This is a genomic window from Streptomyces sp. NPDC093600 (assembly GCF_044764755.1).
GTDB lineage: Bacteria > Actinomycetota > Actinomycetes > Streptomycetales > Streptomycetaceae > Streptomyces.
In genome coordinates, this window is record NZ_JBIWIU010000005.1 from 226449 (window position 1) to 339870 (window position 113422).

The window sequence follows — 113422 nt, forward strand, 5'->3', positions numbered from 1 at the left end:
TTCTTGGTGGTTCACGTGCCCGGTTACCGATCAGTCGCTGGCGACACTGGGTGGTTCCTGCGTGAACCACGCGCCATCCGAACCCAAGGGGGTCCCGGGCATGACGGGCACTCGTATCGCCGCGCTCGGGCACTACCAGCCCGCCAAGGTGCTGACCAACGACGATCTGACCGCGCTGGTCGACACCAGCGACGCCTGGATCAGCAGCCGGGTCGGGATCCGGACCCGGCACATGGCGGGCCCGGACGAGCCGGTGGACGAGCTCGCCGCGCACGCGGCCGGCAAGGCGCTGGCCGGCGCCGGACTGGACCCCGCCGACATCGACCTCGTCCTCGTCGCCACCTCCACCGCGATCGACCGCTCCCCGAACATGGCCGCCCGCGTCGCCGCCCGGCTCGGCATGCCGTCACCCGCCACCATGGACCTCAACGTGGTCTGCGCCGGCTTCACCCACGCGCTCGCCACCGCCGACCACGCGGTCCGGGCGGGGGCCGCCCGCCGGGCCCTGGTCGTCGGCGCCGACAAGATGACCGCGGTGACGGACTGGACCGACCGCACCACCTGTGTCCTCGTCGGCGACGGCGCGGGCGCGGCCGTCGTCGAGGCGACGGCCGACGACGGACGGGACCCCGGCATCGGGCCGGTCCTGTGGGGCTCGGTGCCGGAGATGGGCCACGCCGTCCGCATCGAGGGAACGCCGCCGCGCTTCGCCCAGGAGGGCCAGTCCGTCTACCGGTGGGCCACGCAGCGGCTCCCCGCGCTCGCCCGCCAGACGTGCGAGCGGTCGGGGATCACGCCCGAGGAGCTCGCGGGAGTGGTGCTGCACCAGGCCAACCTGCGGATCATCGAGCCCCTCGCCGCCAAGATCGGCGCGGTCAACGCGATCGTCGCCCGAGATGTCGTCGACTCCGGCAACACCTCGGCCGCCTCCATCCCCCTCGCCCTCTCCAAGCTGGTCGAGCGCGGCGAGCTCCCGTCGGGCGCGCCGGTGCTGCTGTTCGGCTTCGGCGGGAACCTGTCGTACGCCGGGCAGGTCGTCCGCGTTCCGTAGGCGTACGACGTTCCGCAGGCGTACGCGGTGTCGCCCGGGCGCGGGCGGGACAGCCGTTCGGCGGAGCCCGGTGGCGTGGGTCCGGGGGCCGACCTAGCTTCGATCGTGGCGAGGGTTGTCTCCCGCCGCCCGCGGAGCCGGTCCGCGTGCGCCCTCGCGTGATCTGGAGGACCGTCATGCGCGCGATACGTGCCGCTCTCGCCGCCCTGCTGGCCGCCGGGGCCATCTCGCTCGGCGCGTTCCCGGTCATCGCCGACGACGGCACCGACGCCGGAACCGGTTCAAGCTCCGGTTCCGGTTCCGGCTCCGGCTCGGGCAAGGACATCACGTCGTTCGGTTTCTCCGTCTCTCCGTCGACCGTCGCCCCCGGCGGCACGGTCACCCTGATGTCCGAGGGCTGCGAGGTCCTGTCCGTCACCGTCGAGTCCGGCGTCTTCGACACCGTCACCCTCCACGAAGGCGTTCCCGGCACCGCGACGGTCGACGGGGACGCCAAGGCCGGCGCGGAGTACGAGGTCACGTTCGACTGCGCGGGCGAGCGGGGCACCACTCCGCTCACCATCACCGAGGGACCCGGCGGCCACTCCTCGGGCGGCCACTCCACCGGCGTCGACACCCCCGCCGACACGCACACCGATTCCGGCGCGCAGAAGGGTGTCAGGGCCGGCTTCGGTGGTGCCTCCGGCGAACTCGGTACGGCCGAGGTGGTCACGGGCTCCGCGCTGATCGCGGGCGCTCTCGGTGGCGGTCTCCTTCTGCTGCGCCGCCCCGCCCGGGACGGCCACACCTGAACCTGAACCAGACACCAGGGGTACGGAAACGGCCCCTCCGCCCCCGGGGTGACGAGGCCCGGGACGCGGAGGGGCGCCACCGCGCACAAGGAAGCCACGGCAGTCAGGGCAGACACGGAGCCGGGAGCCACGGGAAAGAGCGGTCGTGCAGGGGTCGAACGGTACGAGCAGGCGCGGCGCGTGGGGCGTCGTGGTCATCGTCCTGCTCGTCGGGGTGCATCTGGTGCGCGGCGGAACGGAGGAGTGGCGCGCCGGCGGCCCCCCTCGGCCCTCCGCCGCGTCCGCCCCCGACCACGCCGGCCTCGCCGCCGGCCGAGCCCCCCGGAACGACGCCCGGAACGACGCCACCGACACCCTTCCTGTCCCCGGACCGTTGCCCGCCTCGCGCCCCGAACGCGTCCGCGTGCCCTCCGTACGTGTCGACGCGCCCCTCAAGGAGGTCGGCCTCGACGCCGAGGGCTGGATCGACACCCCGGCGGCGTACGAGAAGAACCTCGCCGGCTGGTTCGGCGGCGCCGTCACCCCGGGCGAGAAGGGCACCGCCGTGGTCGTCGGCCATGTCGACACTCCGGACGGGCGAGCCGTCTTCTTCCGCCTCGGTGCCCTGGACAAGGGAGAACGCGTCGAGATCGTTCGTGCGGACGGCAGGACCGCCGTCTTCTCGGTCTACGGCGTCGAGGTCGTGCCCAAGGACCGCTTCCCGGCCGAGCGGATCTACCGGAACACCGCCAGCCCCGAGCTGCGCCTGATCACCTGCGGCGGCGCGTTCTCGCAGCGCACCGGCTACGCGGACAACATCGTCGTCTCCGCCCGCCTCGTCGACGTCCGCTGACCGGGCCCCACGTCTTTGTCCTCGGTCAGGAAAAAGTCGCACCGATTGCTGCGCGACTTCTTCCCCCTCCAGGACACCACTGCTACGTTCCCCTTCCACAGCACGGCGCAAGGCCCGACGGCTTCGACAGGGGAGGGGCGCGTGAGACGCATGACGGCACGACCTGCCAACGCGCATCAGGCGCGATTGCTCCGACTGCTGCGCGACGGAGGACCCAACTCCCGTGCGCAGCTCGGCGATCAGATCGATCTCTCCCGCTCCAAGCTCGCCGTCGAGGTCGACCGGCTCCTCGACACCGGACTCGTCGTCGCCGACGGCCTCGCCGCCTCACGCGGCGGACGCCGCTCGCACAACATCCGCCTCGCCCCCGAACTCCGCTTCCTCGGCATCGACATCGGCGCCACGTCCATCGATGTCGCCGTCACCAACGCCGAGTTGGAGGTGCTCGGGCATCTCAACCACCCGATGGACGTCCGCGAAGGCCCCGTCGCCGTCTTCGAGCAGGCCCTGTCGATGGCGGCCAAGCTGCGCGCCTCCGGGCTCGCCGAGGGCTTCGACGGCGCCGGCATCGGCGTCCCCGGTCCCGTCCGCTTCCCCGAGGGCGTCCCGGTCGCGCCGCCGATCATGCCCGGCTGGGACGGCTTCCCGGTCCGGGAGGCGCTCAGCCAGGAACTCGGCTGCCCCGTCATGGTCGACAACGACGTGAACCTGATGGCCATGGGGGAGCAGCACGCGGGAGTCGCCCGCTCGGTCGGCGACTTCCTCTGCATCAAGATCGGTACGGGTATCGGCTGCGGCATCGTCGTCGGCGGTCACGTCTACCGCGGTACGACGGGCAGCGCCGGCGACATCGGCCACATCCAGGTCGAACCGGACGGCCGCCCCTGTGCGTGCGGCAACAAGGGCTGCCTGGAGGCCCACTTCAGCGGCGCCGCCCTGGCCCGCGACGCCGAGGACGCGGCCCGCGCGGGCCGGTCGGACGAGCTCGCCGGACGCCTCGCGGCGGCCGGCCGGCTCACCGCCGTGGACGTCGCCGCGGCGGCGGCCGCGGGGGACGCCACCGCGCTCGCCCTCATCCGCGAGGGCGGCAACCGGGTCGGGCAGGTCATCGCCGGACTCGTCAGCTTCTTCAATCCCGGTCTGGTGGTGATCGGCGGCGGGGTCACCGGCCTCGGTCACAACCTCCTCGCCAGTGTCCGCACCCAGGTCTACCGGCAGTCCCTCCCGCTGGCCACCGGCAACCTCCCCATCGTGCTGGGCGAGCTGGGCCCGGCGGCGGGAGTGACCGGCGCGGTCCGCCTCATCAGCGACCACCTCTTCTCCCCGGCGTAAGCCGAACGCCCGCCGAGCCGGACCCCACCGGCCCGCCCCCCGCACAAGGGCCGCACCCCCACCGGCCCACCCCACCCCACCGGCCCCACCATCAGCCCACCCACTCAGGCGCCACCCGCACCCGCCGAGGGGATCTCCGCCATGCCCCAGGAACAACCGCCCCTGCTCACCATGTCCGGCATCACCAAGTCCTTCCCCGGAGTCCGCGCCCTCGACGGCGTCGACCTGGAGGTCGCCGCCGGCGAGGTCCACTGCCTCCTCGGCCAGAACGGCGCCGGCAAGTCCACCCTCATCAAGGTCCTCGCCGGCGCCCACCAGCCTGACGGCGGCCGCATCACCTGGCGCGGTGAAACGGTCCGGCTCCGGTCTCCGATCGCCGCCATGCGCCTCGGGATCGCCACCATCTACCAGGAACTCGACCTGGTCGAAGGGCTGTCCGTCGCCGAGAACGTCCACCTCGGCCACGAACCCACCGCCGCCGGATTCGTCGTCCGGGGCCGCGCCGCCCGCACCTCGACCGCCGCGCTGCTGAGACGGCTCGGCCATCCGGAGATCGACCCCGCACGGTTCGTCGGCGAACTCTCCGCCGCCCAACGGCAGATCGTCTCGATGGCCCGCGCGCTCTCCCACGACGTCCGCCTCATCGTGATGGACGAGCCGTCGGCCGCCCTCGACCCCGACGAGGTCGACAACCTCTTCCGTATCGTCGCCGACCTCACCGCCGAGGGCGTGGCCGTCGTCCACATCTCTCACCGCCTGGAGGAGATCCGCCGCATCGGCGACCGCGTCACGGTCCTCAAGGACGGCCGGGCCGTGGCCGGCGGGCTCCCCGCCGCCTCCACCCCGACCCGGGACATCGTGGCGCTGATGACCGGCCGGAACGTCGAGTACGTCTTCCCCGAGCGCCCGCCCGAGCCCCCGGCCGCCGCACCCGTCCTCCAGGTCCGGGGGCTGGCGCGCGACGGGGAGTTCGAGCCCGTCGACCTCGATCTGCGGCCCGGAGAGATCGTGGGTCTCGCCGGACTCGTCGGCTCGGGCCGCTCCGAGATCCTGGAGACGATCTACGGCGCCCGTAGGCCCACCGCCGGCCGGGTCCTCGTCGACGGCCGCCCCCTTCGCCCCGGCAGCGTCCGCGACGCCGTGCGCGCCGGGCTCGGCCTCGCACCGGAGGAGCGCAAGGCGCAGGGCCTGCTGATGCTGGAGTCCGTCACCCGCAACGTCTCCGTCTCCTCGCTCGCCCGCTTCTCGCGCGCCGGCTGGATCGACCGTACCGCCGAACGCACCGCCTCCCGCACGGCCACCCGGGAGCTCTCGCTGCGACCCGACAACCCCGACGCCCGGGTCCGCACCCTCTCCGGCGGCAACCAGCAGAAGGCCGTCCTGGCCCGGTGGCTGCTGCGTGGCTGCCGCGTCCTGCTGCTCGACGAGCCGACCCGCGGAGTCGACGTCGGCGCCCGCGCCGAGCTGTACGCCGTGATCCGCCGCCTCGCCGACGACGGCCTCGCCGTCCTGCTGGTGTCGAGCGAAGTGCCCGAGGTGCTCGGCCTCGCCGACCGTGTCCTGGTGCTCAGAGAGGGCCGCGTCGTCCACACGGCGCCCGCCCGTGAGCTGGACGAACACCGCGTACTCGACCTTGTGATGGAAGGGAGCCCGGCGTCATGACGCTGTCCACCGCCAAGAACACCGAGGCGCCCGCGGGGGAAGGCGGCCGGCGCCCGCTCGGTCTCAGGGCCGACGTCCGCAACCTCTCCCTGCTGGGTGTGCTGGCCGTACTGATCGCGGTCGGCGGCTTCACCCGGCCGGACGAGTTCCTCGCCACCTCCAACCTCCAACTCGTCCTCACCCAGGCCTCCGTCATCGGCGTCGTCACCGTCGGCATGACCTTCGTCATCACCAGCGGCGGCATCGACCTCTCCGTCGGCGCCATCGTCGCCCTCGCCTCCGTCTGGGCGACCACGCTCGCCACCCAGGAGTACGGTTTCGCCGGCATCCTCTTCACCGCCGTCGTCGTCGGGGTCGCCTGCGGCCTGGTGAACGGTCTGCTCATCGCGTACGGCGGGATGGTGCCGTTCATCGCGACCCTCGCCATGCTCGCCTCCGCCCGCGGCCTCGCGCTGCAGATCACCGACGGCCGCACCCAGATCGTCACCGTCGAATCCGTCCTCGACCTCGGCATTCCAGACGCCTACGTCCTCGGCATCCCCCCGCTGGTCCTCGTCTTCGCCGCCGTCACCGTCGCGGGCTGGCTGATCCTCAACCGGACCACCTTCGGCCGTCGCACCGTCGCCGTCGGCGGCAACCCGGAGGCCGCCCGCCTCGCCGGCATCGACGTACGCCGTCAGCGCCTCTACCTCTACCTGCTCTCCGGACTGTGCTGCGGCATCGCGGCCTTCCTGCTGATCGTCCTGTCCGGCTCCGGCCAGAACACCAACGGCAACCTGTACGAGCTCGACGCCATCGCCGCCGCGATCATCGGGGGAACCCTGCTCAGCGGCGGCCGCGGCACCATCGTCGGCTCCGTCCTCGGCGTCCTCGTCTTCACCACGATCACCAACATCTTCGCGCTCAACAACCTGCAGAGCGACGTCCAGCAGATCGCCAAGGGCGCGATCATCGTCGCCGCCGTCCTGGTCCAGCGCCGCAGCATGCGCCACGGCGAGACCTGACCCCCGCGCGGCCCCTCCCAGCTCCCCCCGCCTCCCTCTCCTGTCGAAGGGATCCACCGCCATGCCAGAAACCAGCCGCAGAGGACTGCTGTTCGGCACCGCCGCCGTCTCCGCGGGCGCGTTGCTCACCGCCTGTACCAGCAACGAACCGCAGAACCGGGCACCAGCCGCGGACAACGTCCCGGCGGCCGACGACAAGCCCGGCACCCCCGTCACCATCGGCTTCGCCGGCCCCCAGGCCGACCACGGCTGGCTCAACGCCATCAACCAGAACGCCAAGGACCGGGCAGGGAAGTACTCCGAGGTGACCCTGGAGATCACCGAGGGCTCCAACGACACCGCCATCCAGATCGGCCAGATCCAGACCCTCATCAACAAGAAGGTCGACGTCCTCGTCATCCTGCCCGCCGACGGCAAGGCACTCACCCAGGTCGGACTCCAGGCCATGAAGGCCGGCATCCCCGTCATCAACCTGGACCGCGTCTTCGCCTCCCCGCAGGCCTACCGCTGCTGGATCGGCGGCGACAACTACGGCATGGGCCTCAACGCCGGCCGCTACATCGGCGAACGACTCAAGGACAAGCCGAACGCCAAGGTCGTCGAACTCGCCGGAATGGACAGCCTGGAACTCACCAAACAGCGCACCCAGGGCTTCGACGACGCCCTGAAGAACTACCCCAACATCCGCAAAGTGGCCCGCCAGGCCGCCGACTTCACCGTCGAGTCCGGCCAGGCCAAGATGGCCCAACTCCTCCAGGCACAGAGCGACTTCGACGCCCTTTGGAACCACGACGACGACCAGGGCGTCGGCGCGCTGCGCGCCATCGCCCAGGCCGGCCGCGACGACTTCCTGATGGTCGGCGGCGCCGGCGCCCGGTCCGCCATGGACGCCATCAAGGCCGACAACAGCGTCCTGAAGGCGACCGTGCTCTACCCCCCGACCATGGCCGCCTCCGCCATCGACCTGGCCCGCGCCCTGGGCCAGAAGAGGGGCGTCGGGGGCATGTCGGAGCTGGAGATCCCCGCCTCCATCACCCTCTACTCCGCCGTCGTCACCAAGGAGAACGTCGACGAGTACCTGCCCACCGGCTTCAACTGACCGGAGCCGCCGCCCCGGCGGGCGACCACCGCGGGGCAGCAGACCGTTGCCGCACCACGAAACGGAGGAACCGTATGGAACAGACGGAGAGCGGGGCCGCACCGCCGACGCTCGGCGTCGGCATGGTCGGATACGCCTTCATGGGAGCCGCCCACTCGCAGGGCTGGCGGACCGCGGGGCGCGTCTTCGACCTGCCGCTGCGCCCGGTCCTCGCCGCCGTCGCCGGCCGGGACGCCGGGGCCGTCCGGGCCGCCGCCGACCGGCACGGCTGGGCCGCCGCCGAGACCGACTGGCGCGCCCTCGTCGCCCGCGACGACGTCCAGCTCGTCGACGTCTGCACACCCGGCGACAGCCATGCGGAGATCGCCGTCGCCGCCCTGGAGGCGGGCAAGCACGTCCTGTGCGAGAAACCGCTCGCCAACTCGGTCACCGAGGCCGAGGCCATGGTCGCGGCCGCCGAGGCGGCGGCCGCCCGCGGCCAGATCGCCATGGTCGGCTTCAACTACCGCCGCGTACCCGCCCTTTCGTACGCACGCCGGCTGATCGCGGACGGCAGGCTCGGCGGGCTGCGGCACGTACGGGTCACCTATCTGCAGGACTGGCTGGTCGATCCGGCGTTCCCACTGACCTGGCGCCTGGAGCGCGAGCACGCCGGATCCGGCGCCCTCGGGGACCTCGGGGCGCACGCCGTCGACCTCGCCCAGTATCTGGCGGGGGAGCCGCTGGTCGGCGTGTCGGCGCTCACCGAGACCTTCGTACGGGAGCGGCCCCTGCTCGCCGGGGTGTCGGCCGGCCTGTCCGGTGCCGCCTCGGACGGGGCGTACGGGGAGGTCACCGTGGACGACGCCGCGCTGTTCACCGGGCGGCTGGCCTCCGGGGCGCTCGCCTCCTTCGAGGCGACCCGGATGGCGGCCGGCCGCAAGAACGCCCTGCGCCTGGAGATCAACGGCGAGAAGGGGTCGCTCGCCTTCGACCTGGAGCGCCTCAACGAACTCTCCTTCCACGACCACACCGAGCCGGCCGACACCGCCGGATTCCGCCGCATCCTGGTGACGGAGCCGGGCCACCCGTACCTGGAGGGCTGGTGGCCGCCGGGCCACGCGCTCGGCTACGAGCACACCTTCGTCCACCAGGCCCGCGACCTGGTCCTCGCCATCGCGTCCGGAACCGCCCCGGCACCCTCCTTCGCCGACGGGCTCCAGGTCCAGCGCGTCCTGGCGGCCGTCGAGGAGAGCGCCCGCGAGAACGCCGTCTACACATCCGTACAGGAGTAATGGAGGCCGCGACCGTGCCCCGTCCCTTCACCCTCTTCACCGGCCAATGGGCCGACCTGCCCCTGGAGGAGGTCTGCCGGCTCGCCCGCGACTTCGGCTACGACGGCCTCGAACTCGCCTGCTGGGGAGATCACTTCGAGGTCGACAAGGCGCTGGCCGACCCGTCGTACATCGACGGCCGGCGCGCCCTGCTCGACAAGTACGGACTGAAGTGCTGGGCCGTCTCCAACCACCTGGTGGGCCAGGCCGTCTGCGACCATCCGATCGACGAACGGCACCAGGCGATCGTCCCGGCCCGGATCTGGGGCGACGGCGAGCCGGAGGGCGTACGGCGGCGGGCGGCGCGCGAGCTGGCGGACACGGCCCGCGCCGCGGCCGCGCTGGGCGTCGACACCGTCATCGGCTTCACCGGTTCGTCGATCTGGCATCTGGTGGCGATGTTCCCGCCGGTTCCGGAACGGATGATCGAGCGCGGCTACGAGGACTTCGCGGAGCGCTGGAACCCGATCCTGGACGTCTTCGAGGCCGAGGGCGTCCGCTTCGCGCACGAGGTCCATCCCAGCGAGATCGCCTACGACTACTGGACCACCCAGCGGGCCCTGGAGGCGATCGGGCACCGGCCGGCCTTCGGACTGAACTTCGATCCGAGCCATTTCGTCTGGCAGGACCTCGACCCGGTCGGCTTCCTCTGGGACTTCCGCGACCGGATCTACCACGTGGACTGCAAGGAGGCCCGGCGCCGGCTCGACGGCCGCAACGGACGGCTGGGCTCCCATCTGCCCTGGGGCGACCCGCGACGCGGCTGGGACTTCGTCTCGGCCGGCCACGGTGACGTCCCGTGGGAGGACGTGTTCCGCATGCTCCGCTCGATCGGCTACGCCGGTCCCGTCTCGGTGGAGTGGGAGGACGCCGGCATGGACCGGCTGACGGGGGCGCCGGAAGCGCTTTCGGTACTGAAGCGGTACGACTTCGAACCGCCGACGGCCTCCTTCGACGCCGCCTTCGGCGGCGGTCGATAGCGGCCGGAGGCGCACAACCGCAGGCCGGTGCCGGGTGGCGGGGACGTCACCGGGCTGGTCCGTCCTGCCCTCGGGAGGCTTTGTCCTCTCGCTGGGAAAAGTTCAACCGCACTGTCGCACAAGGGCTTTCCGGCGCGGACGAACCCCGCTACGGTCCCTGATGTGCCCATGACATGACCTTTGGGATTCCGACCAGCGTGACGGCGCACGCCGGTCCCCGGACACCCCGCACACCCGGCCCTACTCCGGAGGACACCCGTGCACAGACAACGACTCCGAGCCAGGAAAACCCTCGCCCTCCTCACCGTCGGACTGCTCGCCCTCGGCGCCCCCCAAGTCCTCGCCGCAGACGCGGACGACACCACCACCCCCACCGCAACCGCGACCACCGCCGAGGAGTTCCAGCAGGTCACCCTCGCCAAGGGCGGCGAAGAGGTCGGCGAACCCATGTCGCTCGCCGTGCTCCCCGACCGCAGCGTCCTGCACACCTCACGCAACGGCGAACTGCGCCGCACCGACGCCGCCGGCAACACCGAGGTCATCGGCACGATCCCCGTCTACTCCCACGACGAGGAAGGCCTCCAGGGCATCGGCCTCGACCCCGACTTCGCCCGCAACAAGGCCATCTACCTCTACTACGCCCCGCCCCTGGACACCCCCGCCGGCGACGCCCCCAACGACGGCACACCCGCCGACTTCGCGCAGTACGACGGAGTCAACCGGCTCTCCCGCTTCACCCTCAACGCCGACGGCACCCTCGACAACGCCAGCGAGAAGAAGGTCATCGACATCCCCGCGACCCGCGGCATCTGCTGCCACGTCGGCGGAGACATCGACTTCGACGCACAGGGCAACCTCTACCTGTCGACCGGCGACGACTCCAACCCCTTCGCCTCGGACGGCTACACCCCGATCGACGAACGCCCCGGCCGCAACCCCGCGTACGACGCCCGCCGCACCTCCGGCAACACCAACGACCTGCGCGGCAAGATCCTCCGCATCAAGGTCGCCGACGACGGCTCGTACACCGTCCCCGACGGCAACCTCTTCGCACCCGGCACGGACAGGACCCGGCCCGAGATCTACGCGATGGGCTTCCGCAACCCCTTCCGCTTCAGCGTCGACAAGAAGACCGGCGTGCTGTACGTCGGCGACTACGGACCCGACGCGGGCGCCGCCGACCCCCACCGCGGACCGGCCGGACAGGTCGAGTTCGCCAGGGTCACGAAACCCGGCAACTTCGGCTGGCCCTTCTGCACCGGCGCCAACCACCCCTACGTCGACTACGACTTCGCCACCAAGGTCTCCGGAGCCCCCTTCGACTGCGCCGCCCCGAAGAACGACTCCCCGCACAACACCGGCCTCGTCGACCTGCCCCCGGCCGAACCCGCCTGGATCCCGTACAACGGCGGCTCCCTCCCCGAGTTCGGCACCGGCTCCGAATCCCCCATGGGCGGACCCGTCTACCGCTACGACGCCGCGAACACGTCCCCGGTGAAGTTCCCGGAGGCGTACGACGGAGACTTCTTCGCCGGCGAGTTCGGCCGACGCTGGATCAAACGCATCGAACACGGCGCCGACGGCACCGTCCAGTCCATCAACCCCATGCCCTGGACCGGCACCCAGGTCATGGACATGGCCTTCGGCCCCGACGGCGCCCTCTACGTCCTCGACTACGGCACCGCCTGGTTCGGCGGCGACCACAACTCCGGCCTCTACCGCATCGAGAACGCCACCGGCGGCCGCTCACCGGTCGCGGAAGCGAGCGCGAACAAGACCTCCGGCACCGCACCCCTCAAGGTCACCTTCTCCTCCGCCGGCACCACCGACGCCGACGGCGACGCCCTCACCTACAGCTGGGACTTCGGCGACGGAACCACCTCCACCACCGCCGACCCCACCCACACCTACCGCAGGAACGGCACCTACACCGCGACCCTCACCGCACGCGACCCGTCCGGCCGCACCGGCTCCGCCTCCGTCCACATCGTCGTCGGCAACACCGCCCCGACGGTCGCCCTCGAACTGCCCACCGAGGGAGCCCTGTTCGACTTCGGCGACGACATCCCCTTCAAAGTCACCGTGAAGGACCCCGAGGACAGCGCCGCCGGCCCCATCGACTGCACCAAGGTGAAGGTCACCTACATCCTCGGCCACGACAGCCACGGCCACCCCGTCACCTCGGCCAACGGCTGCACCGGCACCATCAAGACCTCCACCGACGGCGGCCACGACGACGACGCCAACATCTTCGCCGTCTTCGACGCCGAGTACACCGACGGCGGAGGCGGCGGCCAGTCCGCCCTCACCAGCCACGACCAGGCCAAGCTCCAGCCCCGCCACCGCCAGGCCGAACACTTCGACGCCCACCACGGCGTCAGCGTCATCGACAAGGCACCCGCCAACGGCGGCCGGACCGTCGGAGACATCCACAACGGCGACTGGATCTCCTTCAAGCCCTACCACCTCACCGGATCCACCAAGCTCACCGCCCGCGTCTCCTCCGGCGGCGCCGGCGGCTTCCTGGAAGTCCGCACCGGATCACCCACCGGCACCCTCCTCGGCTCCGCACCCGTGCCCGTCACCGGCGGCTGGGAGACCTTCCAGGACATCGACGTACCCCTGCGCAACGTGCCCCGCAGGACCACCGAACTCTTCCTCGTCTTCAAGGGCGGAACCGGCGCACTCTACGACCTGGACGACTTCACCCTCTCCGACGCACCGGTCGACCGCACCGCCAAGCGCGTCCTCGTCTACTCCCGCACGGCCGGATTCCGCCACGACTCCATCGGCGCCGGCATCACCGCCCTCAAGGAACTCGGCGCCGGCAGCGCCATCACCGTCGACACCACCGAGGAACCACGCCAGTTCACCACCCAGAACCTCGCCCGCTACGACGCCGTCGTCTTCCTCTCGACGACCGGCGACGTCCTGAACACCGAACAGCAGACCGCCTTCGAGAACTACATCTCCACCGGCGGCGGCTACATGGGCGTCCACGCCGCCGCCGACACCGAGTACGACTGGGAGTTCTACGGCGGCCTCGTCGGCGCCCACTTCGCCTCCCACCCGCACATCCAGCCGGCGACGGTCAGGGTCGAGGACCACGACCACCCCGCCACCGCCCACCTGCACGGCACCTGGCAGCGCACCGACGAGTGGTACAACTACCGCACCAACCCCCGCGACCAGGCCCGCGTCCTCGCCACCCTCGACGAAACCACCTATCAGGGCGGCACGATGAAGGGCGACCACCCCATCGCCTGGTGCAAGTCCTACGGCGGCGGCCGCTCCTTCTACACCGGCGGCGGCCACACCAAGGAGGCGTACACCGAACCCGCCTTCCGGCAGCACCTCCTCGGCGGACTGCGGTACGCCACCGGCCAGGTCACCGCCGACTGCCGACCGCGGACCGGCTACCGCGCCCTCTTCAACGGAGAGACCAAGGAAGGCTGGAAGCAGGCGGGCCCCGGCGGCTTCGACGTCGTCGACGGCGAGCTGCGCTCGGTCGGCGGCATGGGGATGCTCTGGTACCAGGCGAAGGAGTTCTCCTCCTACTCCCTCACGCTCGACTGGAAGACGGCGGGCGACGACAACTCCGGAATCTTCGTCGGCTTCCCCGCCTCCGACGACCCCTGGTCGGCCGTGAACAAGGGCTACGAGATCCAGATCGACGCCACCGACGCCCCCGACCGCACCACCGGAGCCGTCTACGGCTTCAAGTCGGCCGACCTCTCCGCCCGAGACGCGGTGCTGCGACCGCCCGGCCAGTGGAACAGCTACGAGATCCGCGTCCGGGGCGAGCGGCTCCAGGTGTTCCTCAACGGCGTGAAGATCAACGACTTCACCAACACCGACCCGGCCCGCAGCCTGAAGGACGGACACATCGGCATCCAGAACCACGGAGCCGACGACCAGGTGTCCTTCCGCGACATCCAGCTGAAGGAGCTCGCCTCGTAGAGCTCCCGCCCCAGCCGACGGCGGGCGGGGAGGCGCCGTACCCCCCGCCCGCCGTCTCCACCACACCCCAGGGAGGCAGGGTCTTGACCACTGGAACACGTACGGGAGTCTGGCTCGTCGGAGCAAGAGGCTCCGTCGCCACCACGGTCGTGGCCGGCTGCGCCGCGATGACGGCCGGCCTCCACCCGCCGACCGGAATGGCGACCGAGACCGACGCCTTCGCCGCGGCGGGCCTGCCACCGCTGCCGGCCCTCGTCTTCGGAGGCCACGACACGGCGGAGTGCCCCCTGCCCAAGCGGGCCGAGGAACTCACCGCGGCGGGCGTCCTGCCGCACGGCCTCGCCGCCGCCGTGGCCGCCGAACTCCACGCCGCCGACGAGGAGATCCGCCCCGGAGGCCCCCGCCCAGGAGACGGCCGGAGCGAGGAAGAACTCATCACCGCCTTCGCCGCCGACCTGGCGGACTTCCGCACCCGACGGGACCTCACCCGCGTCGTCGTCCTCAATGTGGCGACGACGGAACCGGCGCCGGGGGGCGCCGGGCTCCCTCCCAGCTCCCTCTACGCGGCCGCGGCCCTCCGGGCCGGCTGCCCGTACGTCAACTTCACCCCCTCCACCGGCCTGCGGCACCCCGCCCTCGCCGACACCGCCGCCGCCTCCGGGCTCCCGCACGCCGGCCGCGACGGCAAGACCGGCCAGACGCTCCTGCGCTCCGTCCTCGCCCCGATGTTCGTACAGCGCGCCCTGACCGTACGGGCCTGGTCCGGCACCAACCTGCTGGGCGGCGGGGACGGGGCGGCCCTCGCCGACCCGGCCGCGGCGGCGGCGAAGAACGCGGGCAAGGAGCGCGTCCTCACCGACACCCTCGGCCCGGGCGTGCAGGGCGAGGTCCACATCGACGACGTACCGGCCCTGGGGGAGTGGAAGACGGCCTGGGACCACATCGCCTTCGACGGCTTCCTCGGCTCCCGCATGACCCTCCAGACCACCTGGCAGGGCTGCGACTCGGCCCTCGCCGCCCCCCTCGTCCTCGACCTCGCCCGCCTCACCGCCCGCGCCCACGAGATCGGCCTCTCGGGCCCCCTGGAGGACCTCGCCTTCTACTTCAAGGACCCGGACGGCACACCCCCGTCGGCCCTGGCCGACCAGTACACCCGCCTGCTGGCGTTCGGAACGCGGCTGGGAGAGTCACGGTGAGGGGGAGGGGGTGGGGGAGCGGGCTTGGGACCCGTGTCGGGGCCGGGGTTCCGGGTGCGGCGGGTCTTCGGGCGGGCGGCGCCGGGCCTGGTGGCGGGGCGCTCGCGGGCGCCACGGCGGGGGCCCGTGTTCGAGCGGCCGTGGCCGAGCAGCGTGCACGGGCGTCCGGGGAGCGTCCGGCCGCCCGGGGAGAGAGGGCCGCCCGCGCTGGGAAGGCCGACTGGTCCGCGTGGGCCGAACTGCTGCGGGTGTCCGCGCTGTTCACGGTCCCGGGCGACGCCCTGGCGGGCGCCGCCGCCGCAGGCGTGCGCCCGAACCGCACCACCCTCCTGGCCATCGGCTCCTCCCTCTGTCTCTACGAGGCGGGCATGGCACTCAACGACTGGGCCGACCGCGCCGAGGACACCATCGACCGCCCCCACCGCCCGATCCCCTCCGGACGGATCAGCCCCCGTGCGGCCCTCGCCGCCTCCGCGGCCCTGACGGCGGCGGGCCTCGGGCTCGCCGACCGCGCCGGCCGCCCGGCCCTCGCGGTCGCCACCGGCCTCGCGGCCACCGTCTGGTCCTACGACCTCCACCTCAAGCACACGGCGGCGGGGCCCGCGGCCATGGCGGCGGCCCGCGCCCTGGACCTCCTCCTCGGCGCCACCGCCACGGGGGGCCCTCCCTCCCCCCGCCCCCTCCCCTCCGCCGCCCTCCTCGCCGCCCACACCTACGCGATCACGGCCGTCTCCCGCCATGAGGCGCACGGTGGTTCCACCCGTGCACCGCTGCTGGCGCTCGCCGCGACCTTGACGGTGGCGGCGGGCGCGGCCGGGCTCGGCGCAGTCCTACGACCCGGCTCACCTCCCGGAACGACCGGACGCCCCTCAGCCACGCCTCCGTTCGGCGCTCCGCGGCGCGAGGCGACCTCGCACGCACCCGAACTCACACCGCGCCCGCGCCTCCGTGTCCCCACCGTCAGGCCACCGACAGCGGACGCGGGTCCGTCGACGCGGTGGCCGGACTCCCTGCCCCGGCTGCTCACCGCCGCCCTGGCCGTCGCCTATGCCCGCACCCCCGCCACCGCCTTCCTCCACGCCGCGCTCAACCCCTCCCCACCGCTGACGCAGCGCGCCGTCGGTACAGGCATCCGCGCCCTGATCCCGCTCCAAGCCGCTCTCGCCGCCCGATCCGGCGCCCCCGGCACGGGTCTCGCGCTCCTGGCGCTGGCGCCGCTCGCCCGGAGTCTGGCCAGGAAGGTGAGCCCCACATGAGCCCCACTCCCACCCCCGCCCCCCAGCCCGTGTCCCCCGCGCCGCGGCTCGGCTACGGCACCAACGGCCTCACCGACCTCCGGCTCGACGACGCCCTCGCCCTCCTCGCCGACCTGGGCTACGACGGGGTCGGCCTCACCCTCGACCACATGCATCTCGACCCCCTCGCCCCCGACCTGGCCGCCCGAACCGCCCGCGTCGCCCGGCGACTCGACACCCTGGGCCTCGGTGTCACCGTCGAGACCGGCGCCCGCTACGTCCTCGACCCGCGCCGCAAGCACGGCCCCTCCCTTCTCGATCCGGATCCCGACGCCCGCGCCACCCGCACCGGGCTCCTCCTCCGCGCCGTCCGCGTCGCCGCCGACCTCGGAGCCCACGCCGTCCACTGCTTCAGCGGCGTCGACCCCCAGCCCGCCCACCCCGACGACGCCTGGAAGCGTCTCGCCGAAGCCCTCACCCCCGTCCTCGAAGCCGCAACCGCCGCCCGCGTCCCCCTCGCCGTCGAACCGGAACCCGGCCACCTCCTCGCCACCCTCGACGACTTCCACCACCTCCGCCGCCTCCTCGGCGACCCCGATCCCGCCCTCCTCGGTCTCACACTCGACATCGGCCACTGCCAGTGCCTGGAAGCCCAGGCCCCGGCCGACTGCGTCCGTGCCGCCGCACCCTGGCTGCACCACGTCCAGATCGAGGACATGCGCCGCGGCGTCCACGAACATCTGCCCCTCGGCGAAGGCGAGATCGACTTCCCGCCCGTCCTCGCCGCACTCGCGGAGCTCACCGCGGCCGGCTACCCCGGCCTCACCGTCGTGGAGCTGCCCCGCCACTCCCACGACGGCCCCGAACTCGCCCGCACCTCCCTCTCCTTCCTCCGTGACCGACTCACCCCCGGGGAGGCCCCATGCTGACCGACTCCGCCCGCGCCTGGCTCGACGAGGCCCTCACCGAAGCCGCCGCCCGCACCCCCGCCTGGGAACTGCGCTTCGCCTCCGCCGGCCGGCACTGCGGCCAGGAGCACGCCGACTCCGTCCGCACCCTCCTGCTCCAGGAGGCCCACGCCGGTCCGGACACCCTCACCCGCCTCTACCGGCAGGGCGCCGCCCCCGAACGCCGCGCCGTCCTCCTCGCCCTCCCCTCACTCGTCACCGGCCCCGAGGCCGTGCCCCTCGTCGAGGACGCCCTGCGCACCCACGACACCACCCTCGTCTCCGCCGCCCTCGGCCCCTACGCCGCCACCCATCTGACCCCCCACTCCTGGCGTCACGCCGTTCTCAAATGCCTCTTCACCGGCGTGCCCGTCGACACCGTCGCCGGGCTCAGCCGGCGCGCCCGCGGCGACCGCGAACTCGCCCGGATGCTCACCGACCACGCCGCCGAACGCACCGCCGCCGGCCGCCCCGTCCCCGCCGACCTCCACCGCGCCCTCGCCCTCACCGCCCCCACGGAGGAGCCCTGATGCGCATCTTCGACCCCCACATCCACATGTCCTCGCGCACCACGGACGACTACCAGGCCATGTACGAGGCGGGAGTCCGCGCTCTCGTCGAACCGTCCTTCTGGCTGGGGCAGCCCCGCACGTCGCCCGCCTGCTTCCTCGACTACTTCGACTCCCTCCTCGGCTGGGAACCCTTCCGGGCCGCCCAGTACGGCATCGCCCACCACTGCACGCTCGCACTCAACCCCAAGGAGGCCAACGACCCCCGCTGCACCCCCGTTCTCGACGCCCTGCCCCGCTACCTCGTCAAGGACAACGTCGTCGCCGTCGGCGAGATCGGCTACGACTCCATGACACCGGCCGAGGACACCGCCCTCGCCACCCAGCTGCAGCTCGCCGCCGACCACGCGCTGCCCGTCCTCGTCCACACCCCGCACCGCGACAAGCTCGCCGGCCTCCGCCGCACTCTCGACGTCGTACGCGAGTCCGCCCTCGCCCCCGACCGGGTCCTCCTCGACCACCTCAACGAGACCACCGTCAAGGAGGCCGCCGACAGCGGCGCCTGGCTCGGCTTCTCCCTCTACCCCGACACCAAGATGGACGAGAACCGCATGGTCGCCGTGCTCAAGGACCACGGCCTCGAACGCGTCCTGGTGAACTCGGCCGCCGACTGGGGCAAGAGCGACCCGCTCACGACCCGCAGGTTCGGCGACGCGATGCTCGCCGCCGGATACTCCGAGGACGACGTCGACCGGGTCCTGTGGCGCAACCCCGTCGCCTTCTACGGCCTCAGCGGCCGGCTCCGCCTCGACCTCCCCTCCGTCCCACCCCTCCACGAGGGCAACACCATCCTCCGCGGCGGGGAATGAGGCAGGCCGCCCATGCGCTTCCGCCACCCCGACGGCTCCACCGTCCACCTCGCCTACTGCACCAACGTCCACCCCGCCGAGGCCCTCGACGGAGTCCTCGCCCAGCTCCGCGACCACTGCGAGCCGATCCGCCGCCGCCTCGGACGCGACCGCCTCGGCGTCGGCCTCTGGCTCGCCCGGGACGCCGCCCACTCCCTCGTGACCGACCCGGCCTCGCTCCGCGCACTCCGCGCCGAGCTCGACCGTCGCGGCCTGGAGGTCGTCACCCTCAACGGCTTCCCCTACGAGGGCTTCGGCGCCGCAGAGGTGAAGTACCGCGTCTACCGGCCCGACTGGACCCACCCCGAACGGCTCGCCCACACCACCGATCTGGCCCGGCTCCTCGCCGCACTCCTTCCCGACGACATCACCGACGGCTCGATCTCCACCCTGCCGATCGCCTGGCGCACCCCCTTCGACTCCCGCGCCGCCGACACCGCCCAGACCGCGCTCACCACCCTCGCCCACCGCCTCGACGCCCTCGAAGAGCTCACCGGCAAATCCATCCGGATCGGACTCGAACCGGAACCCGGCTGCACGATCGAGACCACCAGCGACGCGATCGGCCCGCTCACCGCCGTATCAAGCCCCCGCATCGGCGTCTGTATCGACACCTGCCATCTCGCCACCTCCTTCGAAGATCCCCCCACCGCACTGGACGCCCTCGTCTCCGCAGGCATCCCCGTGATCAAGACCCAGCTCTCCGCCGCCCTCCACGCCGAGCACCCTCACCTGCCCGAGGTCCGTGCCGCCCTCGCCGCCTTCGCCGAACCACGCTTCCTCCACCAGACCCGTACCAGCACCGCAGCGGGACTGCGCGGCACCGACGACCTGCCCCAGGCCCTCACAGGCCGGTCCCTCCCCGACGGCGCCCCCTGGCGCGCCCACTTCCACGTCCCCCTCCACGCACCGCCCGCCCCGCCGCTCACCTCCACCCTCCCGGTCCTCCAGGACACCCTCGCCCTCCTCGTCGGCGGCCCCCGGCCACGCACCCACCACCTGGAGGTCGAGACCTACACCTGGCAGGCCCTCCCCGCCGCGCAGCGCCCCCGCACCCGTGCCCGCCTCGCCGACGGCATCGCCGCCGAACTCACCCTGGCACGCGACCTGTTGACCGACCTCGGCCTCAAGGAACTCCCATGACCGGCCCCCAGGACGACACCTCACCCACCCCCCTCCTGGTCCTCGACGTCGTCGGCCTCACCCCGCGCCTCCTCGCCCATATGCCCCGCTTCAAGGCTCTCGGCCACGACGGCTCCCAGGCCGCCCTGTCCACCGTCCTGCCGGCCGTCACCTGCACCGCCCAGTCCACCTTCCTCACCGGCACCCTCCCCTCCGAACACGGCATCGTCGCCAACGGCTGGTACTTCCGCGAACTCGGCGACGTCCTCCTGTGGCGCCAGCACAACGGCCTCGTCTCCGGAGACAGACTCTGGGACGCGGCCCGCCGCGCCCACCCCGGCTACACCGTCGCCAACATCTGCTGGTGGTACGCCATGGGCGCCGACACCGACATCACCGTCACCCCCCGCCCCGTCTACTACGCCGACGGCCGCAAAGAACCCGACTGCTACACCCGGCCCCCCGCCCTCCACGACGAACTCACCGAGACACTCGGCACCTTCCCCCTCTTCCACTTCTGGGGCCCCGGCGCCGACATCGTGTCCAGCCGATGGATCATCGACGCCACCCGCCACATCCTGCGCACCCGCCGCCCCGACCTCGCCCTGTGCTACGTCCCCCACCTCGACTACGACCTTCAGCGCTACGGCCCCGACGACCCGCGGTCCTTCCGCGCCGCCGCCGAACTCGACACCGCCCTCGCCCCCCTTCTCGACGACGCCCGGGCCGAGGGCCGCACCGTCGTGGCCCTCTCCGAGTACGGCATCACCCGCGTGACCCGCCCCGTCGACATCAACCGCGCCCTGCGCCGCGCCGGCCTCCTGGAGGTCCACACCCAGGACGGCATGGAGTACCTGGACCCGATGGCCTCCCGCGCCTTCGCGGTCGCCGACCACCAGCTCGCGCACGTCTACGTACGACGCCCGGAAGACCTCGAACCCACCCGGGAAGCCCTCACCGGCCTTCCCGGCATCGAGCAGCTCCTCGACGACGAAGGCAAGAAGGAGCACGGCCTCGACCACCCCCGTTCCGGGGAGCTCGTCGCCCTCGCCGACCCCGACGCCTGGTTCACGTACTACTACTGGCTCGACGATGCGTTGGCGCCCGACTTCGCCCAGCTCGTCGAGATCCACCGCAAACCCGGCTACGACCCCGTCGAGCTGTTCATGGACCCCCACGACCCGTACGTACGGATCAAGGCGGCGAAGGCGATCGCCCGCAAGAAGCTCGGCATGCGCTACCGGCTGGCGGTCGTGCCTCTCGACCCCTCACCTATTCGCGGCAGCCATGGCCGCCTCCCCACGAGCGAGGACGAAAGTCCGCTCATTCTGTGCTCCACCCCCCGCGCTGTGAGCGGCCGCGTCGCGGCCACCGATGTGAAAGCCCTGCTGCTTCGACTGGCCGGTCTGTGTTGACCGGACTCCAGTGAAGCAGAGCCCACCGACAACCAGGAGTTATCCACAGATGAGCCGCACCCGACGTATCCACAACCCCTCCGCCGACCCCGAACTGACCCGTAAGCTCAGCAGACGCAACATGCTCGGCGTCGCCGCCGGCGCCACCGCCGCGGCCCTCCTCGGCGCGACCGCCCCGACGGCTTCGGCAGCCCAGACCGAAGCCGGGGCAGAACCCGCCGCGGCCGACCCCGCCACCCGCGGCAACGGCCACGGCCGCCCCGTCCTGCCGCCCGGCCGGCTCGGCATCCAGCTCTACTCCCTGCGCGACAAGGTCTCCACACTCGGCTTCGCGACCGTCTTCGCCGAGCTGAGGAAGTACGGCTACGACGAAGTCGAGTTCGCCGGCTACCAGCAGGGCTCGGCAGGGCCCCTCACCCTCGCGGAGCTCAAGCGGCTCACCCGCGACCACGGCCTGCGCGGCATCGGCAGCCACGTCGGCTACTACTCCTCCGACCCCAAGGCGTACACCTTCGCCCAGAACCTCACCAAGGTCCTCGACGACGCCCAGGCGCTCGGCCTCCCGCACATCGGCACCGCCTCCGGCCCCTGGCGCTACGGTGCCACCGTCGACGGCTGGAAGCGCTGCGCCGAGGAGTTCAACCAGTACGGCGCCGAGGCGAAGAAGCGCGGGATGAAGTTCTACCAGCACAACCACGCCGAGGAGTTCTCCTTCGCCACCGACCGCCCCGACGTCCGGCTCTACGACGTGCTGCTCGCCGAGACCGACCCCGACCTCGTCCACCTGGAGATGGACATCTACTGGGCGTACGTGGCCCAGCACCGCTTCTCCCGGCGCGCCGACGGCACCCCGGCCCCCTTCGACCCGCTGGACTACGTCCTCCGGCAGCCGCACCGCTATCCGCTCTTCCACGTCAAGGACGGCGAACGCGACGACTCCGTCCGCGACGGCTACCGCATGTCGGACGTCGGGGACGGAGACATCGACTACCGGCGCTTCATCTCGGAGGTGAACCGCACCCGCCACGGACGCCACGCCCACCACTGGCAGGCCGAGCGCGACAACCCCGTCGAGTCCTTCGGCTTCGCCCGGAAGTCCAGCGCGCACCTTCACTCCCTGCGCGAGAAGGACTGCTGACCCCGGGCATCGCTCGGCCCCGGCACCCCGGCACCCGTCACCCCGGCCGGTATCCGGGCCGATCTGCCGCGGGTCCGCCACTCCACGGCGGCCCGCGGCCGCCCCGGCGGGCGGCCGGAACCAGCGCGCCGGACCAACAGGCACCACACCACTCCACGTACCCGACCCGCGACGGCCCGTGAAAGGGGGCGGCGCCCGCCGCGCCGATCAAGGAACGTGGGGCCACCGCACGTCACTGACCACGGGAAACGCCGGTGAAAGGCACCTCGAACCCCTGGTAGAGTTATCCATGTCGCCGCGGGGAACACCCCAGAGCGGCAAGACACCTGGTCCGGGTGGCGGAATGGCAGACGCGCTAGCTTGAGGTGCTAGTGCCCTTTATCGGGCGTGGGGGTTCAAGTCCCCCCTCGGACACCACGCAGCAGTGCCGGTCGAGATCCTTCTCGACCGGCACTCTTCTTTTTCGCGACTCCTGCCATGAAGCACGTCGGCCATGCAGCGCTAGGACTTCCGCGCCACCACCAGCCGGCAGCGCGGGCTGCCGTCCTCCCGGCGGCCCAGGGGCTCCATCGGCAGCAGATCCACCGCGAACCCCGCCCGCTCCAGGTTCGCCCGGACGTCCGCGAGGCGGAAGGTGCGGTAGTACATGACGAACGGTGGCCGGCGCACCACGTTCCGTACACGCATCACGGCGTCGAAGCCGAACAGGGTCCAGTACGGCAGCGAGCCGACCCGCGGCGGGGCCGGGAGCGGGAAGGCCAGCGTGCCGCCCGGGCGGAGAGCGGCGTGGATCCGGGTGAAGAGCGGCAGCTGCTCCTCCGGCAGGAAGTGGCCGAAGGCGCCGAAGCTGACCGCCAGGTCGAAGGCCTCGTCGAAGGGGAGAGCCAGGGCGTCCGCGCGCACCAGAGTGGCCGTGGGGTGCGCGCGCCGCGCCTGCGCCAGCATGCCCGCGCTGAAGTCGACGCCCGTGACCCGGCCCGTGCACACCTCCTCCAGGACGCGCAGGCCCGCGCCCGTGCCGCAGCACACGTCGAGGCCCGCGCCGAACGGGCCCAGCGGGCGGAGCGTCTCGGTCACCGCGTCCAGGAGGCGGTCCGAGGTGCGGAAAGGGGTCTCGTCGAACTTCGTCGCCAGCAGGTCGTAGCCGTGCTCCACCGAGGAGAGCGCCTGCACGGCCAGCTCACGGAGTGTCGGGCCCTGGGGGGTGAACATGTGCCGACACTACGCCGTCACCTCGCCGGTCCTGTACGGGCCAGGACGGAGCGATGCCGGTCAGCTGGCAGACGAGCAGATAGAGCGGGATCGGCGGAGTGTACGGAGACAAGCCGTCCGGGTGGTGGATCAGACGCGGGCGGCGGTCGGGGATCTCGGCCCCGTGGGCGTAGCAGGCCGGCATCGGCCACCGGAGATCCAGATCGGAGCCGGTCGGGACCAGCCACCACCACCAGTCGCTGTCCGCGTAGACGCAGCCCTTCGCGGGCAGCCGGGACAGCACGCGGAAGCCGTAGCGGGCCGGCACCCCCACCGCGTCGCAGCCCAGAGCGGTCGAGAAGCCCGCCGGAACCGCCAGATGCGTCGCCTCCGCGGCCGCCGCCCTGCGGGGCCGCGGTGTCAGCGGGGTCGCCATCGACCTCAGCACGGCTGCCCCGTGCCGTGGGCCAGTTCCGCCCAGACGATTCTGGCCGTGCCGTGGCCGGTGCTCTCCGCACCCCAGGCGCCGCACAGGGCGTCCACCAGGACCAGCCCCCGGCCGCGTTCCTCCTCGCCGCAGTCGCGTATCAGCGGATCGGCCGCGCCGCCCTCGTCCCGTACCGCTATGCGCAACTGCTCCTCCCCCTCGCGCAGTTCGCAGACGATGTGGCGGCTGGCCGTGTGCACGACGGCGTTGGTGACCAGCTCGGAGACGATGAGCGTGACCGTCTCGCGTATCTCCGGATCGCAGCCCCAGAGGATGAGGCGCTCCTCCGCCAGCCGGCGGGCGCGCGCCACCGACACGGTGCGGGCCGGGAGCTCGAAGGTGAACCGGCGAACGCCGGAGGTGTCGGTCCGTGGGCGCTGGGGCGTGACGCGAGGGCTCATAAGATCTGAGGGAAGCGCGTTACCAGAAGCCACGACCGGTTCCTCACAACAGTGGGTAAGCAGTGCCGTGCATCGCCCCCACCGTGGCGACGCGCGGCAGCAGCGCGTACTGGTTCACCGGAATACTCTGCTCCCGAAGCGGACACTTGGCAAGAGGCACTCTGAAAATTACAGAGTGCTGTGTTCTCTCTGGCCTTCCTCATGGCACACTCGGTCCAAACAGCGCGTCGGGGAGGTCTGGAGTGAGCGAGCCGCGGTCCGCCCCCACGGTGGGACAGGTCGTTCTCGGTAAGCGATTGCAGGACCTGCGCGAGCGGGCCGGCCTGAAGCGTGAGGAGTCCGCCAAGATCCTCCGGGTCGCCCCGGCCACCATCCGCCGGATGGAGACGGCGGAAGTGGCGCTGAAGATCCCGTACGTACAGCTCCTGTTGAAGGCGTACGGCATCACGGACTCCGAGGCGGAGGGGTTCATCGCCCTCGCCGAGGAGGCCAACCTGCCCGGCTGGTGGCAGCGGTTCCACGATGTGCTGCCCGGCTGGTTCTCCATGTACGTCAGTCTGGAGGGGGCCGCGAGCCTCATCCGGGCCTACGAACCGCAGTTCGTCCCCGGTCTGCTGCAGACCGAGGGATACGCCCGCGCCATCCTGCGCGGCGGGGCCGTCGGTGGCGGCAGCGCCGAGGAGACCGAACGTCATGTAGCCCTGCGGATGGAGCGGCAGTCCCTGCTGACCAGGGACGACGCACCGAAGTTCTGGGTGATCATGGATGAGACGGTGTTCCGCAGACCGGTGGGCGACGGGCCCCGAGTGATGCGCGACCAGCTCGACCGGCTGCTCGAAGTGTCCGAGCTGCCGAACGTCACCCTGCAGATCGCGGAGTTCGCGTCCGGCCACCACCCCGGCACCTACGGACCGTTCGTCCTCTTCCGCTTCGCCATGCCCGAACTCCCGGACATGGTCTACAGCGAGTACCTGACCGGCGCCGTCTACCTCGACGCGCGCCCCGAGGTCGCCTCACACCTCGAGGTCATGGACCGCATGGCGGCCCAGGCCGCGACTGCACAACGCACGAAGGAGATTCTCCGGAATCTCCGCAAGGAGCTGTGAATGGATCGCATATACAACGGCATGCCCGCCGCGGAACTCGGTGCCGAGGGCTGGCACAAGCCGTGGAGCGGCGGGAACGGGGGCAACTGCGTGGAGGCCATGAAGCTGGCCGACGGCAGAGTCGCCGTGCGACAGTCCGCAGACCCTGAGGGACCCGCGCTCATCTACACCCACGGGGAGATCGCCGCCTTCATCCAGGGCGCGAAATCCGGCCAAGCCGACTTTCTGCTCACCTGATCCCTTCCGTCACACCCCTACCGTCGGGTAACTCTTGCTGCCCTGACCGCCTTTCCTCTCCGTCGACCAGGAGTGCCGATGACCCAGGACCCAGCAGCCGTACGGATCGACACCAGCAAGCCGCATCCGGCGCGGATGTACGACTGGTTCCTGGGCGGCAAGGACAACTACCCCGTCGACGAGGAGATGGCCAGGCAGCTCCTCACGGTCGACGCCCGCGGCCGGGACATGGCCCGTGTCAACAGGGCCTTCATGCACCGCGCCATCCGCTGGCTGGGTGCCAACGGTGTACGCCAGTACCTGGACATCGGCACCGGCATCCCGACCGAGCCCAACCTGCACCAGATCGCCCAGCAGGTCGCGCCCGAGTCGCGGATCGTCTACTGCGACAACGACCCGATCGTGCTCGCGCACGCGGCCGCCCTGCTGCGGTCCACCCCCGAAGGGGCCACCGAGTACATCCAGGCGGACGCCCGCGATCCCGAGACCATCCTGGAGCGGGCCGGAAAGGTCCTTGACTTCGACCAGCCCATCGCTCTGTCGATGCTCGCCCTGCTGCACTTCGTCGGGGACGAGGACGGGGCGTACGACCTGGTCGCCAAGATCGTCGAGAAGCTCGCGCCGGGCAGCTACCTCGTCCTCTCCCACGTCACCGGGGACTTCGACCCCGAGGGCGCGGCGAAGGCCGTCGGTATGTACAAGGCGCGGGGGCTGACCCTGCGGCCGCGGTCGAGGGACGAACTGGCCGCGTTCTTCGACGGTATGGAGTTCGTCGAGCCCGGTGTGTCGCTCACTGCGGAATGGCACCCCGAGCTGGGCGATCCCGTTCCGGTCCAGGGTGACGACCCGATTCCGGGCTGGGCCGCCGTCGCGCGCAAGCCCTGACCCGAGTCGGCCCCCTCAGACAGACGATCGCGTAGAGGAACGCCCGCGGGCCGTCACACGGCCCGCGGGCTTCGTCGTCCGCCGCCGTCGTCCGCCGCATGGCTCCGGCCGGCTCCGACGGTTCCGATCAGCTCCCCGGCTTCACCAGGGTGACCAGGAACTTCTTCGCGGCCCCCACATTCCCCGCCGCGTCGATCGTGCGGTACTCCACCGTGTGCGTGCCGTAGTCCGGCGTCGCGTCGTCCCACGGGACCGCCCGGCTCCTGCCGAGCTTGCCGTAGACGAGACCGTCGATGACCGTGCCGCTCGGGGAGAAGCGGAAGGGCGCGTCGGCGTCCGTCGGCCAGCCGTAGTACGTGTACCAGCCGTCACCGTCCACCCGGAACTGGGACACCACGACTCCCGGCCGGTCGTCCCGGGCCGTCAGCCGCATCGTGAACTCGCCGTCGTAGACGTACTCGACGGGCCGGCCGGGACGCGCGATCGTGCGCGACGGCGGAGACAGCTCGTACGACGCGGTCGCCGGACGGGCGTCCACCGTCCACCTCAACACCGCGTCCGAGCCCGGTATCCGGGCCGTCAGCGTGTGCGTGCCGGGGGTGATCCGCAGGGAACGCAGGTCCAGATCACGGTCGTTGCCCGGATTGGCGACCGCCCGGCCGTCGAGGCTCCACCGTACGGCGGGCGTGCGGTGCGCCGGATGGGTGGTGTCGGCGTGGACCACCGACCGCGCGCCGACCGGTGCCTCTGTCGGGGTGTGACCGGTGAACGCCGCCTCGACGCCGTCCCGGGGAGTGGTGAGCTCGGTGTCCACCGTCCAGACGACGGTACGGGTGAGGGCGGCCGAACCGCGTACCGCCGGGTCGCGGACGAACGGCGTCGGATCGCTGACCGTCGCCGTCAGGGTGTGCCTGCCGGGCGAGAGGTCGAGCGACCGCAGGTCCAGGGTGCGGGCGTTGCCCGTGGTCAGGAGACGGCCGTCCAGCAGCCACCGGACGTCGAGCTCGCCCCCGACCGGATGCAGGGTGTCCACCCACACCGTCCGGTCCGCCCCGACGGGCGCCGCGTTGGGTGTGTGGCCCTGGACCAGGTTCACCTTCGCCGAGATCGCCTGGACCATCACCTCCCGCTCCACCTGGTCGAAGGCGTACCCGAGCGTCTTCATCAGCGAGTGCGCGCTCGGCCGCCAGACGCCCTTGGTGCTGTACATCCCGCCCTCGAACCGGCCGATGACACCGCCCGCCTCGCTCTCCTCGCCCAGCCAGCGCCACCACTTGGCGCGCTGGTCCCGCATCTGCCGCTCGGTCAGAAGGGTGTGGTGGACCGACGAGGGCTCCGGGCCGGAGTACGTACCGCCGGGGACTCCGCGCGCGTAGTAGTCGTACTCGTCCTGGAGCTTGCCGAGCGAGTGGCCGATCTCGTGCGGGGTGATGAGGGAGGAGAGCGCGTTCCCGCCGGAGGCGGTGGCGTAACTGCCGCCCGCGCCGCCGTAGGTGTCGCTGTGGGCGAGCGCCACGACCTGCCGGTTGGCGCCGCTCGTTCCCGGCACGAGATCGGCCAGGGCGGCGGCCCGCCGGCTGTCGACGGTGAGCAGCCGCTGCACGCTGTCCGGGTTGCAGCCACCCCAGAAGCCCATGTTCAGCGGGGTGTCGCGGACCGGCGCGTCGAGGCCCGGGTCACAGTCCACGCCCGAGTCGGGCGACGGGACCTCCACCGCCCAGACGTTGATGTACGAGCGGTAGGAGGCGAAAGGCTCGACGCTCCACAGGACGTTCAGGTGCTTGTCGACGTCGGCCCGGAAGTCACCCATCTCCTCGGCGGTGTAACCGTCGCCCATGACCACCAGGTTGAACCGCTTGTCGGCGGGTCCGGTGGTCTGGACGGGGACGACGGTGGCCCCCTCGGTGACGGGAGCGGTGACGGGAGTGGTTATCGCGCCCCGGGCGGGGGCCGGATCGGCGACGGCGGGTCCGGCCGCCACCGGACCGGCGGCCAGCAGGCAGGCCGTCCCCAGTCCGGCGGCCACCCTGCGCAGACGTGTGCCAGGAAAGGTCATGGGGCGCGAGCGTATGCCGTGCCCCCAACGGCGTAAAGGTGTTCGTCAGCCGTACAACTCAGCTTCGCAGATAGGACAGTCCGGCGTGCGCGTCGGTGTATCCGTCGAGCAGCCGGCGCGCCACCGCGACGGAGTCGACCAGCGGATGGAGCGCGAACGCCTTGACCGCCGCCGCCCGCGAGCCGCTCTCCGCCGCCGCGAGGACCTCGCGCTCCACCGCCTTGACCGCCGTCACCAGACCCACCGCGTGGTACGGCAGGGGCGCCACGGAGACCGGATGGGCGCCCGCCGCGTCCACGAAGCAGGGGACCTCGATGACCGCGTCCGTGTCCAGCACCGAAAGCGTCGTGCGGTTGCGGACGTTGAGGATGAGCGTGGCGCGTTCGTTGCGCGCGATGGCCCGCATCAGGGCCAGCGCCACCTTCTCGTAGCCGCCCGACTCCAGATCGTCCTCGTCGCGCTCGCCGACGCCCGCCGCCTCCCGGTTGGCGGCCATGTAGGTCGCCTCGCGGTCGGCGAGGGTACGCCGCCAGGTCGCCAGCGCCGGTGTGTCCGGCTTGCCCATCTCCTCGTAGAAACCGGCCTGTTGGTCCCGCAGATAGGCACCGCGCGTCCGCTCGGCCCGCTGGTAGGCGCGGACGGCCTCGCGGTTGAAGTAGTAGTAGTGCAGGTACTCGTTGGGGATCGCGCCCAGCGAGCGCAGCCACGACGCGCCGAAGAGCCTGCCCTCCTCGAAGGAGCCGAGGGCCTGCTCGTCCGCCAGCAGCCGCGGCAGCACGTCCCGGCCGGCGACGCGCAGACCTCGCAGCCAGCCCAGGTGGTTGAGGCCGACGTAGTCGATCCATGCCTCGTCGGGGTCGGCGCCCAGCACCCGCGCGACCCGGCGGCCGAGCCCCACGGGGGAGTCGCAGATGCCGATCACCCGGTCGCCGAGGACCCGGGACATCGCCTCGGTGACCAGACCGGCAGGGTTGGTGAAGTTGATGACCCAGGCATCCGGGGCCAGTTCGGCGATCCGCCGCGCGATGTGTGTCGCGACCGGCACCGTCCGCAGCCCGTACGCGATCCCGCCCGCCCCGACCGTCTCCTGGCCCAGCACCCCTTCCGCGAGCGCGATCCGCTCGTCGGCCGCCCGCCCCTCCAGACCCCCGATCCGGATCGCCGAGAAGACGAAGTCGGATCCGCGCAGCGCCTCGCCGAGATCCGTGGTCGCCGCCACCTCCGGGGCGTCCGGCACACCGGCCCCCTGCTCGGCCAGCACACGGGCGACGGCCGAAAGCCGCCCCCCGTCCACGTCGTACAGGGTCACCTGGGTGACGCGGCCCTCGGCATGGTCCCCGAGCAGGGCGCCGTACACGAGCGGCACCCGGAATCCGCCGCCTCCGAGAATCGTCAGTTTCATGGTCGTACGCTACTCGGATGCATGTACTGAGCAGCAGGATTCTGCTCCGGCCGGCCGATCCGGAGCGGTCCCGGCGCTTCTACGGCGAGACGCTCGGGCTCGCGGTGTACCGCGAGTTCGGCACCGGACCGGAGCGCGGGACGGTCTACTTCCTGGGCGGCGGATTCCTGGAGGTGTCCGGGCGGGCCACCGCCGCGGCCGACCCGCCTCAGCTGCGGCTCTGGATGCAGGTCGCCGATGTGCGGGCGGTGCGCGAGGAGCTGCGTGACAAGGACGTGGAGGTGCTCCGGGAGCCGGTCACCGAGCCCTGGGGGCTGGTCGAGATGTGGATCGCGGACCCCGACGGGGTCCGGATCGCCGTCGTCGAGGTGCCCGAGGAGCATCCGTTGCGCTACCGGCCCTGAGCCGGGAGGCCCGGGGCCGGGTCGCGGTTCCTCAGCCGACGTCGAGCGCGTTGCGCAGGCCCAGGCGGTGGCGCACCCGGTCGTGGCGCTTGAGCCCCTCCAGCTCCGGGGCACGGAAGAGCGGGGTGACCGTGCAGCGGACGGCGGAGGAGTGCGTACGGTCGAGCAGGGCGTTCACGGCCTGACGGGCGGAGGCGTTGGCGCCCTCCATGGTGGCCAGGTCGATGTCGACGGCCACGTAGTCGCCGGCCAGATAGAAGTTCGGGATGTTCGTGACCGCCTGCGGGCGGTTGTGGAAGGTGCCGACCGGGTGGATGAGGAGCTGGTCGTCGTTGGTCGGGTTCGGGGTGCCGAGGCCGTCCACCCCCGGGTCGAGGAACCAGGAGTGCAAGGCGCTGTCCTTCAGGACCGTACGGCCGGTGTCGTTGAACGCGGCCTTCAGCTGCGCCCACACCTCCCGGGCGACCTCCGCGGGCGTGCACTGCTTGGCGGTCCTGCCGTAGAGGATGCCGGGCCGGTCCCACTCGGAGATGTCCACCGAGAGGCAGTCGACGGCCGCACCGTCGCCGTAGTCGGCCGGGAAGTCGCGCGACGGCCAGTGACCCGCCTGCTGGATGCAGGTCAGGGACCAGGGCGAGTCGATGAGGTTGGCGTGTCCGGCGAGCAGCGGAGCGCGCTCGGTCAGATAGAACTGAATGCCCGTCATCCAGTCGGTCTCCAGCCGGTCGCACCGCGCCAGCTGCGGATCCGCCGCCCGCAGCGCGGCGCCCCAGGTCCGCCGGGCGTGCTCCACCGGCATCGCGGAGATGTAGTGGTCGGCGGTCACCGACCGGCGGACCCCCCGCGGGTCCTCGACCACCGCGGCGCCGATCCGGCCCGCCTCCGGGTCGTAGGCCATCTCGCGTACGGTCCAGCCGACGCGGAACTCCACGCCCAGGCCGGACAGATGGGCGACCCACGGGTCGATCCAGGCCTCGTTGGTGGGCAGGTCGAGGATCCGGTCCAGGGGCCCGTCGGCGCCGCGCCCCAGGGCGTTGAAGACGAAGGCCTCCAGGAGCGTGGCGACGGTGCGGGTGCTGGCCTCCTCGGCCTTGGTCGCCACGATGTTGCGGGTGAGGCCGACGGCCAGGATGCGCTGGTAGTCGTAGCTCATCCGCGCGGCCCGCAGGAAGTCCCACCAAGGCGTCCGCTCCCATGTCTCGTCACGGCGCTCGTCGCAGCTGGTGAGGAAGACGAGGAAGCGGTTGACGAAGTACGCGCTCTCGTGGAGGGGGATGGACGTCGCGGTGTCCATGAAGGCGGTCAGGGCGCGGCGGATCTCGTCGAGCGTGAGCTCGGCGGGCCGGTGGCCCGGCCAGGGCAGGGGGATGCGCAGGTCCTCGCGGCCGGTGCGGGCGAACGCCATCTCGGCCGGGGCGACGAGGTTGTCCCAGACGCCGTTGGGGTTCCCGGGGAAGGGGATGCGCCGCATCGTGTCCGGGAGGTTGTGGTAGATGCCGGGGATGAAGCGGAAGCCGTGCTCGGCGGGGAGCGGCCGCCGTCCCCCGCGTGCGCTGCCGGGTACGTCCATGGAGCGGGCCTTGCCGCCCAGCGCCCGGCGCTCGTAGACGGTGACGCGGAAGCCGCGTTCGGCCAGTTCGTGGGCGGCGGTGAGGCCCGCGACCCCGCCGCCGAGGACGGCGACGGACGCGGGCGACGCCTCGCCGGTCGTCGCCCTCGCCTCGGCCGCCGCCGGTGCGGCTCCGAGGGCGACCGCGCCCGTGACGGCGGCGGCGCCCGCCACGAAGGTCCGACGTGAACTCGACGCACGCTCCATGCCCCAACCCCTTTACCGGTGGTAACCCTCACGTCCGGCGCAGGAGCATACGGGCGCCCATCGGCACCCGGAAGCACCGTGCGCGCCCCTTCGCGCACATGGCGCGATCCCGCCCCCCGGCGCCCGGGACACAATGGCCCCATGTCCCGACGCAACACCCGCCCCAAGAAGCCCGCCGCGCCGTCCGTGACCGGCGACTCGCCCTGCCCCTGCGGCCTCGCCGCCCCCTACGGTCAGTGCTGCGGGCGCTTCCACGCCGGCACCGCCGCGGCCGCCAACGCCGAACTCCTCATGCGCTCCCGCTACAGCGCCTTCGTCGTCCGCGACGAGGCGTATCTGCTGCGCACCTGGGCGCCGGCGACACGGCCGGCTGAGGTCGACTTCGATCCGTCGACGCGCTGGACGGGTCTGGAGATCCGGGACGCGACGGACGGCACCGCCTTCCACCAGGCCGGAACCGTGACCTTCGTCGCCCGCTACACCCGGGGCGGCACCCCCGGCTCCCTCCACGAGCGCAGCCGCTTCGCCCGCCACGAGGGCGCCTGGGTGTACGTCGACGGCGACTTCATCGACGCGGACTGACGGACGGACCCGACGGACCGGGTGATACGCGCCTTCCGCCCGGGCGGAAGGCGTTGAGTCGCTCAGCGCGCCGCCGCGCCCACCGGCTCGCGTCGGCCCGTCGGCAGGCCGTTCGCCAGGTCCTCGGCGATGAGCTTCTTGGCGATCGCGTCCGTCGCCGCCCGCAGCTCGGGGCCGCTGGGGCGGCCCCGCTCCCGCTCGATCCGTTCGCTCAGCCAGTCCGACCAGGCGCGCGTGATGATGTCGGCCTCCCGTCTGCCGGCCGGCGTGTGGGACAGCAGATTGCCGTCCCGGGTCAGGAACCCCTCGTCCACCATCCGGTCGAACACCGGAAGCAGTACTTCCGGCGGCACCCGGCGCCCCGCCGCGATCAGGCCGAGACTCGCGTGCCCGACCAGCCGGGTGAAGAGCTCGACCTGCATCACGGCCCACGCGCCCGCCGGGTCGAGCCGGGTGTCGGAGCCGGCGACGATCCGGCGCGCGGTGTCCAGGTCGGCCTGGCGCATGATCCTGCCGATGGAGAGTTCCAGCAGCTTCGCCGAGTCGCCCGCCGAGGTGGGGGAGCCGAAGCCCTCGCCCATGTCGGGTGCCGATGCCCGGGCCGTGTCCCGGAGCGTCACCTGTTTGAGGAAGAGCGCCACGGCGAAGCCGATGGCGGCGACCGGCACCGTCCAGAGGAAGACGGTGTGCAGGGTGTCCGCGTACGCCTGGATGATCGGCGCCGCCACGTCGTCCGGCAGCCCGTGGAGCCCGGCCGGGCTCTCGGCGGATCGCGCGATCACGGACGGATCCTGGGTGCCGGAGACGGCGGCGGCCGAGCCGACCCCCTCCGACAGGTTCGTACGCAGCGCGTTCGCGTAGATGGTGCCGAAGACGGCCGTGCCGAAGGAGCTGCCGAGGGTACGGAAGAAGGTGACGCCCGAGGTGGCGGTGCCGAGGTCGGCGTACTCGACGGTGTTCTGCACGGCGATGGTGAGCACCTGCATGCACAGGCCGATGCCGGCACCGAGCACGAACATGTAGAGCGACTCCAGCCAGGTACCGGTGTCCGTCCCCATGAGGGAGAGCAGATAGAGGCCGAGGCCCGTCACGGCGCAGCCGACGATCGGGAAGATCCGGTAACTGCCGGTCCTGCTCACCACGTTGCCGCTGAAGATGGAGGCGATGAGCAGGCCGACGACCATGGGGAGGGTGCGGATGCCGGAGACGGTGGCCGAGTCCCCGTCGACGTACTGCAGATAGGACGGCAGGAAGGTCATCGCGCCGAGCATGGCGAAGCCGACGACGAAACTGAGCACGGAGCAGACGGTGAAGACCGGTTTGGCGAACAGCCGCATGGGCAGCATCGGTTCGGCCGCCCGGGTCTCCACCCAGCAGAAGAGCGCGAGGGCGATCAGACCGCCGGCGAAGAGCCCGATGATGACCCCGGAACCCCAGGCGTACTCGTTTCCGCCCCAACTGGTCGCCAGGATCAGGGCGCTGGAGCCGGCGGCGACCAGCGCGATGCCCGCGTAGTCGATGACCGGGCGGCTCACGGAGCGTACGGAGGGAATGGTGCGGGCGGCGGCGATGACGACCAGGACCGCGATCGGGACGTTGACGTAGAACGCCCAGCGCCAGCTGAGATGGTCGGTGAAGAGCCCGCCGAGCAGGGGGCCGATGACGGTGGAGACGCCGAAGACGGCGCCGATGGCGCCCTGGTACTTCCCACGGTCGCGCAGCGGGATCACATCGGCGATCAGCGCCATCGAGGTGACCATCAGCCCGCCGGCGCCGATGCCCTGCAGTCCGCGCCAGACGATCAGCAGCGTCATATTGGTGGCGAGGCCGCAGAGGAACGAACCGGTGATGAAGACGACCGCGGAGATCTGGAAGATCACCTTGCGGCCGAAGAGATCACCGAACTTGCCGACGAGGACGGTGGCCACCGTCTCCGCCAGCAGATAGGCGGTGACCACCCAGGACATGTGGGCGGCGCCGCCCAGGTCCGAGACGATGGTGGGCAGGGCCGTGCCCACGATCGTCTGGTCGAGCGCGGCCAGGAGCACGCCCAGCATGATCGTCCCGAAGACGATGTTGCGGCGTCGGCTGTCGAGTACGGGGGGCTCGGCGGCCGGGGGCGCGGGCGCGGCTTCGCTGAGGGTCGTCACCCTGGCAGCCTCACACCGGCCGGTTCGCCGCGCATGCGGGGGTCGGCCGAACCGGTACGGCGGCACGGCGGTACAGGGGTAGGGCAGTACGGCGTCGGGACGCGGCCCGCACGCCGACGAGGAGGGCCCGGCGGCGACCGGTCACCCCGCCCCCGCCGTCCGTCACATCGGGCGGACCGGCAGCAGCGGGTGGTGCTTCGCCAGGATCTTGTTGGCCCGGGCCAGCGTGGCCAGGGCGTGTTCGCGGTCCGCTCGGTCCTCCGCGCACAGCGGCCCGCGGAACCGGTACACCTCGCGCGCCGCGCTGTCGGCGTCGACTTCCGCCTGCAGAACGTGCAGCGGCAGGCAGGAACCGATCAGCGCGGCCACGCGGTCGGGGATCGGAACGGGAACGAGGCGCGAGGGCGAGGTGATCACGGGTAAGTCCTTGTGGGTCCGTCGGGGAGGCGGGTCTCCTTACATACGTACCGGATGAGGATGCGGTTTCGCCGACGGGGATGTCTCCACGGTGCAACGGTCCCGGGGCCGTTCGGCGCGGTGTGCGGAGCGGGCGGGCCCCCGGCGACCCGGCGGCCCGGCGGCGGGCGCGGGACGTTCCCGCAGGTGTGTGGCGCGCGGCCCGATCTTCACGTCGGACCGGCGATCCTGATCGCTCGGCAGTCCACCGAACGAGCAGTCGAGATTCCGCTTCCGGCGACGGGTCGGCCGCCGCCGAATGTGAAGCATCTCACCCCTCCGCGCGGCTGTTCGGCGAGTGGGGAGGCACCCGAACGCACCCGGGCGCTCACGTAGCATGCTGGCGAACGAGAAGGTCGAGGACACGCGGTCGCAGCAGGCCGCGCTCCGCGTCCGGCAGGGGGGCTGGTCGGGTTCGCTCGTACGCGGGCCCGGCGCAGGAGTTCGAGAGCGGAGCCGGAGCCGGCCTTCGACGAGGCCGCCCACCGCCGGAACCCGGAGCAGCGGGCGTCCGCCGGGAAGGGAAGCTGAGGAATCCGCATGGAGCCAGCAGCGCGGTCGCGCTGGGCACGCCTCCTGGTCGAGGCGGCGGCGGTCGTCGTCGTCGGCGCCGTCCTCGTGCATCTGGGGATGGTCTTCTTCCACGTGGCGCCCGAGAACGCGGTGAGCAAGCAGTACGCCCGGACGATCCACGGCTATGTGGGACCGGAGCTGTCCCAGAGCTGGCGGGTGTTCGCACCGGACCCGGGGGACCGCAACACGCGGATCCTGGTCCGCGCGCGGACCGGCTCCGCGGACGGCACCGTACGCACCACCCCGTGGGTCGACCTCACCGCGCTCGACCTCGCCGAGCTGCGCGGCAGTCTCCTGCCTTCCGTGACCATGGACCAGATCCGGCAGGGCTGGCGGGACTACAGCCGCCACCACGACGCCTCCGGGCGTCCGATCGGATCCGAGGCTGTCCTCTACGAGCGCTTCCTCAAGCGTCTCGCCCTCGGGCCGCTGAGCCGGCACACCGCGGGCGCCGTACCGGACCACATCCAGTTCCGCACCGTCACGACCACCGTCACGCCGCCCCGGTGGGCGGCCAAGCCCGTCCCCGCCGCCCCGACGAGCCAGGACCATCCCTGGCTCCGGGTGACCCGCGACGACATCACGGGAGAGGCGGGCGCACGATGAGCGACACCACCGAAGGCGGGCGCACGATGAGCGACACCGCCGCACCGCGCTGGTACGAGCGGGCCGCCGCCACCTCGTACGCCCCCTATCAGACCGCCGTCCTGCGCGTCGGCCTCGCGGCCGTCTGGCTCGTCTACCTGCTGCGGCACTGGCCCGACCGAGCGGCGATATACGGCCCCGACGCGGCCTGGAGCCGTGCCATGGCCGAGCGGGGCGTCCCGCCCGAGAAGGGCTTCTCGGCACTGCTGTGGTGGGACGGCCAGGCGTACTTCGAGGTCTTCTACCTCCTCGCCGTCGCCGCGGCCGTCGCTCTCCTCCTCGGCTGGCGCACCCGTGCGAGCTCCGTCGTCTTCGTGCTGTGCATGCTGTCCTTCCAGCACCGCAACGACTACGTCACCACCGCCGGGGACCGGCTGCTGCACATCCTCGCGCTCTATCTGCTCTTCGCCCGCTGCGCCCAGGTCTGGTCGCTGGACGCCCGCCGCGCGGCGCGCCGCGCGGCCGGGGACCGCGACACGACGGGCATCCTGCTCTGGGCGCTGCTGGGGGCCCTGTTCGCCCCGCTCGCTCTCGCCGGACTGTTCTCGGCGGGGTGGATCGCGTTGCTCGGCGGGCTCTGGGCCGCCCAGGGCCTCTGGTGGTGGGCCGCTCGCGCACGGGGCGAGGACGGCGCCGCGCGTGAGGTCTGCGACCGGATCGCCCACCTGGTGCACAACGGGGCCCTGTTCGTCATCGGGGCGCAGATCTGCCTCGTGTACGCCAGCGCCGGCTGGTACAAGATCCAGGGAACCACCTGGCAGAACGGCTCCGCCGTCTACTACGCCATGCATCTGGAGTTCCTGACGCCCTGGCCGGCCCTGAGCCACGCGCTGAGCGGCAACGCGCTGCTCTCGCTGGTGATGACCTACGGAACCGTCGCCATCCAGGTCGCCTTCCCGTTCGCCCTGATGCGGCGCAAGGTGAAGAACGTCCTGCTCGTGCTGATGATCGGCGAGCATATCGGCATCTGGGTGCTGATGGGTCTGCCGTACTTCTCGATGGTGATGATCGCCGCCGACGCGGTGTTCGCCCCGACCGTCCTGCTGCTCTGGCTGGACCGGCGCTGCGGAGCCCTGTGGGACCGCGTACGGCCGGGCCGCAGACCCGAGGGGAAGCCCGCGATCCCGGACCAGACCGGCGCGCCCGCCCCCGTCCCGTAGCGGCTCTACGGCTGAACCGGTGCGAACACCTCGGAGAGGTCGTACGAGACCGGCTCCTCCAGCTGCGCGTACCCGCAGGACTCCGGCGTGCGGTCCGGGCGCCACCGCTTGAACTGCGCCGTGTGGCGGAACCGGTCGCCCTCCATGTGGTCGTAGCCGACCTCGCAGACCAGCTCCGGCCGCAGCGCCACCCAGGACAGATCCTTCTTCCCCGACCAGCGGCTCGGCGCCCCCGGGAGCCGGGCCCCGACGTGCGCGGACTCGTCCGTCCACATCGCCCACGGGTGGCCGTCGGGCGGGTCCATCCGCAGCGGTTCCAGCTCCCTGACCAGCTCCTCGCGCCGCCGGGCGGTGAAGGCCGCGCAGACGCCGACGTGCTGGAGCACACCGAGATCGTCGTAGAGGCCGAGCAGCAGAGAGCCGACGACCGGCCCGCTCTTGTGGAGGCGGTAGCCGGCCACCACCACATCGGCCGTCCGCTCGTGCTTGACCTTGTACATCAGGCGGGCGTCCGGCCGGTACGGCAGATCCAGCGGCTTGGCGATCACCCCGTCGAGGCCCGCCCCTTCGTACTGCTCGAACCAGCGCGCCGCGAGCTCCTGGTCCGTGGTCGCCGGAGCCAGGTGGACCGGTGGCTCCACCCCACTCAGGGCCTCCTCCAAAGCGGTCCGACGCTCGGTCATGGGGGTGTCGAGCAGCGACTCGTCGCCGAGGGCCAGCAGATCGAAGGCGACGAACCGAGCCGGGGTCTTCGCGGCGAGCATCCGCACCCGTGAGTCCGCGGGGTGGATGCGCTCGGTGAGCCGGTCGAAGTCGAGGCGCCCGGCATGCTCGATCACGATCTCGCCGTCGACCACGCAGCGCGCCGGCAGCCGCGACGGCAGCGCCTCGACCAGCTCGGGGAAGTAGCGGGTCAGCGGCTTGCCCGTACGGCTGCCGATGACCAGCTCCGGACCGTCGCGGTGCACGATGGCGCGGAAGCCGTCCCACTTGGCCTCGTACTGCATGCCGGGCGGGATGTTCTTCACCGACTTGGCCAGCATCGGTTTCACGGGCGGCATCACCGGCAGATCCATGGGTTGATTGTCCGGTATGCGGGGAATGTCGGCGAGCTCTACGCTGACACGCATGGCAGGCAAGGCGGCAGCGGTGGAACTGGAAGTCGGCGAGCGGACCGTACGCGTGTCCAATCCGGACAAGGTGTACTTCCCCGAGCGCGGCTACACCAAGCTCGACATGGTCACCTACTACCTGGCCGTCGGCGAGGGCATCACCCGCGCGCTGCGGAACCGCCCCACCACCCTGGAGCGCTACCCCGACGGGGTGACCGGCGAGTCCTTCTTCCAGAAGCGGGCCCCCAAGTACCTGCCCGACTGGATCCCCACCGCGCACATCACCTTCCCCAGCGGACGGTCGGCCGACGAGATGTGCCCCACCGAACCCGCCGCCGTCCTGTGGGCCGCCAACCTCGGCGCCGTCACCTTCCATCCCTGGCCGGTGCGGCGCGAGGACACCGACCACCCCGACGAGCTGCGCATCGACCTCGACCCGCAGCCGGGCACGGACTACGCCGACGCCGTGCGCGCCGCCCACGAACTGCGGGCCGTCCTCGACGAGGCGGGCCTGCGCGGCTGGCCCAAGACCTCCGGCGGGCGCGGCCTCCACGTCTTCGTACCGATCGAACCCCGCTGGACCTTCACCCAGGTCCGCCGGGCGGCGATCGCCTGCGGGCGGGAGCTGGAGCGCCGGATGCCGGACCACGTGACCACCAGGTGGTGGAAGGAGGAGCGCGGCGAGAAGATCTTCGTCGACTACAACCAGACCGCCCGCGACCGCACCATCGCCTCCGCCTACTCGGTACGGCCCCGCGCCCACGCCCCGGTCTCCGCACCGCTGCGCTGGGACGAGGTCGACGACGCGGTGCCGGAGGACTTCGACATCATCTCCATGCCGGCCCGCTACGCGGAGGCCGGCGACGTCCACGCGGACATGGACGACCGCCGGTTCAGCCTGGAGACCCTGCTCGACCTGGCCCGCCGCGACGAGGCCGACCACGGCCTGGGCGACCTGCCGTACCCGCCGGAGTACCCCAAGATGCCGGGGGAGCCGAAGCGCGTGCAGCCCAGCAGGGCGAAGAAGGTGACGGAGTGAGACACCCGCTCGGGAGCGACTGGGCTTTCACCGTGATCGGTTCTACCGTTTCCCCCTCATGAAAGGGGGTCCGGATGGACCGGAACATACGCACGGTCGACGACGTACTGAAGCTCCTGGACGGCCTGTTCGCACCGGAGGCCGACCGCTGGACGGCCGGCGCGGCGGGCTGGTGGGACGGCTTCTACGACGACCGCTCGAAGGCGGTCCCGTTCTTCGTCGCGAAGCCCGACGAGAACCTCGTCGCCTCTCTCGACCGCGGCCTGATCGCACCCGGCGGCCGCGTCCTGGACCTGGGCTGCGGCCCCGGCCGCAACGCCCTCCACCTGGCCTCCCTCGGTTTCCGGGTGGACGCCGTCGATCTCTCGCCGCAGGCCATCGCCTGGGCCGAGGAGCGCGCCCGCGAGGCGGGCGCCGACATCCGCTTCCACCAGGGCGACGCCTTCGAGCTCGCCGCGACCGGCCTGACCGGACCGTACGACCTGATCCACGACTCCGGCTGCTTCCATCACCTGCCGCCCCACCGGCGCGTCAGCTACCTCGACCTGCTCGACCGGCTCCTCGCCCCCGGTGGCCATCTCAGCCTGACCTGTTTCGCGGCCGGCGAGAACGGCATGGGCTCGGAGGTCTCCGACGCCGACCTCTACCGCCAGTCCGCGCTCCACGGCGGCCTCGCCTACACCCCGGAGTCCCTGCGCCGGATCTTCTCCGACCTGACGGAGGTCGAACTGCGCCGCATGAACGACGAGCCGCCCGAGTCCCCGTACTTCGGCGAGGCGTTCCTGTGGACGGCCCTCTTCCGCCGGGACGCCGCCGACGCCGGCCGCTGATGGCGGGGACCTCCAGGAGGTTCCCGGCGCCACTCGCAAGGGCCGGAAGCTTCCGGCACGCACGTCGGCGCGCCGCATTGAGCGAACGTTGATGGACCGTTTACAGCCACGGGGCAGCGTGTCCACCATGCAGACCGACACCACCGCACGGACCTCTCCGACCGCTTCGACCGCCCTGGCCGACCCCGACCTGTCCTGGCAGGAGAGCGCCCTGTGCGCCCAGGCCGGCCCCGAGTTCTTCTTCCCGGCCCCCGGCTCCTCGACGCGCGAGGCGAAGCAGCTGTGCGGCGCGTGCGAGGGCCGGGTGGCGTGCCTGGAGTACGCCCTGGCGCACGACGAGCGGTTCGGCGTGTGGGGCGGGCTCTCGGAGAAGGAACGTTTCCGGCTGAAGCACGGGCGGGGCCGGGGCTGAACCGCGGCGGCCCGGGGGCCGAAGCGCCCCGGGCATACCGGCTCACCGCCGGGCGGGCCGATATCCCGATGCCGAGGCGCCCCTTCCCGCACTACGATCTTGCGATCATGGAGCCCCACCAGACGCCTGTCACCGACGAGGAGTTGGCCGCCTTCGGCCGCACCATCGGCAGGCTGCGCAGGCTGCCCCTCGGAGATCCCGCCCGTATGCGCGGCGAGGAGATGGCCGCGACCTTCGCCCGGGAGAGCCGCAACAAGCGCCGCAAGGCCCGCAAGGCCGAGCGGTCCGCCGCCGACGCCGCGCTCAGCGCGCGTACCGCGACCGGGGCGCTCGACCGGCGGGAGGACGCGCCCCTGGACACCGCGACGGCGACCGGAGCCTCCCTGGGCCTCTACCTCCGGGCCCGGCACTGCTACGTCTGCAAATCGCCCTATCGACAGGCCGACCCGTTCTACCACCGGCTCTGCCCGCCGTGCGCCGCCGACAACGCCACCCGCCGCGCTCTCTCCACCGACCTCACGGGACGGCGCGCGCTGCTCACCGGCGGCCGGGTGAAGATCGGCTTCCAGCTCGCCCTGATGATGCTGCGCGACGGCGCCGAACTGCTCGTCACCAGCCGTTTCCCGCACGACACCCTGCGCCGCTTCCGCGCCGCCGAAGGCAGCGAGCGGTGGCTGGAGCGGCTGACCGTGGTCGCGATCGATCTACGCGACCCGCGCCAGGTGCTCGGCCTGTGCGAGCGGCTGCTCGCCGACGGGCGACCGCTCGACATACTCGTCAACAACGCCGCCCAGACGATACGGCGGCCCCCGGAGGCGTACGCCCTGCTCGCCGCCGGCGAGCGCCGGGCGCTGCCACCGGGGGTGATCCCCGCGCCCGGGTACGAGACGGCCGAGCCCGTGCCGGTCCTGGCCGGCCTTGAGCCGGACGAGGCCGGGCTGCTGCCCGACCTCTCCCCGTCCAACTCCTGGTCCGTGCGGCTCGGCGACCTCGACGCGGCCGAGCTGCTGGAGACCCAGCTCGTCAACGCCGTCGCGCCGGCCCTCCTGTGCGACCGGCTGCTGCCGCTGCTCCTCGCGTCCCCGCGCCCGAACCGGTACATCGTGAACGTGTCGGCAGTCGAAGGCCGGTTCGCGGTACGGAACAAGTCGGGCGGGCACCCCCACACCAACATGGCGAAGGCCGCCCTCAACATGCTCACCCGCACCAGCGCCGCCGAGCTCGCCGAGCGGGGCGTGCACATGTGCAGCGTGGACACGGGCTGGATCACGGACGAGAACCCGGCGCCGCGCAAGGCGCGGATCGCCGCCGCTGGCACCCGTACCCCGCTCGACGTCGTGGACGGCGCGGCGCGGATCTACGACCCGATCGTCCGGGGCGAGGCGGGGGAGCCCGTCTCGGGGGTGTTCCTCAAGGACTACGCCGTAGCCGACTGGTGATGCCGTGCGCGGCTCAGCCGGCCGCGCGGGCCGCCATCCGGGCCTTGCGGGCGGCGAGCCTCTCGTCGAACTTGCTGGCTTCGCTGTCGAGGCCGTTCATGTAGAGCCCCAGCTCCTCCTGGGCCTTCACGCCCTCGGGGCCGAGGCCCTCGATCTGGAGGACCTTGAGGAAGCGGAGCACCGGCTGCAGCACGTCGTCGTGGTGGATGCGCATGTTGTAGATCTCGCCGATCGCCATCTGCGCGGCCGCCCGCTCGAAGCCCGGCATGCCGTGTCCGGGCATCCGGAAGTTGACGACGACGTCCCGCACGGCCTGCATGGTCAGGTCCGGGGCGAGCTCGAAGGCGGCGCCCAGGAGGTTGCGGTAGAAGACCATGTGCAGGTTCTCGTCGGTGGCGATCCGGGCCAGCATCCGGTCGCAGACCGGGTCGCCGGACTGGTGGCCGGTGTTGCGGTGCGAGATGCGGGTGGCGAGCTCCTGGAAGGCGACGTACGCGACCGAGTGCAGCATCGAGTGCCGGTTGTCCGACTCGAAGCCCTCGCTCATGTGCGCCATCCGGAACTGCTCCAGCTTGTCCGGGTCGACCGCGCGCGAGGCCAGCAGATAGTCGCGCATCACGATGCCGTGGCGGCCCTCTTCGGCGGTCCAGCGGTGCACCCAGGTGCCCCAGGCGCCGTCGCGGCCGAAGAGGCTGGCGATCTCGTGGTGGTAGCTGGGGAGGTTGTCCTCGGTCAGCAGGTTGACCACGAGGGCGATCTTGCCGATGTCGGTCACCTTGGACTGTGACGGGTCCCAGGCCTCGCCGTCCTCGAAGAAGCCGGGGAAGTTGCGGGCGTCGGACCACGGGACGTACTCGTGCGGCATCCAGTCCTTGGTGACCTTGAGGTGCCGGTTGAGCTCCTTCTCCACGACCTCTTCCAGCGCGTACAGCAGTCGGGCGTCGGTCCACCCGGTCGAGCTGCCGAGGTGGGGAGAGGTGAGCGTCACGGGGACTCCTGGGAACGGGGAAAGGGGACGAAATACCTACGCATTCGTAGGTTACGAAACCGTAGGTTAAGGCTCCGTAAGGTGCTCGGCCAAGCCCGTCCCGGCGATGTCCGGTTACGTTCCGTTATGGGCGCAGCTCACGCCGGGACGAGGGAGAGCCAGGTCACGCCGTTCCGTTACCCCCTGAGCCCGCGGTCATGACCGCACCGGGCGATCACGCCCGGTGCGGCCCGCGACCCGGACTCACCCGAGGGTGTCCTGGAGCAACCCTTCCCGCACGGCCTCGGCCGACGTCGGACGCAGCTCGCCGTCGAGCAGCAGCCAGCGCGTGATGCCGAGGGACTCCAGGAACGCCACGTCGTGACTGGCCACGATCAGCGTCCCTTCGTACGCCTCCAGCGCGGCCGTCAGCTTCCGGACGGACGCCATGTCGAGGTTGTTCGTCGGCTCGTCCAGCATGAGCAGCTGCGGGGCCGGCTCGGCGAGCAGCAGCGCCGCCAGCGTCGCGCGGAACCGCTCTCCGCCCGACAGCGTGCCGGCCGGCTGATCCGCACGGGCGCCCTTGAACAGGAACCGGGCGAGCCGGGCCCTGATCGCGTTACCCGACGCCGTGGGCGCGAACCGGGCCACGTTCTCCACCACGCTCAACGCGTCGTCCAGGACGTCGAGCCGTTGCGGCAGGAACCGCAGGGGCACCCGCGCCACCGCCTCGCCCGACACCGGCGGCATCTCCCCGGCGATCGTCCGCAGCAGCGTCGTCTTGCCGGAGCCGTTCCGGCCGACGAGCGCGATCCGCTCCGGGCCGCGCAGCTCGAACTCGCCCGCCACCCGCGCCCCGTGACGCAGCCGGAGGTCGCGCAGCTCCAGCACACCGCGGCCCGGGGGGACCGTGGTGCGCGGGAGTTCGATCCTGATCTCGTCGTCGTCCCGTACCGCCTCGACCGCGGCGTCGAGCCGTTCCTTCGCCGCGTCGAGCCGCTCGGAGTGCAGGGCGCGGTGCTTGCCGGCCGAGACCTGCGCCTCGCTCTTGCGGTTGTGCGCGACGATCTTCGGCACCACCTTGTTCCGCTCGCTCTTCTGCGCGTACCGCTTGCGCCGCGCCAACTTCATCTGCGCGTCGGACAGTTCGCGCTTCTGCCGCTGCACATCGGCCTCGGCGGCGCGCACCATGCGCTCCGCCGCCTCCTGTTCGGCCGCGAGCGCCTGCTCGTAGGCGGAGTACGCGCCGCCGTACCAGGAGACCTCGCCCTCACGCAGATCGGCGATCTGGTCGACCCGCTCCAGGAGTTCGCGGTCGTGACTGACCACGACCAGCACCCCGGACCAGGCTTCCACCGCCGCGTACAGCCGCCGGCGCGCGTACAGGTCGAGGTTGTTGGTCGGCTCGTCGAGCAGCAGGATGTCCGGCCGTGCCAGCAGCAGCGCGGCCAGCCTCAGCAGTACGGACTCGCCGCCCGACACCTCGCCGATGGTGCGGTCCAGGCCGATGTGTCCCAGACCGAGCTGGTCGAGCGTGGCCAGTGCCCGCTCCTCCACGTCCCAGTCGTCGCCGACGGCCGTGAAGTGCTCCTCGGCGGGATCGCCGGACTCGATGGCGTGCAGCGCGGCACGGGCCCGGGCGATGCCGAGGACCTCGTCGACCCGGAGCGCGGTGTCCAGGACCAGGTTCTGCGGCAGATATCCGACGTCGCCGGCCGTGCGGACGGTCCCCTCGGTGGGGGTCAGCTCGCCGGCGATCAGCTTCAGGAGCGTGGACTTCCCGGAGCCGTTCAGACCGATCAGGCCGGTCCTGCCGGGTCCGACCGCGAGCCGGAAGTCGTCGAGGACCTCCGTGCCGTCCGGCCAGGAGAAGGAGAGAGAGGAGCAGGTGATGAACGTGGGATGGGTCGCCATGGGGGCCTCCCGGTTGCATGAGCGTGGGCTGGGGCAACGGGTGAGACACCGAGGGCGCGGGCAGGGAGCAAGGCTCGTACGCCGAGGTCGAAGACGGCACACGCGGCACAACGGGGCACGCGCGGCACGGTGTCTCGAAACCTCAGACGAGCAACGGCCTTCTCCGATCGGGCGACAACAGGGCCAGGTCAGGACGGTACGCCCGCCGCCGAGCGGGCGGCAACCGATTTGACGCCGGTCCACGCCCGGGACCTACGGGTACTCCTCCAGGAGCGCCGCCAGCTCCTCGTCCCAGTCGAGGTAGTGGTGCTCGCGCCCGGCCGGCACCAGATGCTGCGAGCGCTCCAGGAAACGCCGCAGCTCGCAGGTGCGGACATGGACCACGGCCACGCCCTCGCGCGCGTGGAACTCCACGACGGTGCGGTCGTAGCCGTACGGACGCACCCGGACGTCCCCGTCCCCCGCCGGCGCGTCGACGCCCCGCGCCAGCAGCTCGCGCGCGAACGCCCACGAGACCTCGACGCCCTCCAGCGTCGCGGGCGGCGGGAAGGCCATGCTCACCGCGAACGGGTCCTCGCGGTCGTAGCGCAGTGTGGCGGGGACGGTTTCCATCCGCGGAGCGGATGCGACCAGGCGGGCCTGGACGGCCTGCTCGATGACGGTGGACAAGGCCAGCTCCTGTCACGCGGCTTCGGTTCCTGACGTCTCCCTGACACCAGGGAAGACGAAGGATCGGGCGGGAACGTGCACTGCGGGGTGACGTGAGCTGTGTCACCGCCCGGGCGGTGAGCCCACGGCACCCCGGAGGCACTCTGGACGGCACCTTCCTCGTGGGCTAGCTTCCCGCGCCATGACGTCCATGGGGAAGACGAGACGAATGATGTCGGTGGGTCTTGCCGGAGCGGCGCTCGCCATGGCTTTGGCGTCCCCGGCGCAGGCCGGGGAGCACTCCGCCGCCGCGGTCGGCTGGCAGCTCACGCCGACCGGCACGGACGCCCGTTTCCGGGGGCTCGCGGCGGTGGACCGGAAGGTCGCCTGGGCCGCCGGTTCGAAGGGAACGGTGCTGCGGACCGGCGACGGCGGCCGCACCTGGCGGGACGTGTCCCCGCCGGGGGCCGGAGAGCTAGAGTTCCGCGACGTCGAGGCGTTCGGCGCCCGGGGAGCGGTGGTCCTGGCGATCGGCGAGGGAGAGGCGTCACGGGTCTTCCGTACGGAGGACGGCGGAGCGAACTGGACCGAGTCCTTCCGCAACACCGATCCACGCGCCTTCTACGACTGCATGACCTTCTTCGACCACCGGCACGGGCTGGCGATGAGCGACCCGGTCGACGGAAAGTTCCGCATCCTGTCCACCCGCGACGGGGGCCGCTCCTGGGCGGTGCTCCCGGACGCGGGGATGCCGGCGGCGCTGCCCGGCGAGGCGGGGTTCGCGGCGAGCGGTCAGTGCCTGGTCTCTTCCGGGCCCCGGGACGTGTGGCTGGCGACGGGCGGCGGTGCCACGGCGCGGGTGCTGCACTCCGCCGACCGCGGGCTGAGCTGGACCGTCGCCGAATCGACGATCCCGGCCGGGGATCCGGCGCGGGGCGTCTTCGCCCTCGCCTTCCGCGACCGTACCCATGGTCTCGCGGTCGGCGGCGACTACCGCAAGGACCAGCCCTCCCCGCGGGCGGCCGCGGTGACGGGCGACGCCGGCCGCACCTGGCGCCAGGCCGCCGCACCCCCGCCCGCCTACCGCTCGGGCGTCGCCTGGCTCCCGCACAGCAGGTCGGCCGCGCTCGCCGTCGGCCCGACGGGCACGGACCTGACGACGGACGGCGGCCGCACCTGGCGGACGGTCGACACCTCAGCCGAGACCTGCATCACCCGTCCACAACCTCCCGGGACAGAACACCTAGGGCAGCCGCTCCCGGTACGGGGCGAGCGCGTCCGACGTCTTGGTCGCGTAGAACTCCGTGATCCGGTACGCGCACACGCCCTCGACGCTGAAGGGGTCGGCCGCCGCGATCTTCTCGATCTCCTCGCGGTCGACCCCGACGGCGAGGATGACGCCCCCGTCGCGCGGGTTCTTCCGCCCCGAGGCGATGAACACCCCGGCGGCGTACTGCGCGTCGAGCCACGCGATGTGCGCCTCCATCAGCGCGTCGACACGCTCGACGGGCGCGGTGTAGGTCAATTCCAGTACGAACATGATCGCCAGGCTACCGGGGCGTCCGAGGGGCGCGGAAAGCTGTTCGCCCCTCGGACGCGAGAGCGCCGTAGGGTGGCCGTCATCATGACGATCATCGGCATTCCCTCGGACTGGCCCACCGACGAGGCCGACGCCCGCGCGCTCCAGCGGGAGCTGCGGCGACGGCTCGTGCTCGACGAGCCGGGCCCCGCGCCCGGCACGGGCCATGTGACGGGGCTCGACGTGGCGTACGACGACGAGCGGGACCTCGTCGCCGCCGCGGCCGTCGTGCTCGACGCGCGGACGCGCGAGGTGGTCGAGGAGGCCACGGCCGTGGGCCGGGTCTCGTTCCCGTACGTCCCCGGGCTGCTCGCCTTCCGTGAGATCCCGACCGTGCTCGCCGCCCTGGACCGGCTGGAGACCGACCCGGGGCTGCTCGTGTGCGACGGCTACGGCCTCGCCCACCCCCGCCGCTTCGGCCTCGCGAGCCACCTGGGCGTGCTCACGGGACGGCCCTCCATCGGCGTCGCCAAGAACCCCTTCACCTTCACCTACGAGCAACCGGGCGCCGGACGCGGCGACTTCACCCCCCTCCTCGCCGACGACGAGGAGGTCGGCCGCGCGCTGCGCACCCAGGCCGGGGTGAAGCCCGTGTTCGTCTCCGTCGGCCACCGGGTGTCGCTGGACACCGCCTGCGCCCACACCCTTCACCTCAGCCCCCGCTACCGCATCCCCGAGACGACCCGCCACGCCGACTCCCTGTGCCGCCGGGCACTGAAGGAAGCGCTCCGGACCGCGCCGTGACCGAGCCGGGGGCGGCCCCCGCCGCCCGGAGCTGAGCACGAGCGGCAGCGGAGCGTGGGCGACCTGAGTACGAGTACGGATGGCGGGCCCCGATCCTTGGCGGCAGAGTGGCGGGCATGACAACACCCGCTCCCACCGAGCTCCGCCCCGTCGAGCGCGGCATGATCGCGGTCCTCTGTGTCGCCGCGGCCGCCGCGCTGGCTTGGGTCTGCGCCATGGTCGTCGTCCTCGCCGGCTGGGTGATGGCGGCGTGATCGGCAGCCTGCAGTGCGTCGTCCTCGACTGCCCCGACGTCATGGAACTGGCCACCTTCTACCAGGGTCTGCTCGGCGGAGAGATCAACCGCCCGGACCCCCAGTGGGCCATCAGTGACGCGTGGGCCACCCTCCACGACGCCTCCGGCGCGCCGGTCCTCGCCTTCCAGGGCGTGGCGGACCACCGGCCGCCCGTCTGGGGCTCGCCCGAGCAGCAGTTCCATCTCGACGTACGCGTCGAGGACCTGGAGGCCGCCCACGACGCGGTCCTCGCCCTCGGTGCGTGGCGGCTCGACGAGGGGGGCGCCGACCGCGCCTGGCGCATCTACGCGGACCCGGCCGGCCACCCCTTCTGCCTCGTACGCCACTCCGCACGCCAGCTGTACTGATCACGAGCGTTTCCGACACTGGTAAGGATCGATCACGGCGACGACCTCCGGTGTGGTGGGGGTGTCCGGGCGTCACCGCGTAACGGCAGCTGCTGCCGTCCGCGTCGTCCGCCCAGTCGGGGCGACGGCGCACGGGCGTTTCTCCGAACGCGGCGGCTGGGTCGCTGCCACTGGACCATCCAACGCACCATGGCCTGGCTCGCCGACTGCCGCCGACTCCACCGACGCCGCGAACGCAAAGCCGACCCCCTCCCCGCCTTCACCAGCATCGCTCCCACCCTCATCCGCTGCCGCGGGGGAGATGAGCGTGCGCGTTTGCGGGTCGTCGGTGTCGCTGTGCGTCGGAGCCAGGCCGGCGCGACGAACGAGGCGTGCGTTGGCTTCGAGCACGTGAATGAGATGCTGGCGGCGCCGCAACTCCTGTGCGTCGTGCCGCGGCATACCCGTCCGGGCGGACGAGGCGAATGTGGTCACCAGCGAGCATGCCGAGACGCATGCCAGCAGAAGCCACAGGGACACATTCATGGGGTAAGGCTCCTTTCAAGTGGGGGCATACGAGGGCTCGCCCAAGGCGGATAAGACGACTTTTCGGCAGCCGTCATCCGACCGGGTGACGGGTGTTGCGTGGTGGATCTTGAAATTGGGAGACTTGGCACGTGAGCGAGGCGACGCCTCATTCCTTACGGCCGGATGTCCTCATCGCGGGTATGCGCATCAGGTCTTTCATCGGGGCCCCGGCAACGGACGGGGAGGTCATGGGCGGCGATCGCCGGATGGGGAAGGCGGGAGGGGTGAGGAGACGCGGCGGCGGCGTCTTGGGTTACGGGGGGGCTTGGTGAGGGTGATGAAGCGGACCAGCTGGTGAAAGCAGGCCAGCGACGCCGCGGTGGGCAAAGCGGCTGCCGCCACATCGGTACAACTCCAGTCGGCCTGCGCTACACAGAGCCACATCGCCATGAGCGAGAAGAACAGGACGACGAGCCACGAGTTCGCGGCGCGGCGTTGATGAAAAGCAGCGCGCAGAATGGACAGAGAAGCCACGACCCAGGGCCCGAAGATGAGATATGGCCACCACGCGACCATGCCGGCAGGCGCTCGGGACTCAGCGATGCGCAGGAGAGGGCCGTATGCGATCGCACCACTGAGAATGCTGACCACGCACACGAGGAAGACGCCGAGCGATGCGATGGAGAAGCTGACCACTCGCGCCCAACTCACCGTGGTATGCCGGGCCTTTCGATGGCCGGCCCCGGCGGAACGCACAGGTGGCAGGTCGGTTGCGAAGTCGGCGAGGCTTTCCAGGCGGGTGCGGTCGTGTGAGTAATCGTCGTCGTCCGGCGAGAGGGCCGAGGAAGGGGCCTGTTCAGCCTGCATAGCCTCCTGGAGGAGGAAGGCGAGCTCTTCAGTAGGATCCCACCCGGAATCCGTCAGACGGTTCGACGGGTGCGGGCCGTGAAAGTTCCTCTGAGGGTTGGTCTCGTCCTCAGCTGCCCGAGCCCACTGTTGATCCTCGACCCGATGGTAGAAGCCCGAACGTCCGTCCAGTGCTTCTTCGGCATGCCACTCACGCATGATGGTGAAGCACCGCTCTTCCGTGATCCGGTTGCGGCAGGTGGGCATCACTCCAGGCGCTGAGAAACTCTTGCTCAAGCTGGGACATGGCTGCGACGAACTCCTCCAGAGTCGGGGCTGACCAGGTCAGGGTGATCACTCCGCCGACTCCCTCGAGGCGGGCGTTGACGCCTTCGGCTGAGGAGGCGGGAAGGAACAGGAAATCGCCTAGGGCAACGGAGCCGTCCGCCCAGGAAGGCGCATCCGCGCGCCTGGAGGTGAAGCTTTCAGGCAGTGCTGGGGTCATGCCCGGCTAACGCCTGGCCGAATCTCCCCGATGCGCGGCGTTCGGGTGACCCTGCGCCTCCAATCAGGGGACTTTCGGGAGTTTTATCGGTTCTGCAAATTCCTTCACGGCTAGCCCGGACACGAACTGTACGAGACAACCCCCGGCAATTCAGACAGTTCCGCCGACGGACGGACCCTGCGGGTGAACGGTGTGGCGTCAGGCGTTCCGGCAATGGAGACGGAATGAGAGGTGCCGAGCCGCCCGGGCACACCAGAGAAGGGTGGATCAGATGATGAGTGCCTTCGATTGAACCGGCTCGGCTGCGACTTCCACGGGGCGGGGCTCTCCCGCCAGGTGGAGCCGGCGCAAGATGCTTTCCGTCTCGCGCCTGAGGTGTTCGGGAGAGACCAGGCGCTGCCACAGCGGGTCCGGGCGGCAGGGGACGGTGGCGCCTCGGACGGCCCATTCCGCGGCGAGCTGCGTGTACAGCGGTGTGCCCCGGTCCGCGGCTTCTTCGGAGACCTGGCCACGGGCGTGTGCCGGGCTGGGAGAAGGCCTGCGACGCGCTTGTTCCGGAAGACGGGATACCGCTCTGCGCCTGCCGCTGCCGGCCTCGGCGCCGCGGCGGGAATCTGCCCAATGATCGTCTGTCACATTCGTCAAAACGATTCTGCCACCCGCTTGGACACCGTTTCAGGGCTGTATGTGGCAGCTGTTGCCGTCCGCGTCGTTCCACCGGAAGCACGACCTCACGGCCGGGCTCGTGGGCCCTGGCACCGCTCCCTTTGCCCTGGCGGGCCTGGGGAGACCCCATGCACGAGACCCGCTCCCCGATCCTGCCTGATCCGAACGGAAGACCCTAACGCGCGTCGGCCACCCGGAAGCGGATCCCCGCCGCCCGCAGCCGGTCGAGCAGCGCGTCGCCCATCGCGGCCGCCGTCGTGACCTGTCCGGACGTCTTCGGCAGCGGGTCGAAGGCCAGGCAGAGAGCCGACTCCGCGAGCATCTTCGCCGTCTCGTCGTACCCCGGGTCACCGCCCGAGACCTCCGTGAACACCCGTCGGCCGCCACCCTCGCCGACGAACCGCACGGAGAACCAGCTCCGTGCCCGCCGCTCCGCGCTCGGCCCCTGCCCCGCCTCGTAACGGCTCATCAGCCACCGGCGCAGCTGGGACAGTTGGGCCGCCGCCAGGCCCGTGCCGACCGCCGCCGCGCCGCCGATCGCCATCGGGAGCGTCTTGACCGAGGCGTAGTGCCGGTAGCGGAAGTCGGGGCCGTAACGTTCCAGCGCCGCCGCCGACCGCGCCACCACCTGCGGGTCGAGCGTCGGCAGCGGCAGCGCCCAGGTGCCGGTCTCCGTGCTGAACCGGGGGCCGCCCAGCGGCGCCCTGGCACGGCGGCCCACCAACCGCGGCTCGTGCAACCGCCGTTCGTGCGCGGCACGCAGGACCTCCCTGCCCCGCCCCATCGCGGTGAGCGCCGACGCGAAGGTCCCGCCCGAGAAGACGGCCCCCGCCCGGACGAAGCCGTCGATCCTCAGCGGTACGTCCTTCGGCAGCTGCTGGACGGTGAAGTACACGCCCAGATCGTGCGGCACGGAGTCGAACCCGCACGCGTGGACGATCCGCGCCCCCGTCTCCCGGGCCCGTGCGTCGTGCCGTACGTACATCAGGTCGACGAACTCCGCCTCGCCGGTGAGGTCCACATAGTCCGTGCCGGCCTCCGCGCACGCGGCGACAAGACCCTCGCCGTACCAGACGTACGGGCCGACCGTGGTCGCCACCACCCCGGTGGACTCGGCGAGCTCGCGCAGCGCGACCGGGTCGGCGGAGTCCGCCACGATCAGCGCGAGCTCCGCGCACCGCGGCCACCGGGCCGCGAGCCGGTCCCGCAGCGCCGCCAGCTTGGCGCGGTCGCGACCGGCGAGCGCCCACCGGCACCCGGCCGGAGCGTGCTCGGCCAGATACTCCGCGGTGAGTTCGCCCACGAACCCGGTCGCCCCGAAGAGAACGAGGTCGTACGGCCGTGCCGCTGCGTCCCGCCCCGTGCCGGCCCCAGTCTCCATCCAGCCCCTCCGCCGTCGCCCGCGCCGTCGTCCGGGCGCGTGTCGTCGGCGGAGCCTAGCGGAACTCCGCACCGGCGCAATTTCCAAGCGCTTGCTCGGCCCGGGGTCTTGTGCACGGTGGAACACGTTCCTAGCATCTCCGGTGTTACATCATTGGTGTCACACACAGCTGGGGGCTTGATGGCAGGGACGCGGAACGCCCCGAGGGGCCCGCTCTCCGGCGTGCGCGTGGTCGAGCTGGCCGGCATCGGGCCCGGCCCCTTCGCGGCCATGCTCCTGGCCGACCTCGGCGCCGACGTCGTCCGGGTCGACCGCCCCGGCGGGGCAGGGCTCGGCATCGACCCCGCGTACGACCTCACCAACCGCAACAAGCGCTCCGTCCTCCTCGACCTCAAGGCCGAGGGCGGGCCGGCGGCCGTCCTCGACCTCGTCGAGCGGGCCGACATCCTCGTCGAGGGGTACCGGCCCGGCGTCGCCGAGCGGCTCGGCGTCGGCCCCGACGCCTGCCTCGCCCGCAATCCCGCGCTGGTCTACGGCCGGATGACCGGCTGGGGACAGGACGGCCCGCTCGCCGCCGCCGCCGGACACGACATCGCGTACCTCGCCCTCACCGGCACGCTCCACATGATCGGCCCCGATCCGGACGGGCCGCCCACCGTGCCCGCCAACCTCGTCGGCGACTACGCGGGCGGCTCGCTCTACCTCGTCGTGGGCGTCCTCGCCGCCCTCCAGCACGCGCGCGTGCACGGCGAGGGCCAGGTCGTCGACGCGGCCATCGTCGACGGCGCCGCCCACCTCGCCACCATGATCCACGGCATGCTGGCCGCCGGCGGCTGGCAGGACCGCCGGGGCGTCAACCTCCTGGACGGCGGCTGCCCGTTCTACGGCACCTACGAGACCTCCGACGGCCGCCACATGGCCGTCGGTGCCCTGGAACAGCGGTTCTATGACGAGTTCGCGCGGCTCCTCGGCATCGAGGACATCGCCCCCGCCCGTCATGACCTCGGACGCTGGGACGAGCTGCGCGCCGCCGTCGCCGACCGGTTCCGGACCCGTACGAGAGACGAGTGGACGGAGGTCTTCGCCGGCACCGACGCCTGCGTGGCGCCGGTCCTCTCGCTGCGCGAGGCACCCGCCCACCCGCATCTCGCCGCCCGCGCCACCTTCGTCGAGCACGGCGGCCTCACCCAGCCCGCTCCCGCACCCCGCTTCTCCGCCACCCCCGGCGGCGTCCGCACCGGCCCCGCCCAGCCCGGCGCCGACACCGAAGAGGTCGCCCGCGACTGGGCCGTACCGTCCCTGATCAGCACAGACGCCCCTCAGGAGCCCGAAGCATGAAGCGCCAGCTCTACACCGCCGACCACGACGCCTTCCGGGAGACCGTCCGCACCTTCCTCGCCAAGGAGGTCCTGCCGCACTACGAGCAGTGGGAGAAGGACGGCATCGTCTCCCGGGACGCCTGGCGCGCCGCCGGACGCCAAGGGCTGCTCGGCCTCGCCGTCGACGAGGAGTACGGAGGCGGCGGCACCCCCGACTTCCGCTACAGCGCCGTCCTCGCCGAAGAGTTCACCCGCGCCGGCGCTCCCGGGATCGCCCTCGGCCTGCACAACGACATCATCGGCCCGTACCTCACCTCGCTCGCCACCGAGGAGCAGAAGCGGCGCTGGCTGCCCGGCTTCTGCTCCGGCGAGCTCATCACCGCCATAGCGATGACCGAGCCGGGCGCGGGCTCCGACCTCCAGGGGATCAGGACCTCCGCCGAGGACCGGGGCGACCACTGGGTGCTCAACGGCTCCAAGACCTTCATCTCCAACGGCATCCTCGCCGACCTGGTGATCGTCGTGGCGCGGACGACGCCCGAGGGAGGCGCCCACGGCCTGTCCCTGCTCGTCGTCGAGCGCGGCATGGACGGCTTCGAGCGCGGCCGGAACCTCGACAAGATCGGACAGAAGTCCCAGGACACCGCCGAGCTGTTCTTCCGGGACGTCCGCGTCCCCAAGGAGAACCTCCTCGGCGAGCTCAACGGCGCCTTCGTCCACCTCATGACCAACCTCGCGCAGGAACGCATGGCCATCGCCGTGGCCGGCATCGCCGCCGCCGAGCACCTCCTGGAGATCACCACGCGGTACGTCAAGGAGCGCGAGGCCTTCGGGCGGCCGCTGGCCAAGCTCCAGCACATCCGCTTCGAGATCGCGGAGATGGCCACCGAATGCGCCGTCACCCGCACCTTCATCGACCGGTGCATCGTCGATCACTCGAACGGGGAGCTCGACGCCGTCCACGCCTCGATGGCCAAGTGGTGGGCCACCGAACTGCAGAAGCGGGTCGCCGACCGCTGTCTGCAACTGCACGGGGGATACGGCTACATGGCCGAGTTGCCGGTCGCCAGGGCCTTCACCGATGGCCGTATCCAGACCATCTACGGCGGCACGACCGAGATCATGAAGGAGATCATCGGGCGTTCGCTGCTCGGCTGACCTCCCGCTGTCCGCCTCTTCTCTGCGCTTTCCACCTTCCCCGCGCTGTCCACCCTCCTGAAAGGCTTCTCGTGAGCACCGAAGCGTATGTGTACGACGCGATCCGCACCCCGCGCGGCCGCGGCAAGGCCAACGGCGCCCTGCACGGCACCAAGCCCATCGACCTGGTCGTCGGCCTCATCCACGAGCTCCGCGACCGCTTCCCCGGCCTCGACCCGGCCGCGGTCGACGACATCGTCCTCGGCGTCGTCGGCCCGGTCGGCGACCAGGGCTCCGACATCGCCCGGATCGCCGCCATCGCCGCCGGACTGCCCGACACCGTCGCCGGCGTCCAGGAGAACCGCTTCTGTGCCTCCGGCCTCGAAGCGGTCAACATGGCGGCGATGAAAGTCCGTTCGGGCTGGGAGGACCTCGTCCTGGCCGGCGGCGTCGAGTCCATGTCCCGCGTCCCGATGGCCTCCGACGGCGGCGCCTGGTTCGCCGACCCCATGACCAACCACGAGACCGGCTTCGTCCCCCAGGGCATCGGCGCCGATCTCATCGCCACCATCGAGGGCTTCTCCCGCCGCGACGTCGACGAGTACGCGGCGCTCTCCCAGGAGCGTGCCGCCGCCGCGTGGAAGGACGGCCGCTTCGACCGCTCCGTCGTCCCGGTCAGGGACCGGCGCAGCGGCCTGGTCGTCCTCGACCACGACGAGCACATGCGCCCCGGCACCACCGCCGACTCCCTCGCCTCCCTCAAGCCCTCCTTCGCCGACATTGGCGACCTGGGCGGCTTCGACGCCGTCGCCCTGCAGAAGTACCACTGGGTCGAGAAGATCGACCACGTCCACCACGCCGGGAACTCCTCCGGCATCGTCGACGGCGCCTCGCTCGTCGCGATCGGCTCGAAGGAGGTCGGTGAGCGGTACGGCCTGACCCCGCGGGCCCGGATCGTGGCCGCGGCCGTCTCCGGCTCCGAGCCGACCATCATGCTCACCGGCCCGGCCCCCGCGACCCGCAAGGCGCTCGCCAAGGCCGGACTGACCATGGACGACATCGACCTGGTCGAGATCAATGAGGCCTTCGCGGGCGTGGTGCTCCGGTTCGTGAAGGACATGGGCATCAGCCTGGACAAGGTCAACGTCAACGGCGGAGCGATCGCGCTCGGCCACCCGCTGGGCGCCACCGGCGCGATGATCCTCGGCACGCTCGTCGACGAGCTGGAGCGCCAGGACAAGCGCTACGGCCTGGCCACGCTCTGCGTGGGCGGTGGCATGGGCATCGCCACGATCGTCGAGCGCGTCTGACCGTCCGTTCCCTTCCCATCTTCGGAGACACTCCAATGACCGAGAGCACCACCATCCGCTGGGAGCAGGACGAGACCGGCGTCGTCACCCTCGTCCTCGACGACCCGAACCAGTCCGCGAACACCATGAACCAGGCGTTCAAGGACTCCATCGCGGCGATCGCCGACCGCGTCGTGGCCGAGCAGGACTCCATCCGCGGCATCATCTACACCTCCGCCAAGAAGACCTTCTTCGCGGGCGGCGACCTCAAGGACATGATGAAGGTGGGGCCCGAGCAGGCCCAGCAGGCCTTCGACGCCGGCATGGCCATCAAGACCTCCCTGCGCCGGATCGAGACCATCGGCAAGCCGGTCGTCGCCGCCATCAACGGAGCGGCTCTCGGCGGCGGTTACGAGATCGCCCTCGCCGCCCACCACCGCATCGCCCTCGACGCCCCCGGCTCCAAGATCGGCCTGCCCGAGGTCACCCTCGGCCTCCTCCCGGCCGGCGGCGGCGTCACCCGTACCGTACGGCTCATGGGCATCGCCGACGCGCTGCTCAAGGTGCTGCTCCAGGGCACCCAGTACGACCCGCGGCGGGCGCTCGAGAACGGCCTGGTCCACGACGTGGCCGCCACGCCCGAGGAGATGCTCGCCAAGGCGCGCGCCTTCATCGACACCCACCCCGAGTCGCGGCAGCCCTGGGACGTCAAGGGGTACAAGATCCCCGGCGGCACGCCGTCGAACCCGCGGTTCGCCGCCAATCTGCCGGCCTTCCCCGCCAACCTGAAGAAGCAGCTGAACGGCGCCCCCTACCCGGCCCCGCGCAACATCCTCGCCTGCGCCGTCGAGGGGTCCCAGGTCGACTTCGAGACCGCCCAGATCATCGAGGCGCGCTACTTCACCGAGCTGGTCACCGGGCAGACCGCCAAGAACATGATCCAGGCGTTCTTCTTCGACCTCCAGGCCGTCAACTCCGGCGCCAACCGCCCCCAGGGCATCGAGCCCCGGCCGGTCCGCAAGGTCGCCGTCCTCGGCGCCGGCATGATGGGCGCGGGCATCGCCTACTCGTGCGCCCGAGCGGGCATCGACGTCGTCCTCAAGGACGTCTCCGAGGAGGCCGCCCGGCGCGGCAAGGAGTACTCCGAGAAGCTGCTCGCCAAGGCGCTGTCGCGCGGCCGCACGACCGAGGAGAAGCGCGACGCGCTGCTGGCCCGGATCACGCCCACCGCCGACCCGGCCGATCTGGCGGGCTGCGACGCCGTGATCGAGGCCGTCTTCGAGGACACCGCGCTCAAGCACAAGGTCTTCGAGGAGATCCAGGACATCGTCGAGCCGGACGCGCTGCTCTGCTCCAACACCTCGACGCTGCCGATCACCGTGCTCGCGGAGGGCGTCACGCGCCCGGAGGACTTCATCGGTCTGCACTTCTTCTCGCCCGTCGACAAGATGCCGCTGGTGGAGATCATCAAGGGCGAGCGCACCGGCGACGAGGCGCTGGCGCGCGCCTTCGACCTGGTACGGCAGATCAACAAGACGCCGATCGTCGTGAACGACTCGCGCGGCTTCTTCACCTCGCGGGTGATCGGCCAGTTCATCAACGAGGGCGTGGCGATGGTCGGCGAGGGCGCCGACCCGGTCTCCGTCGAGCAGGCGGCGGCCCAGGCCGGCTACCCGGCCAAGGTCCTCTCCCTCATGGACGAGCTGACCCTGACGCTGCCCCGCAAGATCCGCGAGGAGACCCGGCGGGCGATCGAGGAGGCCGGCGGCAGCTGGGCCGGACACCCCTCGGACGCGGTGATCGACCGGATGGTCGACGAGTTCGGGCGCACCGGCCGCAGCGGGGGCGCGGGCTTCTACGACTACGACGAGGAGGGCAAGCGGACCGGGCTGTGGCCGGGGCTGCGCGAGCACTTCACGCGCTCCGACGTGACGGTCCCCTTCGAGGACATGAAGGAGCGGATGCTCTTCTCCGAGGCGCTGGACTCGGTGCGCTGTCTGGAGGAGAACGTGCTGACCTCGGTCGCCGACGCCAACATCGGCTCCATCATGGGCATCGGCTTCCCGGCCTGGACCGGCGGTGTGCTGCAGTACATCAACGGGTACGAGGGCGGGCTTCCCGGCTTCGTGGCACGCGCGCGTGAACTGGCCGAACGGTACGGCGACCGCTTCCTGCCGCCGGCGCTGCTGGTGGAGAAGGCGGAGCGGGGCGAGGTCTTCACCGACGCGTAGGGGTGTCCCGCCGATCCGGCCGGGGATCCGGCCGGGCCGCGTTCAGTCCTGCTTCGCCTGACCGAACGCGGCCCGCAGCTCCTCGCGCAGCGAGCGCTGGAAGGCCGTGACGAGGGCCTGGACCACCATCGGCTGCATATGGGCCGAGAGCGACTTCATCGCCGCCAGGTGGTCCGGGTCCGAGGCGCGCTCCCGGTACGGGTTCCACACCTCGTCCCGGAACAGCCGGGACAGCTCCTGCGCGGCCGCCCGCGCGTGCTCCAGCAGGACCGTGCGGGAGGCCAGGATCGTCTCGTGGGCGATGGGGACGTCCAGCAGCTCGACGCCGAGGCGCAGCAGCGTCCCGTCGAGCCGGAACACCTCCGGATCGGGCCCCCGGTCGAGGACGCCCATCGCCGCGAGCCGCTCGACGTCCTCGTCGGTCAGCGGCCGCCCCGCACGCCGCTCCAGCTCGCGCCGGGTGATCTCCTCGGCCGACTCGGGCGCCCAGGAGGCCACCAGCGCGCGGTGGATCGCCAGGTCCTGCGCGCTCAGATCGGGCGGGAGCTGCTCCAGGTACCGCTCGATCGCGGCCAGGGTCATGCCCTGGCGCTGGAGCTCCTCGATCAGCGCCAGCCGGGACAGGTGCTCGGGGCCGTAGTGTCCGACCCGGCGGGGACCGATCACCGGCGGCGGCAGCAGCCCCTTGGTGCCGTAGAACCGCACCGTGCGCACGGTGACGCCGGCCCGGGCGGCCAACTCGTCGACGGTGAACGTCGGCGCCTGCGCCGCCGCCCCCGCCTCGGTCCCGGTGGCCATCTGAGGTGCCTCACTTCCCGTGCCGTTCCCGCCCGACGTGCAACAGTATTGCTGTCTCACCATCGTTGTAAAAGCCCTGGGGCGCTGTCAGTGGCGGTCTCTACGGTGAGGGCATGTCGGAGATCACGTACGCCGAGGGGGACGCGACCGCGCCGCGCGGCGGGGGCGTCAAGATCATCGCCCATGTCTGCAACGACCTGGGCGGGTGGGGGAAGGGCTTCGTGCTCGCGCTGTCGCGGCGATGGCCGGAGCCGGAGGCGGCCTTCCGCCGCTGGCACCGCGAACGCGCGCGGAACGACTTCGGCCTGGGAGCCGCCCAGTTCGTCCCGGTCGACCCCTCCGTGTGGGTGGCCAACATGGTGGGGCAGCGGGGGATACGGACCGCCGGGAGCACCGCTGTGCCCGTGCGGTACGAAGCGATCGACGCGGCGCTCGGGCTGCTCGCCGGAAAGGCGCTGGAGCTGGGGGCCTCCGTGCACATGCCCCGCATCGGCTGCGGTCTCGCCGGCGGGGAGTGGTCACGCGTCGAACCGCTCGTCGTGGAGCGCCTGGTGGCCCAGGGGATACCGGTCACTGTGTACGACTTCGACCGTAAGCGGCCGTAAGGGGCACGCTCGCCCCCGCCGCGCCGGGTGGGGCGGAGCTGGCGCTAGAGTCACGTGCTTGTTCGAATACGGAGTTCGGGGCAGGGGAGGGGCATGTACGCGGAACTCAGGGACACGGCCACGGAGTTGGCCGGCGTCCTGTGGCGGGAGCACACCGTGTACCGGGAGCGGGGCGGTGGGGTGGTCATCCGGGGCGAGCACGTGGGGCGCTGGATAAGCCTCGCCCCCACCGGCGGAAAGGACCAGGCGCGGCTGCGCGCCGGGCGCCTCCTCGACGGGGGCACCACGGCGCCGGCGCGCTCGGAGATCGTCGTCGACCTCTCCGTCGGGACGAGCGAGCTGGCGGCGGTCTGCCGCCGTCTGCTCGCCGACGTCGCGGCCGCCGAGACCGAGCGGGCCCCGGCAGCCACCCGCGCTCGCCGCCCCTCGCGCCCGCAGCCCCCCGCCCGACCCGCCCGCGAGCGCCGCAGCCGCCACACGGGCCTCGGCTCCTGGGCGGTGCTGCTCTGCGTGGTGGGCGTCGTCGGCCTGTGGGCGTACAGCGTGTTCGGCGTCTACGGGTCCTAGCCGGCCCAGCCGCGAACGGCCCCGCGGGACCACCGACGTGGCAGTCCCGTGGGAGGCGTGCTCAGCCCGCCGCGTACCCGGTCACCGGGTAGTGGTCGCTCAGGTTGGTGTACGTGTACCGCGTGCCCCAGCTGGAGACCGTCCATGGCGCGCTCTTCTCCAGGACCACGTTGTTCGTCCAGCCCGTGGGGCGGGCGTGGCCCGCGCGGTGGAGGACGTAGTCCAGGTCCTCGCGCGGGTCGTCCGGGTAGCGCTCGGCGGCGATGGAGTTCAGTTCGGTGTCGAACGAGTACGGGTGTCCGGTCCTGGCGTCCTCGCCCACGAGGCCCATGTCGGAGAGCATCGTGCCGTACTCGGGCGTCCGCGAGTCGACGTTGAAGTCGCCGGCCACCACGACCTGCTCGCTCGCCGGGATGTTCTTGGCGTCGAGGAAGGCGTCCATCGCCTTGAACTGGAGGCTGCGCATCCGCGCCGCCTCGCCCGCCGAGCAGCCCGGGTCGGTGGACTGGGCGTGGGTGCCGACGACGTGGACGCGCGCGCCGTTCACGTCGAGGACCGTGTAGACGAAGCCCTTGTTCGAGTACCAGTCGGAGCCGCAGGCGTCCTTGTAGACGTACTGCTCCTTGCGGACGATCGGCCACTTGCTGAGGATCGTCACACCGCCGTCCTCCGGCGTCGTGGTGGACCAGGCGCCGCCGGTGGCGTCCCAGCCAGTCCTGCTCCGGCCCATGACCGGGGTCTGGTGCGGGTACTGGGTGGCCGCCTTCGCCTTCAGCGCGTCCGAGGAGGAGTTGTCGAAGGCCTCCTGGAGCACCACGACGTCGTTGCCCTGGAAGAAGGACGCGGCGGGTATGGCCGCGGCCCGGTGGTCCTGGCCCCAGTTCGGGTACAGCGACTTGGAGAAGAGGAACGCGTTGTAGGAGAGCACCTTCAGCCGGGGGGTCTCGGCGGCCGAGGCCGGCGGAGCGGTCGTCGCCAGGGTGGCGGCGGCGAGCGCGCCCGAGAGGGCGGCGCCGAGGAAGCGGCGCTGGAGCGGAGCGAGCGGCACTGGAACTCCCGTGGAGTAGTGGGGGGTTGGACCGGCGCCGCACATCAAAGCAGCCGTGGTTACCTTCCGGTAGCCGTTGGGTGCCGGGAATCTTGCGCGGTCCGCACCAGTGCGCCAACTCTCCCGTGCCCCTGTGCCACTCGCATGAATTGTCGGTTTTGCGACCAGGTAGGATGCGCGCATGACCCTCGCGCAGAATTCGACGCTCTTCAACATGGACCTCGGTCCGCTCAACCCCGTCACGGCGGAGCTCATCCTCGGCGTGGTGTTGTTCGCCCTCACCTTCCTCATCATGGCGAAGGGTGTCCTGCCGAAGATCAACAAGACCCTCTCCGAGCGCGAGGACGCGATCGCCGGCGGCACCGAGCGCGCCGACGACCTGCGCGCCGAGGCCACGCGGATCCGCGAGCAGTACGAGGCCGAGCTCGCCGAGGCGCGCCACGAGGCCGCCCGCATCCGCTCCCGGGCCACCGAGGAGGGCGCGGCCGCCATCGCCGCCGCGCGTGCCGAGGGCGTCGCCGAGCGGGACGCGATCCTCGCGGCCGGTGCCGAGCGCATCGCCGCCGAGCGCGCCGCCGCCGAGCGCGAGCTGACCGCCGACGTCGACGCCTGGGCCCACGCCCTGGCCGACCGCATCGTCGGCGAGCCCGTCGGCGCGGACCGCGCCTGACCCACACTGCGTACGGGGCCGCGCCCCGGGCCCACGCCCGGGACGCGGCCCCGACCCATGTGCGCCCTTTGCCCGGAAGGCCCGGCGAGGGGCAGGCTGAGAGTGTGAGGAGTGAGCACGAGGTGACCGGAGCGAAAGCCCCCGCGACCCCCGCGGAGGCCATGGCCGACGGCGCCGCCCGGCCGCCCGAGCCGCCACCCGTCGGCGGGGTGCTGTGGAGCATCGCCGGGGACGTCCGGGCGCTGCTGATGCTGCCGGCCGCCCTCACCCTGCAGGTCGCGCACCCCGCCGTCGGCGCCGGTGTCGACGAGCACTCCGTCTTCCGTACCGACCCATGGGGCCGTGGCGAGCGCTCACTGCGCTCCGCACTGCTGTGGGTGTACGGCGGTGAGGCCGCTGCCGAGGAGGGGCGCCGGCTCCGGCGGCTCCACCGCACCATCCAGGGCACCGACGCCCACGGCCGCCGCTACCACGCCCTCACCCCCGCTCACTACGCCTGGGTCCACGCCACCGGCTTCCCCGTCTACCACCACGGCCTGCGCTATCTCCACCGCCCGCTCAGCGAGGCCCAGGAGCGGCAGCTCTACGCCGAGTGGCTCCAGGTCGGCCGGATCCTCGGCATCCACGACCGGGACATGCCCCAGACGATCGAGGAGTTCTGGCCGTACTACCGCACGATGCTCCGTGACGAACTGGAGGCCACCGTCGTCGTACGCGAGCTGCTGGACCCCGCCCAGCCGGTACCGCCGCCCGACCGGGGCCCCCTGCCGCTGCGGATCCTGCTCCGCGCGCTGTGGCCGGTGATCCTGCCCCGGCTCGCCCGCTTCCGCTCCTTCCTCACCGTCGGCCTGACGCCACCCGACGCCCGCGAGGCCATCGGGCTCGCCTGGAGCGACGACCAGGAGCGGCGGCTGCGCCGTTTCACCCGGGTCGTCCGCCTCGTGGTGCCCGTCCTTCCCGAGCGGCTGCGCTATCTGCCGATGGCGCGCGAGGCCCGCCGGCGGGCCCGGCTCAGCGGAGCAGCCCGCCGCGCGCGATGACCTCCGCGTACCAGCGCGCGCTGTCCTTCGGCGTACGGCGCTGGCTCGCGAAGTCCACGTGCACGATGCCGAACCGCTTGCCGTAGCCGTACGCCCACTCGAAGTTGTCGAGCAGCGACCAGAGGAAGTAGCCGCGCACATCCGCCCCGGCGGCGATCGCCCGGTGGGCCGCCGCCAGGTGCGCGTCCAGATACGCCACCCGCTCCGGATCGTGGACCTCGCCCTCCGGGTCGGCGTAGTCGTCGTAGGCGGCGCCGTTCTCGGTGATCAGCAGCGGCACCCCGGGCAGTTCGTCGCGCAGCCGCACCAGCAGCTCGTACAGGCCCTCCGGGTCCACCGGCCAGTCCATCGCCGTCCTCGGCCCGGGCGCCGGCACGAACCGGACCCGGTCCGCCGCCCCCGGCCACGGCGAAGGCGACTCCGACGTCCCGGCGGCCACGACGGCGGGGGAGTAGTAGTTGACACCGAGCGAGTCGATCGGGGCGGAGATCGTCTCCAGGTCGCCGTCGTGGACGAAGGACCAGTCCGTGAGCGCGGCCGTGTCGGCCACCAGGTCGTCGGGGAGCCGGCCGTGGAACACCGGGTCGAGGAAGATCCGGTTGCCGACGGCGTCGATCCGGCGGGCGGCGTCCCGGTCCTCCGGGGAATCCGAGAGCGCCCTGATCGCGTGGACGTTGAGGGTCAGGGAGATCTCGGTCCCGGCCGGAAGCGCCCCGCGCAGGACGCGGGCGGCCAGACCGTGGGCCAGGTTGAGGTGATGGGCGGCGCGCAGGGCGGCCGGCCCGTCGGTGCGGCCGGGCGCGTGGACACCGGAGCCGTACCCCAGGAAGGCGGCGCACCAGGGCTCGTTGAGCGTCGTCCAGGTGGCGATCCGGTCGCCCAGCGCCTCGGCGGCGAGGGAGGTGTACTCGGCGAACCGCTCGGCCGTCGCGCGCTCCGGCCAGCCGCCCGCGTCCTCCAGCTCCTGGGGAAGGTCCCAGTGGTAGAGGGTGGCGACGGGCCGGATCCCGGCCTCCAGCAGCTCGTCGGCCAGGGCGCGGTAGAAGTCCAGGCCCTTCTGGACGGCCGGTCCGCGCCCGGTCGGCTGGATCCGGGGCCAGGAGAGGGAGAACCGGTAGTCGGTGAGCCCCACCTCCTTCATCAGGGCCACGTCCTCGCGCATCCGGTGGTAGTGGTCGGCGGCGATGTCACCGGTGTCACCGTTGCGCACATTGCCCGGAGTCCGGCTGAAGGTGTCCCAGATCGACGGTGTGCGGCCGTCCTCGGCCGCCGCACCCTCGATCTGGTACGCGGCCGTGGCCGAACCCCAGCGGAAACCGGCAGGGAAGAGAGCATTCATGGGTGAGGAACTCCCGTCATGAGAGGGGGGAGAGGGGAGAGGGGGCAGGGAAAAGGAGGGGTCAGCCCTTGACCGCGCCCTGCATGATGCCGCCGACGATCTGCCGGCCCAGCAGGCCGAAGACGAGCAGCACCGGAAGGGTGCCGAGCAGCGTGCCGGCCATGATCACCGACTGGTCGTGGACATAACCGCCGCCGAGCTGGCGCAGCGCGACCTGCACCGTCGGCTCCTGCGAGGACAGCGCCACGATCGGCCAGAAGAAGTCGTTCCAGGCGGCCATGAAGGTGAGGAGCCCCAGCACGGCCATCCCGGGCCGGGCGATCGGCACCACGATCGACCAGAAGATCCGGGCGGAGGAGGCGCCGTCCACCCGGGCCGCCTCGATCAGCTCGTCCGGCAGCGCCTGCACCAGGTACTGGCGCATGAAGAAGACCCCGAACGCCGAGACGAGCCCGGGCAGGATCACCGACTGGAGCTGGTTCACCCAGCCCAGCTCGGCGATCAGCATGAACAGCGGGATCACCCCCAGCTGCGGCGGGATCATCATCGTGCCCACCGTGACCGCGAGGAGCGCGCCCCGGCCACGGAAGCGCAGCTTGGCGAAGGCGAAGCCGGCCAGGGTGCAGCACAGCACGGTGCCCACGGTGATCGAGCCGGAGACGATGAGGGAGTTCAGGAGCGCCTTGCCGATGTCGGCCTCCTCCATCACCGCCTCGAAGTTGCGGATCAGGTTGGGGCCCGGCAGCAACGTCGGCGGCACCCGCGCCAGATCGGCGTTGGAGCGGCTGGCCGCGACGATCGTCCAGTAGAACGGGAAGGCGGAGACCAGGACCGCGAGAATCAGGACGGCGTACGTGATCCTGCCGCCGTGGCCCGTACGGGCGGAGCGCGCGGTCATGCCCGGCCCTCCTCTCGACGTGAACGGCGGTGCGCGATCAGGGCGTTGACCCCGACCAGGACGAGGATCAGCAGGAACATCAGCCAGGCGATCGCGGCCGCCCGGCCCAGGTGGAAGAAGCCCCAGCCCTGCTCGTACAGATAGAGACCGAGCGTCTGGTACTGGTGCGAGATGCCGCCCGAGATCGAGCCCTCGAAGAGCAGCGGCTCACCGAAGAGCTGGGTCGCCCCGATCGTGGAGACGACGGTGGTGAAGACGATCGTCGGCCGCAGCCCGGGCAGCGTGACATGGAGGAACTGCCGCCACCGCGAGGCCCCGTCCATCTCCGCCGCCTCGTACAGCTCTGAGGGGATGGACTGCATGCCCGCGAGATAGATCAGCGCGTTGTAGCCGGTCCAGCGCCAGACGACGATCGACGAGACGGCGATCTGCGAGGCGAGCGTGCCGTTCTGCCAGTCGACCGGCTCGATCCCCACCAGTGAGAGCACGTAGTTGACGAGACCGAAGTCCCGGCCGAAGAGCTGGGCGAACACCAGCGTGGCGGCGGCGACGGAGGTCGCGTACGGCAGCAGCATGGCGGTACGGAAGAAGGTCCGGCCGCGCAGCTTGTAGTTGAGCAGATGCGCCAGGCCCAGCGCCATCGCCAGCTGGGGGACGGTGGACAGGACGCCGATGGTGAAGGTGTTGCGCAGCGCGGTCCAGAAGAACTCGTCGGTGAGCAGGGCCGCGTAGTTCCCGAGGCCCCGCCACTCCATGTCGCCGGGGGTCTGCAGCTCGACGCGGTAGAGGGAGACGAAGGCGGTGTAGAGCAGCGGGAAGAGGCCGAACGCCGCGAACAGGGTGAAGAACGGGGCGAGATAGGCGTACGGCACGAGCGCGGCCCAGCGGCGGCGAGCGCGGCCTGGGGGCCGGGCCGACGACGGCGGGACGGGCGCCGTCGTCGGCCCGGAGGCGGTGAGGGTCACGGTGCGGCCCTTCGGTCGTTCGGAGCGGGGCGGGGGCGGGGGGGTGAGGGGGGCGGGCGCCGCACGGCACCGCGCGGCCCGTGGCGCGGCCCGTCGGCTCAGCCGATGACGTTCTCCACACCCTTCCGCGCGTTCGACCACGCCTTCTCCGGTGACGTGCCCTTGCGCTCCACCTCGCTCAGCGCGTTGGTGATCTGGTCGGCGACGTTCTTGTCGTGGACGCCGAGCACCTGCACCGGCGCCGCCTTCGCCGCGTCACCGAAGATCCGGCCGATCGGCGCCCCCGAGAAGTACGGGTCCGTCGCCGCCGCGACCTGGGCGATGGCGCCGGTCGAGGAGGGGAAGTTCCCCTGCTTCCTGAAGAGCGTGGCCTGCTGCGCCGGGGCGGTGAGCCACTGGATCAGCTCGTACGCCTCCTTCTTGTGCTTGGCCGCGCGCGGGACGGTGAGGTACGAGCCGCCCCAGTTCCCGGCGCCGCCGGGGAGCTTGGCGATGTCCCACTTGCCCTTGCCCGCGTCACCGGCCTGGCCCTTGATGTAGCCGAGCATCCATGCGGGGCAGGGGAGCGTGGCGAAGGAACCGGCCGAGAACGCCTGGTTCCACTGCGGCGACCACTGGTCCAGCTTGGCGCTCAGCCCCGCCTTCGCCGCCTTGGCGGAGGTCTCCCAGGCGTGCTTCACGGCGGGGTTGTCCGCGTAGATCAGCGTGCCCGACGCGTCGTAGTAGCGCTCCTTCTCCTGACCGACCATGACCGTGTAGAGACTGCCGACGCTGTCCAGCCAGGCGCTCTTGGCCGGGGCCTTGGCCCGGTACTGCTCGCCAAGCGCGAGGTAGCCCTCCCAGGTGGACCACTTCCGCGCCAGTTCGGTGCGGTCGGTCGGCAGTCCGGCCTGCCGGAGGAGGTCGGTGCGGTAGCACATGGCCTCGGGGCCGACGTCGGTGCCGAGACCGAGGATCCTGCCGTCCTTGGTGGTCGCCGCCGACCAGGTGGCGGGGGCGAACTCGTCCTTCAGCCTGTCCGCGCCGTACCTCGTCAGGTCCTCGAACTTGTCCGCCTGCTGCTGGGTGACCGACGCGATCCGGCCGACCTCGACGGCCTGGACGTCGGCGAGCCCGCCCCCGCCGGCCAGCCGGGTCTGCAGCGACTTCCAGTAGTCCTGCTCGTCCTCGGTGTCGGTCTGCTTGATCGTCACGTTCGGGTGGAGCTTCTCGTACGCGGCGTACAGCCCGGCCTCCTTGTAGCCGAACGAGCCGAAGAGGTCGACGGTGATCGTGACCTTTCCGCCCGCGCTGTCGGAGGCGCCGCCGGACCCCCCGGATCCGCAGGCGGCGAGGAGTGCCCCGGCGAGGGCGACCGCGCCGAGGCGGCGCATACGGGCGGCGGCGCTCCTGGCGGCTCGGGCAGTGGGCATGGGAAGCCTCCCTTGGCTTCGGGGTCCGTCGAGAAACGCTCGTCGGCGCGCCGGTGGCCCGCTTGAGAGCGCTCTCAGGAATGCGTCAGGAGCGTGCCTCCCCGGCGCGCTCCCCGTCAAGAGTCGAACACGTAACAGCTCGGTGGCGCGATGGAGTTGGCCGCCGGATTCAGGAGCCTTACGCGGAGGCACGCAGGACGAGCTCGGTCGGTGTGATCACGGGCTCGGGGTCCTCGCCGTCCAGGGTGCGCATCAGGAGCCGTACCATCAACCGTCCCATCCCCTCGATGTCCTGACGGACCGTCGAGAGCGGCGGGTCGGTCGCCTCGGCCACCTGGGGCATGTCGTCGAAACCGACGAGCGCCACATCCTCCGGCACGCTCCTGCCGTGCTCGCGCAGTACGCGGAGGGCCCCCGACGCCATCAGGTCGTTGGCCGCGAACACGGCGTCGAGGTCGGGGCGCCGGGCGAGCAGCTCTGTCATCGCCCGTGCCCCGCTCTCCTCCGTGAACGCGCCGAAGGCCACCAGATCCGGGTCGGAATCCGGTAGTTCGTCCTGGTATCCCGCCAGTCGGTCCAGGGCGGACGTCTGGTCGCGGGGTCCCGTGATGTGGGCGATCGTCCGGCGGCCGAGCGTGCGCAGATGGCGCACGGCGGCCCGGGCGCCACCCCGGTTGTCGCAGTCGACGTACGGGACCGGCGGCTCGCCCGCCGGGGCCGTCCACCCCGGGCGGCCGCCGAACACCGTCGGCACCTGGACCCGGCGGACGATCGCGGGCAGCTGGTCGTCGGTGTGGAGCGAGAAGGCGAGTGCGCCGTCCACGTGGCCGCCGCCCAGATAGCGGGCGATCCGCTCCTGGTCGCCGGGCCCCTCCACCCAGAGAAGCACCAACTGGGCGTCGTGCGCGGTCAGTTCCCGGCTGATGCCCCGAACCTGCTGTTCGAAGAAGGGATCGGAGAAGATCCGGAACTCCGGCTCGGCGATGATCACGGCGACGGCGCCGTTGCGCCGGGTCACCAGGGTCCTGGCGGCGTGGTTGGGGATGTAGCCGAGCTCCTCGACGGCCTTGCGGACCTTCTCCACCAGGACGTCCCGGACTCCGGCGCCGCCGTTGACGACACGGGAGACCGTCGCCCGGGACACTCCGGCGCGCGCGGCGACGGCTTCCAGGGTGGGACGCGTCCCGGACGTCGTTTCGCTCAAGGCCGGCTCCTCACGGGGCGTGGACACGGGGCATGACCACGGTGGACGACGCTGCTGACAGGACGAGGGTAACGGTTGGCCCCTGCACGGGAACCGAGCGGGGAAAGCGCTCTCCAGGCGTGGGCCCCCCGGCGCGCCCGTGTCCCGCCCCCCGGGGGGGGCGGGACACGGACGCGGTCTACGACTCAGTGCTCGTGGTCGTGGATGGTGTTCGTCTCCGCGATCTTCTTCCAGGACTTCGGCTCCACGGGCCGCGAGGTCGCGTCGCCGGCTGCGGACCGCGCCGACACCCCGGCTTCGGCCGCCGCAGGTGCGGTCGGCTTGACCGGCTGGTAGAGCCAGGTGTCGAAGAGGCCGGCCAGCGGCTTGCCCGAGACCCGCTCCGCGTACGCCACGAAGTCGGCGACGCCGGCGTTGCCGTACGCGAACTCCGTCGGCCAGCCCTTCAGGACGGCGAAGAAGTCCTCGTCACCGATCTCGTTGCGGAGCGCCTGCAGCGCCAGGGCGCCCCGGTCGTAGACGGCGATGTGGAACTGGTCGTCCGGGCCCGGGTCGCCCGGCTTCACCGTCCAGAACGGGTCGTCGGCGGCGCGGGAGGCGTAGACGTGGTCGGCCAGCTCCTGGGCGGTGCCCTCGCCCTCCTTCTCCGACCAGAGCCACTGGCTGTAGCGGGCGAAGCCCTCGTTGACCCAGATGTCCTTCCAGCGGTCGACCGAGACGCTGTCGCCGTACCACTGGTGCGCCAGTTCGTGCACCACCACGGAGACGTTCGCCCCGTTGGCGAACTGCCGGGGGCTGTAGAACGGCCGGGTCTGCGTCTCCAGGGCGTAGCCGCTGGTCACGTTCGGGACGTAACCGCCGAGCGCGTTGAAGGGGTACGGTCCGAAGACCCCCTCCAGCCACTCCGCGACCTCGGCCGTGCGCTCGACGCTGGCCCGCGCCGCGCCCGCGTTGTCGCCGAGGTCCTTGCTGTACGCGTTGAGGACCGGCAGACCGTTGGCCGTCCTGTCGGTCGTGATGTCGAACTTCCCGACGGCGAGTGTGGCCAGATAAGTCGCCTGCGGCTTGTTGGACCGCCAGTTGTAGCGGGTCCAGCCGAGCCGCGACGACTGCGACTGGAGCACGCCGTTGCTGATGGCCTGGGTGCCGTCCGGCACGGACACCGAGACATCGAAGGTGGCCTTGTCCAGTGGATGGTCGTTGGACGGGAACCACCAGGCGGCCGAGTCCGGCTCCTGCGCCGCGACGCCGCCGTCGGGGGTGCGGTGCCAGGCGGTCCAGCCGCCGATCCTCACCTCGGACGGCTTGCCCGCGTACCGCACGACGACCGAGATGGAACGATTCTTCTCCAGCGGGGCCGCCGGAGTGATCTCCAGCTCCTGCTCGCCCGAGGCGGTGAACCCCGCCTTCCTGCCGTTCACCCGTACCTCGCTGACCCTCAGCCCGAGGTCGAGGTTGAAGCGGGAGAGGTTCTGCCTCGTCGTGGCCAGGATCGTCGCCGTGCCCTCCAGGAGGTCGGTGGCGGGCTGGTACTTCAGGCGCAGGTCGTAGTGGGAGACGTCGTAGCCGCCGTTGCCACTGGCCGGGTAGTAGGGATCGCCGATGCCCGGGGCGCCCGGGACGTAGTCGGCCGCCGATGCCGGGATCGCCAGCAGGACGGAGGCCGCGAGAGCGCTCGGAACGATGAGTCTGCGGTGCACAGGGGCTCCAAGTCGTCAGAAGCGTAAGACGTGCGGGTGGTCGTCGGTCCTTATCGACACTATTCAGAACCCCGACGGGCCGTCATGTCCATGGGCACCACCGACACATGATCGCCATTCGGCCGACATGAACCACCCGCACCTCGGCTCCCGATCGCACTCTTTTGCTCACGAGTTGACGGCGGTACGTTCCGCCCCATGCCGATACGTGTGCGGAGAACCCGTAGAGCCCGTCTGTCGTGCAGAACCCTCGTGACGGCCGCCGCGGCCGCCCTGACCACCGCGCTCCTCACCCCCTCCGGAGCCCAAGGTGCGCCCGTCGTACGGGAGTCGGCGCCGGTTCACTCCTACGCCGACGCGATCCGTGAGTCGGTCTGGGTGGACACCGGACTCGACGGCGACGGGGACGGCCGGGCCGACCGGGTCGCCGCCGACATCATCCGGCCCCGCGAACCCGCCGCGGCCGGCCGGAAGATCCCGGTCATCATGGACGCCAGCCCGTACTACGCCTGCTGCGGCCGGGGCAACGAGAGCCAGAAGAAGACGTACGGCGCCGACGGCGACCCCGTCCAGTTCCCGCTCTTCTACGACAACTACTTCGTCCCGCGCGGCTACGCCTTCGTCGCCGTCGACCTGGCGGGCACCAACCGCTCCGACGGGTGCGACGACGTCGGCGGGCGCTCCGACGTCCAGTCCGCCAAGGCCGTCGTCGACTGGCTCAACGGCCGCGCCCGGGCCTACACCTCCCGCACCGGCCACGAGCGCGCCCGCGCCACCACCTGGTCCACCGGTGACGTCGGCATGATCGGCAAGAGCTGGGACGGCACCATCGCCAACGGAGTCGCCGCCACCGGCGTCGAAGGGCTCAGGACGATCGTGCCGATCGGCGCCATCTCCTCCTGGTACGACTACTTCCACTCCCAGGGCGCCCCGCTCTACGACGCCAACCCGAGCTGGCTCTCCGACTACGTCAACAGCCCCGAGGCGAGCGAGCGTTGCGGCGCGGTCCAGGACCGCATCACGGCCGCCACCCCCTACAGCGGCGACTGGACCCCCGCCTGGACCGAGCGCGACCACGTCCGGGACGCCGGAAAGGTGAAGGCCAGCGTCTTCGTCGTGCACGGGCAGCAGGACCTGAACGTCCGCGCCAACCACTTCGGCCAGTGGTGGGACGCCCTCGCCGCCCACGGCGTGGAGCGCAAGATCTGGCTCTCCCAGACCGGCCACGTCGACCCGTTCGACTTCCGCCGCGCCGACTGGGTCCGCACCCTGCACCGCTGGTTCGACCACTACCTCCTCGGTCACGAGAACGGCATCGACCGCGAGCCGATGGCCGACATCGAGCGCGCCCCCGACCGCTGGTCCACCGACCGGTTCTGGCCGCCGCGCACCACCGCGCCGACCGAACTGCGCCCCGGCAAAGGCGCCGCGCCGGGCGTCGGCACCCTCGGCCGGACACCGGCCCCGCCCGGGGCCACCGAGACCTTCACCGACGACCCGGACCTCGGCGAGAACGACTGGGCCGCCGGGATCGACAGCCCCACCCCGGCCAAGGCCGGCTTCGTCACCCGTACGCTCACCCGGGACCTGCGGCTCTCCGGCTCCTCGCGGGTGACCGTCACCGCCACCCCGACGACCCGGACCGCCCACCTGACCGCCGTCCTCGTCGATCTCGGCCCGGACACCATCCGCGACTACGCCGCACCCGGCGAAGGCATCACCACGCTCACCGAACGCACCTGCTGGGGAGCGAGCACGAGCGGCGACAGCGCCTGCTACAAGGAGACGGAGGCGCATACGGCGGACGTCGGCCACACGGTCGTCAGCCGTGGCTGGGCCGACCTCGGCACCTGGGCCGACCCCAGGAAGGGTCGCCCGCTGACGCCCGGTACGGCGTACACCGTCACGCTGCGGCTCGCGGCGACCGACCACGTCGTCCCGGCCGGCCACCGGCTCGCCCTCATCATCGGCGGCACGGACAAGGACCTGCTCGACCCGCCCTCCACCACGCCGACGCTCACCCTCGACCTCGCCCGTACCTCGGCCCGGCTGCCGCTGGTCGGCGGCCCCACGGCCTTCGCGCGGGCGACCGCCGGCCACGCCCAGGGGCGCCCGGCGCCGGCCGAGAGGGCGCCGGACGGGCTGACCGCGCCTCAGCGGTCCGGCCACCCGATCCCGGGGGAGCCGCGATGACCCGCACACCGGACCGCCGTTCCCGCCGCACGCTCACCCTCGCGGCGACCGCCGCCGCCCTCGTCCTCCCGCTCGTCACCGTCCCCGCCGAGGCCGCCGGCACCCCGGCCGCCGCGCCGCCGCCCCGCACCGGCTTCGAGACCGGCGACGGGGCCCACTGGACCACGGAGGCGGGGGAGAGCGCCTTCCTCGCCGCGGTCGACCGCGGCAGCGACCGGGTCTCGGTGCGCTCCGTCGGCACCACGAAGCAGGGCCGCCCGATCCGGCTCGTGGCCGTCGGCGCGGGCGGCGCCCCCGCCCGCGGCGGCACGACCGTGCTGCTGATCTGCGCCCAGCACGGCGACGAACCGTCGGGCCGGGAGGCGTGCCTGAACACCGTCCGCGACCTGGCGTACGCCCGGGACGAGAAGACCCGGCGCTTCCTCTCCCGTACCACCGTCCTCGTCGTCCCCACGGCCAACCCCGACGGCCGGGAGGCCGGCACCCGGGGCAACGGAGACGGCATCGACATCAACCGCGACCACATCGCCCTGAAGACCGCCGAGGGGCGCGCCCTCGCCGCCGTCATCCGCGACCGGCGCCCCGACCTGGTCCACGACCTGCACGAGTACGGCGGCACCTCGCCGTACTACGACAAGGACCTGCTCGCGCTCTGGCCCCGCAACCTCAACACCGACCGGCGCGTCCACGACGAGGCGCACACCCTGTCGGAGTCGTACGTCCGGCCGGCGGCCGCGACGGCGGGCTTCAGCAGCGGCGTCTACGGCATCTGGACCGACCCCCACACCGGGAAACCGATCAAGCAGGTGGCGGGCGACGGCCAGGAGCGCATCCTGCGGAACGCGGCCGGCCTCAAGCACGCCGTCGGTCTGCTCGTCGAGACCCGGGTCGAGGCGCTGGACGAGGCGGGGGAGAACGACCACGCCCGCAACCAGCGACGCCGGGTGCACACCCAACTCGCCGCCCTGAAGGGGGCCGTCGCCTTCGTCGAGGAGCGGCGCGGACGGATCGCCGCGGCCACGGCGGCGGCCCGGGCCGCCGGGTTCGCCGACCGGGGCCCGGTCCTGCTCGGCGGCGCCGACAACGATCCGCCCGAGCCCGCCGAGGTCATCGAGGACCCGCCGTGCGGTTACCGCCTCGACCACGGGCAGTACGCGGAGTTCGGCGACGAGCTCGCCCTGCACGGGATCACCGTCCGCCGCGGTGGTGACGGCTGGTTCGTACCGCTGCGGCAGTCGCACCGCGCGCTTGTCCCCCTGCTCCTCGACGCCCGGGCGACCTACCGGCTCACCGCCGCGCAGCCCGTGGAGGTCTGTTGATCGGCGGACTTCCGTCCCCCCTCTGGCACTGCGGTACGGAGAAAAAGCGCTTTCCCCGTCGTGTGTGAGAGGTGCCATCGGGGCAGGGCGCGCCAGACGGGCGGTCGAGGGCGTTCGGGGAAGCCGGAAGCTCTCGGACCGGCCGACCATACCGGTCGGCCGGCCCGGGACCCCGGCGCTCAGTGCCATCCGCATCCGGCACCCGCGCACCGGGGCCCGGCCCTTACGAAGGTCCCGGGCCCCGGGCCCCCACGAAGGCCCCCGGGCCCTGGCCTCCAGGAAGAGCCCGGGCGCGGCTGGCCTAGGATTCATCTCCTGATGACTGCCACTCTCGTCGCCAAGGACCTCGCCGCCGGCCACGGCGAACGCTCCCTCTTCGCCGGTCTCGACCTCGTCGTCGCCCCCGGCGACGTCATCGGCCTCGTCGGTGTCAACGGCGCCGGCAAGTCGACACTGCTGCGGCTGCTCGCCGGGCTCGACACGCCCGAGGACGGCGAGCTGAGGCTCTCCCCGCCCACCGCCACCGTCGGCCACCTCCCGCAGGAGCCGGAGCGGCGCGAGGGCGAGACGGTGCGGGAGTTCCTCGCCCGTCGCACCGGTGTGGCCGCAGCCCAGACCGCCATGGACGAGGCCACCCAGGGCCTGGTCGACGGGACGCCCGGCGCCGACGACGCGTACGCCGTCAGCCTGGAGCGCTGGCTCTCCCTCGGCGGCGCCGACCTCGACGAGCGCGCCGAGGAGGTCGCCGCCTCGCTCGGCCTCACCATCGGCCTCGACCAGCCGATGACCTCCCTCTCCGGCGGCCAGGCCGCCCGCGCCGGACTCGCCTCCCTCCTCCTCTCCCGGTACGACGTCTTCCTGCTCGACGAGCCCACCAACGATCTCGACCTCGACGGTCTGGAGCGGCTCGAGTCCTTCGTCCAGGGGCTGCGCGCCGGCACGGTCGTCATCAGCCACGACCGCGAGTTCCTCACCCGTACGGTCACCAAGGTCCTGGAGCTCGACCTCGCCCAGCAGCAGATCACGCTGTACGGCGGCGGCTACGAGGCCTACCTGGAGGAACGGGAGACCGCCCGCCGCCACGCCCGCGAGGGCTACGAGGAGTACGCGGGCCGGAAGGCCGCCCTCGAAGCACGCGGCCACATGCAGCGGTCCTGGATGGACAAGGGCGTCAGGAACGCCCGCCGCAAGGCCACCGACAGCGACAAGCTCGGGCGCAACGCCCGCAGCGAGGCCAGCGAGAAGCAGGCCGCCAAGGCCCGCCAGACCCAGCGGATGATCGAGCGGCTCGACGTCGTCGACGAACCCCGCAAGGAGTGGGAGCTGCGGATGGAGATCGCCGCCGCGCCGCGGTCCGGCTCGGTCGTGGCGACCCTGCGCGCGGCGGAGGTCCGGCGCGGCGACTTCCGTTTCGGTCCGGCCACCCTCCAGATCGACTGGGCCGACCGGGTCGCCATCACCGGCGCCAACGGTGCCGGCAAGTCGACCCTGCTCGCCGCGCTCCTCGGCCGCCTGCCGCTCGACTCAGGCGACGCGGTTCTCGGCTCGGGCGTCGTCGTCGGCGAGGTGGACCAGGCGCGCAAGCTGTTCCACGGCTCGGAGGTCCTCCTCGACGCGTTCTGCGCGGCCGTGCCGGAGACGGAGCCCGCGGAGGTCCGTACCCTGCTCGCCAAGTTCGGCCTCAAGGCCGAGCACGTCCTGCGCCCCGCGACGACGCTCTCCCCGGGCGAGCGGACCCGCGCCGCTCTCGCCCTCCTCCAGGGCCGGGGCGTCAACCTGCTGGTCCTGGACGAGCCGACCAACCACCTGGACCTGCCGGCCATCGAACAGCTGGAGTCCGCCCTCGACACCTACACCGGCACCCTGCTCCTGGTCACCCACGACCGGCGGATGCTGGACGCCGTCCGCACGACCCGCCGCATCGAGGTCGCGGACGGCAAGGTGACGGAGGTCTGATGGGCGTCACCTTCGGGTGGGGCCCCACGGAGGTGGCCGTCCCCGCCCCGGCCGCCCTGCGCGCGGCCCCGCCGGCCCAGCCCGAGGCGCGGGCGGCGGCGCTGCTCCGGGAGGCGACCGAGGATCCCGTGGCGGTGCTGCACCGATGCGATTCAGGGCGTGAACTGTACGAGTACGGCTATCCGCAGGATGTGGCGGTGGCCGCCGAGGCCGACACCTCGGAGACCGTCCCCGTCCTGACGGACGGCGCATTCCTGGAGGCATCATGACCGACCTGCTGACCCGGCTCACCGAGATGCTGGACGACCTCGACGCCGACGTCGACGAGACGATCGACCTGGCCGACGAGATCGCCGCGTCGGGCGACGCCGCGCTCCTGCCACGGCTCCAGGCCGAGCTGGACCGCGCCCTCACCGAGCAGAACGCCTACGCCCGGGAGCTCCTCGGCGGCGTCCTCGCCGCGATCGGCGGCCCGGACGCCCTCCCGGCGCTGCTGCGGGCCTCCTCCGTCGACCTCGGCGACGACCATGACGCCCTGGCGACCGAGATCGTCGACGTGGTCCGATCCGACCCGGACCGCTCCCGCACGGTCCTGGGCCCCCTGACCGAGGACGACGACCTGGGAGTTGCCAACCGCGCGGAATGGGCCCTGCGCTTCCTCCCGACCGACTAGATCCGGAAGGTCTCGCCCGGTCCGCAAGAAGCGGCCCGTACGCGCTCGACAGAAGGGCCCGGCCTTCCGGCCGGGCCCGTCGCTGTCAGCGGCCGCGTCGCTTGCCGCCGCCTCCGCCGTCGAGGAGGCCCGCCTTGCGCAGGGCGTCGGCCATCGCGCTGTTCGACGGGGCCGGGGCCTGCGAGCGGGCCCGGTCACCGCCACCGCCGCCACCGCCGCCACCACGGCGCTGCTGCGGCGGCCGGCCGCTCCGCTCCTTGCGAGGCTGCGGCGCCGACTCCGTCGCCGTCGCCTCGTCGTCCAGCCGCAGCGTGAGCGAGATCCGCTTCCTCGGGATGTCCACGTCCATCACCTTCACGCGGACCACGTCCCCCGGCTTCACCACGTCCCGGGGGTCCTTCACGAACGTCTTCGACATCGCCGACACATGCACCAGGCCGTCCTGGTGCACGCCGATGTCCACGAACGCCCCGAACGCCGCCACGTTCGTGACCACGCCCTCCAGGAGCATCCCCGCCGCCAGGTCGCCGATCTTCTCGACGCCCTCCTTGAACGTTGCCGTCCGGAAAGCGGGCCGCGGGTCGCGACCCGGCTTTTCCAGCTCGCGCAGGATGTCGGTCACCGTCGGCAGACCGAAGGTCTCGTCCACGAAGTCGTCGGCCCGCAGCGACCGCAGCACGCCCGTGTTGCCGATCAGCGACGCCACCTCCCCGCCGACCGTCTTCACCATCCGCCGGACGACCGGGTACGCCTCCGGGTGCACCGACGACGCGTCCAGCGGGTCGTCGCCACCGCGGATCCGCAGGAAGCCCGCGCACTGCTCGTACGCCTTCGGACCGAGCCGCGCCACATCCTTCAGCGCCTTGCGCGACCGGAAGGGACCGTTGGCGTCCCGGTGCGCAACGATGTTCTCGGCGAGCCCGGCGCCGATGCCCGAGACTCGCGAGAGCAGCGGCGCGGAGGCGGTGTTGACGTCGACGCCGACGCCGTTCACGCAGTCCTCGACCACCGCGTCCAGCGAACGCGACAGCTTCACCTCGGACAGGTCGTGCTGGTACTGCCCGACGCCGATCGACTTCGGGTCGATCTTCACCAGCTCGGCCAGCGGGTCCTGCAGCCGCCGGGCGATCGAGACCGCCCCACGCAACGACACGTCCAGGTCCGGGAGCTCCTGCGAGGCGAACGCCGACGCCGAGTACACCGAGGCGCCCGCCTCCGAGACCATCACCTTGGTGAGCTTCAACTCCGGGTGCCTGGCGATGAGTTCGGCGGCGAGCTTGTCCGTCTCGCGCGAGGCCGTGCCGTTGCCGATGGCGACCAGCTCGACCGCGTGCTCCTGGGCGAGCCGGGCCAGCTTCGCCAGCGCCTCGTCCCACCTGTTCGCCGGGACGTGCGGGTAGATCGTGTCGGTGGCCACGACCTTGCCCGTCGCGTCGACGACGGCGACCTTCACCCCCGTACGGAAACCGGGGTCGAGGCCCAGTGTCGCCCGCGTCCCGGCCGGCGCCGCGAGGAGCAGATCCCGCAGGTTCGCCGCGAAGACCCGTACCGCCTCGTCCTCCGCCGCCGTACGCAGCCGCAGGCGCAGGTCGATCCCGAGGTGGACCAGGATCCGGGTCCGCCAGGCCCAACGGACCGTGTCCAGAAGCCACTTGTCACCCGGACGCCCCCGGTCGGCCACACCGAAGCGCGAGGCGACCATGCCCTCGTACGAGGACGGGCCGGGCAGCTCCGACGGCTCCTCGGGCTCCAGCTCCAGGGAGAGCACGTCCTCCTTCTCGCCGCGCAGCATCGCGAGGATCCGGTGCGAGGGCAGCGCGGTGAACGGCTCGGCGAAGTCGAAGTAGTCGGCGAACTTCGCGCCCGCCTCCTCCTTGCCCTCGCGTACCTTCGCGACCAGCCGGCCCCGGCCCCACATCCGCTCGCGCAGTTCGCCGATCAGATCGGCGTCCTCCGAGAACTTCTCGGTGAGGATCGCCCGGGCCCCCTCCAGCGCGGCGGCCGCGTCGGCGACCCCCTTGTCCGCGTCGACGAAGGCCGCCGCGGCGGCCGCCGGCTCCACCGACGGGTCGGCGAGCAGCCCCTCGGCCAGCGGCTCGAGCCCGGCCTCGCGGGCGATCTGCGCCTTGGTGCGGCGCTTGGGCTTGAAGGGCAGATAGATGTCCTCCAGGCGGGCCTTGGTGTCGGCCGCCAGGATCCGCGCCTCCACCTCCGCCGTCAGCTTCCCCTGCTCGCGCACGGAGTCGAGGACGGCGGCCCGCCGGTCCTCCAGCTCCCGCAGATAGCGCAGCCGCTCCTCGAGCGTGCGCAGCTGCGCGTCGTCGAGCATCTCGGTCGCTTCCTTGCGGTAGCGCGCGATGAACGGCACGGTCGAGCCGCCGTCGAGCAGCTCGACGGCCGCCCTCACCTGTCGCTCGCGTACGCCGAGTTCCTCGGCGATCCTGCTTTCGATGGACGTCGTCACGGTGTCCCGACTCGCCTTCTCGTGCCTCAAGCTTGCGAGTGCATTGTGCCGGGTCGGTCACCGGATCGCCGCACGCGCCCCGTCCCCGCGCGGCGAGGCGCAGCGCGAGGGGCCGGGGCGCGTGGTCCCGGCCGGTCAGCCCTTGCCGGTGAGGTCGGCGGGGAACGCGCCCGCCCCCACCGCCGTGACGAGGAAGCCCCGGCCGAGCTCCGTCAGGCGTTCCACCCCGGCCGCGCCCAGGTGCTCGTACGGGGCCGCGTCCAGCCGGTCCGTCTCGGCCTCCACGGACTCGCGCAGTCCGGTTCCCGCCTCCGTGAGCTCGCTTTCCGCGTCGATCAGTCCGCGCTCGCGAAGCCGCTCCCGCGCCGCGTCCCAGTCGGCGCGCCGCCAGCCGCGACTGCTCAGGACCCAGCGCGGGTTCATGCCCTTGCCGGTGGCGGTGTGGCTGACCACGGCCTCCAGCGGGTCGAGGCCGGCGGTCAGCAGGGCCGCCAGATGTCCGTCGCCCCGGTGCTCGCGCAGCAGGGTGGCGGCGTACCAGTACTTCAGGTGCGGCTCGTGCGGCACCGGCAGGTCGGCGTTGGCGGAGTACAGCGGCCGCGCGTGCCGGGTGCAGGCCTCCGTCGCGCGCAGCGCCAGCTCGGCGGCCTCCGCCATCTCGGGCGACGCGACGGCCTCCTCGCCCAGCAGCCGGCGCAGGGTGGCGTCAGCGGCGCGCAGCCGGGCGTCCAGGACGGCCGCCGGGGCGGCGGTCTCCCAGACGGCCGGCAGGTGCCGCGTGAGGAAGTCTGCGTTGTAGTTGTAGAAGGTCGCGGCGACCGTCCCGGCGCCGACCGCCCCGAGCGCGGCGCTGCGCGCCGCCAGCCGCATGGCGGACGGGTCCTGGAAGCCGAGGGCCGCGAACTCGCGGTCGAGGTCCGGCGAGAAGTAGAGGGTCGAGTGGAGCGGGTTGAGGGCGTTGTGGCAGCGGCGTCCCGCGCGCGGCGGCAGAGAGGTCGTCATGCCCGCACGTTACCGACTGGTCGGTACGACGGGAACCGCCGGGACCCCGATGGCAGGAAAGGTGGGGTGCCCGTCATTGCGGCCGTCCCCGGCCGCGCGAAGGATGAGGGCATGACACAGCGACCCGTCCTCGTCGTCCTCTTCGACGGCGTGCAGAGCCTGGACGTGACCGGACCGGTGGAGGTGTTCGCCGGCGCCGGCCGCTTCGACGGAGGAGGAGCCGGGACCTACCCGATCCGTACCGCCTCGCTCGACGGAGGACCCGTCCGTACGCACAGCGGACTGCGGCTGCTGCCGGACTCCACGCTCGCCGAAGCCGTCGCGGCCGGGGCCCCGCACACCCTGCTCGTCCCGGGCGGCGAGGGCACCCGCGAGCCGGATCCACGGCTGATCGCATGGCTGGGCGAGAACGCCCCGCGCGCCGAGCGGCTGGTCTCCGTCTGCACCGGGGCGCTGCTGCTCGCCGAGGCCGGGCTCCTCGACGGCCACCGCGCGACCACGCACTGGCGGGCCTGCGACCATCTCGCCCGCTGCTATCCCGAGGTCGACGTCGATCCGGACCCGATCTTCGTCAGGGACGGAAGGCTCTCCACCTCCGCCGGGGTGACCGCGGGCATCGATCTGGCGCTCGCGCTGGTCGAGGAGGACCTGGGCCGGGACGCGGCGCTCACCGTCGCCCGCCATCTCGTCGTCTTTCTGCGCCGCCCGGGCAACCAGGCGCAGTTCAGCGTCCAGCTCGCCGCCCAGACCGCCCGTCGCCAACCGCTGCGCGAGCTCCAGCACTGGATCACCGAGCACCCCGACGGGGACCTGTCCGTCGAGTCCCTGGCCGCCCGGGCGCGGCTCTCGCCCCGTCATTTCGCCCGCGCGTTCCACGCGGAGACCGGCACCACTCCCGGCCGCTACGTCGACCGCGTCCGGCTCGAACACGCGCGCCGGCTCCTGGAGGACTCCACCCACGGCGTCCAGGAGGTGGCCAGGGCGGCAGGCTACGGCACCCCCGAAGCCATGCGCCGCGCGTTCGTCAAGGCGCTCGGTACGGCCCCGGCCGACTACCGCCGCCGCTTCCACGCCCCCGTACACCCCACCAGTCGATAGGGACCCCATGCAGATCGCCGTCCTGCTCTACGACCGCTTCACCGCCCTCGACGCCGTCGGCCCCTACGAGCTCCTCGCGCGCCTGCCGGGAGCCGAGACCGTCTTCGTCGCCAAGGAGACCGGCCCGGTCCGGGGCGACCAGGGCAGCCTCGCCCTCGTTGCCGACCGGAGCCTCGCCGACGTGCCGCACCCGGACATCGTGCTGGTCCCCGGCGGTCCCGGCTCACGCGTGGCCATGCACGACCCGGAGATCCTCGCCTGGCTCCGTACCGCCGACGCCACCAGCACCTGGACCACCTCCGTCTGCACCGGCTCCCTGGTCCTCGGCGGCGCCGGCCTGCTCTCAGGCCGCCGGGCCACCAGCCACTGGCTCGCGCTCGACGACCTGAAGCCGCTCGGCGCCGAACCCACCGGCGAGCGTGTGGTCTTCGACGGCAAGTACGTCACCGCCGCCGGGGTCTCCTCCGGCATCGACATGGCCCTGCACCTGCTGGGCCGGATCGCGGGCGACGAGACGGCTCAGACGATCCAGCTGCTGACCGAGTACGACCCGCAACCGCCCTACGACGCCGGCTCGCCGGACAAGGCCCCGGCCGCGATCGTCGCGCACTGGCGCGGTCAGGGAGAGAAGGTCCTCGCCCAGGAGGGCTGAGACCCGGCCCCGCGGAGAGACCGGCCCCGCGGAGACACCGGCCTCGGGTCACACCCCGTACGTGAAGCGGGGCGCGCGGCGCTCCAGGAAGGCGGCGACCCCCTCCGCGGTGTCGCCGCTGCCCCGCGCCTGCTCCTCCCAGTGCGCGTCGCGGTCCGTGCGCCCGTCCGCGAACTCCTTCGCCGCGGCCTGCGTCAGCTGCGAGCGCGAGACCAGCACCCGGGCGAACTCGGCCACCCGCTTGTCCAGTTCACCGGCCGGCAGCACCTCGTCGACGAGGCCGGTGCGCAGCGCCCGGGCCGTGTCGATCAACTCGCCGGAGAAGAGCAGGTACTTGGCGGCCGACGGCCCGACGAGCGCGGTGAGGCGCCGGGTCGAGGAGGACGGGTAGACGATGCCGAGCTTCGACGGGGTGATCCCGAAGAGCGCGCCCTCCTCGGCGAACCGCAGATCGCAGGCGGCGGCGAGCTGGCTGCCGCCCCCGACGCAGTAGCCGCGCACGGCGGCGAGCGTCGGCTTGGGGAAGGCGGCGAGCGCCTCCTCGGCCCGTACCGCGAGGGACTGCTGCTCGTCGCCCGGCTCCCGCAGCGTGGAGATGTCCGCGCCGGCGCAGAAGGTCCCGCCCTCGCCGGTGAGGACCAGCGCGCGCACCGCGCGGTCGGCGGCGAGCGGGGCGAGCAGCGCGGGCAGGCTCCGCCACATCCCGGCCGTCATCGCGTTGCGCTTGGCCGGGTTCGCGATGAGGACGGTGGCGATCCCGTCGGCGACGGAGGTCTTCAGCTGCGGCTCGGTGGGCTCCATGCGGCGGATGCTATCCGGGCCGCCCGACCGTACGATCAAGAAGGGGCTGCGAGGAGGAGGCGCGCATGATCCGGGAGTCCCACGACGACGCCGTACGGGAGAGCAAGAGGCTCAGCCGCAGTTTCGGCTGGCTCGCGGTGCTCGGCGCGCTGCTCGTCCTCGGCGGGATCGTCGGTCTGGTCTACACCGGCGTCGCCACGCTCACCTCGATGCTCCTGTTCGGCTGGCTGCTGCTCGTCGGCGGTGTCGTGGGGCTGCTGCACGCCGTCGAGTCCCGTGGCACCCCCTACTTCTGGCTGGCCGTCGTGGTCGCCGCGCTGAACCTCGCCGCCGGTGCGGTCGTCATCCGTCACCCGGAGGGTTCGGCCGAGGCGCTGACCATGTTCGCCGCGCTGCTCTTCCTCACCGGTGGTGTCTTCCGGCTGGTGGGCAGTGCTGTGGTGCGCGGGCCGCAGTTCGGCTGGACGCTGCTGCAAGGGGCGTTCGGGCTGCTGCTCGGTGTGCTCGTGCTCCTCGACTGGCCCGACAGCAGCCGCTATGTCATCGGTTGCTTCTTCTCGCTGGCGCTGCTCTTCGACGGGCTCGGCCTGATCGCCATCGGTGTCGGGGGCAGGCGGATCGTCGGCCTGGTCGCCCCCTCGGAAGCCACTCTTCCGAAGAGGTCAGAAGAAGATCAGGGTCAGTCGAACAACTGACGTTGGCATACTCACCCGATCAAAAAAGGTCGATAAGTGTCGACTTATGGTCAGTAGCCCGGTGCGGAGCGGCGGATTACCAAGACTCGACCTGTGGCGACAATCGAGCACGAGGGTGGGAGCCGGACTATGGAGAGCCGCGGGAGCGTGCCCGCCCGGCCACCGTCCTACGAAGGGGTCTGGCGCTTCACCGCTCCCGCGGTCGACGTCTCCGTTCCGCAGGCCAGGCATGCTGTACGCGATCTGCTGATCCGTCAAGGAGTACCGGTCCACGAGGACACCGTCCAAGGACTGCTCCTGATCGTCTCGGAGCTGGTGACCAACGCCGTCAAGCACGCGGCGCTGCTCTCCCCCGAGGTGGCGGTGGAGGTGGCCATCGGCGCGGAGTGGATCCGGGTCTCCGTCGAGGACAACCACCCCTACCGCCCCAAGGCGCTGGAGGCGGACTACGGACAGACGGGCGGCCGCGGGCTGCTGCTGGTGCGGGAGACCGCGCTGGAGGCGGGCGGGACGTGCGACGTGGAGCACACCGCGAGCGGCGGCAAGATCATCTGGGCCGCACTGCCCCTCACGCCGCGCATGGCGGCGCCGGGGCCGGGCGCGGCCGCGACGCCCGGGACCCTGCCCGGAACCGTCCCCGCGCCCGGTGGCGTTCCCCCGTACGGAAACGTTCCCCCGGCCGGGCTCACCAGCCCCCGGCCGGACCCGTCAGCTCCCTGATCGCCGGACGCGCCGCGTCCAGCACGGTCATGAACCAGGCCGAGAACGGCGCGGTCGCGTGCCGCTCGGCCAGCTCGGCCGCCGTCACGAAGGCGGCCTCCTCGACCTCCTCCGGGTCCGGCCGCAGCTCGGCCTGCACCATGCCGACGAAGAGGTGGTTGTACTCCTGCTCCACCAGGCCCGAGGCCGGGTCCGGGTGGTTGTAGCGGACGGTGCCCGCCTCGGCGAGCAGCGAGGGCGAGACGCCCAGCTCCTCGTGGGTACGCCGGGCGGCGGCCGCGAACGGCGCCTCGCCCGGGTACGGGTGACCGCAGCAGGTGTTCGACCAGACACCGGGGGAGTGGTACTTGCCGAGCGCTCGGCGCTGCAGCAGCAGCCGGCCCGCCTCGTCGAAGAGGAACACCGAGAACGCCCGGTGCAACTGCCCCGGCGCCTGATGCGCGGCGAGCTTCTCGGCCGTGCCGATGGTGTTGCCGTCCTCGTCGACCAGCTCGAGCATGATCGACGCCTGGACGCCGTTCGAAGAGACTCCGTTCGGCGAGCTGTGTGCCGCGGTGGCTGGTGTGGTCGGCATACCCGTCCTTCGCTTCGGTATCGGCCCGGTGGGGGCACCTCAGTCTGCCGTACAAAAGCGGCTTGTCCGTACTTCGGCGGCCGGACGCGGCCGTGCCCACCGCACCGGAGTACATCCCGGTGCGGCGGGCACGGTCGTCAACTCAGCCGCCGAGCACCACCGGCCGGCCGGCCGCGCCCGGGGAGACGGGACAGGAACCGCCCACGACCAGGGCCGTCATGGCCTCGTCCACGCCGTGGACACCCGGCCCGGCCCCGAACCGCGACGCCGGTACGGAACCGAACCGCGGGGCGTACTCCGGCCGGCCGAGTACCTCCGCACGGGTCACCCGGTGTCGGCGGGCCGCAGGACATAGCCGGTGTAGCCGTACTCACCGCCGTGGTCCCGGCGCAGGGCGATCTCCTCGCGGGTGGCGGCGAGCGCCTCGGCCATGCCCGGCGCGGCGGGGTCCGCGGCGTCGGCCCGCTCACCGAGCGGGCCGTAGTACTCCTCCCAGTCGCTCTCGGGCTGCGGGACGACCCCGAGGACGCGATAACCGGCCGCGACGCACGCCGCGGTGTTCTCGGCGGTGGTACGGAGCCGGTAGTGCCGCTCCCAGAACGCGCGGGCCTCCGGGCTCGGGTCGTCGACGGTCCACTCGCACTCGGTGAGCACCAGCGTGCCCCCGGGCGCGAGCAGCCGCCGCCAGGAGGCGAGCGCGGTGTCGAAACCGATGGAGTAGGCCGAGCTCTCGGCCCAGACGAGATCGAAGGACCCGTCCGGGAACGGAAGCTCGCCCATGTCGGCGGAGAGCGTACGGATCGAGTCGCCGAGGCCCCGGGCGTCGGCGGCCTCGCGCAGCTCCCGCAGGAACGGCTCGTGCAGATCCACCGCCGTCACCTCGGCGCCCGCCTCGGCGGCCAGGAGCAGCGCGGCGCGGCCGGGGCCGCAGCCCAGGTCGAGCGCGCGCGGACGCGCGGGAAGCGGGCTGGGGGTCCCCCCATGCCGCGCAGGGGCGTAGGGGGACAGTGCCAGCAGGCGGCGGGTGGTGGTGTCGGAACCCGGACCCTGCCGCGGAAGACCGTGGTGCAGGGCGAAGAACGCTTCGTACAGAGCGTTGTTGTTCTCGGACAACGTGGGAAACCCTTGTGTGAGAGGGCCCCGGCCGATGCCGTGACGTACCGGTTCCGCGATGCGGGGAACCGGGGATCAGATCAGCCGGAGACCCGGGAGCTGAAGCCGGACCGGGCGCTGCCGCACTGGGCAGCCTCCATCGCGACGGTCATCGACCTCAGCCCCTCTCCCACTTCACGTTCGTGCGAGGAGACTAACAGGGATCACAGACACAGCTTGGCCTCGTGCGCCGCGTGGCCGGCGGGCTCCAACTGGAAGGTGCAGTGCTCCACATCGAAGTGCGAACCCAGGCACCCCTGCAGGTCGTGCAGCATCTTCTCGTGCCCCACCGAGTCCAGGGCGGCCTGGTCGACCACGACGTGGGCGGAGAGGACCGGCATCCCGGAGGTGATCGTCCAGGCGTGCAGGTCGTGGACGTCCTCGACGCCGGGCAGGGCCAGTATGTGCGACCGCACCTCCGCCATGTCGACGCCCTTGGGGGCCGACTCCAGGAGCACGTCCAGGGTCTCGCGCAGCAGCTTGACCGTGCGGGGCACGATCATCAGGCCGATCAGGATCGACGCGATCGGGTCCGCGTACTGCCAGCCGGTCGCCAGGATGATGCCCGCGGCGACGAGCACCGTCACCGAACCCAGCGCGTCCGCGAGCACCTCCAGATAGGCCCCGCGCACATTGAGGCTCTCCTTCTGTCCGCGCACGAGCAGGGAGAGCGAGATCATGTTGGCGACCAGACCGATCAGCGCGAACGTGATCGTCAAGCCGCCCTTGGTCTGGGCCGGTTCGATGAACCGCTGGATCGCCTCGTAGAGCACATAACCGCCGACGCCGAGCAGCAGCAGACAGTTGGCGAGCGCGGCCAGGATCTCCGCCCGGGCGAAGCCGAAGGTGCGGTTCTCGGTGGGGGGCCGGTTGGCGAAGTGGATCGCGAGCAGGGCCATCGCCAGGCCGACCGCGTCGGTCGCCATGTGGGCCGCGTCGGCGATCAGCGCCAGCGAGTCGGCGAGGATGCCGCCGACGATCTCGATCACCATCACGGAGAGGGTGATCGTGAGCGCGACGCGTAGCCGCCCCTTGTAGGCCGCCGCCGCCGTACCCGTCGGCGGCGGGCCGCCGTGGCTGTGCCCGTGATCGTGTCCAGCCCCCATGACAAGGCCTCCCGGTCGTGTCGTTCCTGTGCCCCGAGGGGCAAGTGAACTACGGGTGGGGGGTATCCGCAACACGGCACTGAACACCGTTGTCATATGACTTGACCTGCGGTTATGTCCGCAGGTCAGGCGCTCGGGACGATCATGGCGGCCGCCGGGTCGGGCGGACCCCGGCGGCGGGAGGCGGCGGGCGGCGGTTTGTGGGGCGGGGTGTCGATCGCCCATGATGATCTCCGCAGGACGCGGCCCGCTCGCGGGGATGCGAGTGGGCCCGGGGGAGTCCTCGTCACGAAGCCTCGGTGAACTCGCGCTTTCGTTCATCCGATAGCCTCGGCCGACGTGCCGCCGCCCGACGCCGGGCCGCACCACCATGCCCGGGGCCGTGTGCCAAGGGCCCCGCCGGCCCGTCCGCCAGCTCCAAGGAGTGAGTTCGTCTGTCGACCGCCATCCTCACCGGTCCGCCGGCACCCGGATCATCGCTCGACGGCGATCTGCGGTCGCTCGGCTTCGACGTCAGGGTCGCCTCGGGGCCGCACGAGACGGGCGCGCTGCTCGCCGCCGTACCGGCCGCCGAACGCGTCGCCGTGGTCGACCCCCGGTTCGTCGGACACCTCCACGCCCTGCGCCTGGCCCTCACCGACCCCCGCTTCCCCGCGGCCGCCGCCCCCGGTGTGCTCTCCGCACAGGGCGAGGCCCGCCCCGCGCTGACCCGCGCGCTGGCCGAGGCCGAGGGCGTCGGCGAGAGCCTGCCCGACGCCCTCGCCGACGCCCTCGGCGCCGACGGCGTGGCCGTGCACCGCCCCGAGCTCGGCTCGCTCGTCGCCGCCGTGCCGGTCGACGCCGAGGCCCGCCACGCGGCCCGCGCCGCCGTCGCCGCCGTCGACGACGAGGCCGTACGCCTGCGCTCCGCGGTCAAGGCCCACGACGGCTTCTTCACGACCTTCTTCATCAGCCCGTACTCCCGTTACATCGCCCGCTGGTGCGCCCGGCACGGGCTGACCCCCAACCAGGTCACGACCGCCTCGCTGCTCACCGCGCTCATCGCGGCCGGCTGCGCCGCCACCGGCGAACGCGGCGGCTACCTCGCCGCCGGCGTCCTGCTCCTCGTCTCCTTCGTCCTGGACTGCACCGACGGGCAGCTCGCCCGCTACTCCCTCCAGTACTCGACGATGGGCGCCTGGCTCGACGCCACCTTCGACCGCGCCAAGGAGTACGCCTTCTACGCGGGCCTCGCCCTCGGCGCGGCGCGCGACGGCGACGACGTGTGGGCGCTCGCGCTGGGCGCGATGGTCCTGATGAGCTGCCGCCATGTCGTGGACTTCTCCTTCAACGAGGCGAACCACGACGCCCAGGCCAACACGAGCCCCACCGCGGCCCTCTCCGACCGGCTGAACAGCGTCGGCTGGACCGTCTGGGCCCGCCGCATGATCATCCTTCCGATCGGCGAGCGCTGGGCGATGATCGCGGTCCTCACCGCCGTCACCACACCCCGCGTCGTCTTCTACGCCCTGCTCGTCGGCTGCGCCTTCGGCGCCTGCTACACCACCGCCGGCCGCGTCCTGCGCTCGGTGACCCGCAAGGCGCGCCGCACCGATCGCGCCGCCCAGGCGCTCGCCGACCTCGCGGACTCCGGCCCGCTCGCCGAGCTGGTGGCCAAGGCCGCGCGGCGCCCCCTGCCCGTACCGCCGCCGGTGCTCGCCCTGCTCGGCGCCGCGCTGCTGTTCGCCGTCGCCGCGACCCAGGACATCGGCGGTACGGCCGTCGTCGGCGCCGCCGCCGGCTACGCGATCCTCGCCGGTCTCGCCGTCGCCCGCCCCCTCAAGGGCGCCCTCGACTGGCTCGTCCCGCCCGTCTTCCGCGCCGCCGAGTACGGCACCGTCCTCCTGATCGCGGCCGAGGCGGACGCCCCCGGGGCGCTGCCCGCCGCATTCGGGCTGATCGCGGCGGTCGCCTACCATCACTACGACACGGTGTACCGCATCCGCGGCGGCACCGGCGCGCCGCCCTCGTGGCTGGTGCGCACCATCGGCGGTCACGAGGGCCGCACGCTCCTGGTGACCCTGCTCGCCGCTCTGCTCGCGAGCCGTGGCGACGACTTCACCCTGGCGCTCACCGCCCTCGCGGTCGCCGTTGCGCTCGTGGTGCTCGTGGAGTCCATCCGCTTCTGGGTGTCCTCCGGAGCACCCGCCGTACATGACGAAGGAGAAACAGCATGATTGGCCTCGTACTGGCAGCCGGTGCCGGAAGGCGTCTGCGCCCCTACACCGACACGCTCCCGAAGGCCCTCGTGCCTGTCGACGGTGACACCACCGTCCTCGACCTGACCCTGAAGAACTTCGCGGAGGTCGGCCTCACCGAGGTCGCCATCGTCGTCGGCTACCGCAAGGAGGCGGTGTACGACCGCAAGGCGGCTCTCGAGGCGAAGTACGGCGTCACGCTCACCCTGATCGACAACGACAAGGCCGAGGAGTGGAACAACGCCTACTCCCTGTGGTGCGCCCGTGACGTCCTGAAGAAGGGCGTCATCCTCGCCAACGGCGACACCGTGCACCCGGTCTCCGTCGAGAAGACCCTGCTCGCAGCGCGCGGCGACGGCCAGAAGATCATCCTCGCCCTCGACACGGTCAAGAGCCTCGCCGACGAGGAGATGAAGGTCGTCACCGCCGACGGCAAGGGCGTGCAGCGCATCACCAAGCTGATGGACCCGGCCGACGCCACCGGCGAGTACATCGGTGTCACCCTCATCGAGGCCGAGGCCGCCGAGGAGCTCGCCGACGCCCTGAAGGCCACCTTCGAGCGCGACCCCGACCTCTACTACGAGGACGGCTACCAGGAGCTCGTCAACCGCGGCTTCACCGTCGACGTCGCGCCCATCGGCGACGTGAAGTGGGTGGAGATCGACAACCACGACGACCTGGCGAAGGGCCGTGACATCGCGTGCCAGTACTGACCCGGCTCATTCCGTCGCCGGTCGTCGTCGACATCCGCCGGGGAGCGCTGGACGATCTGTCCGCGCTCCTCGCGGACCAGCGGATCTCCAGCAACGGCAAGATCGCCGTCGCCATCAGCAGCGGCTCCGGCGTCAAGCTGCGTGACCGCTTCGCCCCCGAGCTGCCCGGCGCCGACTGGTACCCCGTCGAGAGCGGCACCATCGACGCGGCCGTCAAGCTCGCCGACGCGATGCGCGGCCAGCGCTACGACGCCGTCGTCGCGCTCGGCGGCGGCAAGATCATCGACGTGACCAAGTACGCGGCGGCCCGTGTCGGCCTGCCGTTGGTCGCCATCGCCACGAACCTGTCGCACGACGGCATCTGCTCGCCGATCTCCACCCTCGACAACGACAACGGCCGCGGCTCCTACGGCGTCCCGACCCCGATCGCGCTGGTCATCGACCTCGACGTGATCCGGGACGCCCCCGTGCGCTTCGTCCGCTCCGGCATCGGCGACGCGATCTCCAACCTCTCCGCCATCGCGGACTGGGAGCTCTCGCACGCCCAGACCGGCGAGAAGGTCGACGGCCTGGCCGCGGCCATGGCCCGCAGCGCGGGCGAAGCGGTGCTCCGGCACCCCGGCGGCGTCGGCGACGACGACTTCCTCGTCACGCTCTCCGAGGGCCTGGTGATGTCCGGCATCGCCATGTCCATCAGCGGCGACAGCCGGCCCTCCTCGGGCGCCTGCCACGAGATCAGCCACGCCTTCGACCTGCTCTTCCCGGCCCGCGCGGCCAGCCACGGCGAGCAGTGCGGCCTCGGCGCGGCCTTCGCGATGCATCTGCGCGGCGCGCGCGACGAGTCCGCGCTGATGGTCGACACCCTGCGCCGGCACGGCCTGCCCGTGCTGCCGGAGGAGATCGGCTTCAGCGTGGACGAGTTCGTCCGGGCCGTCGAGTTCGCGCCGCAGACCCGTCCGGGCCGCTTCACCATCCTCGAGCACCTCGACCTGTCCACAGACGAGATCAGGGACGCGTACGCCGACTATGCCAAGACCATCCGTAGCTGAGCTCCGTCCGGTCGTCCACCCGGCGGGAGTGAAGGACCGGCGCAGCGGTGAGCACTGGGGCGGCCGCCTGTACATGCGGGAGATCTCGCTGCGGATCACCCGGCATCTGGTCGGCACCCGGGTCACGCCCAACCAGCTGACCTATGTGATGACCGTGTGCGGCGTCCTCGCCGCCCCCGCCCTGCTGATCCCGGGCGTCTGGGGCGCCGTCCTCGGCGTCGTCGCGGTCCAGCTCTACCTGCTGCTCGACTGCGTCGACGGCGAGGTGGCCCGCTGGAAGAAGCAGTTCTCGCTGGGCGGTGTCTATCTGGACCGGGTCGGCGCCTACCTGTGCGACGCGGCGGTCCTCGTCGGCTTCGGCCTGCGCGCCGCCGACCTGTGGGGCCCGGGGCGCGTCGACTGGCTGTGGGCCTTCCTCGGCACCCTCGCCGCCCTCGGCGCCATCCTGATCAAGGCCGAGACCGACCTGGTCGGCGTCGCCCGGCACCAGGGCGGGCTGCCGCCGGTCAAGGAGGCGGCGTCCGAGCCGCGCTCCTCCGGCATGGCGCTGGCCCGCAGGGCCGCCGCCGCGCTCAAGTTCCACCGGCTGATCCTCGGCATCGAGGCCTCGCTGCTGATCCTGGTCCTCGCGATCGTGGACACCGCCCGGGGCGACCTGTTCTTCTCGCGGCTCGGTGTCGCGGTCCTCGCGGGCATCGCGCTGGTCCAGACTCTGCTGCACCTGGTGTCGATCCTGGCGTCGAGCCGGCTGAAGTGAGGACAAGCGTGAGTACGCCGATGAAGCTGGGCGCCGTCATCATCACCATGGGCAACCGGCCCGACGACCTGCGCGCCCTGCTCGACTCGGTCGCCAAGCAGGACGGCGACCCGATCGAGGTCGTCGTGGTCGGCAACGGCGCCCCCGTCACCGGGGTGCCGGACGGCGTCCGCACCATCGACCTGCCGGAGAACCTGGGCATCCCCGGCGGCCGCAACGTCGGCATCCAGGCCTTCGGCCCCGGCGGCACCGACGTGGACGCCCTGCTCTTCCTGGACGACGACGGTCTGCTGGCCGGCACGGACACCGCCGAGCTGATCCGGCAGGCGTTCACCGCCGACCCGCGGCTCGGCATCATCAGCTTCCGGATCGCGGACCCGGAGACCGGTGTGACCCAGCGCAGGCACGTACCGCGCCTGCGGGCGGCCGACCCCATGCGCTCCTCGCGGGTGACCACCTTCCTCGGTGGCGCCAACGCCGTCCGCACGAAGGTGTTCGCCGAGGTCGGGGGCCTGCCGGACGAATTCTTCTACGCCCATGAGGAGACCGATCTCGCCTGGCGCGCCCTCGACGCCGACTGGATGATCGACTACCGTTCCGACATGGTGCTGCTCCACCCCACCACCGCGCCATCCCGGCACGCGACCTACCACTTCAACGTGGCGCGCAACCGCGTGTGGCTGGCTCGCCGCAACCTCCCCGCACCCCTGGTTCCGGCGTATCTCGGTGTCTGGCTGTTGCTCACGCTGGCACGGCGGCCGTCCGTCTCCGCCCTCAAGGCATGGTTCGGCGGTTTCCGGGAAGGGTGGACGACTTCCTGCGGACCGCGCCGCCCCATGAAGTGGCGTACGGTGTGGCGGCTGACCCGACTGGGACGCCCACCCGTCGTCTGACATCGTGGTACCCGACTTGCCGCGCATCTTGAATACGAAAGTTTCGACTTGTGAGTGACACAACCCACGACGGTGCGGTCGCGACGAGCTCCCCGCCGTCCGCCGACGACGGCCTGAGCCCGGCCGCCCTCGCCGCCAAGCACGGTCTGTCGGTCAGCGGCGCCCGGCCGGGGCTCTTCGAGTACATCCGGCAGCTGTGGGGCCGGCGCCACTTCATCCTGGCCTTCTCCCAGGCGAAGCTCACCGCCCAGTACAGCCAGGCCAAGCTCGGCCAGCTCTGGCAGGTGGTCACCCCCCTGCTCAACGCGATGGTCTACTTCCTGATCTTCGGACTGATCCTGGAAGCCGACCGGGGCATGTCGCGCGAGGTGTACGTCCCCTTCCTCGTGACCGGCGTCTTCGTGTTCACCTTCACCCAGAGCTCCGTGATGGCCGGGGTCCGGGCGATCTCCGGCAACCTCGGCCTGGTGCGGGCGCTGCACTTCCCCCGCGCCTCGCTCCCGATCTCCTTCGCGCTCCAGCAGCTCCAGCAGCTGCTGTTCTCGATGATCGTGCTCATCGCCATCGCGGTCGCCTTCGGCAGCTACCCCTCGCTCAGCTGGCTGTTGATGATCCCCGCGCTGGTCCTGCAGTTCCTCTTCAACGCCGGTCTGGCGATGATCGTGGCGCGGATGGGCGCCAAGACGCCCGACCTCGCCCAGCTGATGCCCTTCATCATGCGCACCTGGATGTACTCGTCCGGCGTGATGTTCTCGATCCCGGTGATGCTCGCGGACCAGCCGGCCTGGATCGCCGACCTCCTGCAGTACAACCCGGCCGCCCTGCACATGGACCTGATCAGGTTCGCCCTCATCGACGGCTACGTCTCCGACAACCTGCCGCCGCACGTCTGGTTCGCCACGCTCGCCTGGTCCGTGCTCGTGGGCCTGGGTGGCTTCGTCTACTTCTGGAAGGCCGAGGAGAGGTACGGCCGTGGCTGAGACCGGCACTCAGGGACGCGTTCCCACCGTCATCGCGGACAACGTCCACATCGTCTACCGCGTCAACGCCGGCGGCGGCGGCAAGGGAAGCGCCACCGCCGCGCTGAACCGCATCATCCGCCGGAAGAAGAGCGACAGTGCCCGCGGCGTCCGCAAGGTGCACGCCGTGCGCGGGGTCACCTTCACCGCCTACCGCGGCGAGGCCATCGGCCTCATCGGCTCCAACGGCTCCGGCAAGTCGACCCTGCTGCGCGCCATCGCCGGGCTGCTCCCCACCGAGAGCGGCAAGGTGTACACCGACGGCCAGCCCTCGCTCCTCGGGGTCAACGCGGCGCTGATGAGCGACCTCACCGGCGAACGCAACGTCATTCTCGGCGGTCTCGCCATGGGCATGAGCAAGGAGGAGATCCGCGACCGGTACCAGGGCATCGTCGACTTCTCCGGCATCAACGAGAAGGGCGACTTCATCAGTCTGCCGATGCGGACGTACTCCTCCGGCATGGGCGCCCGGCTCCGCTTCGCCATCGCGGCCGCCAAGAACCACGACGTCCTCATGATCGACGAGGCGCTCGCGACCGGTGACCGCAAGTTCCAGATCCGCTCCGAGGAGCGGATCCGCGAGCTCCGCAAGGAGGCCGGCACGGTCTTCCTGGTCAGTCACAGCAACAAGTCGATCAGGGACACCTGTGATCGAGTGCTGTGGCTGGAGAAGGGCGAGCTGCTGATGGACGGGCCCACGGAAGAGGTCCTCAAGGCGTACGAGCGCGAGACCGGGAAGTAGTCCGCACCGCGCGCGAACGGGTCCTGCCGGAGACAACCGGCAGGGCCTTCGCCGTTTCCGCGCGTCGCGCCCCCACCTGGAATGTTCATGCGGTCAACATCGGGCAGGATGAGCCCATGGCAGCCTTCTCGGGGGGAAAGTCCTACCACCACGGCGATCTGCGCAACGCGCTGATCTCCGCGGCCGTCGACCTCGCCACCGAAGGCGGCCCCGACCGGGTCGTGCTGCGCGAGGCCGCCCGCCGGGTCGGCGTCTCGCCCACCGCCGCCTACCGCCACTTCGACGGGCGGGGCGAATTGCTGCGCGCCGTCAAGATCCACGCCCAGCGGGCGCTCGCCGACGCCATGGAGCGCGCCGCCGCCCGCACCCCCGGCGCGGACGATCCCGCCGTCGCCGCAGAGCTGCGGCTCGCCGCCCTCGGCCGCGGCTACGTCGGCTTCGCCCTCGACCAGCCCGGGCTCTACCGCGCCGCCTTCTGCACCCCCCGGTCCTCCTGCGCGGACCGCTTCGCACCCGCCGTACCCGCCGCGGAGACCGAACCGGAGATCCGGGCCTTCACGCTGCTCACGGACGCGCTGGCCGCCCTGACCCGGACCGGCCGCGTCCAGGACCGGGCCCGGCCGGCGACCGAGGTGGCGGCGTGGTCCGCCGTGCACGGCCTGTCCCTCCTGCTGCTCGACGGCCCCCTCCGGCGGCTCCCCGCGCAGCGCCGCCACGACGTCGTCGAGTCCACCCTCGCCATGGTCGTCTCCGGCGCCCGCGCCGACTGAAGGCCAACGGAGGGTGAACTTCCGCCACCCGAAGGAAAGTTGACCCGCACGGCGAGGTTTTCCCGGTCTGCTCCGCACCCCGGAGAGGCGTCGGGCGTTGTACAACGTAAGCTGTAGCGGTGCTGATTCGTGGCAAGTGGGGCGATACCCCCTAGCATCCCGGCCGTCAGGCGGTGATCCCTCCGGGGAAGACCGGTGGCGTGTCCGAAATAGGATGGATTGGATCGGCAGTGTAGAACAGGAGATGTGACGGCCATGACGCGAAATCTCCAGCTCCCCGAGGGTGTCGCCGTCCCCGCGTCGGGCAGCCCTCAGTGACGGGATCCCGGCAGGTGCGCCCCGACGCCACATCGCGCGCCACGCTCGACAAGGCCACGGACGAGAACTTCCCCGTGGCTCCCTTCTTCCTGCCCCGGGCCTGGCGCGACGACCTCATGGCCGTGTACGGCTACGCCCGCCTCGTCGACGACATCGGCGACGGCGACCTCGCGCCCGGCGGCGCCGACGCCCGCCACCTCGGCGTCGACCCCGGGCAGGCCGAGGACCGGCTCGCGATGCTGGACGCCCTGGAGGCCGATCTCGCGCGGGTCTTCGACTCCGCCCACGGCGCCCCTCGGCACCCGCTGCTGCGGGCGCTCCTGCCGACCGTCCAGCGCTGCGGCCTCACCCCCGAGCCCTTCCTCGGGCTGATCGAGGCCAACCGCCAGGACCAGCTCGTACGCCGCTACGAGACCTACGACGACCTCGTCGCGTACTGCGAACTCTCCGCCAACCCCGTCGGCCGTCTCGTCCTCGCGATCACCGGCACCCAGACCCCCGAGCGGGTCCGCCGCTCCGACGCCGTCTGCACCGCCCTGCAGATCGTCGAGCACCTCCAGGACGTCGCCGAGGACCTGCGCCGGGACCGGATCTACCTCCCCGCCGAGGACCTGAAGCGCTTCCACGTCACCGAGGACGACCTCGCCCGGCCCACCGCCGGCGCGTCGGTGCGCGCCCTGATCGCCTTCGAGGCCGCGCGCGCCCGGGCGCTCCTCGACGACGGAACGCCCCTCGTCGGGAGCGTCCACGGCAGACTGCGGCTGCTGCTCGCGGGATTCACCGCAGGCGGGCACGCGGCGCTCGACGCGATCGCAGCCGCCGGTTTCGACGTCCTGCCGAGGCCCCCCAAGGCCACCACAGCGAGTCTGATGCGCCAGGCGGGAACGGTCCTGCTCCGAGCGCGGAGAGAGGGGTGAGCCGGACCGTGGAGGAACCGACGGAGGCGTCCGCACCGGTGCAGGCGGCGTACAGCTACTGCGAGGCCGTCACCGGACAGCAGGCCCGGAACTTCGCCTACGGCATCCGACTGCTGCCGGCCGAGAAGCGCCAGGCCATGTCGGCGCTGTACGCCTTCTCCCGGCGCGTCGACGACATCGGCGACGGCGCCCTCGCGCCCGACGCCAAGCGGGACCGGCTGGAATCCACCCGCGCCCTGCTGGACCGGATCCGCCGGGGCGCCGTGGACGAGGACGACACCGACCCCGTCGCGGTCGCGCTCAGCGACGCCTCCCGCCGCTTCCCGATCCCGCTCGGCGGCCTCGACGAACTCATCGACGGCGTGCTGATGGACGTCCGCGGTGAGACGTACGAGACCTGGGAGGACCTCAAGGTCTACTGCCGGTGCGTCGCCGGCGCCATCGGACGGCTCTCGCTCGGCGTCTTCGGCACCCAGCCCGGCGCCCACGGCGCCGAGCGCGCCGCCGAGTACGCCGACACCCTGGGGCTCGCCCTCCAGCTCACCAACATCCTCCGGGACGTACGGGAGGACGCCGGGAACGGACGCACCTACCTGCCCGCCGACGACCTGGCCAAGTTCGGCTGCGGCGACGGCTTCGCGAGCCACACCCCGCCGGCCGAGGCCGACTTCACCGGACTCGTCCACTTCGAGGTCCGGCGCGCACGGGCCCTGTTCGCCGAGGGCTACCGCCTGCTGCCCATGCTCGACCGGCGCAGCGGCGCCTGTGTCGCCGCCATGGCCGGGATCTACCGCCGCCTGCTCGACCGGATCGAACGCGACCCCGAGGCCGTCCTGCGCGGCCGCGTCTCCCTGCCGGGACACGAGAAGGCGTACGTCGCCGTGCGCGGCCTCTCCGGCCTCGACACCCGCCACATCGCCCGCCGCACCGTCAGGAGGCGCGCATGACGCCCCCGTACGAGCCGGGACGGCGGACAACCCGTACGGCACCCGGCGCGTCCCTGTCCGCGACGGCCCGAGGGGGGATCGCATGACCACCGACGCCACGCTCGAAGGTGCTCGGCCGCACGCCGTCGTCGTCGGCGGCGGCCTCGCCGGGATCACGAGCGCGCTGCGCCTGGCGGGCGCCGGAGTCCGCGTCACCCTGCTCGAAGGACGGCCGCGGCTCGGCGGGCTGGCGTTCTCCTTCCGGCGCGGCGACCTCACCGTCGACAACGGCCAGCACGTCTACCTGCGCTGCTGCACCGCCTACCGCTGGTTCCTCGACCGGATCGACGGCGCGCACCTGGCGCCCCTGCAGAAGCGCCTGGACGTGCCCGTCCTCGACGTCGCCCACCCCCGCGGCCCCCGCCTCGGGCGGCTGCGCCGCACCGCCCTTCCCGTACCCCTCCACCTCGCCCGGAGCCTGGCCGGCTATCCGCACCTCTCCCTCGCGGAGCGGGCGAGCGTGGGACGCGCGGCGCTCGCGCTGAAGCGGCTCGACCCCGCCGACCCGGCGCTCGACGGCATCGACTTCGGCACCTGGCTCGGCCGGCACGGCCAGTCGCCGCGCGCCATCGAGGCCCTGTGGGACCTGGTCGGCGTCGCCACGCTCAACGCCACCGCGTCCCACGCCTCCATGGGCCTGGCCGCGATGGTGTTCAAGACCGGTCTGCTCTCCGAGCCGGGCGCCGCCGACATCGGCTGGGCCCATGTGCCGCTCGGCGACCTGCACGACACTCTGGCCCGCAAGGCCCTCGACTCCCTCGGGGTCCGCACCGAACCGCGGACCAAGGCCGAGCGGATCACCCGCACCGACGACGGGCGCTGGGCGGTCTCGGTGCCGGGGGAGACGATCGAGGCGGACTGCGTCGTGCTCGCCGTACCGCAGCGCGAGACCCGCGAGCTCCTCCCCGACGGGGCCCTCGACGACCCCGACCGGCTCCTCGACATCGGCACCGCCCCCATCCTCAACCTGCATGTCGTCTACGACCGCAAGGTGCTCCGGCAGCCGTTCTTCACCGCCCTCGGCTCCCCCGTCCAGTGGGTCTTCGACCGCACCGAATCCTCCGGTCTCACGGGTGGCGGGCAGTACCTCGCCGTCTCCCAGTCCGCCGCCCACGACGACATCGACGAGCCCGTCGCCGTCCTGCGCGAGCGTTACCTCCCGGAGCTGGAGCGGCTGCTGCCCGCCGCGCGCGGCGCCGGGATCCGGGACTTCTTCGTGACCAGGGAGCGGACCGCGACGTTCGCCCCGGCCCCTGGCGTCGGCCGGCTCCGCCCCGGCGCCCGCACCCACGCCCCCGGCCTGTACCTGGCCGGCGCGTGGACCGCCACTGGTTGGCCCGCGACCATGGAGGGTGCCGTCCGCAGTGGTTTCAGCGCCGCGGGCGCCGCGCTCTCGGCCCTCGGCCGCCACCATGAACATCCGCTGCAGGAGGCGGTATGAGTGTGAGTACTGGAACAAGAGGAGAGACCGTGCCGACTGTGCCCCCGGTGAAACCGGCCGTCGACACCGCGGACGTGACCGCTCTGCTGGAGCGGGGGCGGACCCTGTCCACCCCCGTACTGCGGGCGGCCGTCGACCGGCTCGCACCGCCCATGGACACGGTGGCCGCCTACCACTTCGGCTGGATCGACGCCCACGGCAACCCCGCCGACGGCGACAGCGGGAAGGCGGTGCGCCCCGCGCTCGCGCTGATCTCCGCCGAGGCGGCCGGAGCGCCGGCCGAGGTCGGCATCCCCGGCGCCGTCGCCGTGGAGCTCGTCCACAACTTCTCGCTGCTGCACGACGACCTGATGGACGGCGACGAGCAGCGCCGCCACCGCGACACCGTCTGGAAGGTGCACGGACCCGCCCAGGCGATCCTCGTCGGCGACGCCCTGTTCGCGCTCGCCAACGAGCTGCTGCTCGAACTCGGCACCGTCGAGGCCGGCCGCGCGACCCGCCGGCTGACCACCGCCACCCGCAAGCTCATCGACGGGCAGGCCCAGGACATCTCCTACGAACACCGCGAGCGGGTCACCGTCGAGGAGTGCCTGGAGATGGAGGGCAACAAGACCGGCGCCCTGCTCGCCTGCGCCGTCTCCATCGGAGCCGTCCTCGGCGGCGCCGACGACCGCACGGCGGACAAGCTGGAGGAGTACGGCTACCACCTCGGCCTCGCCTTCCAGGCCGTCGACGACCTGCTCGGCATCTGGGGCGACCCCGAGTCGACCGGGAAGCGGACCTGGAGCGATCTGCGCCAGCGCAAGAAGTCCCTCCCGGTCGTGGCCGCCCTCGCCGCGGGCGGACCGGCCTCCGAGCGGCTCGGCGAACTCCTCGCCGCCGACGCGAAGTCCAACGAGTTCGAGTCCTTCTCGGAGGAGGAGTTCGCCACCCGCGCGGCCCTCATCGAGGAGGCCGGCGGCCGCGACTGGACCTCCCAGGAGGCCCGCCGCCAGCACGCCATCGCGATCGAGGCCCTGCACGAGGTCGACATGCCCGAGCGGGTCAGGGCGCAGCTCACCGCGCTCGCCGACTTCGTCGTCGTACGGAAGAGATGATCACCATCACCCTGATATGAGCTCGCGGTCGCCGGCCGGTGCCACCTGGCACCGGCCGACGGCAGACCCGAAGAAGCAGAAGTAGACCTACTGCACGAAGGGGAAGCCATGACAGCGACGACCGACGGAAGCGCCGGGGCCGTGGGCCCCAGCACGACCGCGGCCCATGCGACACCCGACACCGCGCCCGCGACACCCGGCCTCGACGAGGTCGCCGCCCGGGCCATGGAACGCTCCGTCGAGCATCTGCTCGGCCGCCAGGACGCCGAGGGCTGGTGGAAGGGCGACCTGGAGACCAACGTCACCATGGACGCCGAGGACCTTCTGCTGCGGCAGTTCCTCGGCATCCTGGACGCCGACACCACGCGAGCCGCCGCCCTGTACATCCGGGGCGAGCAGCGCGAGGACGGCACCTGGGCCACGTTCTACGGCGGGCCCGGCGAACTCTCCACCACCATCGAGGCGTATGTGGCGCTGCGGCTCGCCGGGGACCCGCCCGACGCCCCCCACATGGCCCGCGCCGCCGCCTGGATCCGCGACCGGGGAGGCATCGCCTCGGCCAGGGTCTTCACCCGGATCTGGCTCGCCCTGTTCGGCTGGTGGCGCTGGGAGGACCTGCCGGAGCTGCCACCCGAGCTGATCTTCCTGCCGAAGTGGTTCCCGCTCAACATCTACGACTTCGGCTGCTGGGCCCGGCAGACCATCGTGCCGCTCACCGTCGTCTCCGCCAAGCGGCCGGTACGCCCCGCCCCCTTCCCGCTGGACGAGCTGCACACCGACCCGTCCCGCCCGAACCCTCCCAAGCCCCTTGCCCCGGCGGCCAGTTGGGACGGCGTCTTCCAGCGGCTCGACAAGGCGATGCACCTCTACCACAAGGTCGCTCCCCGCCCGCTGCGCAGAGCCGCCATGAACAGCGCCGCCCGCTGGATCGTCGAGCGCCAGGAGAACGACGGCTGCTGGGGCGGCATCCAGCCGCCCGCCGTCTACTCCGTCATCGCCCTGCACCTCCTCGGCTACGACCTCCAGCACCCCGTCATGCGGGCGGGTCTGGAGTCCCTCGACCGGTTCGCCGTCCGGCGCGAGGACGGAGCCCGCATGATCGAGGCCTGCCAGTCACCGGTCTGGGACACCTGCCTCGCCACCATCGCGCTCGCCGACGCCGGCCTGCCCGCCGACCACCCGGCCCTGGTCAAGGCCGCCGACTGGATGCTCGGCGAGGAGATCGTCAGACCCGGCGACTGGGCGGTCCGCAGGCCCGGACTTCCCCCGGGCGGCTGGGCGTTCGAGTTCCACAACGACAACTACCCCGACATCGACGACACCGCCGAGGTCATCCTCGCGCTGCGCCGTGTGCGCCACCCCGACCCCGCCCGGGTCGAGTCCGCCATCGCCCGCGGCGCCCGCTGGACCCTCGGCATGCAGTCGCGCAACGGCGCGTGGGCGGCCTTCGACGCCGACAACACCAGCGCCTTTCCCAACCGGCTGCCGTTCTGCGACTTCGGCGAGGTCATCGACCCGCCGTCGGCCGATGTCACCGCCCACGTGGTGGAGATGCTGGCCTACGAAGGCAAGGCCCAGCACCCCCGTACCCGCAGGGGGATCGAGTGGCTGCTCGCCGAACAGGAGCCGAACGGAGCGTGGTTCGGACGCTGGGGCGTCAACTACGTCTACGGAACCGGCTCGGTGGTCCCCGCCCTGGTCGCCGCCGGGCTGCCCGGGTCCCACCCGGCGATCCGCCGGGCCGTCGTCTGGCTGAGGTCCGTGCAGAACGAGGACGGCGGCTGGGGCGAGGACCTGCGCTCGTACCGGGAGGAGCCCTGGATCGGTCACGGCGCCTCCACCGCCTCGCAGACGGCCTGGGCGCTGCTGGCCCTGCTCGCCGCCGGGGAGCGCGGGACCGAGGCCGTGGAGCGGGGCGTCGCGTGGCTCGCCGGGACCCAGCTCCCGGACGGCTCCTGGGACGAGCCGTACTTCACCGGCACCGGTTTTCCGTGGGACTTCTCCATCAACTACCACCTCTACCGGCAGGTGTTCCCGCTGACGGCGCTCGGCCGCTATGTGAACGGCGAGCCGGCCGTCGCCAAGGAGGGCTGATGGGCGAGGAGCCGGGGACCGCGGGCTCCCTGCCGCCGCTGCTGATCGCCTGCGCGCTGGGCATCGAGCAGTTCGCCCTGCGCAGCGGCGGCCGGGGCGGCGGCGCGTACACCGTGCTGCGTACGGGCATGGGCCCCGCCCACGCTCGTACCGCCGTCGCCCGGGCGCTCGGCGAGGCGGACCGGCGGGACGCGGCGGTCGTCGCGTCCGGCTTCTGCGCGGGCCTCGCCCCCGGCATGCACCCGGGGGACCTGATCGTCGCCGACGAGACCCGCGGCCCCGACGGCACCACCCCCTGCACCGGGACCGAGCTGCTGGTCAACGCCCTGACCCGGGCGCTGCCCGGGCGGACCGTGCACACCGGGCCGCTGACCGGCTCCGACCATGTCGTACGGGGCCATGAGCGGGCGGAGCTGCGGGCCACCGGCGCGATCGCGGTCGACATGGAGTCCGCCGCCACGCTCCGTACCGCCCTGGCCGCCGGGCCGCGCCCGGTTGCGGCCGTACGGGTGGTCGTGGACGCTCCGGAGCACGAACTGGTCCGGGTCGGCACGGTACGCGGTGGAATATCGGCTTTCCGTGTTCTTCGTGCCGTCCTTCCCGCATTCTTCGAATGGCACCGTTCTTTGCTGCTCCCCAGGAGGTGAGCGAGTTATGGCCATGCCGCTCCGTCAGTCCATCAGGGTCGGGACCTACCTCTTCGAACAGAAGCTCCGCAAGCGGGACAAGTTCCCTTTGATCGTCGAACTCGAGCCGCTGTTCGCCTGCAACCTCAAGTGCGAGGGCTGCGGAAAGATCCAGCACCCGGCGGGTGTCCTCAAGCAGCGGATGCCGGTCGCCCAGGCGGTCGGCGCGGTCCTGGAGTCCGGGGCGCCGATGGTCTCCATCGCGGGCGGCGAGCCGCTGATGCACCCTCAGATCCATGAGATCGTGCGCCAGTTGGTGGCGAAGAGGAAGTACGTCTTCCTCTGCACCAACGCCATGCTGCTGCGGAAGAAACTGGAGGACTTCACCCCCTCCCGGTACTTCGCCTTCGCGGTGCACATCGACGGGCTGCGGGAGCGGCACGACGAGTCCGTGGCCAAGGAAGGCGTCTTCGACGAGGCGGTGGCGGCCATCAAGGAGGCCAAGCGGCGCGGCTTCCGGGTCACCACCAACTCCACCTTCTTCAACACCGACACCCCGCAGACCGTCATCGAGGTGCTCAACTTCCTCAACGACGACCTCCAGGTCGACGAGATGATGATCTCGCCCGCGTACGCCTACGAGAAGGCGCCCGACCAGGAGCACTTCCTGGGTGTCGAACAGACCCGGGAGCTCTTCAGGAAGGCCTTCGCCGGCGGCAACCGCCGCCGCTGGAGGCTCAACCACTCGCCGCTCTTCCTGGACTTCCTGGAGGGCCGGGCGGACTTCCCGTGCACCGCCTGGGCGATTCCGAACTACTCCCTCTTCGGCTGGCAGCGCCCCTGCTATCTGATGAGCGACGGCTACGTCCCCACCTACCGCGAGCTGATCGAGGAGACCGACTGGGACAAGTACGGCCGCGGCAAGGACCCGCGCTGCGCCAACTGCATGGCGCACTGCGGCTACGAACCCACCGCCGTCCTCGCCACCATGGGATCGCTCAAGGAATCCCTCAGGGCGGTCCGCGAGACCGTCTCGGGCAACAACGGGTGAGCTGAGGAGTACGGGGAGCCCACGCCGCCGTCGCGCGGGCCCCCCGGCCGGCGAGGACGACAGCCGCACGGGCGGGGCCGGCGCGGCCGCCGGCCAGGCGCTGTGCGACATGCCGCCCCGGCACAGAAGGAGAACGGTCAATGAGTACGGAGTTCGACCTCGCGGCGCTGCTCGCCGCCCGTGGCGCCGAGCGCTATGAACTGCACGCCCGGCACCTCAACCACCAGCTCCCGCGCATGCTGCACACCATCGGCTTCGACAAGGTGTACGAGCGGGCCGAGGGCGCCCACTTCTGGGACGCCGAGGGCGGCGACTACCTCGACATGCTCGCCGGCTTCGGCGTCATGGGTCTGGGCCGGCACCACCCCGTCGTCCGCAAGGCCCTCCACGACGTCCTGGACGCCTCGCTCGCCGACCTCACCCGCTTCGACTGCCAGCCCCTGCCCGGACTGCTCGCCGAGAAGCTGCTCACCCACAGCCCGCACCTTGACCGGGTTTTCTTCGGCAACAGCGGTACGGAGGCGGTGGAGACGGCGCTGAAGTTCGCCCGGTACGCCACCGGCCGACCGAGGGTCCTCTACTGCTCCCACGCCTTCCACGGGCTGACCACCGGCTCCCTGTCGGTCAACGGGGAGGACGGCTTCCGTGACGGCTTCGCCCCGCTGCTTCCCGACACCGCGATCGAGCTCGGTGACCTCGACGCGCTGGAGCGGGAGCTGCGCAGGGGCGATGTGGCCGCCTTCGTCGTCGAGCCCATCCAGGGCAAGGGGGTGCACGAGGCCCCGCCCGGTTTCCTGCGCGCCGCCCAGGAGCTGCTGCACGAGCACGGTGCCCTGCTGATCGCCGACGAGGTGCAGACGGGGCTCGGCAGGACCGGCGACTTCTACGCGTACCAGCACGAGGAGGGGGTCGAGCCGGACCTGCTCTGTGTCGCCAAGGCGCTCTCCGGCGGGTATGTGCCCGTGGGCGCGACCCTCGGCAAGGACTGGATCTTCAAGAAGGTCTACTCCTCCATGGACCGGGTCCTCGTCCACTCCGCCAGCTTCGGCTCGAACGCACAGGCCATGGCGGCCGGCCTCGCCGTGCTCTCGGTGATGGAGTCCGAGGGGACGGTGGCCAACGCCCGCCGGATGGGGGAGCTGCTCTCCTCGCGGCTGAGGGAGCTCGTACCGCGCTACGAGCTGCTGCACGAGATCCGGGGGCGGGGGCTGATGATCGGGATCGAGTTCGGCCGCCCCTCGTCGCTCGGGCTGCGCGGCCGCTGGACGATGCTGCAGGCCGCCCGCAAGGGCCTCTTCGCCCAGATGGTCGTGGTGCCGCTGCTTCAGCGGCACCGGATCCTGACCCAGGTGTCGGGGGACCGACTGGAGGTGATCAAGCTGATTCCACCGCTGATCATCGACGAGGCGGATGTGGACCGGTTCGTGACCGCGTTCACGGCGGTGATGGACGACGCGCACGGCGGGGGCGGGCTGATGTGGGACTTCGGGAAGACGCTGGTCAAGCAGGCGGTCGCCCAGCGCTGACGACGCGGTCTGGGCCCCTTTTGCCTCTGAGGCAAGCAATTTGCCCCAGAGGAAACATCCTGGGTCCAATAGAGGCCTCCCCGGGGAGCCGTCCCCGGACACCGCCGCGCCGGATCACCCGGCGCTCGACGCCCCGGACCCCGCCGCGCCGGACGCGCTTTCCGACGTCGCGCCGCAGCTGCGCGGGCTGCGGCGGCGGCGCGGGCTCACCCTGGAGGCCGCCGCCCGGCGGGCCGGTCTGTCCCCGGCCCACCTCTCCCGGCTGGAGACGGGCCGCCGCCAGCCGTCGCTGCCGATGCTGCTCGCCCTCGCCCGCATCTACGGTACGACCGTCTCGGAGCTCCTCGGCGAGATGCCCCCCGAGCGCGACCCGATCGTCCGCGCGGGCCGGGCCGAGCCCGTCGAGGCCGACGGCTGGGTCTACCACCAGGCCGGCGGACCCGGACGCGCCCTGCAGGCGCTCCGCGTCCACGTGCCGTACGCCACCCACGCCGACATCGTGCGCGTCCACCCCGGCGAGGAGTGGCTCCACGTCCTGGACGGCCGGGTGCGGCTCGCCCTCGGTGACGCCGTGCACGTCCTCGACCCGGGGGACAGCGCGCACTTCGACTCGCTCACCCCGCACCGCATCGGCGCCGCCACCCGAGGCGGGGCCGACCTGCTCTTCGTCCACACGCTGATGCAGAGCCCCGCCGCCGAGCTGTGTCTCGGCGCGGGAAGCCCGCACGCACGCTGAGCCCATCGAAAGGGGCTGAAATGTCCGACAAATCCGGTGAGATCACCGGTGAGGAGCGCGGGGGCGGCAGGTTTCCCAAGGGGCTGGTCCTCCGCCTCTTCGCCTACCTGGTCGCCGGGCACCTCTTCGCCGGCTTCCTCTATCTGCTCTTCGTGCTCGGCGGACAGAACCAGTAGCCGCGCCGATCGGCCGGGCTACGCCTCGCTGACGAGGCGCTCGCGCAGCCGCTCACGGGTCTCGGGGGCGAGCCCGAGGCCCTGCGTGAGGTAGTTCTCGGCCGTGCCCCAGGTCTGCTCCATCGTCTCGAACGCGGCCCGGAGGTACTCCACGCGCGCGTCGAAGAGCGGGCCGAGCAGCTCCATCACCTCCGGCGCCATGGCGTCCGCGTCGGTGGCGCTGCGGCGGATCTTGTAGCGGCGGTGGGGGTCGTTCGACTTGATGTAGTCCGCCTCGATCGCCTCGCGCTCGACGCCCACCGCGAGCAGCGAGATCGCTATGGACAGACCCGCGCGGTCCTTGCCGGCCGCGCAGTGCATCAGGGCGGGAACGCTGTCCTCGGCCATCGCGTGCAGGACGCGGCTGTGCTCCGCCGTACGCTCGACGATCATCTTGCGGTACGACTCGGCCATGCGGTCGGCCGCCTTGCCGTCGCCGAGCGCGCCGCGCAGCTGCTCCAGGTTGCCCCCGCTGACCAGCTTCCAGAACTCCTTGCCGTCGGCCGGGTCATTGAGCGGAATGTTCACATTTCGTACACCCGGCAGCTCGATGTCCGCGCCCTCCACCTTCCGGTCCGCCGCGTTGCGGAAGTCGAAGACGGTGTGCAGCCCGAGGGTGGACAGGAAGGCCGCGTCCTCCTCCGTGGCGTGCGCGAGGTGGCCGCTGCGGAAGAGGCGCCCGAACCGCACCGACCCGCCGTCCACGGTCGGCAGGCCGCCCACGTCCCTGAAGTTTCGGACCCCGGTCAGCTCGGGTTCGGTCGACGGGACCTGCGGCAGCTGCTGCGTCACGAGTGCTCCTGAGTGTTGGCGGACTTCGACGATACGAGATCGGTTCCTGGGGCAATCATTCCGGGTGGCGGCCCGCTCGCACACCCCTGAGGCGGTAACGAGCGTTCTGTCCGAATTGGGGCGTTAGGGATAACGCGCCCTGATTGCTGGGGAGATGGGTTCCGGGGCGTGAGCAGCGTCATAACCGTGACGGACCGTGCCTGATCGTCTTCCGCAATAGCCCTGGCAGAAAAGGGAATCGAGGCTCCGTCATCGCGGAGGGTGACCGGAATTCCGGTTGAATTTCACGGCGGGGAATGCGAGATGAATGCGACGGCTTGTTCACGCCGACCCCGCTCGTCTACGGTCACCGTCAATCCGGTCGGACCGCCGAATCCTGCCACCGTCCGGAATCCGCACCCACCCACGTATGGCAGGAGCGGGGGACCCAGGTAGTACGCCGAACCGGCTCGTGCCGGCCCGGCTCGGGGTGAAGCCGCGTGAGAACGCGGCCGGACATCTCCAGTCCGAACCCGACAGCTCACCTCGCAGGCGACGGAGAGGAATTCGCCATGCCCGCGAAGGGTAAGCACCGCCGTCCCAAGGTCAATCCGATCACGCGCGGATTCGTCGCCGCCGGCACGGGTGGCGCCGTCGTCGCCCTGCCGCTCCTCGGCGCGACCGGAGCCCACGCCGCCGAGAAGTCCGCTCCCGCCGTGATGCCCGAGCAGGCCGTCGCCGCCGCCGCGAAGGCCCCGGCCGCCGCGCCCGCCGCCGCCAAGGCCAAGCCGAAGACGTACTCCGTCGTCGCCGGCGACTATCTGTCCAAGATCGCCGCCGAGCACCACCTGGCCGGCGGCTGGAAGAAGCTGTACGAGGACAACCGCCAGGTCGTCGGCGAGAACCCCTCGCTGATCTTCCCCGGGATGAAGCTCACCCTCGGCGCCAAGTCCACGGCCAAGGCGCCCGCGCCCAAGGCCGAGGCTCCGAAGGCCGCGCCCAAGGCCGCCACCCCCAAGGCGAAGGCGGCTCCGAAGGCCGGGAAGTCCACCTCCGAGTCGGCGGAGTCGCGCAGTTCCCGCAGCAGCGAGCGCGCCGCCGTGGAGTCGAAGCCGGCGTCGCAGCCCTCCTCCGGCTGGGTCGCCCCGGTGAGCGGCGGCGTCTCCACGCCGTACCGCGCCTCCGGTTCGATGTGGTCCTCCGGCTACCACACCGGTGTCGACTTCATGGCCTCCTCCGGCACCTCCGTCAAGGCCGTCGGCGCGGGCACCGTGTACTCCGCCGGCTGGAGCGGTTCGTACGGCAACGAGGTCGTCATCCAGCACGCGGACGGCACCTACTCGCAGTACGCGCACCTCTCCTCCCTCTCCGTCTCCGCCGGCCAGTCCGTCAACGGCGGCGACCAGATCGGCCTGTCCGGTTCCACCGGCAACTCCAGCGGTCCGCACCTGCACTTCGAGATCCGCACCGGCCCGAGCTACGGCTCGGACATCGACCCGCTGGCGTACCTGCGCCAGAAGGGCGTCGGCATCTGACGCGTCGTCGCCCGACGCGCGATCGGCACGCATCCCGGGCCCGGCACCTTCGTGCCGGGCCCTCGGTGTATTCCGGCTTGGTGCAATCTTGACCGGTGGTGTATCTCACCTATCGTCAACCCCTCCTTACGGTCGCGTAGGTCACACCCATAAGGGAAAGATGTGCTCCCGTGGCAGACGATTCGAGATCAAGAGACATGGACGTATTCGGGTCGTACGCGGCGATCGGTGACAGCTTCACCGAGGGCGTCGGAGATCCCGGACCCGACGGGACGTATGTGGGATGGGCGGACCGTTTCGCGGTGCTGCTCGCCGACCGGCTGCCGGAGCACGACGCGTTCCGTTACGCCAATCTGGCCGTACGCGGCCGCCTCCTCGACCAGATCGTGGAGGAGCAGGTCCCCCGCGCCAAGGAACTCGCCCCCGACCTGGTGACCTTCTGCGCGGGCGGCAACGACATCATCCGCCCCGGCAGCGACCCGGACGACGTCGCCGAGCGCTTCGAGCGCGCCGTCGCCGACCTCACCTCCGCCGTTGGCACGGTCATGGTCACGACCGGCTTCGACACCCGGGACGTGCCCGTGCTGCGCCATCTGCGCGGCAAGATCGCCACCTACACGGCCCATGTCCGGTCCATCGCCGACCGTTACGGCTGCCCGGTCCTGGACCTCTGGTCGCTCAAGTCCGTCCAGGACAGGCGTGCTTGGGACGGCGACCGGCTGCATCTGTCGCCCGAGGGGCACACCCGGGTCGCGCTGCGCGCCGCCCAGGTCCTCGGCATCCCGGTACCGGCCGACCCGGACCAGCCGTGGCCGCCGCTGCCCCCGCGCGGACCGCTGGAGGTGCGCCGCGACGACATCCTCTGGGCCAGGGAGTACCTGGTGCCCTGGATCGGCCGCCGGCTGCGGGGCGAGAGCTCGGGCGACCGCGTGGCGGCCAAGCGCCCGGACCTCCTGCCGCTGTAGGCGCGGCCGCCACGGCGGTCTACGAGCCGCGCTCGGTCCCCGTGCCGGCGCCGGACAGGCCCAGCTCCCGGTCCAGCGCCGCATCGGCCCACTCCAGCATGGCGGCGCGCGAGAGCGATCCGGCGTACGAGGTCATCTGCACGGCCAGCCCGTCCAGGAAGGCGGTAAGGCGCCAGGCTGCGGCCGCCGGGTCCTGGCAGGGGAACTCGCCGGCCGCCGCGCCCTCGGCGATCACCTCGGCCAGCGCCGCCTTCCACTGCTGATCGAGGGCGCCGGCGACCTCCCGCAGGGCCGGTTCGCGCAGACTGGCCGACCAGCCCTCGATCCACAGCCGCCAGCCCTTGGCCTGCCCGGTGGGCGCGTACCAGCGGACCGCCGACCGCAACCGGCGCAGCGCCGTCGCGCGCCGTCCGAGCAGCGACCGCAGATGGACGAGGTCGCTCTCGGCGGCGTAGGCGAAGGCCGCCGCGACGAGCTTCTCCTTGGTCGAGAAGTGGTAGAGCACCAGGGCGTTGCTGACGCCGAGCGCCGAGGCGACGTCGGCGATCCGTACGGCAGCGACGCCCCGGGCCTCGATCTGCGCGACAGTGGCCCGCAGCAACTCCTCGCGCCGCTCCGCCACGTTCAAGCGCACTCTCGCCACGCCGCTCAGCCTACACAGCACATGACGCGGGCATGATCATTTTTCGGGTGCCGGGTGTGGCGCGTGGATCGGCGGGCTACTGAACAGTCGTTCAGTATCGCGCTCGCGACCCGGCCACGGCGGCCGGCGACGAGAGCCGGCGCCCGCCCATGACGGTCGGCGGCCGCACATAATGGAACGACCCCCGACCTCAGGAGGCCCTGTGACCGGCACCGGCCCCGACCATCCGCTGCGGTCCCGGCTGCGCGCCCTGCGGCCCGCCGCCTTCGGCGCCGACCCGGCGGGCGAGCGCATGGAGCGCATCCGCCGCTCGCCGAACTTCGCGGACGGGGTCTTCCAGAACCCCGTGCCGGCCCGGCACGGCCCCTCCGGCTCCATGCTCGAGCTCGCCAAGGTCTACTTCCAGAAGGAGGCGCGGGCGCGCCGGGCCCCCGCCGGCACGATCCCCCTCCACACCGGCACCCCGGACCACCTCGCCGAGCCGCCGGCCTCCGGACTGCGGCTCACCTGGATGGGGCACTCCAGCGTCCTCGCCGAGATCGACGGCCACCGGGTGCTCTTCGACCCGGTCTGGGGCGACCGCTGCTCGCCCTTCGCCTTCGCCGGCCCCCGGCGTCTGCACCCCGTCCCGGTGCCGCTCGCCGAGCTGGGCCCCGTCGACGTGGTCGTGATCTCCCACGACCACTACGACCACCTCGACCTGCCCACGATCAAGGCCCTGGCCTCGACGGACACCCTCTTCGCCGTGCCGCTGGGCGTGGGCGCCCATCTGGAGCGCTGGGGCGTGCCCGCTTCCCGGCTGCGCGAGCTGGACTGGAACGAGACGGCGGAGATCGGCGCCCTGCGGCTCACCGCGACCCCCGCCCGCCACTTCTGCGGCCGCGGCCTGCGCAACCAGCAGCACACCCTGTGGGCGTCCTGGGTCGTCGCCGGGCCCACGCACCGGATCTACCACAGCGGAGACACGGGCTACTTCCCCGGCTTCCAGGAGATCGGCGCCGCTCACGGCCCCTTCGACGCCACCATGATCCAGATCGGCGCGTACTCGGCGTACTGGCCCGAGAACCACACGGACCTCACACCGCTGCCGGGAGCCTGGCCGGACATCCACATGTCGCCCGCTCAGGGGGTCCAAGCCCACCTCGACCTGCAAGGAGGCCGCCCGGGCGGCGTCCTGCTCCCGATCCACTGGGGCACCTTCAACCTGGCACCCCACCCGTGGGCGGAGCCGGGGGAGTGGACGAAGGACGCCGCCGAGGAGGCCGGACAGGCCGTCGCGTTCCCCCGCCCCGGCCAGCCCTTCGAGCCCGCGGGCAAGCTGCCCTCGGCGCCCTGGTGGCGGGCGGTGGCCCACCCCATCGCCACCCCGTGGCGCCCGCCCCGGCAGGTGCGGGTCTCCACCGAGGGCCGCACGGACGATCTCGATCTCGCGGGCGATCGCTGACGGCGGGTCGGAACGGCCTCGGCCGGACCGTGCTCGCCGGCTCGTCGACCATGGGACGAGCGGGGGAGCCCGACGCCTCATGTGCGCCCTCGCGGGGAGCCCCGTCGTACACGCTATGCTGCAAACCGCCCCGCGGGGGAAGCCGGTCGAATTCCGGCGCTGACCCGCAACGGTGGACGGAACCGCGTTACGCGGCTCCGTAAGCCCGATTACCCGCGGTGGTGAAGGCTCCTGTCAATTCGCCGTGGACTGCGAGAGGGTGCTGCGCAGGGCGCCCGGCGTCCCGGGCCGCTCCTTGCTCACGTGGGTGCACGGCTTGAGGCGAAGGCGATCAGCCCGTGGCCACACCCCTGCAAGCCGAACCGGCCGCGCCACCGCACACGGCGCGCAACGGCGTCGGCCCCGCACCCCCCAAGCGCGTATCACCGCCCCTTCTCGTCGCCGTCCTGTGCACCGCGCTCCTGCTCTCCCTCCTCTGCGGAGCCGGGATGGGGGCGTCGGGCCTGTCCTGGGGCGAGGTGCTGCGCTTTCTGTGGGCCGGGCTGACGGGCGGATCCATAGCGCACGACGACGTCGCGGCTTACACGATCGTGTGGGAACTGCGCTTTCCGCGCGCCGTGCTGGCCGCGGTCGTCGGAGCGGGCCTCTCGGCCATCGGCGTCGCCGTGCAGGCCATGGTCCGCAACGCCCTCGCCGACCCGTTCGTCCTGGGCATCTCCTCCGGCGCGGCCGTCGGCGCCAATGCCGTCCTCCTCTTCGGAGCCTTCGGCGCTCTCGGCCTCTGGGCCCTGTCCACGGCCGCCTTCCTCTCCGCGCTCCTCGCCATGGCCCTGGTGTACGCGATCGCCCGCACCGCCGACGGCCTGACCCCGCTGCGGCTCGTCCTGACGGGCACAGCGATGTACTACGGCTTCTCCGCCGTCACCACGTTCATGGTGTTCGCGGCCGAACGCGGCGAGGCGGCCCGCTCCGC

At 71.9% G+C, this 113422-nt stretch carries 102 protein-coding genes, 1 tRNA gene, 3 pseudogenes and 2 riboswitches (1 of these 108 running past the window's edge); of the genes and pseudogenes, 73 read left to right on the top strand and 33 right to left on the bottom strand.

Annotated elements, in window-relative coordinates; genetic code table 11:
• Positions 1–100: 100 nt before the first annotated feature.
• From ACIRB4_RS15785 to ACIRB4_RS15875, 19 genes are all read left to right on the top strand, one after another.
• Positions 101–1051 carry a beta-ketoacyl-ACP synthase III gene (locus ACIRB4_RS15785; RefSeq protein ID WP_403291572.1) on the top strand — a complete coding sequence of 317 codons (951 nt, stop codon included), beginning with the start codon at positions 101–103 and terminating at the stop codon, positions 1049–1051.
• Between the two features lie 176 nt (positions 1052–1227).
• Positions 1228–1842, top strand: a complete 615-nt coding sequence (locus tag ACIRB4_RS15790) for a hypothetical protein (protein ID WP_403291574.1) — start codon at positions 1228–1230, stop codon at positions 1840–1842.
• 145 nt (positions 1843–1987) lie between these two features.
• Positions 1988–2674 carry a class F sortase gene (locus ACIRB4_RS15795; protein WP_403291576.1) on the top strand — a complete coding sequence of 229 codons (687 nt, stop codon included), beginning with the start codon at positions 1988–1990 and terminating at the stop codon, positions 2672–2674.
• A 150-nt stretch (positions 2675–2824) separates the two neighbouring features.
• Entirely contained in the window at positions 2825–4006 is a 1182-nt protein-coding gene (locus tag ACIRB4_RS15800; protein ID WP_403291578.1) for an ROK family protein, read from the top strand.
• Between the two features lie 171 nt (positions 4007–4177).
• A complete protein-coding gene (locus tag ACIRB4_RS15805) occupies positions 4178–5668 on the top strand; it encodes a sugar ABC transporter ATP-binding protein (RefSeq protein WP_403291855.1) in 1491 nt (496 codons plus the stop codon).
• On the top strand, positions 5665–6672 hold the full coding sequence (locus ACIRB4_RS15810; RefSeq protein WP_403291580.1) for an ABC transporter permease: 1008 nt from the start codon (positions 5665–5667) through the stop codon (positions 6670–6672). The genes ACIRB4_RS15805 and ACIRB4_RS15810 overlap by 4 nt, the downstream gene beginning before the upstream one ends.
• Before the next feature lie 61 nt (positions 6673–6733).
• Complete coding sequence (locus ACIRB4_RS15815) at positions 6734–7771, top strand: substrate-binding domain-containing protein (protein ID WP_403291581.1); 1038 nt, start codon at positions 6734–6736, stop codon at positions 7769–7771.
• A gap of 74 nt (positions 7772–7845) precedes the next feature.
• A complete protein-coding gene (locus ACIRB4_RS15820) occupies positions 7846–9045 on the top strand; it encodes a Gfo/Idh/MocA family protein (protein ID WP_403291583.1) in 1200 nt (399 codons plus the stop codon).
• Between the two features lie 14 nt (positions 9046–9059).
• A complete protein-coding gene (locus tag ACIRB4_RS15825) occupies positions 9060–10064 on the top strand; it encodes a sugar phosphate isomerase/epimerase family protein (RefSeq protein WP_403291584.1) in 1005 nt (334 codons plus the stop codon).
• Between the two features lie 258 nt (positions 10065–10322).
• Positions 10323–14024 (top strand): ThuA domain-containing protein, encoded by a 3702-nt coding sequence (locus ACIRB4_RS15830; protein ID WP_403291586.1) that lies wholly within the window; start codon positions 10323–10325, stop codon positions 14022–14024.
• Positions 14025–14107: 83 nt separating this feature from the next.
• Complete coding sequence (locus ACIRB4_RS15835) at positions 14108–15220, top strand: inositol-3-phosphate synthase (protein ID WP_403291588.1); 1113 nt, start codon at positions 14108–14110, stop codon at positions 15218–15220.
• A 140-nt stretch (positions 15221–15360) separates the two neighbouring features.
• Positions 15361–16476: an SCO3242 family prenyltransferase gene (locus tag ACIRB4_RS15840; RefSeq protein WP_403291590.1), complete on the top strand. Its 1116-nt coding sequence runs from the start codon at positions 15361–15363 to the stop codon at positions 16474–16476.
• Positions 16473–17384 carry a sugar phosphate isomerase/epimerase family protein gene (locus ACIRB4_RS15845; protein WP_403291592.1) on the top strand — a complete coding sequence of 304 codons (912 nt, stop codon included), beginning with the start codon at positions 16473–16475 and terminating at the stop codon, positions 17382–17384. The genes ACIRB4_RS15840 and ACIRB4_RS15845 overlap by 4 nt, the downstream gene beginning before the upstream one ends.
• Positions 17378–17932 (top strand): EboA domain-containing protein, encoded by a 555-nt coding sequence (locus ACIRB4_RS15850; protein ID WP_403291593.1) that lies wholly within the window; start codon positions 17378–17380, stop codon positions 17930–17932. Before ACIRB4_RS15845 ends, ACIRB4_RS15850 begins: the two co-directional genes overlap by 7 nt.
• Positions 17932–18780, top strand: coding sequence for a TatD family hydrolase (locus ACIRB4_RS15855; protein WP_403291595.1), 849 nt, complete (start codon positions 17932–17934; stop codon positions 18778–18780). Before ACIRB4_RS15850 ends, ACIRB4_RS15855 begins: the two co-directional genes overlap by 1 nt.
• Positions 18781–18792: 12 nt before the next feature.
• Positions 18793–19962: a metabolite traffic protein EboE gene (gene eboE / locus ACIRB4_RS15860; protein WP_403291597.1), complete on the top strand. Its 1170-nt coding sequence runs from the start codon at positions 18793–18795 to the stop codon at positions 19960–19962.
• A complete protein-coding gene (locus ACIRB4_RS15865) occupies positions 19959–21356 on the top strand; it encodes a nucleotide pyrophosphatase/phosphodiesterase family protein (protein ID WP_403291598.1) in 1398 nt (465 codons plus the stop codon). Before eboE ends, ACIRB4_RS15865 begins: the two co-directional genes overlap by 4 nt.
• 49 nt (positions 21357–21405) lie before the next feature.
• Positions 21406–22494: a sugar phosphate isomerase/epimerase family protein gene (locus ACIRB4_RS15870; protein WP_403291600.1), complete on the top strand. Its 1089-nt coding sequence runs from the start codon at positions 21406–21408 to the stop codon at positions 22492–22494.
• 329 nt (positions 22495–22823) lie between these two features.
• A tRNA-Leu gene (locus tag ACIRB4_RS15875) sits at positions 22824–22911 on the top strand.
• 84 nt (positions 22912–22995) lie between these two features.
• Here the strand turns inward: ACIRB4_RS15875 and ACIRB4_RS15880 are convergent.
• Genes ACIRB4_RS15880 through ACIRB4_RS15890 form a run of 3 tightly spaced genes read right to left on the bottom strand, consistent with a single transcriptional unit; the run spans position 22996 to position 24573 of the window.
• A complete protein-coding gene (locus tag ACIRB4_RS15880; RefSeq protein WP_403291602.1) occupies positions 22996–23706 on the bottom strand; it encodes a class I SAM-dependent methyltransferase in 711 nt (236 codons plus the stop codon).
• Positions 23675–24121: a hypothetical protein gene (locus ACIRB4_RS15885; RefSeq protein ID WP_403291604.1), complete on the bottom strand. Its 447-nt coding sequence runs from the start codon at positions 24119–24121 to the stop codon at positions 23675–23677. The genes ACIRB4_RS15880 and ACIRB4_RS15885 overlap by 32 nt, the downstream gene beginning before the upstream one ends.
• Positions 24122–24126: 5 nt before the next feature.
• Positions 24127–24573 (bottom strand): ATP-binding protein, encoded by a 447-nt coding sequence (locus ACIRB4_RS15890; RefSeq protein ID WP_403291605.1) that lies wholly within the window; start codon positions 24571–24573, stop codon positions 24127–24129.
• 242 nt (positions 24574–24815) lie between these two features.
• Between ACIRB4_RS15890 and ACIRB4_RS15895 the strand changes: the two genes are divergently transcribed.
• From ACIRB4_RS15895 to ACIRB4_RS15905, 3 genes are all read left to right on the top strand, one after another.
• Positions 24816–25679, top strand: coding sequence for a helix-turn-helix transcriptional regulator (locus ACIRB4_RS15895; RefSeq protein WP_403291607.1), 864 nt, complete (start codon positions 24816–24818; stop codon positions 25677–25679).
• On the top strand, positions 25680–25916 hold the full coding sequence (locus ACIRB4_RS15900; protein ID WP_015037566.1) for a DUF397 domain-containing protein: 237 nt from the start codon (positions 25680–25682) through the stop codon (positions 25914–25916).
• A 78-nt stretch (positions 25917–25994) separates the two neighbouring features.
• Entirely contained in the window at positions 25995–26801 is an 807-nt protein-coding gene (locus ACIRB4_RS15905) for an SAM-dependent methyltransferase (protein WP_403291608.1), read from the top strand.
• A gap of 127 nt (positions 26802–26928) precedes the next feature.
• Here ACIRB4_RS15905 and ACIRB4_RS15910 read toward each other — a convergent pair whose 3' ends face one another.
• Complete coding sequence (locus ACIRB4_RS15910) at positions 26929–28857, bottom strand: M64 family metallopeptidase (protein ID WP_403291609.1); 1929 nt, start codon at positions 28855–28857, stop codon at positions 26929–26931.
• A gap of 58 nt (positions 28858–28915) precedes the next feature.
• On the bottom strand, positions 28916–30259 hold the full coding sequence (locus ACIRB4_RS15915; RefSeq protein ID WP_403291611.1) for a 6-phospho-beta-glucosidase: 1344 nt from the start codon (positions 30257–30259) through the stop codon (positions 28916–28918).
• Between the two features lie 17 nt (positions 30260–30276).
• Between ACIRB4_RS15915 and ACIRB4_RS15920 the strand changes: the two genes are divergently transcribed.
• Positions 30277–30663 carry a VOC family protein gene (locus ACIRB4_RS15920; protein WP_403291613.1) on the top strand — a complete coding sequence of 129 codons (387 nt, stop codon included), beginning with the start codon at positions 30277–30279 and terminating at the stop codon, positions 30661–30663.
• 31 nt (positions 30664–30694) lie between these two features.
• On the opposite strand, the gene ACIRB4_RS15925 is transcribed toward ACIRB4_RS15920, so the two are convergent.
• Positions 30695–32479 carry an FAD-dependent oxidoreductase gene (locus ACIRB4_RS15925; RefSeq protein WP_403291615.1) on the bottom strand — a complete coding sequence of 595 codons (1785 nt, stop codon included), beginning with the start codon at positions 32477–32479 and terminating at the stop codon, positions 30695–30697.
• 141 nt (positions 32480–32620) lie between these two features.
• On the opposite strand from ACIRB4_RS15925, the gene ACIRB4_RS15930 reads away from it, so the two are divergent.
• Positions 32621–33061, top strand: coding sequence for a YchJ family protein (locus ACIRB4_RS15930; RefSeq protein WP_403291616.1), 441 nt, complete (start codon positions 32621–32623; stop codon positions 33059–33061).
• 62 nt (positions 33062–33123) lie between these two features.
• Here the strand turns inward: ACIRB4_RS15930 and ACIRB4_RS15935 are convergent, their stop codons facing one another.
• Together ACIRB4_RS15935 and ACIRB4_RS15940 are read right to left on the bottom strand one after the other, a co-directional pair.
• Positions 33124–35211, bottom strand: coding sequence for an MDR family MFS transporter (locus ACIRB4_RS15935; protein ID WP_403291617.1), 2088 nt, complete (start codon positions 35209–35211; stop codon positions 33124–33126).
• A gap of 162 nt (positions 35212–35373) precedes the next feature.
• Positions 35374–35628 carry a hypothetical protein gene (locus ACIRB4_RS15940; protein ID WP_403291619.1) on the bottom strand — a complete coding sequence of 85 codons (255 nt, stop codon included), beginning with the start codon at positions 35626–35628 and terminating at the stop codon, positions 35374–35376.
• A gap of 579 nt (positions 35629–36207) precedes the next feature.
• Between ACIRB4_RS15940 and ACIRB4_RS15945 the strand changes: the two genes are divergently transcribed.
• Positions 36208–36846: a DUF5819 family protein gene (locus tag ACIRB4_RS15945; protein WP_403291621.1), complete on the top strand. Its 639-nt coding sequence runs from the start codon at positions 36208–36210 to the stop codon at positions 36844–36846.
• Positions 36843–38045, top strand: a complete 1203-nt coding sequence (locus ACIRB4_RS15950) for an HTTM domain-containing protein (RefSeq protein ID WP_403291622.1) — start codon at positions 36843–36845, stop codon at positions 38043–38045. The genes ACIRB4_RS15945 and ACIRB4_RS15950 overlap by 4 nt, the downstream gene beginning before the upstream one ends.
• A gap of 5 nt (positions 38046–38050) precedes the next feature.
• Here ACIRB4_RS15950 and ACIRB4_RS15955 read toward each other — a convergent pair whose 3' ends face one another.
• Positions 38051–39121 (bottom strand): ATP-dependent DNA ligase, encoded by a 1071-nt coding sequence (locus tag ACIRB4_RS15955; protein WP_403291624.1) that lies wholly within the window; start codon positions 39119–39121, stop codon positions 38051–38053.
• 52 nt (positions 39122–39173) lie between these two features.
• Between ACIRB4_RS15955 and ligD the strand changes: the two genes are divergently transcribed.
• From ligD to ACIRB4_RS15975, 4 genes are all read left to right on the top strand, one after another.
• A complete protein-coding gene (gene ligD / locus ACIRB4_RS15960; RefSeq protein WP_403291626.1) occupies positions 39174–40196 on the top strand; it encodes a non-homologous end-joining DNA ligase in 1023 nt (340 codons plus the stop codon).
• A 74-nt stretch (positions 40197–40270) separates the two neighbouring features.
• Positions 40271–41026 (top strand): class I SAM-dependent methyltransferase, encoded by a 756-nt coding sequence (locus ACIRB4_RS15965; protein WP_403291628.1) that lies wholly within the window; start codon positions 40271–40273, stop codon positions 41024–41026.
• A 127-nt stretch (positions 41027–41153) separates the two neighbouring features.
• Complete coding sequence (locus tag ACIRB4_RS15970; protein WP_403291630.1) at positions 41154–41438, top strand: WhiB family transcriptional regulator; 285 nt, start codon at positions 41154–41156, stop codon at positions 41436–41438.
• Between the two features lie 107 nt (positions 41439–41545).
• The gene (locus ACIRB4_RS15975; protein ID WP_403291631.1) at positions 41546–42877 is read left to right on the top strand and encodes an SDR family NAD(P)-dependent oxidoreductase; all 1332 of its coding nucleotides are present in this window, start codon (positions 41546–41548) and stop codon (positions 42875–42877) included.
• 13 nt (positions 42878–42890) lie between these two features.
• Here the strand turns inward: ACIRB4_RS15975 and ACIRB4_RS15980 are convergent, their stop codons facing one another.
• From ACIRB4_RS15980 to ACIRB4_RS15990, 3 genes are all read right to left on the bottom strand, one after another.
• On the bottom strand, positions 42891–43865 hold the full coding sequence (locus ACIRB4_RS15980; RefSeq protein WP_403291633.1) for an acyl-ACP desaturase: 975 nt from the start codon (positions 43863–43865) through the stop codon (positions 42891–42893).
• A gap of 243 nt (positions 43866–44108) precedes the next feature.
• Positions 44109–45758, bottom strand: a complete 1650-nt coding sequence (locus ACIRB4_RS15985; RefSeq protein WP_403291635.1) for an ABC-F family ATP-binding cassette domain-containing protein — start codon at positions 45756–45758, stop codon at positions 44109–44111.
• Positions 45759–46010: 252 nt separating this feature from the next.
• The gene (locus ACIRB4_RS15990; RefSeq protein ID WP_403291637.1) at positions 46011–46427 is read right to left on the bottom strand and encodes an SsgA family sporulation/cell division regulator; all 417 of its coding nucleotides are present in this window, start codon (positions 46425–46427) and stop codon (positions 46011–46013) included.
• A gap of 211 nt (positions 46428–46638) precedes the next feature.
• On the opposite strand from ACIRB4_RS15990, the pseudogene ACIRB4_RS15995 reads away from it, so the two are divergent.
• Positions 46639–47607 (top strand): annotated as a pseudogene (locus ACIRB4_RS15995) (WD40/YVTN/BNR-like repeat-containing protein); the annotation flags it as partial.
• Positions 47608–47649: 42 nt separating this feature from the next.
• Here the strand turns inward: ACIRB4_RS15995 and ACIRB4_RS16000 are convergent.
• Positions 47650–47946 (bottom strand): YciI family protein, encoded by a 297-nt coding sequence (locus ACIRB4_RS16000; RefSeq protein ID WP_403291856.1) that lies wholly within the window; start codon positions 47944–47946, stop codon positions 47650–47652.
• 84 nt (positions 47947–48030) lie between these two features.
• Between ACIRB4_RS16000 and ACIRB4_RS16005 the strand changes: the two genes are divergently transcribed.
• From ACIRB4_RS16005 to ACIRB4_RS16015, 3 genes are all read left to right on the top strand, one after another.
• Entirely contained in the window at positions 48031–48729 is a 699-nt protein-coding gene (locus ACIRB4_RS16005; protein WP_403291858.1) for an endonuclease V, read from the top strand.
• Positions 48730–48845: 116 nt separating this feature from the next.
• Positions 48846–48983, top strand: coding sequence for a morphogenic membrane protein MmpA (mmpA, locus tag ACIRB4_RS16010; RefSeq protein WP_403291638.1), 138 nt, complete (start codon positions 48846–48848; stop codon positions 48981–48983).
• Positions 48980–49372, top strand: coding sequence for a VOC family protein (locus ACIRB4_RS16015; RefSeq protein WP_403291640.1), 393 nt, complete (start codon positions 48980–48982; stop codon positions 49370–49372). Before mmpA ends, ACIRB4_RS16015 begins: the two co-directional genes overlap by 4 nt.
• A 753-nt stretch (positions 49373–50125) precedes the next feature.
• Here ACIRB4_RS16015 and ACIRB4_RS16020 read toward each other — a convergent pair.
• The 3 genes from ACIRB4_RS16020 to ACIRB4_RS16030 form a co-directional block, all read right to left on the bottom strand.
• Positions 50126–50944 carry a DUF2637 domain-containing protein gene (locus tag ACIRB4_RS16020; protein ID WP_403291642.1) on the bottom strand — a complete coding sequence of 273 codons (819 nt, stop codon included), beginning with the start codon at positions 50942–50944 and terminating at the stop codon, positions 50126–50128.
• Positions 50937–51230, bottom strand: a complete 294-nt coding sequence (locus tag ACIRB4_RS16025; RefSeq protein ID WP_403291643.1) for a hypothetical protein — start codon at positions 51228–51230, stop codon at positions 50937–50939. Before ACIRB4_RS16025 ends, ACIRB4_RS16020 begins: the two co-directional genes overlap by 8 nt.
• Positions 51231–52071: 841 nt before the next feature.
• Complete coding sequence (locus ACIRB4_RS16030) at positions 52072–53277, bottom strand: saccharopine dehydrogenase family protein (protein WP_403291645.1); 1206 nt, start codon at positions 53275–53277, stop codon at positions 52072–52074.
• Positions 53278–53457: 180 nt separating this feature from the next.
• Here ACIRB4_RS16030 and ACIRB4_RS16035 point away from each other — a divergent pair, with 180 nt between their 5' ends.
• The 4 genes from ACIRB4_RS16035 (at position 53458) to ACIRB4_RS16050 (ending at position 59253) form a co-directional block, all read left to right on the top strand.
• Positions 53458–54615: a CaiB/BaiF CoA transferase family protein gene (locus ACIRB4_RS16035; RefSeq protein WP_403291646.1), complete on the top strand. Its 1158-nt coding sequence runs from the start codon at positions 53458–53460 to the stop codon at positions 54613–54615.
• Positions 54612–55754 (top strand): acyl-CoA dehydrogenase family protein, encoded by a 1143-nt coding sequence (locus ACIRB4_RS16040; protein WP_403291648.1) that lies wholly within the window; start codon positions 54612–54614, stop codon positions 55752–55754. The genes ACIRB4_RS16035 and ACIRB4_RS16040 overlap by 4 nt, the downstream gene beginning before the upstream one ends.
• Positions 55755–55825: 71 nt before the next feature.
• Positions 55826–57043: an acetyl-CoA C-acetyltransferase gene (locus ACIRB4_RS16045; protein ID WP_403291650.1), complete on the top strand. Its 1218-nt coding sequence runs from the start codon at positions 55826–55828 to the stop codon at positions 57041–57043.
• 35 nt (positions 57044–57078) lie between these two features.
• Positions 57079–59253: a 3-hydroxyacyl-CoA dehydrogenase NAD-binding domain-containing protein gene (locus tag ACIRB4_RS16050; RefSeq protein WP_403291652.1), complete on the top strand. Its 2175-nt coding sequence runs from the start codon at positions 57079–57081 to the stop codon at positions 59251–59253.
• Positions 59254–59295: 42 nt separating this feature from the next.
• On the opposite strand, the gene ACIRB4_RS16055 is transcribed toward ACIRB4_RS16050, so the two are convergent.
• On the bottom strand, positions 59296–60051 hold the full coding sequence (locus tag ACIRB4_RS16055; protein ID WP_403291653.1) for a MerR family transcriptional regulator: 756 nt from the start codon (positions 60049–60051) through the stop codon (positions 59296–59298).
• Between the two features lie 113 nt (positions 60052–60164).
• Between ACIRB4_RS16055 and ACIRB4_RS16060 the strand changes: the two genes are divergently transcribed.
• Complete coding sequence (locus ACIRB4_RS16060) at positions 60165–60656, top strand: macro domain-containing protein (protein WP_403291654.1); 492 nt, start codon at positions 60165–60167, stop codon at positions 60654–60656.
• A gap of 93 nt (positions 60657–60749) precedes the next feature.
• Positions 60750–61223 carry a hypothetical protein gene (locus ACIRB4_RS16065; RefSeq protein ID WP_403291656.1) on the top strand — a complete coding sequence of 158 codons (474 nt, stop codon included), beginning with the start codon at positions 60750–60752 and terminating at the stop codon, positions 61221–61223.
• A gap of 61 nt (positions 61224–61284) precedes the next feature.
• Here the strand turns inward: ACIRB4_RS16065 and sph are convergent, their stop codons facing one another.
• Entirely contained in the window at positions 61285–62316 is a 1032-nt protein-coding gene (gene sph / locus ACIRB4_RS16070) for a sphingomyelin phosphodiesterase (protein ID WP_403291658.1), read from the bottom strand.
• A gap of 136 nt (positions 62317–62452) precedes the next feature.
• Here sph and ACIRB4_RS16075 point away from each other — a divergent pair, with 136 nt between their 5' ends.
• Positions 62453–62941 (top strand): hypothetical protein, encoded by a 489-nt coding sequence (locus tag ACIRB4_RS16075; protein ID WP_403291659.1) that lies wholly within the window; start codon positions 62453–62455, stop codon positions 62939–62941.
• Positions 62942–63102: 161 nt separating this feature from the next.
• Positions 63103–63981 carry an oxygenase MpaB family protein gene (locus tag ACIRB4_RS16080; protein WP_403291859.1) on the top strand — a complete coding sequence of 293 codons (879 nt, stop codon included), beginning with the start codon at positions 63103–63105 and terminating at the stop codon, positions 63979–63981.
• Here ACIRB4_RS16080 and ACIRB4_RS16085 read toward each other — a convergent pair.
• The 6 genes from ACIRB4_RS16085 to ACIRB4_RS16110 form a co-directional block, all read right to left on the bottom strand.
• Entirely contained in the window at positions 63953–65320 is a 1368-nt protein-coding gene (locus ACIRB4_RS16085; protein ID WP_403291661.1) for a GH1 family beta-glucosidase, read from the bottom strand. The two genes, ACIRB4_RS16080 and ACIRB4_RS16085, sit on opposite strands and share 29 nt — an antisense overlap.
• A gap of 61 nt (positions 65321–65381) precedes the next feature.
• The gene (locus tag ACIRB4_RS16090; RefSeq protein WP_403291663.1) at positions 65382–66218 is read right to left on the bottom strand and encodes a carbohydrate ABC transporter permease; all 837 of its coding nucleotides are present in this window, start codon (positions 66216–66218) and stop codon (positions 65382–65384) included.
• On the bottom strand, positions 66215–67183 hold the full coding sequence (locus ACIRB4_RS16095; protein ID WP_403291664.1) for a carbohydrate ABC transporter permease: 969 nt from the start codon (positions 67181–67183) through the stop codon (positions 66215–66217). The genes ACIRB4_RS16090 and ACIRB4_RS16095 overlap by 4 nt, the downstream gene beginning before the upstream one ends.
• 98 nt (positions 67184–67281) lie before the next feature.
• Positions 67282–68595 (bottom strand): extracellular solute-binding protein, encoded by a 1314-nt coding sequence (locus ACIRB4_RS16100; protein ID WP_403291666.1) that lies wholly within the window; start codon positions 68593–68595, stop codon positions 67282–67284.
• Between the two features lie 178 nt (positions 68596–68773).
• Entirely contained in the window at positions 68774–69799 is a 1026-nt protein-coding gene (locus ACIRB4_RS16105; protein ID WP_403291668.1) for a LacI family DNA-binding transcriptional regulator, read from the bottom strand.
• A 185-nt stretch (positions 69800–69984) separates the two neighbouring features.
• Positions 69985–71499: a M1 family metallopeptidase gene (locus ACIRB4_RS16110; protein ID WP_403291670.1), complete on the bottom strand. Its 1515-nt coding sequence runs from the start codon at positions 71497–71499 to the stop codon at positions 69985–69987.
• Positions 71500–71697: 198 nt separating this feature from the next.
• On the opposite strand from ACIRB4_RS16110, the gene ACIRB4_RS16115 reads away from it, so the two are divergent.
• From ACIRB4_RS16115 to ACIRB4_RS16135, 5 genes are all read left to right on the top strand, one after another.
• Positions 71698–73692, top strand: coding sequence for a Xaa-Pro dipeptidyl-peptidase (locus ACIRB4_RS16115; RefSeq protein WP_403291672.1), 1995 nt, complete (start codon positions 71698–71700; stop codon positions 73690–73692).
• On the top strand, positions 73689–75011 hold the full coding sequence (locus ACIRB4_RS16120) for a M14 family metallocarboxypeptidase (protein WP_403291673.1): 1323 nt from the start codon (positions 73689–73691) through the stop codon (positions 75009–75011). The genes ACIRB4_RS16115 and ACIRB4_RS16120 overlap by 4 nt, the downstream gene beginning before the upstream one ends.
• Positions 75012–75329: 318 nt before the next feature.
• Positions 75330–76967 carry an ABC-F family ATP-binding cassette domain-containing protein gene (locus tag ACIRB4_RS16125; RefSeq protein WP_403291674.1) on the top strand — a complete coding sequence of 546 codons (1638 nt, stop codon included), beginning with the start codon at positions 75330–75332 and terminating at the stop codon, positions 76965–76967.
• Positions 76967–77236, top strand: coding sequence for a hypothetical protein (locus tag ACIRB4_RS16130; RefSeq protein WP_403291676.1), 270 nt, complete (start codon positions 76967–76969; stop codon positions 77234–77236). The genes ACIRB4_RS16125 and ACIRB4_RS16130 overlap by 1 nt, the downstream gene beginning before the upstream one ends.
• Complete coding sequence (locus ACIRB4_RS16135) at positions 77233–77640, top strand: hypothetical protein (RefSeq protein ID WP_403291678.1); 408 nt, start codon at positions 77233–77235, stop codon at positions 77638–77640. Before ACIRB4_RS16130 ends, ACIRB4_RS16135 begins: the two co-directional genes overlap by 4 nt.
• 85 nt (positions 77641–77725) lie before the next feature.
• Here the strand turns inward: ACIRB4_RS16135 and ACIRB4_RS16140 are convergent, their stop codons facing one another.
• Together ACIRB4_RS16140 and ACIRB4_RS16145 are read right to left on the bottom strand one after the other, a co-directional pair.
• Positions 77726–80104: a Tex family protein gene (locus ACIRB4_RS16140; RefSeq protein WP_403291680.1), complete on the bottom strand. Its 2379-nt coding sequence runs from the start codon at positions 80102–80104 to the stop codon at positions 77726–77728.
• A gap of 135 nt (positions 80105–80239) precedes the next feature.
• Positions 80240–81106 (bottom strand): hypothetical protein, encoded by an 867-nt coding sequence (locus tag ACIRB4_RS16145; RefSeq protein ID WP_403291682.1) that lies wholly within the window; start codon positions 81104–81106, stop codon positions 80240–80242.
• A 111-nt stretch (positions 81107–81217) separates the two neighbouring features.
• Between ACIRB4_RS16145 and ACIRB4_RS16150 the strand changes: the two genes are divergently transcribed.
• The gene (locus ACIRB4_RS16150; RefSeq protein WP_403291684.1) at positions 81218–82204 is read left to right on the top strand and encodes a GlxA family transcriptional regulator; all 987 of its coding nucleotides are present in this window, start codon (positions 81218–81220) and stop codon (positions 82202–82204) included.
• A 7-nt stretch (positions 82205–82211) separates the two neighbouring features.
• Positions 82212–82856 (top strand): DJ-1/PfpI family protein, encoded by a 645-nt coding sequence (locus tag ACIRB4_RS16155; protein WP_403291686.1) that lies wholly within the window; start codon positions 82212–82214, stop codon positions 82854–82856.
• 48 nt (positions 82857–82904) lie between these two features.
• Here the strand turns inward: ACIRB4_RS16155 and ACIRB4_RS16160 are convergent, their stop codons facing one another.
• The gene (locus ACIRB4_RS16160) at positions 82905–83657 is read right to left on the bottom strand and encodes an enoyl-CoA hydratase/isomerase family protein (protein WP_403291687.1); all 753 of its coding nucleotides are present in this window, start codon (positions 83655–83657) and stop codon (positions 82905–82907) included.
• A 65-nt stretch (positions 83658–83722) separates the two neighbouring features.
• Here ACIRB4_RS16160 and ACIRB4_RS16165 point away from each other — a divergent pair, with 65 nt between their 5' ends.
• Together ACIRB4_RS16165 and ACIRB4_RS16170 are read left to right on the top strand one after the other, a co-directional pair.
• Complete coding sequence (locus ACIRB4_RS16165; RefSeq protein ID WP_403291689.1) at positions 83723–84352, top strand: HdeD family acid-resistance protein; 630 nt, start codon at positions 83723–83725, stop codon at positions 84350–84352.
• 129 nt (positions 84353–84481) lie between these two features.
• A pseudogene (locus tag ACIRB4_RS16170) lies at positions 84482–84934 on the top strand (ATP-binding protein); the annotation flags it as partial.
• A gap of 103 nt (positions 84935–85037) precedes the next feature.
• On the opposite strand, the gene idi reads toward ACIRB4_RS16170, so the two are convergent.
• The 4 genes and pseudogenes from idi to ACIRB4_RS16190 all read right to left on the bottom strand — a co-directional run bounded on the left by idi (position 85038) and on the right by ACIRB4_RS16190 (position 87904).
• The gene (gene idi / locus ACIRB4_RS16175; RefSeq protein ID WP_403291691.1) at positions 85038–85646 is read right to left on the bottom strand and encodes an isopentenyl-diphosphate Delta-isomerase; all 609 of its coding nucleotides are present in this window, start codon (positions 85644–85646) and stop codon (positions 85038–85040) included.
• 142 nt (positions 85647–85788) lie between these two features.
• Positions 85789–85974 (bottom strand): hypothetical protein, encoded by a 186-nt coding sequence (locus ACIRB4_RS16180; protein WP_403291693.1) that lies wholly within the window; start codon positions 85972–85974, stop codon positions 85789–85791.
• Positions 85975–85979: 5 nt separating this feature from the next.
• Positions 85980–86759: pseudogene (locus tag ACIRB4_RS16185) on the bottom strand (class I SAM-dependent methyltransferase); the annotation flags it as partial.
• A gap of 203 nt (positions 86760–86962) precedes the next feature.
• The gene (locus ACIRB4_RS16190; protein ID WP_403291695.1) at positions 86963–87904 is read right to left on the bottom strand and encodes a cation diffusion facilitator family transporter; all 942 of its coding nucleotides are present in this window, start codon (positions 87902–87904) and stop codon (positions 86963–86965) included.
• Positions 87905–88338: 434 nt separating this feature from the next.
• Here ACIRB4_RS16190 and ACIRB4_RS16195 point away from each other — a divergent pair, with 434 nt between their 5' ends.
• The 18 genes from ACIRB4_RS16195 (at position 88339) to ACIRB4_RS16280 (ending at position 107052) form a co-directional block, all read left to right on the top strand.
• Complete coding sequence (locus ACIRB4_RS16195) at positions 88339–90120, top strand: DUF5941 domain-containing protein (RefSeq protein ID WP_403291861.1); 1782 nt, start codon at positions 88339–88341, stop codon at positions 90118–90120.
• On the top strand, positions 90117–90854 hold the full coding sequence (locus ACIRB4_RS16200) for a sugar phosphate nucleotidyltransferase (RefSeq protein ID WP_403291697.1): 738 nt from the start codon (positions 90117–90119) through the stop codon (positions 90852–90854). Before ACIRB4_RS16195 ends, ACIRB4_RS16200 begins: the two co-directional genes overlap by 4 nt.
• Entirely contained in the window at positions 90842–91903 is a 1062-nt protein-coding gene (locus tag ACIRB4_RS16205) for an iron-containing alcohol dehydrogenase family protein (RefSeq protein WP_403291699.1), read from the top strand. Before ACIRB4_RS16200 ends, ACIRB4_RS16205 begins: the two co-directional genes overlap by 13 nt.
• Positions 91881–92660 (top strand): CDP-alcohol phosphatidyltransferase family protein, encoded by a 780-nt coding sequence (locus ACIRB4_RS16210; protein ID WP_403291701.1) that lies wholly within the window; start codon positions 91881–91883, stop codon positions 92658–92660. The genes ACIRB4_RS16205 and ACIRB4_RS16210 overlap by 23 nt, the downstream gene beginning before the upstream one ends.
• Before the next feature lie 20 nt (positions 92661–92680).
• Positions 92681–93553, top strand: coding sequence for a glycosyltransferase family 2 protein (locus tag ACIRB4_RS16215; RefSeq protein WP_403291863.1), 873 nt, complete (start codon positions 92681–92683; stop codon positions 93551–93553).
• A gap of 50 nt (positions 93554–93603) precedes the next feature.
• Positions 93604–94533, top strand: a complete 930-nt coding sequence (locus ACIRB4_RS16220; RefSeq protein WP_403291703.1) for an ABC transporter permease — start codon at positions 93604–93606, stop codon at positions 94531–94533.
• Positions 94526–95314: an ABC transporter ATP-binding protein gene (locus ACIRB4_RS16225; protein ID WP_403291705.1), complete on the top strand. Its 789-nt coding sequence runs from the start codon at positions 94526–94528 to the stop codon at positions 95312–95314. Before ACIRB4_RS16220 ends, ACIRB4_RS16225 begins: the two co-directional genes overlap by 8 nt.
• 116 nt (positions 95315–95430) lie before the next feature.
• Positions 95431–96084, top strand: coding sequence for a TetR/AcrR family transcriptional regulator (locus ACIRB4_RS16230; protein ID WP_403291707.1), 654 nt, complete (start codon positions 95431–95433; stop codon positions 96082–96084).
• 314 nt (positions 96085–96398) lie between these two features.
• Positions 96399–97319 carry a squalene synthase HpnC gene (gene hpnC / locus ACIRB4_RS16235; protein ID WP_403291709.1) on the top strand — a complete coding sequence of 307 codons (921 nt, stop codon included), beginning with the start codon at positions 96399–96401 and terminating at the stop codon, positions 97317–97319.
• The gene (gene hpnD, locus ACIRB4_RS16240) at positions 97316–98266 is read left to right on the top strand and encodes a presqualene diphosphate synthase HpnD (protein WP_403291711.1); all 951 of its coding nucleotides are present in this window, start codon (positions 97316–97318) and stop codon (positions 98264–98266) included. Before hpnC ends, hpnD begins: the two co-directional genes overlap by 4 nt.
• Before the next feature lie 82 nt (positions 98267–98348).
• A complete protein-coding gene (gene hpnE, locus ACIRB4_RS16245) occupies positions 98349–99746 on the top strand; it encodes a hydroxysqualene dehydroxylase HpnE (RefSeq protein WP_403291713.1) in 1398 nt (465 codons plus the stop codon).
• Positions 99743–100843, top strand: coding sequence for a polyprenyl synthetase family protein (locus tag ACIRB4_RS16250; RefSeq protein ID WP_403291715.1), 1101 nt, complete (start codon positions 99743–99745; stop codon positions 100841–100843). Before hpnE ends, ACIRB4_RS16250 begins: the two co-directional genes overlap by 4 nt.
• Before the next feature lie 108 nt (positions 100844–100951).
• Positions 100952–102937 (top strand): squalene--hopene cyclase, encoded by a 1986-nt coding sequence (gene shc / locus ACIRB4_RS16255; RefSeq protein WP_403291717.1) that lies wholly within the window; start codon positions 100952–100954, stop codon positions 102935–102937.
• Complete coding sequence (locus ACIRB4_RS16260) at positions 102937–103584, top strand: 1-hydroxy-2-methyl-2-butenyl 4-diphosphate reductase (protein WP_403291719.1); 648 nt, start codon at positions 102937–102939, stop codon at positions 103582–103584. The genes shc and ACIRB4_RS16260 overlap by 1 nt, the downstream gene beginning before the upstream one ends.
• A 7-nt stretch (positions 103585–103591) precedes the next feature.
• Entirely contained in the window at positions 103592–104614 is a 1023-nt protein-coding gene (gene hpnH / locus ACIRB4_RS16265; RefSeq protein ID WP_403291721.1) for an adenosyl-hopene transferase HpnH, read from the top strand.
• 140 nt (positions 104615–104754) lie between these two features.
• Positions 104755–106140 carry an aspartate aminotransferase family protein gene (locus ACIRB4_RS16270; RefSeq protein WP_403291723.1) on the top strand — a complete coding sequence of 462 codons (1386 nt, stop codon included), beginning with the start codon at positions 104755–104757 and terminating at the stop codon, positions 106138–106140.
• A gap of 178 nt (positions 106141–106318) precedes the next feature.
• On the top strand, positions 106319–106876 hold the full coding sequence (locus tag ACIRB4_RS16275) for a helix-turn-helix domain-containing protein (RefSeq protein WP_403291865.1): 558 nt from the start codon (positions 106319–106321) through the stop codon (positions 106874–106876).
• A 20-nt stretch (positions 106877–106896) separates the two neighbouring features.
• A complete protein-coding gene (locus ACIRB4_RS16280) occupies positions 106897–107052 on the top strand; it encodes a DUF6126 family protein (RefSeq protein WP_403291725.1) in 156 nt (51 codons plus the stop codon).
• Between the two features lie 18 nt (positions 107053–107070).
• On the opposite strand, the gene ACIRB4_RS16285 is transcribed toward ACIRB4_RS16280, so the two are convergent.
• Positions 107071–107883 carry a tyrosine-protein phosphatase gene (locus ACIRB4_RS16285; RefSeq protein ID WP_403291726.1) on the bottom strand — a complete coding sequence of 271 codons (813 nt, stop codon included), beginning with the start codon at positions 107881–107883 and terminating at the stop codon, positions 107071–107073.
• A gap of 390 nt (positions 107884–108273) precedes the next feature.
• Positions 108274–108430, top strand: a riboswitch (cyclic di-AMP (ydaO/yuaA leader).
• Between the two features lie 4 nt (positions 108431–108434).
• Between ACIRB4_RS16285 and ACIRB4_RS16290 the strand changes: the two genes are divergently transcribed.
• Both ACIRB4_RS16290 and ACIRB4_RS16295 read left to right on the top strand, forming a co-directional pair.
• Positions 108435–109397 (top strand): peptidoglycan DD-metalloendopeptidase family protein, encoded by a 963-nt coding sequence (locus ACIRB4_RS16290; RefSeq protein WP_403291727.1) that lies wholly within the window; start codon positions 108435–108437, stop codon positions 109395–109397.
• Between the two features lie 170 nt (positions 109398–109567).
• The gene (locus ACIRB4_RS16295; RefSeq protein WP_403291728.1) at positions 109568–110362 is read left to right on the top strand and encodes an SGNH/GDSL hydrolase family protein; all 795 of its coding nucleotides are present in this window, start codon (positions 109568–109570) and stop codon (positions 110360–110362) included.
• 19 nt (positions 110363–110381) lie between these two features.
• Here the strand turns inward: ACIRB4_RS16295 and ACIRB4_RS16300 are convergent, their stop codons facing one another.
• Positions 110382–111005 carry a TetR/AcrR family transcriptional regulator gene (locus tag ACIRB4_RS16300; protein WP_403291729.1) on the bottom strand — a complete coding sequence of 208 codons (624 nt, stop codon included), beginning with the start codon at positions 111003–111005 and terminating at the stop codon, positions 110382–110384.
• A 172-nt stretch (positions 111006–111177) separates the two neighbouring features.
• Between ACIRB4_RS16300 and ACIRB4_RS16305 the strand changes: the two genes are divergently transcribed.
• Both ACIRB4_RS16305 and ACIRB4_RS16310 read left to right on the top strand, forming a co-directional pair.
• Entirely contained in the window at positions 111178–112449 is a 1272-nt protein-coding gene (locus ACIRB4_RS16305; RefSeq protein WP_403291731.1) for an MBL fold metallo-hydrolase, read from the top strand.
• Between the two features lie 108 nt (positions 112450–112557).
• A riboswitch (cobalamin riboswitch) is annotated at positions 112558–112685 on the top strand.
• A 102-nt stretch (positions 112686–112787) separates the two neighbouring features.
• A protein-coding gene (locus tag ACIRB4_RS16310) for a FecCD family ABC transporter permease (protein WP_403291732.1) crosses the window boundary here: on the top strand, positions 112788–113422 show its 5' portion. The gene runs 475 nt beyond the window's last position; only the first 635 of its 1110 coding nucleotides appear in the window; the start codon lies at positions 112788–112790; the stop codon falls past the right edge of the window.

Coding starts and splice junctions, on each gene's coding strand:
- ACIRB4_RS16080 (WP_403291859.1), top strand. CDS start 63,103: ATGGCCGACGGCGCCGCCCGGCCGCCCGAGCCGCCACCCGTCGGCGGG.
- ACIRB4_RS15850 (WP_403291593.1), top strand. CDS start 17,378: ATGCTGACCGACTCCGCCCGCGCCTGGCTCGACGAGGCCCTCACCGAA.
- ACIRB4_RS16305 (WP_403291731.1), top strand. CDS start 111,178: ATGGAACGACCCCCGACCTCAGGAGGCCCTGTGACCGGCACCGGCCCC.
- ACIRB4_RS15970 (WP_403291630.1), top strand. CDS start 41,154: ATGCAGACCGACACCACCGCACGGACCTCTCCGACCGCTTCGACCGCC.
- ACIRB4_RS16055 (WP_403291653.1), bottom strand. CDS start 60,051: ATGGCCACCGGGACCGAGGCGGGGGCGGCGGCGCAGGCGCCGACGTTC.
- ACIRB4_RS16230 (WP_403291707.1), top strand. CDS start 95,431: ATGGCAGCCTTCTCGGGGGGAAAGTCCTACCACCACGGCGATCTGCGC.
- ACIRB4_RS16115 (WP_403291672.1), top strand. CDS start 71,698: ATGCCGATACGTGTGCGGAGAACCCGTAGAGCCCGTCTGTCGTGCAGA.
- ACIRB4_RS15900 (WP_015037566.1), top strand. CDS start 25,680: ATGGATCGCATATACAACGGCATGCCCGCCGCGGAACTCGGTGCCGAG.
- ACIRB4_RS15865 (WP_403291598.1), top strand. CDS start 19,959: ATGACCGGCCCCCAGGACGACACCTCACCCACCCCCCTCCTGGTCCTC.
- ACIRB4_RS15905 (WP_403291608.1), top strand. CDS start 25,995: ATGACCCAGGACCCAGCAGCCGTACGGATCGACACCAGCAAGCCGCAT.
- ACIRB4_RS15890 (WP_403291605.1), bottom strand. CDS start 24,573: ATGAGCCCTCGCGTCACGCCCCAGCGCCCACGGACCGACACCTCCGGC.
- ACIRB4_RS15810 (WP_403291580.1), top strand. CDS start 5,665: ATGACGCTGTCCACCGCCAAGAACACCGAGGCGCCCGCGGGGGAAGGC.
- ACIRB4_RS16250 (WP_403291715.1), top strand. CDS start 99,743: ATGAGTGTGAGTACTGGAACAAGAGGAGAGACCGTGCCGACTGTGCCC.
- ACIRB4_RS16100 (WP_403291666.1), bottom strand. CDS start 68,595: ATGCCCACTGCCCGAGCCGCCAGGAGCGCCGCCGCCCGTATGCGCCGC.
- ACIRB4_RS15925 (WP_403291615.1), bottom strand. CDS start 32,479: ATGGAGCGTGCGTCGAGTTCACGTCGGACCTTCGTGGCGGGCGCCGCC.
- ACIRB4_RS15965 (WP_403291628.1), top strand. CDS start 40,271: ATGGACCGGAACATACGCACGGTCGACGACGTACTGAAGCTCCTGGAC.
- ACIRB4_RS16130 (WP_403291676.1), top strand. CDS start 76,967: ATGGGCGTCACCTTCGGGTGGGGCCCCACGGAGGTGGCCGTCCCCGCC.
- ACIRB4_RS16120 (WP_403291673.1), top strand. CDS start 73,689: ATGACCCGCACACCGGACCGCCGTTCCCGCCGCACGCTCACCCTCGCG.
- ACIRB4_RS15950 (WP_403291622.1), top strand. CDS start 36,843: ATGAGCGACACCACCGAAGGCGGGCGCACGATGAGCGACACCGCCGCA.
- ACIRB4_RS16155 (WP_403291686.1), top strand. CDS start 82,212: ATGCAGATCGCCGTCCTGCTCTACGACCGCTTCACCGCCCTCGACGCC.
- ACIRB4_RS15820 (WP_403291583.1), top strand. CDS start 7,846: ATGGAACAGACGGAGAGCGGGGCCGCACCGCCGACGCTCGGCGTCGGC.
- ACIRB4_RS16050 (WP_403291652.1), top strand. CDS start 57,079: ATGACCGAGAGCACCACCATCCGCTGGGAGCAGGACGAGACCGGCGTC.
- ACIRB4_RS15985 (WP_403291635.1), bottom strand. CDS start 45,758: ATGGCGACCCATCCCACGTTCATCACCTGCTCCTCTCTCTCCTTCTCC.
- ACIRB4_RS15920 (WP_403291613.1), top strand. CDS start 30,277: ATGCATGTACTGAGCAGCAGGATTCTGCTCCGGCCGGCCGATCCGGAG.
- ACIRB4_RS16270 (WP_403291723.1), top strand. CDS start 104,755: ATGAGTACGGAGTTCGACCTCGCGGCGCTGCTCGCCGCCCGTGGCGCC.
- ligD (WP_403291626.1), top strand. CDS start 39,174: ATGGCAGGCAAGGCGGCAGCGGTGGAACTGGAAGTCGGCGAGCGGACC.
- ACIRB4_RS15790 (WP_403291574.1), top strand. CDS start 1,228: ATGCGCGCGATACGTGCCGCTCTCGCCGCCCTGCTGGCCGCCGGGGCC.
- ACIRB4_RS15885 (WP_403291604.1), bottom strand. CDS start 24,121: ATGGCGACCCCGCTGACACCGCGGCCCCGCAGGGCGGCGGCCGCGGAG.
- ACIRB4_RS16280 (WP_403291725.1), top strand. CDS start 106,897: ATGTCCGACAAATCCGGTGAGATCACCGGTGAGGAGCGCGGGGGCGGC.
- hpnH (WP_403291721.1), top strand. CDS start 103,592: ATGGCCATGCCGCTCCGTCAGTCCATCAGGGTCGGGACCTACCTCTTC.
- eboE (WP_403291597.1), top strand. CDS start 18,793: ATGCGCTTCCGCCACCCCGACGGCTCCACCGTCCACCTCGCCTACTGC.
- ACIRB4_RS16025 (WP_403291643.1), bottom strand. CDS start 51,230: ATGACCCCAGCACTGCCTGAAAGCTTCACCTCCAGGCGCGCGGATGCG.
- ACIRB4_RS16020 (WP_403291642.1), bottom strand. CDS start 50,944: ATGCGTGAGTGGCATGCCGAAGAAGCACTGGACGGACGTTCGGGCTTC.
- ACIRB4_RS16200 (WP_403291697.1), top strand. CDS start 90,117: ATGATTGGCCTCGTACTGGCAGCCGGTGCCGGAAGGCGTCTGCGCCCC.
- idi (WP_403291691.1), bottom strand. CDS start 85,646: ATGCCGACCACACCAGCCACCGCGGCACACAGCTCGCCGAACGGAGTC.
- ACIRB4_RS16160 (WP_403291687.1), bottom strand. CDS start 83,657: ATGGAGCCCACCGAGCCGCAGCTGAAGACCTCCGTCGCCGACGGGATC.
- ACIRB4_RS16150 (WP_403291684.1), top strand. CDS start 81,218: ATGACACAGCGACCCGTCCTCGTCGTCCTCTTCGACGGCGTGCAGAGC.
- ACIRB4_RS15955 (WP_403291624.1), bottom strand. CDS start 39,121: ATGGATCTGCCGGTGATGCCGCCCGTGAAACCGATGCTGGCCAAGTCG.
- ACIRB4_RS15855 (WP_403291595.1), top strand. CDS start 17,932: ATGCGCATCTTCGACCCCCACATCCACATGTCCTCGCGCACCACGGAC.
- ACIRB4_RS15930 (WP_403291616.1), top strand. CDS start 32,621: ATGTCCCGACGCAACACCCGCCCCAAGAAGCCCGCCGCGCCGTCCGTG.
- ACIRB4_RS16260 (WP_403291719.1), top strand. CDS start 102,937: ATGGGCGAGGAGCCGGGGACCGCGGGCTCCCTGCCGCCGCTGCTGATC.
- ACIRB4_RS16145 (WP_403291682.1), bottom strand. CDS start 81,106: ATGACGACCTCTCTGCCGCCGCGCGCGGGACGCCGCTGCCACAACGCC.
- ACIRB4_RS16065 (WP_403291656.1), top strand. CDS start 60,750: ATGTACGCGGAACTCAGGGACACGGCCACGGAGTTGGCCGGCGTCCTG.
- ACIRB4_RS16000 (WP_403291856.1), bottom strand. CDS start 47,946: ATGTTCGTACTGGAATTGACCTACACCGCGCCCGTCGAGCGTGTCGAC.
- ACIRB4_RS16290 (WP_403291727.1), top strand. CDS start 108,435: ATGCCCGCGAAGGGTAAGCACCGCCGTCCCAAGGTCAATCCGATCACG.
- ACIRB4_RS16135 (WP_403291678.1), top strand. CDS start 77,233: ATGACCGACCTGCTGACCCGGCTCACCGAGATGCTGGACGACCTCGAC.
- ACIRB4_RS16005 (WP_403291858.1), top strand. CDS start 48,031: ATGACGATCATCGGCATTCCCTCGGACTGGCCCACCGACGAGGCCGAC.
- sph (WP_403291658.1), bottom strand. CDS start 62,316: ATGTGCGGCGCCGGTCCAACCCCCCACTACTCCACGGGAGTTCCAGTG.
- ACIRB4_RS16090 (WP_403291663.1), bottom strand. CDS start 66,218: ATGACCGCGCGCTCCGCCCGTACGGGCCACGGCGGCAGGATCACGTAC.
- ACIRB4_RS15870 (WP_403291600.1), top strand. CDS start 21,406: ATGAGCCGCACCCGACGTATCCACAACCCCTCCGCCGACCCCGAACTG.
- ACIRB4_RS16035 (WP_403291646.1), top strand. CDS start 53,458: ATGGCAGGGACGCGGAACGCCCCGAGGGGCCCGCTCTCCGGCGTGCGC.
- ACIRB4_RS15945 (WP_403291621.1), top strand. CDS start 36,208: ATGGAGCCAGCAGCGCGGTCGCGCTGGGCACGCCTCCTGGTCGAGGCG.
- ACIRB4_RS15915 (WP_403291611.1), bottom strand. CDS start 30,259: ATGAAACTGACGATTCTCGGAGGCGGCGGATTCCGGGTGCCGCTCGTG.
- ACIRB4_RS15805 (WP_403291855.1), top strand. CDS start 4,178: ATGTCCGGCATCACCAAGTCCTTCCCCGGAGTCCGCGCCCTCGACGGC.
- ACIRB4_RS16210 (WP_403291701.1), top strand. CDS start 91,881: ATGCCAAGACCATCCGTAGCTGAGCTCCGTCCGGTCGTCCACCCGGCG.
- shc (WP_403291717.1), top strand. CDS start 100,952: ATGACAGCGACGACCGACGGAAGCGCCGGGGCCGTGGGCCCCAGCACG.
- ACIRB4_RS15910 (WP_403291609.1), bottom strand. CDS start 28,857: ATGACCTTTCCTGGCACACGTCTGCGCAGGGTGGCCGCCGGACTGGGG.
- ACIRB4_RS16215 (WP_403291863.1), top strand. CDS start 92,681: ATGAAGCTGGGCGCCGTCATCATCACCATGGGCAACCGGCCCGACGAC.
- ACIRB4_RS15845 (WP_403291592.1), top strand. CDS start 16,473: ATGAGCCCCACTCCCACCCCCGCCCCCCAGCCCGTGTCCCCCGCGCCG.
- ACIRB4_RS16030 (WP_403291645.1), bottom strand. CDS start 53,277: ATGGAGACTGGGGCCGGCACGGGGCGGGACGCAGCGGCACGGCCGTAC.
- ACIRB4_RS15800 (WP_403291578.1), top strand. CDS start 2,825: ATGACGGCACGACCTGCCAACGCGCATCAGGCGCGATTGCTCCGACTG.
- ACIRB4_RS16060 (WP_403291654.1), top strand. CDS start 60,165: ATGTCGGAGATCACGTACGCCGAGGGGGACGCGACCGCGCCGCGCGGC.
- ACIRB4_RS16190 (WP_403291695.1), bottom strand. CDS start 87,904: ATGGGGGCTGGACACGATCACGGGCACAGCCACGGCGGCCCGCCGCCG.
- ACIRB4_RS15815 (WP_403291581.1), top strand. CDS start 6,734: ATGCCAGAAACCAGCCGCAGAGGACTGCTGTTCGGCACCGCCGCCGTC.
- mmpA (WP_403291638.1), top strand. CDS start 48,846: ATGACAACACCCGCTCCCACCGAGCTCCGCCCCGTCGAGCGCGGCATG.
- ACIRB4_RS15785 (WP_403291572.1), top strand. CDS start 101: ATGACGGGCACTCGTATCGCCGCGCTCGGGCACTACCAGCCCGCCAAG.
- ACIRB4_RS16085 (WP_403291661.1), bottom strand. CDS start 65,320: ATGAATGCTCTCTTCCCTGCCGGTTTCCGCTGGGGTTCGGCCACGGCC.
- hpnE (WP_403291713.1), top strand. CDS start 98,349: ATGACCACCGACGCCACGCTCGAAGGTGCTCGGCCGCACGCCGTCGTC.
- ACIRB4_RS16040 (WP_403291648.1), top strand. CDS start 54,612: ATGAAGCGCCAGCTCTACACCGCCGACCACGACGCCTTCCGGGAGACC.
- ACIRB4_RS16075 (WP_403291659.1), top strand. CDS start 62,453: ATGACCCTCGCGCAGAATTCGACGCTCTTCAACATGGACCTCGGTCCG.
- ACIRB4_RS15880 (WP_403291602.1), bottom strand. CDS start 23,706: ATGTTCACCCCCCAGGGCCCGACACTCCGTGAGCTGGCCGTGCAGGCG.
- ACIRB4_RS16125 (WP_403291674.1), top strand. CDS start 75,330: ATGACTGCCACTCTCGTCGCCAAGGACCTCGCCGCCGGCCACGGCGAA.
- ACIRB4_RS16165 (WP_403291689.1), top strand. CDS start 83,723: ATGATCCGGGAGTCCCACGACGACGCCGTACGGGAGAGCAAGAGGCTC.
- ACIRB4_RS15975 (WP_403291631.1), top strand. CDS start 41,546: ATGGAGCCCCACCAGACGCCTGTCACCGACGAGGAGTTGGCCGCCTTC.